This window comes from Methanosarcina sp. MTP4 (assembly GCF_000970045.1).
Classification (GTDB): domain Archaea; phylum Halobacteriota; class Methanosarcinia; order Methanosarcinales; family Methanosarcinaceae; genus MTP4.
The window spans coordinates 1,326,443-1,441,785 of record NZ_CP009505.1 but is presented as its reverse complement, the minus strand read 5'-3'; the positions used below and the strand labels follow the sequence as shown (position 1 = coordinate 1,441,785).

The following is a 115,343-nucleotide window of genomic DNA, read 5'->3' as shown; positions in this document are numbered from 1 at the left end:
GCATGGGCTTTTTTACTCATCTTCGCCCCCCATTACTTCCCTGACAACCTTCCTGTAATGATCGGCGTTCTCAAAATAGCATTTTGCCCTCTCCGAAACCCTTCTCAGAATAATTTCATCCCCGGGGCCAATATCCGTGAAAACCAGATTGCGCCTGATAAACTCTTCCGGAAAACTTCCGTACAGCTGCCCAACCGCAGCGTTCAAAAAAGCCGGGGTCAGGTCTCCTGCCTCCGCAAAAGAAAGTTCAACTTTCCTGTTTTCAAGGAAAGCCTCAGCAATTCGATCATAAACCTTTTGCCCGTCCCCGAGGGCAATACAGCAGCTGCCTCCGGCAGTCTCAACTGCCTTGATTTTTATAGTTCCCCCCATATAAATCCCCCATCAGATTACTTGAAGTTAAGGTTGATTCAAGTTAAGGTTGGTTCAAGTTAAGGTTGGTTCAAGTTAAGGTTGGTTCAAGTTAAGGTTGATTCAAGTATATTTTACTTTTCTAACTCTCCCTTTACTCTGCCTTTTTCTTAAATAGCAGCCATCCCTTCCCCTCTTTCCCGAACTTCGTTTTGATCATAACATAACCTCCCTGAAGCTTTTCTCCATCAAGCGTGAAAATGATTTCCTTTTCTTCAAATTTCTTGAGTTTAAAGGTCCCCTTATCCCAGATTTCGACCTTTCCTGCCCCATAATGCCCTTCCGGGATCTCCCCTTCAAAATCAGCGTATTCCAGGGGATGGTCTTCGGTCTGGATGGCCAGCCTTTTTATTCCGGCTTTTGAGGGCGGCTCTTTAGGGACTGCCCAGCTTTTCAGGACCCCGTCTATTTCCAGGCGGAAATCATAGTGGAGGGTACTGGCATCATGTTTCTGGATTACGAAGATAGGTTTATCCAGATCTTTTTTTGAATTTCCCGGCGCAGGTTCAGGAGTCTCTTTGAAATCCCTTTTCTTCCTGTATTTTTCGAGCATAAAGAACCATTAAGAAATACGCTACAGGAATATAATAGAGTTATGCGGATGAATCGAGACAGAAGAGTAAAGCCTGTTAAAGCTACCGATTAAAACTACCGTCTAGAGCCCCGGCTCCCTAGAAGGAAATAAAACCGGACCCCTGCCACTTTCATTCCAGGGATTCCGAACCCTAGATTACCTTCTAGCAAGGGCGTAATCGATGTAGACCTGCAGAAACTCCTCGTCGGCCTGCAAGAGCACGGTCTCAAACATGGCAACGTGGATTTTTTCTTCCCTGGCAATATCCAGAAGGATTTTCCTGATCTCCTCACTTTTCGTGATGTTTGCCATTTGCTCGTAAATGTTGACAGCGTCCAGTTCGGCGATCATGGCGGCCCTGAGAATTTCCTTGTCGAGGTCTTCAGGTCTTGTCTTTTTAAGGTCAGCAATTGTTTCCGAAAGCAAGTTTTTCACTCCCCATAAGAGAGTATGGCTGTCAGGGATAAAGGCTTTTTCCGGGAACTTTTCGGTTTCGGACCAAACATCAGAAGTTTAAGTAATAATATAGAAAGAGAAATACAAAAAATATTTTAACCGCCATAATGTATCTTTGTTTTTCTTTCACGGGGTACAATAAAAAATAATAAAGCCTGAAAGAGATTGAACACTGAATATTGTAACACTGTATAATAACAACCTACACTGTAACAATACACTGAATCCACTACGAACTAAGAAACAATCACGAGGTAATTGATCATGCAAATCTTAATCCTTGGAGCAGGAGCAGTAGGCCTCTCCCTTGCTGCAAAACTCTCAGCTGTCTGTGACGTCCACGCCATATGCAGGAAGCGCCACGCCGATATGATAGCAGAACGCGGGCTTCTAATGACCGGGATCTGGGGCGAAGGAAAGTACAAATTCAGCTGTGGGGAAGCCGTTCCCGAGGGTATGGACTTCGACTACGTAATTGTCAGTTCGAAGTCGATTGCAACGGAGGCTGTCTGCGAGCAGTTTGCAGGCGTGATAAAAGGAAAAGAAACAATAAGCCTCCAGAACGGGGTCGGAAACGAGGAGATTATCGCCCGCTATACCGACAAAGTCATTGGAGGGACCATCATCACAGGCTTTGAATGGAGAGGAGATGCCGAGGTGCACGTCTCCGTGGAAGCCGGACCTATGACCCTCGGGCGCTTTCCGGAAGGCTGCGATGAAAAGGTGGAAACCCTGGTGGAAATTGTCAGGGAGGCAGGCATTTCCGTACAGGTAAGCGACAACATAAAGGGAGCCCTCTGGGCCAAGACGATTTACAACTGCGCCTTAAACCCCCTGGGAGCGGTCATGGGCATACCTTACGGGGAACTCGCTGACCCCCATGCCTGGAACATAGTCAGGGAAATCGTGAAGGAAGCTTTTGCGGTCACTGATAAAAGCGACGTAAAACTCCCCTGGGCAACTGCCGACGAGTACCTCAGCTACCTGAAAGATGTCCAGCTCCCGAGCACGGCTGCCCACCACTCCTCCATGTTCCAGGACATCACGTCGGGCAGGAAAACCGAAATCGATTTCCTGAACGGGGCAGTCGTGTCAAGAGCAGAAAAACTGGGGCTGCAAGCGCCTTACAATGACCTTATTTCGGAAGAAATCCGCTTTATGGAAGCCCTGAACGAAAAAAAATCATTGAAATTAAAAAATCATTGAAATTAAAAAATCATTGAAATTAAAAAATCATTGAAATTAAAAAATCATTGAAATTAAAAAATTGAAATATAAATCCTGTATCCTGCATTTTCAGCCATCTCCTTTTCTTTTTTAACCCCCCCGAACATCAAGTATTTCTATACAGTAGTCCAGGACATAGTAACTAATTTATAATTAACTTCACATTATTTTTAATATTATTTTGAGTTCCCAAAGAGGTATAAATAATTTAAAAGTTATACTAAAGAATTAATTCCAGTTCGTGAATTACTCTCAAACTATCCCTACGACCTATCGGCTTGCTAAGTCCATCTAACATAGCAGCCAACAAGCTCGTAAACCCAACATACCAGCTAATCCAGCGTACCAGCAGCCCAACCTATCAATCTAAGCTACCCCACTTATCAACCCCCCGAGGCCGAAAAACCTTGAAAAAAACAAAATCAACCCTCCTCGTGCTTGTTATCGCATGCACATTCTTAATGGCCGGCTCGAGTTTTGCCGCCGGAACCGAGGGGAGCGCCGAAATTCCCGCAAACGGCACTTTTTCCCCGGAAGCAGCACTAGAAACCGCACCCTTGAACCCCGAATTCGTGGAATACCGGAATATGATGGCCCTTCAAAGCTTGTCAAGAGACGTTGTCAGCTCCCGGGGCATCTACGGGGACGGGTACGCAGCCGGACTGGTCCCGTCCCCAGCAGACCTTTCCGAAACGGGGAGAGCCCTGCTATCAGGCCCTGAAATCCCGGAAGCTTATGACCTCCGGGAGATCGAGCAGGTCACTTCCGTGAAAAACCAGGGGCGTGCAGGCAGCTGCTGGGCATTTGCAAGCCTTGCTTCCCTTGAGTCCTGGCTCCTGAAGGCGGAAGGGGAAACACGGGACTTTTCCGAAAACAACATGAAAAACCTGCTCTCCTACCGCTATCCCGAGGGTTTTGACCTGGAGCACGACGCAGGAGGAAACCGCTACATGTCCACAGCTTACCTTGCCCGCTGGACCGGGCCCGTAAACGAATCCGACGACCTTTACAATGATTTATCGGACAATTCCCCTCAGGGGCTGCCCGTGCAAAAGCACGTCCAGGAAGTATTGTTCCTGCCGGAGAGGAGCGGACCCCTGGACAATGAACAGCTCAAGAGGGCGCTCCTGAATTACGGAGCCGTGTATTCAACAATGTATGCGGACACTTCCAATTACTACCTTGCAGGCAATTACAGCTACTACTATCCGGGCATAAGGAGCGCAAACCACGCAATAACAATTGTCGGATGGGACGATTCCTTCAACATGACGTGTTTTTCCCCGCAGCCTCCCGGAAACGGGGCTTTTATAATCAAAAACAGCTGGGGAACGGGCTGGGGAGAAGCAGGCTACTTCTACATTTCCTATTATGACACCCGGCTTGGATACGATGAAAACGCCGTATTCCTCTCCGAGACTCCCAGCAACTACGATTACACTTACCAGTACGACCCCTTCGGCTGGGTCAGCCAGATGAGGTACGAGAATGGCACTGCCTGGGGAGCCAATGTCTTTACTGCAGGGGGGAACGAGACCCTGGAGGCGGTGAGTTTCTATACCACGGACTCGGAAACGAGTTATGAGGTCTACGTTTACAAAACCCCGGACTCAGGACCCATAAATTCAGCGGGTCCCGAAATCCTCGAAAGCGGGGTATTTACCTTCCCGGGCTACCATACCCATGTGCTCGGCCCCCCCATCACCCTCAGTTCGGGACAGGTTTTTTCAGTGGTAATAAAGTTCAGCAACCCCGAATATTCATATCCCCTTGCCTATGAATACCCGGAACCCGGCTGGAGCAGCAAAGCCAGGGCTTCCGCAGGGCAAAGTTACACCAGTCAGGACGGGGAGACCTGGGAAGACCTTACCAGCCTCTACAGTAACGCAAACCTCTGCATCAAAGCCTTCAGCACCACCAACGAACCCCCTGAAGTCGGTTTCTTCGGAGACGTTACCGCCGGGGTCCCCCCTCTTACAGTCCGGTTCACGGACCTCTCGGAAAATGCCTTTTCCTGGGAATGGGACACTGACGGAGACGGGATAGTTGATTATACAACCCGGGACCCGGAGCACAGCTACGAACTCTACGGGACTTATAACGTCACCCTGAATGTGAACAACAGGAATGGGGAAAGCGCCGAAACAAAAACAGCTTACATTAGCGTAGAACCCCTCTCCATTTCCGGTTCCCTTCCCGCAGGAGATGTCGAGGGCTTCGAGGACGAGGAAGTGGAATTCAGCATAAGCACGAACTACCCCTGCACGATAAGCTGGGACCTCGACGGGGCGGAAATAAAGTCCGGAACAGGGCTTTCCGTAAGTTCATACACAAGCAGCACGCCATTGCCGGGAGTTTATAACGTGACCGCAACTGCCGAAGAGGGATACGAAAGCCGCCAGGAGTCCTGGAACTGGACCGTCCGCGACTGGAACCCCTGGGACAACCCCGGCTCAACGGAAGGGACAAACGTCACGACTGAAGAACTCCAGGAATCGGTCCACTGTTACTTAAACGGGCTGGAGTTTCCGGAAAGCGGGGCAAAGTCTACAGATGAGAGACTCGGGCAACTGGTCAAGATGTGGCTTGAAGAGTGAACCTGAAGGATGAAAAAGTCAGGGCGGAACAAGAAGTCCATGTCAAGAAAAATTAAACCCAAAAGAATGAATTGAGAAGAATTTGAGAAGAATAAAAAACTCCGGAAAATGAGTAAGGAAAAATTAGTATGAGAAAATAGTAGAGCCGGGAAGCAGATATTTCACTTTCCGGAAACTTATTTTTCCATCTCCAGCGCTTTTCCTACTCCTTCCCCTATTTTCAAATTCATCAGGAAATCATCAACAGTCGCAAGAAGGGACCCTATTTTTTCCGACCGGAAGTGGACAGCTACCCGCTCATCACTTATTTCGCTTTCCATACTCCTCAGGTTGTCCGGGGAAAGGGCTTCCAGAATCCTTTTAGCAAATTCCTTTGTTTCGGGGTCCGGAAATTCGATGGTTCCAGTAATTTTCATAAGCGTTTCTCCAGTCATTTTTCATATAAATATTCGCTGTCTTCCTTTGTCTTTTTGCATTCGGCTTCTGCTATTACTTCTTAACTTTTCCTCTGGCCTGGAGCTGCTCCCCGATAATCTTGTCCGCGATGCCCAGAAACTCCTCGGCAGTTCCGAGGGGGATGGAAGCCCCGGAGGCGACACTGTGCCCACCGCCATTTCCCCCGACTGCGCCAGCTGCTTCCCGCAGGGCAAAGGAAAGGTCAAGGCCCCGGGAAACGAGTTCACGGGTGCCCCTACCCGAGACTTTCAGGATGCCTTCGGACTCGTTTACACAGATGAAGGGAAGTTCAGGGTGGAGGTAGCGGACCACCGTGCTTGCCAGGGTCCCGGTGGAAAGGGCGTCCACGGTGTTGATGTACCAGAGGTTTTCTCCTTTGTGGATTTTTTCGATTTCTTCCCTGATGGAACGGGCAAGGTTTTGCTGGTGCTCCCTAGAAAGAGCAAGGGCTTCTTCCAGGACTCCGGGGTCCTTCATGCAAAGCCCTACAGCGAGCCCGTAAACTTTCATTTTACCGCAAGTGTTGAGGATGGAGATGAAATCGTAGACATTTGGCACGAGTTCCCGGTTCAGGATATAAATGTCCCCGATGACGGCTTCCACGGCTTCCGGGCTTGCTTGCCTTGCAAGTTTCAGGGCAACGGCATTAACCAGTTTCGAGACCCCCTCATCAGAGAGCTCCTCGATCCGGCCGGAAAGCCCGAGCCCGCCAAGGAATTCCCGGACCTTTACCGGGTCCCCGGTTATGTCCAGGAAAGGTTCGGTGCTGTAAGTCAGCACTTCGGCAAGGTCTCCATCCCCCACTTTCAGCCCTTTCCGGAAGGATACGACCCCTGCCTTCAGGGCCTCTTCCAGGATAAAAGCGTTTGCAGTCCGGAAAAGCTGCTTATCCCCGACTGCCCCGGCAATCGCCAGGCCTGCCAGATCCGTGTTTTCGGGTCCCATTTCCCTTGCAACCAGGTAGCATGTGCCGGAAGCCGAGATGTCCGTGGCCCCATCGATTCCCACCGTATGCGCGTTTACAACAGCCTTTGCAGGGGACTCCCCTACAGGCTTGTGGTGGTCAAGCACAACAACATCAGCCGCCACCTTCCCTACCAGGTCAGAATAGCCGCTGCCCATATCACAAAAGATAACAAGGTCCCCTGGAGAAGTACTCCCGTTAACTTCCTCAATAACGGCCTCATCAAGCCGGGCAGCTATCGAAAGCTGAAAACGGATGCCAGCCCGGAGCAAAGCCTGGGCCATGATCCCTGCCGAGGTCAGCCCGTCAGCGTCGTTATGCGAGATAAGGCGCACAAACTGGTATTTCAGGATCTTTTCAGCCGCATTTTTTGCAAGGTTTATCAGTTTTTCAACTTCGCTCAAAATCCATCACTCGTAAATTTAGTAGTAAAATCAGGAAATAAAATTAAATAATTTACCTGAAAAAGCCTCACGTCGGATATCGCTCTAACATCAGACGTCATTTTATACAGCTTTGATCTTATAAAACACAATACCTTTCTTAAAAGGAAGACCTTCAGGACATTATAACCAGAGATACAGCAGGAATGGCAGAACACTACAGCCAGAGATACAGCAAAAGACTATAACCAGAATATACAGCAGTAACAGCAGGACATAAAAAAATATTACAGCCTGGATCCGGAAAGAATCATAGCAATGCAGCCTTTTTCCGGATCAGAAAAACCTCCCGGGTCAAACAGAATCATTCAAGGGTCAAATTAATTAATGAGAAAATGTATATTGCGTAATGCTGGCGGGGCGCCTCGCCTACTTCGGACATCAGTAGTGTAGCGGTCATCACCGGGCGTTGCCAACGCTCGAACCCGGGTTCGAATCCCGGCTGGTGTATACCTTATTTCCCAGACATTTTTCACTTTAATTTCCGACCCTTATTTTCCGACATTGTTCACTTAATTTCCCAGATATTTTTCACATTACTTTCCGACATTGTTCACTTAATTTCCCAGATATTTTTCATATTATTTTCCGACATTGTTCACTTTATTTTCCGACATTGTTCATTTTATTTTCCAAAATTTTATTCAATTACCCCCCTTCAGCTGCAAGTTTTTGAACTCACAAAGCTAAATAAGGAAAGCCGCCAATTTAATTTCAAAAACCATCTTTTTCACAATTAACCGGGGAGTGGATAGCATAAAGTATACTTTTCAGGATTCAACCGAGTTTCCCGTACAGAGGGATTTCATTCAGGACCTGCAGGACTTCCTGGGGGTTTCGGAAGAGGTTATCCCTCTTGAAAGGTCTGCAATCAGAACAAAAGAAGAGAACAGAGCAGGGACCGCAATTCTGGAGAAAAGAATCCGGGAGATAGATGAGTTCCAGATAGAAGTGACAGGTTATCTTGAGAAACTCACCCAGGAAGTCGATTCGGAGGACATTCTGGAAATCAAGAACAAGATACTGGAAACCTGTGACGCGGCTGCTTCCGGGAAAAAGGACGAAAATCTGGAAGAACTTGAGAAGGAGACAAGGATTGCCAGAAATGAAATCCAGCAACTGGAAACGAAGATTCTTTCGATCCTGAGCCCCTTTTTCGAAGCCGGGATCTATGGGGCAAAGCACGCTTATTCTGCTGCCGTTGAGGGGAAAAAGCTGACAGGAATGCAGGTAAGTTCCATTGACAGCATTCAGTACGAATACGACCTGACTTTTGCAGAGGATATGATAAAGGTTGGGGACCTGCACGAATTCACCCTGCCGATCTGGGTGAAGGCAGGAATCCTGCATAAGGAAGACAAAATAAAAAAGCTCGACGTTTCCGATTTCCACATCATGTCGATCGAATATGAGGGAAATAGCCTCAGTACCGTGTTCGAAGATAAAGACGGCGAACACAGGATCACTATCTCGGCAGACGAGATGTCATACCTGATCCTGCACGGGGACTATGAGATAAGCGGAGATGAAAAACTGGCAGCTTCCATAGATATGGATGCCTTCTATGAACTGACAAAAAAGCTCAAACAGTTTTTTAAAGTATCCGTGGAGTCCAGAAAGCTCAGGCGGGTCCTGCTGGAAGGCAAGAATGTAATGGACGAAAACAGGGTCCAGGACTCCCTCAAGCTGATCGCGGGGATATACGGGAAACTCATAGGGGAATGTGTTGAGAGAGGCTATACCAAAGGCGAGATTAGCATCAAGATCGAAGAGCCCGGAGGGATCAGGACTGAAAAGTACCTTTCAAGTTCGGAGCTCCTGAGCCGACTCTCGGACATCGGAAGCGAAGGGCTGGAGCTTGCAGGAATTCTGGGGATAACAGAGACCTGAACCGGGAAGTTGAAACAGAGATATGATCCGAATAGCTGAACAGGCTAACAAAAACAGAAATCTGAAAAAAGACCTTGAAAAGTTATCTTAAGCATCTGTTCAGTTCCAACTCTCAGTAGCAGGATCAGTTCATTCTCATTCAAAAGAGTTCGAAGCAGGAAGTGCCCATTTTCCATTCATCTTATTTTTCATTTCTCGGACTTCTAATTTATCTGATTTATCAGTCCTCTTCGCACTCACTACAACTTCCAAGTTCTTCATAACTCCTCGCCCCGTCCGGCAAAAAAGGAGTTACCAAAAGCACTGAAAAGAGTAAAAAGAAGGTGCCCAGTGTCCTGAACCCTGCCTCGACGGTGGCGTAAAACATGAGAATAAAAACTACAACCCAGAAAATAAAGCTCAACTGAAAAGCAATTTTTACCTTGTGAACATAGTCCGTGCTCTCACTCAAAATAGTCCTCCCTTAAATGCCCCAGAATAATATAGTTCTCGTTAGAATAAGTAAATAATTATTTTAAAAATATAAATAAGTTGAAGAGGGGTGACAAAAAAGAGATTGAAAAGAGATGAAAAAGAGAAAAAGAAACGAAAAAGAGCCTGGAGTTCAGAACTCTATATATTTGAGGAACTTTTCTCCGTCCTTTACCCTGCTTACAAAATCCTCTTCATCGGCATAGGGCAGCCCTGCGGCAACAGCATTCGAAGCTTTCTTGCCAAGCCCCGGAAGTTCCCTGAGAAGGGCAGGAGAAGCGGAATTAATCGAAAGGGGGTGAGGAATACCGGTGATGGAGCGCATCCCGTGTCCGGTCACGGTTACGTCAGTGAACTTCCTGAAGGGCAGGGAAGCGGGAATTCCGACCAGCAGGGGATAAGATCCAAGCTGTCTTCCGAAAGTGATTCCGTTTTCGTGCACCTCACACATGACATCCTTCAGCACCGTGCCTTCGGGAACGACGCGGCGGAGCATTGGGAGGTCGATGTTTTTCCGGACCTGGTCCTTGTATTTCAGGAAGAGTTTCTTGTGCTTGCCGGCAGCCTCGTCCTTTCCGTACATGGGGGTGTCAGGGAAAGCCATGACCTGCCGGATATTGATCCTGCGGAGCATCAGGCCGGAGTCCAGCACATTCTGGAGGAAGTCGTAGTTCAGCTGGAAGGTCTTTTTTGTCTCGCCCATAAGCCCGTGGACGAAGTTCAGGCCTGGGAGGAGTTCCGGAAGCCCGTTTGCCCCGCGGACGGCGCCCAGGCCGTTTACGAGTTTGATGGCTTCGAAGACCTCTTCGGGGCTGGCTTTCAGGGAGTTTGCCCGGATCACCTGCGGGTCCGCACTTTCCATGCCAAAAGCAGCCACGTCCCCAGAGGTGTGGTATTTGATGATCGTCTTAATTATCTGCGCGGCTTCTTCAGGGTAGGTGGCAATGGTTATCGGGTTTGCGTTGTCCAGGTGGAGCACGGAAAGTTCCGGAGCGGAATTCCTTATCCCCCTGTAGAGCCTCTCAAGAACTGCGGGATCGGGTTTCGGGACCGGGCCGCCTGCATCGGTGCCGTGGTAGGATAGGAGGTCAGGCTGCCGCCCAATCCTGAAATAGCGGGCTCCATGGGAATATAAGGCCGAGACTTCAAAGACCACGTCCTCCACTGGCCGGTAGTCCGAAGCCCCGTAGAACGGTTCGGTGCAAAAAGAACAATGAATGGTCCGGCCGCAGCCCCGGTAGGTTTCGAGTTCGCACATGCAGTAAGGATAATCAGGGTGCTGCCGGAGAAGAAAAGCTCCCATCGGTGCCCAGCGCCCGATTTCGGAGGTCGTCCTGAAGCGGTGTCCCACGGTTTCCGGGGCTTTCAGTTTAATGCTCGGCTGCTTCCCCAGAATGATTCCATTACTGCCTTTACTGTCTTTAATGCCTTCACTGCCCTCAAAAAGGTCAAAGACAAAAGCCTCAATGTCCATTTCCGCAAGCACGGCACCTTCAAGGCTGATCCCACTGCCCAGGCCTTTTGCAGCTTTTCCGCCTTCCCCACTGAAACCAAGCCGAATAGGACCGCCTATGACTTTTACCCCTGTTGAGCTCCGGAAGATGGTTTCGATTTCCCCGGGGGAGATGGGCGTGGCCCGGAGGTATTTTCCCGGAACGGTCATGCCTGCAATCACGATTACGAGTTCTGCTTTCCCGATCAGTTCCCCGGCCCCCGGCGGGTTTTCCCGCAGGCGGTCGATTGTCAGGTAGTGGATATCGGTTTCGGAGAGCCCGCACTCCCGGAGAGCGCCTGCTATGTACCGGGGGTAGGGGGAAAAGTAGGGAGGAACCCCGAGGCAGGCGGGTTCGTCTACATAACCGTCGATGATCAGTGCTTTCATGGAAGTCCTCTTTTGAATCCTCTTTTGAATCCTCTTTTATGATGGCAGGAATTCAGGTGGAATTCAGGTGGAATTTAGGTGGAATTTAGGTGGAATTTAGGTGGAATTCAGGTGGGTTAGATAGAGGTGATAGATATATATTGTAAGTATATTGTAAGGTCGATTTTTGGAGCAGAGATTTAAGGCTGATATTGTAAGGTAGAAGGCTGATATTGTAAGGTAGATTTTGAAACAATATAAAAGGGATATTAAAAGCTGAATGATATATTAAAAACGTTATGAAAACAGTATTAAAACTGAATTTTGTTAAAACGAAGAAAACAAAGCAAACAGAATTAGAAAGATTACTTAGAATAAGTTAAAGTAATGGGGCCGGGACCGAGAATCGAACTCGGATCGTAGCCTCCACAGGGCTACAGGATGACCGCTACCCTACCCCGGCCACGCAGGATTGGGTGCTCAGGCTTGAGCAACCTATAGAAGGAGTTTTTTTATATAAAGTTTTTGCCGGAAAGGACAGGAGAGACCCCTTAAGAAAGGGGATTTTCTGCTTCCCGGCGGCTTAAGAGGGAGAAATTTGCTTTTCAGGCCCGCTTTCAGAGTTTTTTGAGGCGGTCAAGGGCAAGTTTTGCGGCTTTTTCCCCGGAAAGGAGCATGCCTCCAAAGACCGGACCCATCCGCGGGGCGCGGGTTGCGGCACTTGCAGCCATGCCGGCTACGATCAGCCCGGGATAGATTTCCTGGGTGGCTTCAACAACAAGTTTTTCTCCGATCTCGGCCCACATGGGTTTTTCCCCGATCTGCCCGAATTCCCCGATTTTTGCATCAGGGATTTTTCTCAGGATAGTGTTGCAGACCACGGCGTCGTGCCCGGTCCCGTCGACCACGAGCTTTGTGCGGATCATGAGGGGGTCGACGTGCAGGCGGTTGGTGGTGACAGGACTCCAGTTGATGACGATGCCTACGACCCGGTCGTTTTCCCTGATCATGACGTCCTCGAAACTAACCAGGTTGAAAATCTCAGCCCCTGCAGAAGTCGCTCCGCTGATCAGCTTTCCGACCGATTCCACAGAGTTTGCAATGTAGTAGCCGGATTCATATTCCTTATACCGGATTCCGAAGTCGTCCAGGATACGGGTGGCTTCCTCCTGTACAACGATGCGGGGAAACATCATGCCTCCGGCCCACATGCCGCCGCCGAGAGAGAGTTTCTGCTCGTATAAGGCGACTTTTACCCCGGCTTCAGCCAGGTACTTTGCAGCCACCAGGTTTGCAGGGCCTCCTCCTACCAGGGCCACGTCGATGTCCGTGTATTCAAGGAAAGTTTTTGAGTACTCTTCAACAATTGCGCGTGTTATGATGACTTCGTCAAGTTCCATGTTAATCTCTCATCAGGAGTTTTTAGGATTGGAAATTTGCAGGTAAACAAACCCGGGTCCTGCAAAAAAACAACCCCGTTTTGTAAACCTTTTTTCGTGACAATCGGAATTTACATTTCCATAACAGGCATTGGACTTAAACTTATTGGGATCAGGAGATAAAGAGGAAAAGGGAGCAGGAATTCCCGGAAAGAAATAGAGGGAATCTTTCCTTACAATGATAGAAAATGGCAGACAATAAAGGCCAGATCAACAGTTTTACAGACAATTTTACGGATATTTTACGAACAACTTATTGGACATTTTATAGACATTTTATAGACATTTTATAGACATTTTATAGACATTTTATAGACATTTTATAGACATTTTACGGACAATTTACAGACAATTTCCCCGGATTTATACGGGTTCTGTTGTCCAGACTTCTATAAAAAAATTCCCGGAACTCCGTTAATGTCATATACGGAAAAGGCGATTACTCTCAACAGTTCCAAAAAGAAGTTAGATTTACTGAAAAAAGCCGCACAGGGGATTCTTCAGCTAATCCCTGCATTCATAGGCTTTTTCGATCAAGCTAATTCAAAAGTATCATCAAACACTTTTTTAAGGTGATTATATGGGAAAGACAATGGCAGAAAAAATAATAAGTGAACACGCAGGCAAGGAAGTTTCCGCCGGCGACATTGTGGTCGCTGCGGTGGACGTTGCCGCGGTTCAGGACGGGACCGGCCCCCTGGCTGTCCAGCAGCTCGAGAAGATGGGCCTTGTCCAGGCTAAAAACCCCGAAAGGACTGTCCTTTTCATTGACCACGCAGCTCCAAGCCCTCACAAGGACCTTTCCAACGCCCACAAGATCCTGAGGGATTTCGCAAAGAAGACAGGCGTGGACCTTTCCGAAGTCGGGACCGGCGTCTGCCACCAGCGCCTGGTCGAAAGCTACGTGAACCCCGGAGATATCCTGATCGGGGCAGACTCCCACACCTGCACCTCCGGTGCCCTTGGCGCCTTTGCCACAGGCATGGGTTCAACCGACGTTGCTGTCGGAATCGCTCTTGGAAAGACCTGGCTCCGCGTGCCCGAGACAATCAGGATCAACGTGACCGGGGAATTCAAAGAAGGCGTCTGTGCAAAAGACCTCATCCTCTACCTGATCGGCAAGATAACAGCAGACGGTGCCACCTACAAAGCCCTTGAATTCGGTGGCGAGACCATCGAAAAGATGGCAATGTCCGACCGCTTCACCCTCTCCAACATGGCAGTCGAAGCCGGAGCCAAGACCGGCCTGATCGCATCCGACGAGACGACCAGAGCTTTCCTGGAATCCCGCGGGCGAGGAGACAAGTTCAGGGAAATTACCCCTGACGAGGACGCAGTCTACGAAGAAGTAATCGAGATCGACGCCTCCACCCTCGAACCCATGGTCTCTGCCCCCCACACCGTGGACAACACCAGCACCGCAGCCGGACTTGCAGGCACGAAGATCGACCAGGTCTTTATCGGGACCTGCACTAACGGCAGGATCGAGGACCTCGCAATCGCAGCCAAAATCCTGGAAGGCAAGCAGCGCCACCCGGACACCCGCCTGATCGTGGTCCCCGCCTCAAAAGACGTCTACCTTGACGCAATCGCAGCCGGCTACATCGAGACCTTCATCAAAGCCGGAGCCGCAGTCATGGCTCCCGGATGCGGCCCCTGTGTGGGCGTACACCAGGGCATCCTCGGCGACGGGGAAGCCTGCCTCTCCACCCAAAACAGGAACTTCCAGGGCAGGATGGGAAACACCGAAGGCTTAATCTACCTCTCATCCCCGGCTACAGCCGCAGTCTCGGCCATAAAAGGCGAAATCACAGACCCCAGGGAGGTGCTCTAAATGGCAGAAGAAATGCAAAACAACCTGAAAGGTAAAGCCTGGAAATTCGGAGACGACATCAGCACTGACCACATAGCCCCCGGCCGCCTCTTCCACCTCCGGACCAACCTTCCGGAACTCGCCAAACACGTCCTGGAAGACGCCGACCCCGAGTTCCCGAACAAAGTCCGGAAAGGCGACTTCGTAGTCGGCGGACGCAACTTCGGCCTCGGCTCCAGCCGCGAACACGCCCCAACGATCATAAAAATTTCCGGCGTAGGCGCAGTCCTTGCCAAATCCTTCGCAAGAATCTTCTTCCGAAACGCCATCAACGTCGGCCTCCCCGTCCTCATCTGCGACACCGACCAGATCGACCCCGAAGACGACCTGGAGATCGACCTTTCCACAGGCGTAATCAAGGACGTGACGAAGGGAATCGAGCTTACCTTTTCGCCGCTGCCGGATGTCATGATCAAGATTTTGAGTGACGGCGGGCTTGCTGCTCATATCAGTAAGTACGGGGACTTTAAGTTAGAGTGAAAAAACGGCTTTTACGGCCGTTATTTCTTTTTTCTTTTTTTGAGGGGATTTTTATCGGGGAGCGGAGGCTTTTGGGTTTCGCGGCGAAGGAGGAGGGGTGATTGGAGAGAAGAAACCCGGTTTTTTGGATGGATTGAACTTGGGTTTAGGGTGGGTTTTCGGGATTTTGACTCTGTACCGAAGCGACCGTTTAGTAGGCAGGTTCCATGCCCAGCCACGCTCGACGAAGGAGAGCGGCCTGCCCTTGAATTTAATGAATAAAAATAAGAGAGTGAAATAGAAATTGCATTTTTATTTTCAATCCATGCGTTCAAAAACTTGATGTGGTTTAATACAGAGTTGATGCTTTCTTTCCCAACATCTATTCTTTTAATGCAGCTTCTTAATCTCCTTGTCAAAGTGGACGGGCCTCACTTCGTTCGGAACAAAAACGACAGAAGAAACCATTCAGGTTACTCCGGTAAAGCTCTACCAAGCAATCGCTGAAACCGCCGCCGAAAACTCGTCCACTTTCAAAAAACCTGCCCTCCCAAGGTCAAAAGAACTGAGCAATTCGACAGGGCGGGGACGAGGGGAGGGAGGTTGCGAAGCGAAGGAAAGAAGGTCCGAGTAGGTTTTCAGTAGAGTTCCGGTTGCTTCGGAGAAGTTCACGCAAGCGACCCAAAACCACCAAAATATAAAAAAGAAGCTATGTCGCCGCCGGAAACTCGGCTACTTTCAAAAAGCCTGCCCTCCCATACTCAAAAGAACTGAGCAATTCGACAGGGTGGGGACGAGGGGAGGGAGGTTTAGAAGCAAAGGGAATAGGATCGGATTAGATTTTCAGTAGAGTTAAGGTTGCTCCGGCGAAGTGCACGCAAGTGCCACATGAGGGGTATTAATAATCTACAGGCATTTTTTCTTCATAAAGTTGCTCTTTTTTATCGCTAAAAAACAGTTTATATGTCCGACCCAGGGTCTCGTGGTTAATAGCTGTTGTATCGAACTTAAGCAACTTGAAGGTTGTCTGGACACAAAATCCTATTGCAAAAGCCGATATAATTGTTCCGATACCAATCATACCGCCAAGCCTCCATCCGGCAAGCACCGCTAAAAGTTCGATTGTTCCGCGGCAGACACCTACCGGTAGTTCGGTTTTTCGAGTCAGTGCAACCATTAAACTGTCCCTTGGGCCTGCTCCAAATGCTGATCCAATGTAAAAGTATGAGCCTAAAGCAATTATAAACAGTCCTGAAATCAACATTATGATTCCAAAAATGAAGTTGTTAGATACGGGTATTATATTCAATCCGAGAATCATATCAAGAAACACACCAATAAGTACCATATTTAAAATGGTACCAATTCCGAGTTTTTCTCCAAGTAATAAGGTAATTACTCCAATAATTACTCCGATTAGAATTGAAGCAGTTCCAATGCTTATCCCTATCGTTTTTGCGAGTCCGACGTGGAAAACTTCCCATGGAGCGTATCCTATATGGGCATTCAGTGTAAATACAATTCCGAGTGCATAAAGGAAAAGTCCCCATATTAAACGCATCAGACGGGTATAATATTGTTTAATAACGAAACCCCTTTCTATTATTGTTTGGAGCATATGAGTTGTATCAAAGAGTTATATATTTTGTTTTTCGTAGGTGCTTTTTTCAATTAACTTGAACTTTGTTCCATTCTTTTTTCAACTCAATTTAGTTTTTGATTTTTCGAACAAGTGCATGCAAGCGCCCCAAAAACACCAAAATATAATAAAGAAGATCAATCGATTTAAGATCGCATGGTACAAGAGTCAAAAACGCTGGCTGATTTTTATTCATTTCATGAAGCGGCTTAATCTCATTTTACAAAAAGAGCGGGCCTCACTTCGTTCGGGACAAGAAACACGGGAGACACCATTCCGGTTACTCCGGAAAAGTGCATGCAAGCGCCCCAAAACCGCCAAAATATAAAAAATAAGCTATCCCGCCGCCTGAGATTCATCCACTTTCAAAAAGCCTGCCCTCCCAAGGTCAAAAGAACTGAGCAATTCGACAAAGCGGGGACGAGGGGAGGGAGGTCGTTGAGTAAAAAAGGAAGGAAAAGATCTGGTTTTGCAATATAATTACGGTTGCTCCGGCGAAGTGTACGCAAGCGCCCCCGAAACCGCCAAAATATAATAAAGGGCAGACCCATCAATAAGTTATTAATACTTCCATAAATACCTCATAATGAAATAAACGAAAAAGGTGGAAAAGTGAGGAATTTACTTATTATCAATCTGGTAATCATTGTTATTGCGGCTGCCGCAGCGTTCCTTAAGGGTGATTCAACACTATTTATAGAGATCATAGGTTTTGCAGGTTTGGTTTTTTGTGCTATAGCGGGGATTTTGTCAGGCGTTTTTGAGAACGGGTACAGGATAAGAACAAATTATGATATTGAAGAAGCGGGGGAGCGCAGGGAGAGAAACAGATTGTCCAGAAATTTATTTTGTGTTGGCATCTTCAACATTACAATAACATTCCTTATATACAAATTCATACTGCAACGGCTTAGCACGATATAATCAAAGAGCACTTTTTGATTCGTTGACGGTAGCTCAATTTCAGAGTCAAAGCCACTTGCTATTTTTCACTCATCTCCATCCAGCTCCTTAGTCCCATCTGTCAAGGGCGGGCCTCACTTCGTTCGGAACAAGAACCACGGAAGATACCATTCCGGTTGTTCCGGAAAGTTACAAGACAATCGCTAAAACTGTCGCCGGAACCTCACCCAATTTCAAAAAGTCTGCCCTCCAATGGTCAAAAGAACTGAGAAATTCAACAGGGTGTGCGCGAGAGGAAGGAAGTAGTCGAGGGAAGGAAAGACAATCCGATCAAACTTTCAGTAGAATTCCGGTTGCTCCGGTGAAGTGCACGCAAGCGCCCCAAAACCACCAAAATATAATAAAGGAGCTATGCAGCCGCCGGAAACTCGGTTACTTTCAAAAAGCCTGCCCTCCCATGGTCAAAAGAACTGAGCGATTCGACAGGGAGGGGACGGGGGGAGGGAGGTTGCGAAGCAAAGGGAGTAGGATCGGATTAGATTTTCAGTAGAGTTAAGGTTGCTCCGGTAAAGTGCACACCAGCGCCCCAAAAACGCCAAAATATAATAAAGAAGTTATGCCGCCGCCAGAAACTCATCACTTTCAAAAAGCCTGCCCTCCCAAGGTCAAAAGAACTGAGCAATTCGACAGTGTGGGGACGAGGGGATGGAGGGGGTTGAGGGAAGGAAAGAAGGTCCGATTAGATTTCTGCATTAGAACTACGGTTGCTTCGGTGAAGTGCACGCAAGCGCTCCAAAACCACCAAAATATAAAAAAGAAGCTATACCACCGCCGAAGACTCAGCTACTTTCAAAAAGCCTGCCCCAACCAACAAAAACAAACTGATTGAATTCGAACAGAAAATGGATGGAGACACGGAAAGGAAGCAACTGAAGAAAGAACGGGTACAGGCAGTATCGAACTTCTTGATCTCATGATATCATATTGTATTAAGAATCAGGATGGTGGCGGTTACAAAAATTATTAATGATGACCAGGTAAGAACACTAACTGTTGCTCTACTCCTCGAAATGATATAAAATATAAAAATCCAGAGAGGCGCGTACTGGGACAAAAAATCAAGTTGAACATTGAGGATATTCTTTGACACAAATGCAATCGCCAACAGACAGGCTGCAGTTACCAAAGATACTTTTATTTCATCGGCCATAGGCATAGTTTTAGAAAATCTTTAATATGACATCAATCTTTTGGAATTGTAGAGATCCACAATTGATTTTTTAACCTCTCCCTGTCCCAATTCAATAAAAAGGAAAAATAAGAGATATTACAATCCACTAACTTCATCAAGGAAAGCAGGCCGCTTCTTAAATTCGGATTTAAGATCGGAAAAACGTTTTGTCCACCCTGCTTCATCATTTAAAATGTCAAGATAGATACCTTTGACCTTTCCAAGATACCTGGCTGCAATGCTGTATGTTTTTCTGGTCCCGTTCGGTATGTTTCGATAGGCTTTTTGCCAGTAGTATTCGATGATTTTTTCCGGGAAATCTTTATTCAATTCATCTGCAAACTCATCGAAATTCTCTTCGATTAAATAACCGAACCTGCTTTTTGGAGGGTTTAGAATTGATTTGAGGACTGTTTCTTTCATACCTTTATCCAGACAGATCCGCAGATAATCGTGGAAGTCTTCTTCTTTGATCTTAGCGAAGATTTCAGGCTCAACGGATTTCCAATCAGGCCCTTTGAGGAATCCTTTCAGCTTATTGTACTCGGCATAATATTTCCGTCTGGTAAACTCAAACGACTTTAAGAGAGCAGCTTTTGCACGCTTGTAGTCCCCTTCTGACCTGTAATATTCAAACAACCTGTCCAGCATGTTCTTTTCTTCATCATTACGGGATAATGCCGTCTGAACAATCCGTTCCAGATTGGCGGTATCTCCTTCTTTGGAGAAGTGCTCCCACAGAAATTCAAACAGCCATGAACAGCTCCCCTCACCCTTCAAAATCCCTTCTTCGGCTGTTTCCAGGGCTTTTTCCTGATCACCCTTCTCAACATAAAATTTAACTAGGTCCCAGTAATCCATCCCATGACTGAGGATCTGCTTGCGCTCCTGCAGGTAAGCTTCGTCATCGTGAAGATGTCTTTTCTGGATTCGCATTATCAGTTCTTTTCTCCAATCAGAAGGATGCTCATCAAGCTTTTTCACCAGATACTCCCATTCTTCCTTCGTCTGGCAGATCTCGAAAAAAAGATCCATCAGGCCATCTTCAAAACCGGAATTTTCAATGTTATACTCCTCAAAGGCTTCGTCTAAAAATTCAAGCTTTGCGGAAGTTGACAGTTCCCCTTCCACAATCAGTTTTGAAATCTGGTCAAGGTACTCATATGCTTCTTCCTCATCTTCTTCAAGCCCACCGCCAAGCCTGTTGAACTCTGATATTATATCCCTGGTATCTTCCCAGTATTCGAGCAGCAGGTCGTCATTTAGAGCTACAAGGTCTTCATTTTCCATGGTTTCAGGCATTGTTTTTTGTCGCTCTTTGAACCACTCAAGGGCCATCTGGTGTAACTCGGGTTTTTTAATCAGAAGGGTACTTACCAAATCGTACAAATCATCAGCATCAAGCAACCGTAAACGTACATATAATGAAAATGTTTCAGATTGTGTGTTGTCTTCTTCATCCATAAGTTTACCACCCTCCATTAAATGGCATGCAAATCATTCCACCAGGCTTGAATGATTACTCTGATATCAAGGATATATTAAATATCCTGCGTGGGAATCCGGCTAAACCAGAGCAGCTGACACAAAAACGCCAAAAGATAAAAAAGAAGATTTGCAATTCGTTGGCGGTCGCATAATGCGAGAGTCAAAAACATGGGCTGGTTGTTTTTACTCTTTTCATGCAGCTTCTTAATCCCGTCTGTCAAAGAGGGCTGGCCTCACTTCGTTCGGGACAAAAAAGACGGGAGACACTATTCCGGTTACTCCGGAAAAGTGCGATCCAATAATTTCGGAAAACGTCTCTGCAAATATTGGAAATCCATTCGCTTCCAGACCCCGCAGTAACAGAGCAAAACGACAAAACAAATCGATAAAATAAACCGACCAACTTTGATTTTATCTTTCCTTTAGCAAACCTGGAAATTCACAGCAGTAATCCGAGCTTAAATCAACCTGTTTCAAAATTCAGTTATTTCTCTTCCACATCGCATCCCCGGGTTTTATGGCAAAGCCGGTAAAAATAGAAAGGGTTAAATTTAAAAAAATTTATTCTGATTAGGGAATAAATTTCGAATAAATTTTCGATAGTGTGTGGAATAGTTATGGAAACCCCAAAAATAAATGTAAAAATAAAAGCCCTCGATATCAACGGGGGCGTAAAAACCTGCTTGAATGGCAAAGTTCTGCTAGGACCCAACTGGGAAGCCAGCAGCAGGGAAACTCTGAAACCCGGTGTATTTGTAATCGGCGATGAATTTGACAACGCTATGTCCCTTGAAATTGAACAGGAAGGGCTTGATAGCGGAAAAACCCTCAAAATAACGGGAATAATAGATGATCTGAAGTTTTCAGGCGAGATTGAAGGAGGCGTAAAAGAACAGACTGTTTCCACAAGGCCTGAAAAAGCAATTGACAAATTCTGTTGTAAAAAGGGAGATATAGTCTGGAAAATTGCTTATTCGGAAGAAAAAGGTGATTCTGAAGAAAAACCGGAAGAAAAAGATGATTCAGAAGAGAGTCTGGAAGAAGCTGGAGATTCTAAGGAAATAACAGAAAAAGTTGAAGATCCCGAAGAAATAGAAGAAGAAATTGCCATAACAGTTGAAACTATTCCAGTCGAGATATACTGGATATTTGGCCAGCCCGGCACGATGTTCAAAAGAGGAACATGGGTTGAGTTACTGGAATTCCTCTCCGGCGAGGTCATTAGCACCCCTGCATCAAAGGAAGAATGCATCTCGGGGGTTGTAGATTATTTCCACTTCAAACATGAGCTGAAATACGACAGTTTTTGCGGGGCAAGCCATTACGGGGTCCTTGAACACGGCGGCTTTTTCAATTTGAAAGCCTACCTTACAGGCTCGGTCCCGATTGCGAACTGCTACGACCAGGCGGCAGCTCTACAGGCAATCCTCGGCGGGATAGGGATAAACGACATTGAATGGTTGTTTCTGGAGCCTTTCGGATATCTCAACAAAACCGACCTGCTGGGCAGGGGAGAGTGCAACAATCCTTTCTTCCTGAAACACGGCCACCATGATCTAGAAGTCGTTGATGAGGACTCAGTGCTCCGGACAGGATTTGCCAATCACGCTTTTTGCGGCCTGCTAAATAAGGATAATATAATAGACATCTGTGCAGGACCTCACCCCGGAAACGATACGGCAGAAGAATATGTAGGCAAGGCCGTTGATTCGAACCTCAAACTTTACCCGGCAGCAAGGTTTGACAGGCCTGGGAAAAAAGAGGACATTGTAATAGGGTACGGAGTGGCCGATGTAGAAAGGATCGAAGCCGCAAATCCGCTGCCGTTCTCTCCGGAAAGTGCAAAAGATGAGAAAATGGATAAGAAAAAAGCAGAAAAGTTGAACAAAATCAAGGAACTGCTGGACTACCCTACAAAATACGAAAGCCTGGACCCCTATACCTTCGTATGCTGCAACTGGCCGGATCCCCTGGCAAATCCGCTCCTCTCCGGCTGGACCATGGACCTGGAGCAGGTCAGGGTTGGGTGGAAAGGCGTGCTGAAGCAGTGGTGCATGCACGACGGCGAAGAACGAATAAATATAGAAATCTACGTGTCAAACAGCGGACCAGCCCCGGTTCACGAGAGAATTTTCAAAACTCTTGCAGCAACGGCGCTAAACGAATGCGTACACCGCCCCAATCCGGAAAGCGAAAGGCACATTTCCCGCGTACAGGGCCTTAACCCGGAAAACAAAAGGCATATTACACTTACGGCTTCGACTGAGAATTATTCCCAGCAGCTGAGTGCGATATACAATGTGGGCTTTAATGTAGAAGGGTTCAACCTTGAAACCGACATAACCCAGGACTTACTCGACTGGCTGGAAAACCTGGCTCTCAACGGGGTTACGGAGGATTGGGATAAATTCCCGAAATTAAAACTTATCGAACCGGCATTTCCGGCAAATGTAGCTCTGGGAGAAACTTTTACCTGCAGGGCGGACCCTGAAATCAATGAAAACAAAAGTCCGTTTTTAGAGTTTTTCACCTCAAACAAAAACGTATCACTGGAAGAAGAATCCGACCTGACATTTACGTTCAAAGCCCTTATCCCGGAATATACACCTATCGGCCTGGTCTTAACCGATCGCGAAACACTGCTGTCAACTTCAAAAGAAGTGGGCATAAACATATATGATCCGGAAGCTTAACCGGATCCAAAAAATGTATGATCCGGAAGATAAAACAGGCTCTGAAGAAATCCCCGGAAGCGGAAGATTTGCATTTGCAATCCTGCTTCAGTTCTTCCGGTGATAATTTATTTTTCATTTAATTCTTCACAGTGTTCTTCATTTTCCTTTTTCAAATTAACTTTTTATTTTTCAAATTAACTTTTTATTTTTCAAATTAACTTTTTATTTTTCAAATTAACTTTATATTTTTCAAATTAACTTTATATTTTTCAAATTAACTTTATATTTTTCAAATTAACTTTATATTTTTCAAATTCATACTCGACTAGCTAAGCCTGGACAGCAAAAACGAAGCACAAACATCATGGCAAAAAAATAATCAAAGATAATTATATGTCCTTGTAAATAAATAGTATAAAAGGGGGAATACGAAATACTCGTAAGAACGAGTGGTAAGTTGATTCCCTCGATTAGTAAAGTAAAAGGGACATGATTGAGGGGGAATACATGAAAAAGAACGTTTTCATTGTTGGTATGGATTCATTCAATCTCAAGAAACTTCAGAGGCTTCCGGAAGCCGCCGAGTGTAACTTTTATTCCGCGCTCGATGCAGGTGAAATCCTGGACGTTCCGGGCTATGACATGGGGGAGCTGATTGCCAGGGCCAGGGAGCGGATCGAAACGACTCCGGGGGAGACTCACGCCATTGTCACTTACTTTGATTTTCCGGCAACGGACCTTGTACCTATCCTTGTCGAAGCTTACGGGGTGCCTGGACCGAGTATGGAAAGCATCTTCAAATGCCAGCACAAGTACTGGAGCCGGCTTGAACAGCAGAAAATAATCCCCCATAATATTCCGAAGTTCTGCGCTTTCGATCCTTTTGATGAGGAATCCTGCGCCCTGATCGATATCAAAACCCCGTTCTGGATCAAGCCGGTCAGGTCCTTCAGGGCTTTTCTGGCGTACAGGGTGGACAGTGAAGACGAGTTCAGGGAATACATCCGTGAAATTCGTGAAAAGATCGGCTTCCTCCACGAGCCATTCCGTTACCTGCTGAAAAACTACGATATACCGTCCGAGTTTGCGGACATGAAAGAGAGCTGCCTTGCCGAAAGCCCCCTCTCAGGCCGGCAGTGCACCGTGGAGGGCTACGTGCTGAACGGGGAAGTGGCAATATACGGAGTTGTCGATTGGGTCCTTGATGAACACTTCTCCTCCGTCTTAAGCTACGAATACCCCTCATCCCTCCCTGACCGGATAAAAGATCATATGGCAGGGGTCTGCAGGAAGATTATCAAACACGTAGGGCTGGACAATTCTGCCTTCAACGCAGAATTTTTCTATGACCCCGACAGCGACGAGACCTACTTGCTTGAAATCAACCCGAGGATGTCACAGTCCCACGCCGACCTGTTTGAAAAAGTGCACGGCGTCTCCCACCATAGGGTTATGCTTCAGATCGCCCTTGGCAGGAAACCGGCCCCCTTCGAATGGCAGGGGAAATACAATTACGCCGCAAAATTCATGCTCAGGACCTTTGAACCCGGAAAAGTGGTAAAAGTCCCCACAAGGGAAGAAATCGCCGCGATCAAACAGGAAATCCCGGACACCATCATCAGGTCCCTTGTCAGGGAAGGCCAGCAGCTCTCCGAATTCCAGATCCGGGACAGCTACAGCTACGAACTCGCAGACATCTACATCGGCGCAGACGACCGCAAGGGACTGGTTGATAAATATAACCATATCCTCAGCAAGATTTCCTTTTCCATCGAGAGATGAACACAAAAAGAGAAAAATGAGATATTATAATGGGAGATTATAATGGGAGATTATAATAGGAGATTATAATAGGAGATTATAATGGGAGATTATATTTAGATATAAATAAAATGGCAAACAAATAAAGAGGTAAATAAACAGAGGAGAAATAAAAAGGGGGAAAATTATTTTGCAAAAAGACGAAAAAAAAACAACTATTCAGCCGGAACCGATTCCCAGTCCTGAACCGGGACCTGTCCCATCACCGGAACCTGTGCCCAGTCCGGAACCAACCAGAAAACATGAGGACAAAAAAAGTTAACTTCGTGTTGAATGCGGCTTGAAGGATAAAAAAGCAAAGCAACCCTGATGCGACCTAACCATGATCACAAGAGTCTACATATCTCACTGTGAGCAGGACGAGCCCCTTGCCCAGGAACTGGCCCGGGCCCTCTGGGCCGTGGAACTGGAGAGTTTTTATTCCCTGTACAGGAAAGCCCAGTCCCTCTCCCGGGCAGAGCGAATACGCTTCGGGATCCGGCAGTCCGACTGCGTAATAACAATCCTGACCCCGGAAGGAGCAAGAGCCCCGGAAGTAAACCAGGAACTCGGCCTGGCCGTGGGAACTGACCAGCTAATAATTCCACTTGCAGAAGCAGGGGTGGAACTGCCCTTCCTGATCCGTCACCTGAATCCGATCAGGTTTTCCGCGGATGCCTATGAAGACGCCATGGGTATGTTGATACAGAATATAAGGCAGATAACCAGGCTGGACTGGCTGAAGATAAAATGCCCTTACTGCGGGGAAGAAATGACCCAGTACATCTCACCGCAAGAAGAGGTAGACAGGGCCCTTCTCAGGGGAACTAACCTGGAAACCCTGTGCAGCTACTGCCAAAGGGCTCTCTTCCTTGACCCGAGGACCTTCAGGCCCTTAATCTAAACTTACTTTGAAGTTGATCTGAAACTTGCTTTGAAGTTGATCTGAAACTTGCTTTGAAGTTGATTTGAAACTTGCTTTGAAGTTGGTCTGAAACTTGCTTTGAAATTGATCTGAAACTTGCTTTAACGTTGATTTGAACTTGCTTTGAAGTTGACCTGAAACTTGCGTTGAAATTGATCTGAATTTGCTTTGAAGTAGATCAAAATTTGAGACCATCAATAAACAAAGGGGGTAAAGAGATGGAAGCAAAAGTTAATCAACCCGATATGAAGCAGCATAAAGTGAATCAACATAAAGTAAACCAGCCAGATACGACACAACATAAGGTAAACCAGCACAGATTAAACATGCCTGAAATAGATAAGCCTGAAGTGGGCGAGTCCGAAATCAAAGGGATTGAAACCCTATCTTACATGGAGAAAAAGCATTTGCTTGCCCAGCTTAGCCGGGACAGGAAGAAAGACCCGAAATCCGGCCCATGGGAAATCACCGACATCCGAAGAGGGGGATGGGAAACCATCAAGGATTACTTGATCCAGCCCATAAAAATCGAACTCAACGATTCAGGAAAAGAAGAAACAGTAAGGGTCTGGTTTGATATCACGGACCTGGAAAGAGAACTCGAAGCCGGAGAAATTCGGTAAGAAAAAAAGCACTTCTGAGAGACACATACCACTAAAAGGTGCATAATGGTTCAGAATTAAAAATGTCAACGAATAAACATAAAAGTAAGACAGATTCTATCTAGCTTCATGGTGCTGGTTAACGCCGCCATCCTCCTGGAAGGTCTGGTCCTGCTGGTCAAGGGTTCCGACTACTTTGTAAAAGCAGCCTCAACTATCGCAAAAAAAACTCGGGGTTTCGGAATTCGTGATAGGCCTGACCCTGGTTGCGGTGGGGACCTCAATCCCCGAACTTGCCTCCTCGGTAGCCGCCTCACTGCAGCAGGCAAGCGGCATCGTGGTCGGGAACGTGGTCGGCTTGAACATAGCAAACATATTTTTGATCCCGGGAGTTTCGGGCCTGCTCTTCCCAATATCGATCGGGGAGATCAGCGTCCTCCTGACAGCTCTTTTCATGACATTCATAAGCACGACCCTCCTATCTTCATCGCCACAGGCTGGGAAATAAAAAGGTGGGAAGGAATTGCCCTGGCGGTTCTTTATGCGGCTTTTCTGGTAGTTTTGCTCCAGATGACTTGAAGTCGAAAGAAATGAGAAAACGTACATGAAATTCTCATAATAACAGGCACATAAAATGAAAGTACACAAAACACACTTTCATGCCAAAAGAAGAAAAAAAGAGGAAAAGGAAGAAAAAAACAATTCTGAGTTTCCTTACAATTCCGAGTTTCCTTACAATCCATTATTTTTTTCTTTTGGATAGAGCCAGTATCATGCCTCCAATGACAGCTATGAATGCGATGAATATCATAATATTAATCCATCCCTGTTCCTTTTTGACCATCAGCGCATAATTCCCGGATTCCGGGCCTTCTACCACAGCCTGTGCCCTTATAGTATCATTTTCTATTGCAGAATTGGAGATGATTCTTTCTCCTGAATCGATATTATAAAAACCATAGCTTTCCTGATCATATCCATCGAATTCGGAAAGTAGGGACGCAGCTTCCAGTATCACATACCCGGACCCTGTTTCTGAAACGTTTATGAACGTAAGGTTAACAGGATCAGCCAGCATTTTATACCCTGAAGTATCGGAAGGCGTATACGAAGAGGAAGTCAAAGCGTAATCATGGCCTGTAAGCGAATAGTTCTCGAATACGTAAGAAGTGTCCGAAAATATATCAGCGGTGAAATATTCGGCATCTTCCAGCCTGTTCATATCCACCATGCAATCCTGCGATGTGAAGAACTGGGTATACTGAAGGACATCAACAACATTGTTTCCCGATATATGGCATCCTTCCGAAGCGATCAGGACCACAGCTCCTACCATGCCCGAAAGCCCATTCCTTTCAAAGCTGCTTTCGCTTACTCTCTCGGCGGCTATTCCTACTTCACACTCGTACAGGGTGTTCTCTTTGACCGTGATGTTCTCCGAGTAGATCAGGGAAATTCCCCTGGCGGCGGCAGTGATATTATTCTTGCTGAGGACGGTCGAGTTGGAGTTATACAGTTGTATCCCGATCATTTCCGCCTCGATATCACAATTCTCTATGCTGCAAGTTCTGCTTTCAGAGATGGAAACGGATGTTTCGCTTCCTGTAAAAGTACAATCTTCAATAAGGGTCCTTGCGGAATCATCGATATAGATTCCCCTGGTACCGCCCTGGAACGCAATTTTGCTGATCATGACATCATCCGCAGATATATGCAGAACGTTTGAGTCACCTTCGGCAGTGATCACAGTTTCGGGACCTGTACCCTCAAGTTCCAGTGCTTTGTTGATACTGATCCAGCCGGAATATTCTCCCGGCATGATCGTTATGGTATCTCCGGCTTCAGCATTATCAACCGCATCCTGGATGCCGGTATAATCCCCGCCGTTCTCAGCTACAACGATATTAGCTGCCGATGCCGGGAAAATGAGCATTGTCAGCATACAGCTTAGCAGAAAAATATAAAGGGACGGTCTGGTCATCTTTTCACCACCTTTACTGACACATCTCTTGACATGGATCCTTCCACCTCCATATCTTCCCAGAATGCCAGGATCCCGAAGAATACGGGAGGACCCTGATAATATACGGAGTCCTCATAATGCCATTGACTGCCGTAAGTATCCTTTCCGGTCTTTTGAAGCTGACATTTTTCAGCGACACCGGTATCCCTGAAATAGGAAAAGCGTCCGTCATCAGCAGTTTTCAGTCTTCTGAGCTCCTGGACTCCCAACCAATTATTCCAGGCATCGGCGTCGTTTGTCACAGGACGTGGGTTCGGCGGGATATTCGATATCGGTATATGAGTGACAGCTCTTGCACTCAACGGGTTCACAGTTCCATCGACTGAATAATCAAAATCAACATTATCGTTTATTGTAAGTGATACGTCACCAGTCACCGGTATATCAACAGGGAGATCTGACAGGGGGAAATAGAACGATTCAAATCTTTCCCTGAACAATGCATTCACCGTGGGGTACTGTGCAACTTTTCCATCCACGTTAGATACGATTGTCCAGGTATCCGAGAGTCCTCCTTCACGATATATTATTGTCTCGTAGTCAGTATAGGAGAAAGATGCATCGGTCTTTTCCCTGCCCGAATATTTGTCCCAGGTCGAATGGGAATTGAAAGCGAAATCGTAATCCATTTCAAGCTCTTCACCATACCAGCCTGTCACATAATGGTACCATTCGCCGCTTTCCTCCCAGGAAACGGTTGCTGAGTACTCGTCCTTTTTCACGTTGATCTCCACCCAGGCGTCGATCGCTTCCTCATACCCTGTGCCCACGTCCTGGAAAAGGACCCTGAGCTTCTCAAGCCTCTCGTTTTTGCCTGCTATGAATTTCACGTAAACTTTTCCCTGGGAGTCCGTAAGCGGGTTTCCGTCCGCATCCGTTTCACCCATCGGGATAATTTTTACGTCATCTGACATGCGGAACTTTTCCAGGTAAAGGGATTTTCCTTCAAGGGGCGTGCGCTTAGCCTGCGAATCCAGCTCGAAAAGGGAGAGCGTAATTTCGGTCGCCTGTCCGGGAGCGATTTCTGTCAGGTCGGCGCTTCCTTCAAGATAAATCCCGGCGATATCGATCTCTGCTTCGGACCTGACTTTCTTCTGCCCCCTGGCTTCGGTCAGGATCTGCACCCTGTCTTTTCCGGCTTTCTTTCCTTTTGAGACGTCCAGCCTGTATATCGCCCGGGCAATGCCTTCGGAATCAGTAACTGAAGACTGGTAGTCGTGGAGTCCGTAATCTTCAGCTTCTTTTTCGCCCTGCACATGCCCGCGGGCCGTGTATTCCTTGAAATAGACCTTTGTCCCTTCCACGGCTTCCCCGCGGCAGTTCCTGACTTCAACCGTGATGTTGCACCTGTCCTTCCCCTCCTCGGTTGAGATGCTTTCCGGGTTCACGCTCACAGTAAGGGACGGGTCGCGCGGGGGCACAGGATACTTTTTCTCATGACTGCTGATCAGGGAAGAAAGGTCCCCGAGCTGCCCTACAACCGTAGCCACGGCGTCCGGGAGTTCATCAACTGCCGATACTTCCACATATGTTTTCTTTACCAGGATGCCGAGGTCAACGTCGATAAGGGACACCGTAACAACATAAACCGAACCCACTTCACCGACCTGCAACGTGGATATGTACTCGGCATTCACTTTTTCCCCGACAAGTTCCCTGACATTTCCTCCGTACGTTTCGTCTCCCAGAAGCAGGCGCTGTCTTTCAAATTCCAGCAGGTTTCCTACGTCCTGGTGTGATGTTACCTGGACATCAGGGTTTGCATTCCTGAGCCCGATGGAAAAAGCGTCGTTCAGGGCAGCTGCCTGGTCCGGGGAAAGGGTTTCCGAATGCAGGGAAGTGGGCATCACAAACACTTTCGGTTGTGAACAGGCAGCTCCGGCAGTTCCGGGCAGGAAGGCAAGCGAGAGGACCAGGCAGCCTATAAGCAGGGAGCCTATCAGCAGGGACCCGGAAGACCTGATAATGGAACTCATGCTTCAACCTCCTCGTTGAGCATATTTACAAAGTCAACAAAAGAAATCCTTGATACAGATACTCTTTTTGTTCGCTTTTCGTCGCAGCCGAGCTCCACGCGGTTGCTTTCACTGACCGGGATCCGGTAGGCTTCCCCGTTTTCGGTGTATATCACCCCGGCTATCCAGTAAGTCCCGGGAGGCGCCTGCAGGTCAACCGAAGACTGGGGTCCTGTTGTGGATTTTTCCGCAATGACTCCGAAAGAAGCGGCATCAATTAGCCGGATATTGCTCTTCACCACCGGGAAAAGCGTATCTTCCGGCATATCGAAGCGGACGGAAAGCTCACTTTGCGCAGTGCTGACTTCGAAAGAGAGCACGTCGCTTGCAAGCTCGTACCCGCTTTCGTTAAAGATGGAACACTTCACAACGTATGTCCCGTTTTCCCAGTTTCCGTTTACAGGCTCATTGTACAGGGTCATATACCCGTCCTCAAGGGGTGCGTAGTTAAGCATCGAAAAAGTCCCGGTCTTTTCCGGAAGGAAGAGATCGGCTCCTGCTGGCCGTTCAAGCCTTGTGAGGACCGAAACGCTTTCAGGCGTCTTCCCCTCCGTGAGGGCTGCTTCGATCGTAAGAGGCATGCCCGGGTAGAAGGATTTCCTGTTAAGGAAAATTTTCACCGAAGGCTGGTCGCTATAATAGATTACTTCCGAAGAAATGGACACCGGTTTTCCGCTTTCCAGGGAGCTCAGGATCCCCACAAGTGTGTAGGTTCCGGGCAGGAAGCTTTCATCGAACGCCATTGCTCCGGGAATCCTTCCGTAATGGTTTTCTTCCAGGTATGATTGGGCAAGAGGCACAGGCGCAGTTTCCCCGTCGGGGAAGGAGAACACTGTCCCGTCAGGCCCTACCACATAGACGGAAGCTTCGTAACCGTCAGCACCGTTTCCGCTGTAGCTGCCAGCACTGCTGCCGCCGGCTTCTCCGATCCCGCTGATATCCACCCAGACCATCATCTCGTCTTCAGGGGAAAGAGCCCTGTCCGGAGTAAAGACACGGATCCTGGGATATGAAAGCGGCATTTCGGGGACAAGGGCGACATTCCTTACATGCCAGGAATCGCTTCCTGATGCTGTTCCCGGATTGATCTGGTGTATGAAGGAAAGGAAGTTTTCGGCTTTGGGGACTATCCGGTTTGCAGGTATCGTGTATCCGTAAGCCTTCCAGTCTCCGGCTGAGCTGTTCAGGGTTCCAAGGAGCCCGCCGCTTTCGTGGAGGGAAAGCACTGGCACTGAGTTCCCGGTTTCATTTGCATTTTCGTTTGTTCCCCCGTTAGCACCGGCAACGCTTCCGGAAAGGTAGCGGTTTATGTAGAGCCCTAGTTCCTCTTCTTCAAGACCTGAAGCCTCGAAGGTGAGGGTATAGTTTACAGCCCTGCCATTGAAGGCGTAAACCGCTTCATCCGGGTACTCGGGACTGCCCACATCCGGCTTTTCTCCAAGAGCCAGGGGGATCACTTCGAACTTTGCGGATGCATGGTAGCGGTTTCCTTCATAGTCCACTCCTGTCACCCTGAAGATATGCTCTCCCAGCTTCAGGCGGTCCACCGGGACGGGTGCAAGGGGCTCGACCTCTTTTTCCGTTCCTTCGTCCAGGCTGTAATAGGCCCTGGCAAGGGGGACGGTACATGCATAGCGAAGCTCGACATCCCTGGAAACGGTCCTTCCTTCCTCAGGGGACAGGACTATGAGAGAATCTCCCGGGAGCTCTTCTTCCTCTTCCTCCTCTTCTTCTGAGCTTTCTTCACCGGGGCTGATTATGACAGCGCTGCCGGTGCCGCTTCCTCCCCCGCCGCCTGAGGGCGGGTTTTCTTCTTCATTGACGTTTACCGTGAAAGTGGCCTGGCTTGAATTTGTGTTTCCCACCACGTCGTCTGCGTAGACAATAAGCGTATGTACCCCGTTTGCAAGCCCTATCAGGGTGGCGTTGGGGGTAAAGGAGGTGTTGCTTCCTCCGTCAAGGGAGCACCACCAGCTAAAGACATCCTCATCAGGAGACCAGACCTCCAGGGGCACGTCCCGGCTCTCTTTATATTCAGAACCGTTTTCAGGGGACATAATATAAATCCCGGGGGCTGTATGGTCTTCCGCAACCGTGAAGTTGACAACCGAGGAATTCATGTTCCCGGAGGTGTCGTTCAGGTAGACTGTCAGGTTATTTTCTCCCAGGGGCAGGTCTGTCAGGGTGCTATTTGGAACGAATGAGACGTTCTCGGCCCCGTTGAGGCTGTACCACCAGTAAGCCGCATCGGGATCCGGGGAAAACACTTCAAGGCGAAGATACTGCGGGATGTATTCCTTCCCCTCTTCCGGACTGATAATGTGCAGGACCGGGGCAATGGAATCCGGGACGAAGGTATCCAGCAGCGGGTGGTAGTCCCCGGCTTCCTGAATTTCTCCGTCGGCGGTGTAGGGCACAAGCGTGTCCCCGAGCCCGTCCCCGTCGGAATCAACTCCCGTGTAATCTTCCCAGTAATTTCCGGCGATCCAGGGACCTCCGATAATGTTTGTCCCGATGGTTGGGGTAATGTTCCAGACAGTGCCCGAAGCTGCGGAAAATACATCACTGGGCTCAGTGTTATCGAAATAGTTGTTGTAAATGGTGGAATTCTTTGCCCAGTTCTGAATCCCGGTTCCCTGGAGCCCGGCATAGGTGTTTGCAATGATGTTGGAGTGTATGGTTACGTTTTCCGCGTAACTTCCGCTGATGTAGATCCCGATTCCGCCTCCCGGTTCTGTGGGGTCCCCATTGTTTGTTATCTCGGAATTCCTTATAACGGTGTCCGGGCAACCATACCACAACTTGATACCGATCTCGTTATTACCCGTGATTTCACAGTTGTCTATCAGGCATCCTGAGGTCTCCTCCAGGAAGATTCCCCCGGACTCCTGCCCGTTGCCGTTTATGCCCGAATCTGTGATGACCAGGTTATCGGTTTCATGCAGGAGCATACCGTATTCACCATTTGAAATCGTGGTGACACTATCTATGCGGGAATCAGTGGTATTGTAAAGGAAGAGACCCTGTGCATTCTTCTCCAGGTAGAAGTCTTTTATCGTAATATTACTGCAATCGATACATGCCAGATACCCCGGAGACGGGACAAGTGTGGAATACGAATAGACAGCATCCTCTTCCCCGACCAGATAGTAGATTGGATTACCATCCACAGTGTTGCTGGTATCGATGTCATGTGTGGAGGCCATATGGCCTGCATAGTACCAGTCACCTGTGAATCCGAAGTTATAGGTATTGTTCTCCATCCGGTTATTTCTCATGGTCACATTCTTTGCGTCGGGTTCGAGGAGAATTCCAAATCTCTGCCATGCAACCGTGTTGTCCGAAAGGCTGTTGTCCTCTCCTGATCCAAGTTGTATCCCTGCGTCATGATGATCATGTGGACCCTGTACAGAATTACCCGTAACCGAGTTTCTGTCACCATTTATCCATATCCGGTTGCTGTAGCTAAGGGTATTGTCGGCGATCGTGTTATCACTTACACCACCAACTGTGATACCATAGCTAAAACCGGTATCAGAGAGAATGTTATTAGATATCGTGTTGTTTGTTGACGGGTAGTAGTCGTAAGACATATAATCCGGTTTATCCAGCATCACGGGATAGCGGTCTATATTGGTTAATTCGTTGTCTGAAAATACATTGTTCCTTGCATAGTCAAAGAGTACGCCGTCGTAGGTATCGTTCAAAAGGTTGGACGTTATCCGGTTGTAATTGGAACCAGTACTTACATAGATTCCATAGACACCATCTTCGAGTATATTGTTCCTGACCACATTTCTGTCCGAATCGATACGGACACATGCGGAATCCTTTCTACCATAAATATTCGGATAAGTCCAGTGGGCTTCTGAAATCCTGAATCCCTGCAGGATGCAGTCGTTTGCTTCAAGGACTACAACATTACCCAGTTCACTGTATGTATCGGGATTGCTTCCTATGAGCAAAGGCTTTCCGATACCGGTGATGTTCACGCTTTTGTCAACAATATGGTTGGCCATGTATGTACCGTTATACACCAGAATGGTATCCCCGTCTATGGCTGCACTGAGGGCGGCGGAAAGGCTTGAATAGTTAGCAGGCGGTTCCGGAATATCCGAATCGTCGTCGTCCACTGTGAGGATCATATTCTGACGCTGGATGGTCGTAAATGACCTGATGCTGCTGTTATCCACAAGCGTCGTGTTCTTTGAATTGTAGGAATAGCAGGAATAGTAGTATGTAGTGTTCTGTGCCAGGCCTGTGAGAGCTATCTGCGGGGATGTGCTGGAATTGTCCCATGCAGACCATTGTGATCCTGCAAGAGAAGCGCTTGTTCCGTAAAGGATACGGTTGTCGGAGTTTACGTCATTAAGGATGCTCCACCGGATATTTATGGAACTGTGGGTCAGATCGCTTGTCCATATACTGCTTATCACCGGTTCATAATCCGGCAAAGGATTATACGGCATCAGTGGATATGGGTCCACACTTGCCAATGCATAATTAAGGTTACAGGCGATCTCATAGTCTGAGTCTCCAATACCGTCGTTATTGCCATCTTCACCACCGTAGTCACTGTAACGGTTACCTTTCAGTATCGTTGCATTGAACCACTGGTTCGGAATAGCGGAGGTGTTGCTGTCAAAGGCATTGTAATAAGTTCCCGGTACCATCTGGCTCGGGTTATCCATATCATTGAAGTACAGTATGTTCCCCCCGGAATCCTCCAGCATTATTCCGTAACCGTCACCGCCTTCTCCGCCAACGTAAGCAGAGTTGCTGTTGCAGGTGTTGTTGTAAATGGTGTTGTTCATGGCAGATGTAAGCTGAATACCGCTATAATGGTTATCGGTACAGGTGTTATTGAAAATGCTGTTATTGTCGGATAAGATCAGCCAGATACCAAAGTCATTGTCATACAGGACATTGTTCCGGACCGTATTCCGATCGGACAGGAGTTTAATCCCGGCGTAATCATCCCAATCGAAATCGCTGACATTAAATCCTTCAATGGTACAGTCTGGGGAGGTTACAGTAATACCGTTTCCATCGGATGCCGTCACCAGAGGCATTCCCTCTCCGGTAAGTGTGATGCTCCTGTTGACCACAACATTCTCGGGGTACGTACCCTGGCGTACCACTACGGTATCCCCGTCCCTTGAAAAGTTAATGGCTTCCTGGATAGTAGTGAAGTTGTCAGGAACGTAAATGGTCATGGGACCTGCATCATGGACGAATATCTTGCATGTGGTGTTGCCGGTTGCCATCTGATCATCGGTGACATCCAGCTGTACCTGATAGAAACCCGCAATGCTATACTGGTGAGCAGTATTTTGGTTAGAGGACGTATCACCATCACCAAAATTCCACAACCATGCAGTTATGGATCCGTCGATATCAGTAGAACTATCCGTAAAGCTGATTGTATCCTCAGTATCCGGATATAGTGGAAGATATGTGAAGCTTGCCGAAGGAGGCTGATTAGGCGCAAAGGAATAGGCTGTTTTAGATGCTATTAATGGGTAATCATCATTGTTAGCGTCACCTGTTATGGTAAAAGTAGTGTCATTAATCCCATTGTTATCGCTGTCAACGACAGTGTATGAACCCCAGTGATTTCCAAGGTAACTTGTGTTCTGGTTTCCTGCAAAGTAATAAAGTAATTCCACTGGACTTATCCATAATGTCGAGCTGTCAGAGATGTAATCCTTATCTCCGTTGTTCGTAAAATCATTGAGATAGACGGAATTGGAGTTAGAACTCTTTACCCTGATCCCGTAATCCTGGTTATTGCTTGCGTTATTGTTCGTTATCGTGTTATTATTGGAGGCTGTGAGGACGATACCCTCCTCACAGGAATGAACGGTATTGCTCTCAATAGTTGAATTGAAAGAGTTGGAAAATAAGATGCCATATGAATTGTTGCTCAAGGTCAGCCCTTCAACTGTAGCTCCTTCACAATTTATACAATAGACCGTACCTGCGTTGGAAGTACCATTGATGGAAGGGTTGAGCTCGTTCAAAAGGTAGATTATCGGTTTTCCATCGACCAGGTTCGATGTATCGATATAGTTGATGAAATACGAAGTGAAGTCGGTAATAGCAACTCCGAAATTATAGGGGTTTCCTGTGATGTTATTGTCGATGAGAGTATTGTATCTTGAACTTTTTAGGAAGAGTCCTCTGTATTCATTGTCTGCAATTGTATTGTTCTCGAGAGTATTACTTTCTGAAGATTCCAGGTATACAGCCACAGGATCATATTCACCAATTGTGTTTGTTATTGTGTTATTGGCAAAATAGCTGTCATCGATATCAAGATACATTCCGTAATTGCGGTTTCCTGAGAGGATATTGTCAGTAAAGGTAAGGTTGTTGGTTGCGAATGTGACAATACCTCCAGAGTTGTTCCTGATAATGTTTGATCTGAATACGTTATGGTCGTTAGTAGAATAGATCCATACACCGTAATCATCGGCAGTTTCTTCGATAACATTCTCTGAAAAAGTGTTGTACTGTGAATCTGATGAGAGTAGAATTCCATACCATCCTGCGGAACTGAATGTATTATTGTGAATTATATTGTAGGATGAATCATCAAGTTCAAGGTTGTGAACATTATTATTTTCCACGATATTGTTCTGAAGAAGGCAGTTCGTTGAGGAATTTAGATAAATTCCCAAACTTGACGATCCTACATTATCACGGATGACATTATCACGGAAAATAACACCATTTACAGTGTTGATCTCTATTCCGGTGCCTCTGTTATTTGTAACTGTACAGTTCCTGACTCCAACATCATCTGATGTTATCTCTATTCCTGAAGCAGCTAATCCTCCATTGGTTATCAAAAATCCATCTAAAATAGTCCCGGCTGCATTCAGCGTGACTGTATTTTTGCCGGTTATTCTTTTTCCGTTTATCTCGGGCATCCCGATGCCTGTGATATTCAGCCTTTTATCGACGGTGATTTGTTCATCATAAGGTCCGCCACTGACAATGATCACATCGTCAGTTTTTGCGTTTGTTATTGCCTCCTGAATACTGGTATATTCATCAGGGACATTGAGCATTGCTCCTTCAGCCATGCAAGTGAAGCATAGAAAAAAAATGAAGGCAACAAGTAAACTACGTCCTTTGGAAATTTTCATTTCAGGAACCACCCATTAACCACAGTATTATATATAATTAGATATATTACATATCTCTTTTTAAGTTTTTCGAAAATATAACAAAATTACTTTTACAAATTTATAAATTAACAAATAAGTCGGCGCAAAAACGAGTTTAAAGACTTAATCCTCTTTTTTTGCAAAAATTCTCCACCTGTCACATAGTCTTTTTTAGAAACAGAACTGAAGAAAATAAGACCGACTGACATAAAAAAGGAAACTTTATGGCGCATGGATAATTTCAGAGCTCAAAAGCAACCTGGCAGCGGAGACAAATAACAAATTGAAGGCAAGCTCCTTCAGAGACAAACTAAAAGAGAGGCAGCCAGGCACCATTAGAGAAGTAAAATAATAGGCTAAGCTCATCCAACAAAATGAAATCCAATCAAATAATGTTATAACATTAACATAATCAATCCATTATTGAATAACATTACATGTTACATATAAATTCAAAAGTATTAAATAGAGGAAGTACCATAAGATATGATTGCTGAGATAGAGTTGTGTTCTCATCCAGAATGCAGATAGAGAGTGTCTCCGAACCTCTTCTATACCACATAACCCCCCCACCCATTAGGTTCTGTTCGGAGCTATCAGGTGTCTGGATGAGGACGCAAATATCACTTATTTTTTCATAGTTTTTTACAAGAGTAGGATTTATAACGTTGAATTTTTTAGATAATTCAATATCAGTAGGTGCTAACCAGTATAACTGAAACTTTTGTATATGACCTCTTTAATTTTGAAGAAAAATACATGATGAAAATAAGGGTAAATGAACGGTTCAGGAAAAACAGAATTAAAGAAAAAAACAGGCCCATAAGAGAGTAAAAGTTACTGAATACCGGGATATTTTCAAAAATCTGGTAGACGGGTATCACGTTTAGTGGGGAATAAACATCACTTTCATTAAACTAATAGTAATTTGATTGTACCAGCATATCTGCCCTGAGTCAGCCGATTTACCTGCCTGCAATTATCATCCGGAAGGAAGAAGTCGATATAATAAGGTAGGAATTGAGTATATCACTGAAGGGGGAAAGTTCCCATGGAATACTCTGGTTGAAACCGAAAGCCTTGACAGAGAAGCCTCCCCGGGGTTGGATTGGAAAAAGGGGCGCTCTGGATCAGAAGATAATGAAGTAGATTGGGATCCAGCCAGTGGAATAAATCACAAATCCAAAAAAATTTATACCCTAAAGATATACAGAGTGTTATGGAAGCTTTCCTCCAAATCCCATTGGAATCCATAATAGCTGACCTACCCTTATTTGCATTCCTTGGGGTCTGGAATTTATTTGTAATCTTTGTCCTGGCAAAAAAGACTTATGAATTTGCCCTGGAGAAGGGAAGATCGCACAATTCGTCAATATACTTTGCCAGAAAAGTAATCCATTTTTTAGCGGGAGGACTGACCGCAATGTTGTTACCCTTTTTTGTCCGGGAGCCTGTCGTGCCGGCAGCCCTTGCACTCGGACTTGCTTTTGCGACATACATCCCGCACAAGACCGGCAAACTGATGTACTGGTTTCAGGACCCGGACAATATCTACGAGGTCGATTTCACACTCATCTGGGGGATAATAATCCTTTTGACCTGGTACATCGACAAAACATTCTGGATCGGGGTGATCCCCGTGCTTTTCATGGCATACGGGGACGGGATAACCGGAATAATAAGAAACCTCAAGTACAACAGACGGACAAAAGCCTGGGAAGGCACTGCAGGTATGCTTGTCCTGTGCATAATCATCGGCGCCAAAATGGGCCCTGCCGGAATTCTTGCGGGAATAGTGTGCTCATTCGTTGAGCGAATAGAAAATGTTGATGATAATCTCACTGTTCCGACAGTCAGCTTATCCATCTTACTGATAGCTCATTTCTACTTCCCTTCCTTTACCGTTCCGTTCTATTGAATACTGCTACATTCCAGCGAGATAAAATCCAGACCTGGATTTGTAGAAAAAGTAATTTAAGGACGAACAGCAGAACAATCAGTGTTTTCAAGAAAAGAAAAACCGGGTTGAAACCAATTGGTCAACGTTTCTTTACCGGCATCGGAAACTAAAAAAAGAAAAAGGATCGCGGGAAATCAATCACATAATACGGGTCCGCTCATTTTTTCCTCCCGAACAGGTAATAGGCCGCTGCTCCTAATATGCCAAATACCAGGGCAACTACTATCCACACAATTTTCATTATGTCGCTCAAGGTTCGGTTTTTCATCAACACGTCATAAATGACCCATACCGCCGATAACAGCGTAAGTAATCCCCAGATATTGGTTACAAGACTCAATAATGCACCTCCATATAATATATAATATATAATAATGAAGTATATATATTTTCTCCAAAAATTTAGTGAGCCTGTAATAACCAGAAACAGGAAAACAAAAAATAAGTCATTGGAAGTATTCTACTTCCATTAACCCCTCCATTTGGCACATTTGCCCGAAAAACTTCTTCAATAAAATCGTATTTTGGAGGAGTAAATCAAAAGAGAAGTTGACCTGTAAACCTATCACAGATTTAACCGATATACTCGTCCCTTCTCGGGCAGAAAACTTCAAAAGCCACGGAATCCTCTAAAATCTCCGCACTGTGAGGGACACCGCCCGGGACATTCCAGAAATCGCCCGGGGAAACTTCAAAGGTTTCTTCGCCGATGCTAAACCGTATTTTTCCCAAGACCATTTAGCCGGTCTGTTCATGGATATGGTCGTGGGCAGGAAGGGTGCTGCCTGCTTTCAAGAGAAATTCAGTCATAAGGGCTTTATCACCGTAGACGACAGCTTTCATCCGGATGCCGGGAAGGACTTCTTTATAGCCGATTTTGTCACATTTCTTAAACATAAAAGCCTGCCAGGGAGATTTTTTGGCTTATTTTATATATATATCCGGCTTCAGAGTTCAAGGTTGCAGAACCCATACAGGGGCCAGGAAACTCCGGAGCGGATTTAATCAGAAATAAGGTTCAGAAAATCAGGTTCATATCATTTTTATAATAAACAGAAGCAACCATATTAATAAACAAATATCCTGCGGGGGGGTTTACGTATAAAAATAAGCGCACGAAATGTCTTGAAAGGTAAGGTTAAAAGCATAGTCCATGGATCGGTCAATTCGGAAATTGTGGTCGAACTTCCGAGCGGTACGGAAATCGCATCAATAATCACAAAAAATTCAGCTGAAAGCCTTGGTTTAAAAGAAGGGCATGAAGTATATGCAGTGATCAAGGCAACAAACGTTATGTTAGCCATTGAATAACCGATCGAATAACCCTATTTACTTCCTTTTTTTATCCGGAAAAAACAAATTGAACAGTGAATGAAGAAACCATCCGGATTGAAAGCTTGAAAATCGGAATCACAGATTAAGCTATCAAAGATTAAGCTATCAAAGATTAAGCTATCAAAGATTAAGCTATCAAAGATTAAGCTTCTTCTTACCTGAATTAAGTTTTGCTCTGAGCTCTTCATTAGTAAAAGGCTTTTTTATGAAATCATCCGCACCTGCTTCAAGCCCTTTAGCCACGTCTTCATCCAGGTCCCTGCCTGTTAGCAGGATTATGTAAGTGTTAGTGTTCTGTAATTTCTTTTTTACTTTCTCACATACCTCTATGCCTTTCATTTCAGGCATTTCCCAGTCAAGAATAGCAATTTCGGGTGGGTCATCACTGCTCAGTATTTCCCAGGCTTCACTCCCGTTTCGGGTTGAAATGACCTCATAACCCCACTTGGTCAAAAGGGTCTTAAGCCACAAATTCGAGATCGGCTCATCTTCAGCTATCAGGATACTCAATATACCCCCCCATAAAGGACAACGGATATTTTTGCAGGACTCTTCAAGGAACAGCTTGAAGATCTCAATGTTTTTAAAGGACAGTTAAGAATATGGAAATAATTTCATTAAAGCCTTTTTCAGGATGATCTGCCGGAACTTTCATTATAGCTATTTTCTTAATCAAAGTTACGCTGGCGCACCCCGCTGCAAGCAACGGGGTATTCAACTGAAATAAAGATTAATTGTAATATATAAAAATGGAGTATATATTTAGATAGTTAGACGTCGAATACAGAGAATAGCGGAACAGCAAAAAATGAATGAAAAAAGTGGTGGGACAGCTACGAGAATATAAGGAAAAACAAAAAGGAAAGAAGAAAGGAAAAACAAAAGAAAAAGATTTGGAACCGAATTCAAAAATAGGAAAAAAGATAGGGACTCAGTCCAGCAGCGTGAAGTACATTCTCCTGTTGCTCTTTCCTTTATTCTGAAGCTTGGAAATCTTGATCCCCTTGATCTCCCCGGTATTCTTCAGATGAGTCCCACCGCAAGCTTCAATGGTGATTCCCTCAATCTCTACCAGGCGGATTTCCTTGATGTCCTCGGAAAAGCCCTTTGCCAGAGTCGTGAGCCTGGAAAGTTTCTCTTCGGCTTCCTCCCGACTGACCAGGTAGAAGTTGACCGGGTGCTTTGCTGCTATCACGTCATTAGCCATTTTCTCATATTCGGTAAACTTGTCCCTGTCGAAAGCTTCGAGACTGAAGTCAACCCGGCTTTTATCCAGGCCCAGCTGGTTCCCGGTGATCTGAGCCCCTGCTTCCCTTTCAATCACGTTTGCAACCACGTGGGTTGCGGTATGCATGCGCATGTGCCGGTAGCGGCGCTCCCAATCGATAATTCCTTTGATTTTGTCCCCGGCTTTGAGGACCGGAGCGGTTTCATCGGCAGCCACCACTTCGTGGCTGATATCGTCTCCGAATTTCCCCACATAGACAACTTCAAACACTGCCCCATCCTCTTCCCGGACAAGTTTCCCGGTATCGTAGGGCTGCCCGCCGCTCTCGGGATAAAAAGCGCTGCGATCCAGGGCAACATTGCCGTCACTAACTTTTACCACGGTGGCTTCGAATTCTTTCAGGTAGCAATCAAGGTAGTAGAGCACTTCAGTCATGGATAAACCTCTATTTTTAAAAAGTCAGTTACTTAAAGTCCTGAGCTTCGAAATTTATTTGAAACTGATTCGAAACTGCTTACAGATTACAAAATATAGTTATCAGGTTACTAAATATTCCTTTAAAAGAGTTTTCAAATTATCTGGTACAGCTCATTATTTCATCTCTTTTTACGATACACTGCCCCTGCAAGCAAAAGAACCATTGCGACCCCAATTCCAGGAGCCGGGACAACCCCCCCTTCTTCACCTTCTTCTTCCAGGCCAGTCTCAGGGCCTTCACGGGTGATCCGGATTCCCGATGCACCATCTGGTTCGGTTTCGGATTCCAGGTCATCCCCGGTTTCATTGGAAGAAACAGAAGCGTACAAAACATCAACATCCGGTTCACGTCCTGTTACCGCAAAGGGGGAAAAGCCGGATGTCTTCGATTCGAAGTAGAAGAACTCTTCATCTTCCCCACATTTTTCCGTCTGCAGCCTGGTCCAGCTTTCGTTTGCGTACCTGTACAGAAGGACGGAATCAGGGTCAATTCCCTCTTCCGAGAACCAGTTCTTTTCCACCCTGAAACCCACGGCCGCATTTTCGATGTTCCGGGGGGTTGCAAAGCCGCTGTTTCCAACCCAGATATTCATGTGCCTGTAGACTTCCCCATCAGGGAGGCCTGAGACCAGCACAGAGCGGTTCTTTAGCATCTCCACAATAGTTGTGGTTTTACCGGCACTCTTTTTCGGATCAAATACCACATAATCAACGGGCGTTGCATTTCTGGTGAAATCAAACCTGGCGCGCTTGCCGTTTGTTATGAACGTTTGTGCAAGTTCCTTACTTTCAACATTGCTAGCGGGTTCAGGAGACCCACCTCCTCCACCACCGCTTCCTACACCACCGCTTCCTACACTTCCGCCACTCCCGCTGCTACCCCCATTTCCATCGCTTTCATCACCAATTCCACTTTCCCCGGAGCTGTTATTGACGTTCCGGGAAGCAGTGACTGCAAAGGAGGAAAAAACCGGGGTCTCGGCTTTGAAATAAAGGTAGCTTTCGTCTTCCCTTTCTTTTGTTACATCCAGGAGCTTCCAGGTACCGTTGTGATAGCGCTGGAGGCTGATGGAAGCCGGGTTGATGTCATTTTCAGCGACCCAGGACTTGAGCACCCTGAATGCTATTGTCCGGTTCAGGATTTTTTCCGAGCCAGAAATACTGCTGTTGTCAAACCCAATATTCAGGTAGCTGTATACAGGGTCGCCGAAAGGGGTTTCCTGAACTGAAGAAGGGATTACGGAAAGTAACTCCAGCCTGGCACTCACATTGCCGGAAGCCTCAAGAGAATAGAAGGATATGCAGTATACACTGTACTCTCCGGGCCGGGACTCGGTCACTTCCCCTGCTGTGAAATTGAAGGATACAGACGAATTTTTACCGACATCAAAGGGAGCCGAAACAACTATCCGCTCTATCCTGTCCCTTTCTTCCTCCGTGGGAAAAACAGTCCAGTCCCAGCTTTGCGTCAGGGTTTTCGAACCGGTTTCCGCAAGCACCGTGACATTGTACCCTGCAATAAAAGGAGTAGAAGGATTATTTTCCCCTACACTTTCCAGGACTTCACTGGTATTGACTGTGAGCTTTGCAGAAGCTGCGGAAGCGTTTGCCTGCACAGGCAGGCCGTTTAGCATCCAGCTGAAATTGCAGGACCTTGTGGAGCGGATTTCGAATTCCAGGACATCACCTTCAATGGAGAAAGGGGCTTTTCCCGGGACCGCACCCCCCAGGGAAAAGGACAGGTTATACGCTGAAAGGCGCTCCATAAGGGGATAGGGGTCACTGCCGTAAGGGAGCTCTCCGATTCCGTTTCCGTCGGGATCAGCCCCTCCGTAATCCGAATAGAAGTTGCCAAGCCGGCTGCTGTAAACGTCTCCTTTGTAAAGATAGGCCAGTTCAGAGGAAGTGTTCCAGAAATTCGAAAGCCCATCTTCTTCTTCTCCTTCTTCTCCTTCTTCTTCTGCGGGAGACTCATTGAGGGGTTCAGTGAGAGAATCATTGATGTTGTAAGTGTTCCCAAATTCGTTTTCGTGGATTCGGTTCAGGAAAGAAGCCGCAAGCCTCAACCCTTCAGTGTTGTTTGAAATATTGTTTCCGGAAAGCGTATTGTTGAAGGTCCCTTCCAGCCAGACTCCGGGTCCGCAGTCAGAAATCATACTGTCGGAAAGGGTGCAGTCCCGGACGCCTTCCAGATACACGCCGCAGGCCCGGCCCGAACCTCTTATTCCAAGCCCGTTGATCCTGGATGCATTTCCGTGCACATGGAAGACCGGTTTCCCCGGATCAGCGGCTTCAATTACGGTATCTTCCGGGTTTCCGGAAGCCGAGCAAATCGTCAGGTTCCAGGGGACATCCACATTATCCGGGTACGTGCCCGGAAATACGAGGAAGGTATCCCCGGGTTTGCTGATGGCTACGGCATCCGAAAGGGAAAGGAAATCTCCGCCCCCGCCGGAGTCCACGTCAAAGGCCCTGGGCTCCGCAGCTGCCTGCTCATACATCCGGAGAGCATCAGCCCGACCGTATCCGAACACGGGATCGTAGCCAGGGTCTCCAGAGTCAACGGCTGAAGAGTAGAGCAGTCCCCTGATATCCGCGGCTGACTTCTCCGGAAAAACGCTCCAGACAAGGCCTGCAACTGCTGCAACATGAGGGGCTGACGCACTTGTCCCGGAAAAACAGGCAGATTCCCCATCGGAATCCCCGAACCCTCCGGCTCCTGTGACGCTCACCCCGTCGATCCCGACTACATCGGTTTTCAAGCGGGTCTCGGGGGTAGGATAGGCAATGGTAACCGGCCCTCTGGAAGAGAAATTTTCTATATCATCATACCCCGGATCGTCGGCAGCTATCGCCCCTACAGCCACGGCTTCAGGGACTGCAGGGTGCCCGAAGATAGAGTCTTCGGCTACCAGGTAGCTGGGGTCTATATCGCGGGCGTAGAAAATGTAGAGTTCCAGTTCCCTGGCTTCCCCGGACTTTTTCAGGACCCGGACCGAAGCGTCCAGGGTTGTTCTTCCTTCGTTGCTGTACAGGACATATTCCAGGGGCAGGCCATTTCCGTCCTGCGTATCGATGCTGTCCATAATTATTTCGGAACTGTTTTCGTCTATCAGGTAGAGATCATAGTCATTGCCCGATTGCCTCCAGGGATCATCCCATTCAAGAAAAACCCAGACCTCTTCGGAAGGGGAAATATTGAGCCGCAGGTTTTTCACATCTCCCCGCCCCCCGCTAAAATCGTGCCAGCCATTCCCGGCATCGTAAAACATCCCCTGGTAGTGGCTCTCTGCAGCATTCCCTGCCGAGCTGACGTAGAGGATATCGTGGGTTTTTATGACCTCTGCCACATGAGACGCCACAACCCCGTCTTCAAAGTAAGGTTCCCCAAGCCACCCGATATCGTCGCAGACAACCTTACACCCCGCATCGACCAGAGCATCAATGGCGGCATTGAATTCGTACCTGCTGTCTCCGCAGTCGTGGAAATAAAGCTCCGCTCCGGGGGCTATGTCGTGGACGATTTCAAGCATGGCCGTGCCTTCATCTTCACCCTCCGCTTCCCCCCCCACGTTTCTCAAAACGGTCACGTTATCAGGGAGGTCTCCGGAAGCCACGGCATCCGCAAGGCTGTCAACTCCGTCCGAAATGATCCCGATTTTAATGCCTGCCCCGCTTACCCCGTAGAGGTCCCTGAGAGTGGATGAATTTAAGATCGAATCCCCTTCTGTAGAAACTCTCCCGCTCCTGGTAACCGGAGGTATGACCGTCCTGACCCCTCTTACCTCAGGCAGGGAAGCCAGCGTTTCAAGGGCATCCACCGGGACCCAGGCTGTTGCGATCTTATTGGCCTCGTCCCGCGTTTCAAGCTCGCAGTAAGGGTCGAGCACATGGGTGCTTGCGGAAGCTTCCAGGTATACGTAGACATGGACCTTCTCCCCCGCATCCCCATCCCCTGACCCTGAACTCACCTCAGAATTTACCAACAGTTCCGAAGAAGTATTTGAAGAAGTATTTGAAGAAGAGGAGGAAAAGGAAGAACTAGCTGAAGAAGAAACGGCAGGTCTCAACTGCCCGAATCGTACCATTCTACCCCTGAAAGATCCAGACGTGTCCCCGGAAGGCAGGTAGTGTTCATCCCTCAACCGCAGCAGGTCGGTGGAGAGTTTTTTCCGGGCAGGGCTTAAAGCCTCTTTGGAAAAACCCTCTTTAGAAAAAAAACCCTCCAATGAGGATTCCTTCACAGTTTGTTCAAGGGTTTCTTCCCGAGAAGTTTCGGAACTTCGATTCACTTCGGGACTTCCATTCTGAATTACTTCAACCGCATTGACAGTTTGCAGTTCGAAAAAACCCGCTTCCAAACCCAGGGCTCCCGACAGTAAAACAAGCATCAAGAAGATTGGGATAGAGGTTAGAGACATTTTTTTGTTCATGGTAACCAGTAAATAAAGGCTTCAATCGGCTTTTCCGGGCTGCCTTTATTGAGCCAGAGGAAAAGGACTTCTTCACGTTTCATATTCAACACAAAAAGACGGCTGGTTTTATGATCAATATGAAAATAATCAACAATTAGTATAGCAGAAAAATAAGTCAGAAAATGAGTATAGCAGAAAAATAAATCAGAAAATGAGTATAGCAGAAAGATAAGTTAGAAAAAAAGTAGCTAAACATTCCCAAAAGTTTATAAAAAAAGATTAAGGCGTTGGCCGCAATTTGACGCTACTGTCGATTACGGCAACATTCTTCCCGAGCTCTTCTTTCCGGGATTCCAGTTCTTCTTTTAAAACGACAAGCTTTTTACCGGAATTTTCAATTTCCTCTTTAAGGAGCCTGACCCTGTCCCGAAGCTCTGCCTCTTTATGTTCCAGTTCCGCAAGTTTTCCCGTGTCCAGCCCGGAAAGCTCCTTCTTCTTTTCCTCAAGGACCTGCACGGCTTCAAGGTATTCTTTTTTCCTGGTCTCAAGCCCGGATTCGGCGGCTTTTGCCTGGGCAAGGGCTTTTGCCTTTTTGGGGCTTTTCAGGTCCAGGGCGTTGTCTTCAAGGATTTTTTGCAGCTCCCGGAAAAAAGCCGGATCTGCAGCTGTCGGGTCGGCAAGACAAATTTCCACCTGCTGCTTTACTTCCGGCTTCAGGGTATACCTCCCGGTCTCGTGCAGTTTTTTGAGCCTTGAGAGGTTGTTCGAAAGAGGGAGGACAAGGGAAGTCAACCCTGATTCGGCTTTTTTAGCCAGGCCTTCGGCAGTAGCAACTTCTTTTTGCAGGTTCTGGGATCTCTGCCAGGTTTCCCCCTGCCGAAATTCTTCAAGAGCCTGCCCCACCCCGGCAATTTCACCATCCAGAGCCCGGATTTTTGTTCTTTTCAACCCTATACCCTGCTCATCGGATTCTACCGAGGCTGATAAATTCTTAATTTCCTTTATGTTCGCGAAAGCCACATCGATAGCTTCCAGTTCTTTTTTGTGCCCGGCAAGCAGCCCCCGGAGAGCTTTGAGGACCTGTCCCAGCCTGGCAAGGCTGTCAGTAACTTCTTTCGACTCCCGGGGAAAAACAACCCTGGTATAACGGAAACTCCGGCTCATATTCTCCACACAACTGTCAAGGCTCTGCATGGCCATTTCCTGGAACTCATCGAGGGTCCTGACATCGAAAGCTTCCGGAACCCGGATTTTATCCAGCAGGATTCCCACCTGCTTCATCATGTTCTCCCGGTTGCTCTTTGCCCTCTTTACCGCCCGGAGATCAAAGTCCCCCGTGACCTGCGCTTCGGCAAGCCTGGCATTGCTTTCCCTTATATCAGCAAGGGGAACTTCAATGTCCCGGAAAATCCCGGAAGCTTCCGCTTCTATTTCCGAAGAGAGTTTACGAAAGCGGGCGTCCAGCCATGAAGGGAGTTCCTCGAAACCGAGTTCCGTTGAAACTACTTCTGCAGGAGAACTTTCATTTTTTCCGAAGAGCTTTTTGATCCACTTCAATTCGAGCCTTCCAGACATGTTTATAAGAATTTGATAAGTATTTGATAAGTATTTGATAAGCATCCGAATCCATAGGAATTTGAATCCTATAAGGAATTAAATCCACTAAGATTTGAATCCACTAAGATTTGAATCCACTAAGATTTGAATCCACTAAGATTTGAATCCTATCAAGGAATTGAATCCTATCAAGGAATTGAATCCTATCAAGGAATTGAATCCACCAAGATTTGAATTGTGAACTTTTCAGTTCTTATCTATGTTATAACTTCTTCTATGAAAGATTATTTGTGATTTAAGGAGGGAAACGGCTGGAAAAAAACAAGTCGAGAAAAACAGGATGAGGAGGAGAGGGGGATAAGCAGGGAGAAACAGGATGAGGAGGAGAGGGGGATAAGCAGGGAGAAACAGGATGAGGAGGAGAGGAGGATAAGCAGGGAGAAACAGGATGAAGGGGAGATGAAGGCAAAAATAGGAAAACCGGGAAAGGTCCAATAAAAATTTAACAGGAAAATATACGGAATAAGGATACTTATATCATTAGGCGTATAATTTTAGTGTCTTAAATAATAATTTCACCCAAAAATTAGACAAAATAAATTAAACAGTTAAACAGAAAAAATTAAATTATTAAAAAGTAAAATTCAAAATAACATACAAGTTCCCGGTTACTGTCCCGACCGGAACTACAAGCAGGGGGTATAAAATGGCTAATGGAATAATGGAACAGACTATACCTTATACGGATTTGACAGTTTCTACGCTGCTTTTTGCAATTATTGTCCTGGTAGCAGGGTTTGTGATCGTAAAGTTTCTTGTATCGATGTTCAGGAGCGGAATTAAAAGCACAAAGCTGCCGGAGCTTGTTGTAGAATTCCTTACACGTTTTTTGAGCATCCTGCTCTACATCATGGTAGTATTCGCATTCCTTGGAACGCTTGGCTTTGACATAAACGGCTTTGTCATCGGCCTCTCGGCAGTGGTGGGGCTGGTCCTGGGCTTCGGGCTGCAGGACACGCTGACAAACCTGGCGGCAGGGGTCTGGATTGCTGCTCTCCGCCCTATCGATATGGGCGAATACGTGAAAGTAAACGGGGAGAGCGGGACAGTAAAGGCTGTCGGGATCATGGCAACCGAACTCCTGACCCCTGACAACCAGTACATAACAATCCCGAACAAACTCATCTGGGGAAGCCCGGTTATAAATTCAACCCGCATGCCAACCCGGAGGGTTTCGGTGGATGTGGGAATCGGCTATTCCTCGGACCTGGAAAAAGCTATCAGAGTAGCTATAGAACTTATGAAAGGACACTCTCTGGTCCTTACTGAGCCCGAACCCGCAGTTGTCACCACGGAACTTGCCGATTCCTCGGTGAACCTTCAGCTCAGGGCCTGGACAAATACAGGAGACTTCTGGACCGTCAAGAACGAACTGACAGCAGGCATCTTTGAGGCGTACAGGAAAGAAGGAATCGAAATTCCGTTCCCACAGTTGAGCGTACACCTGGAAAAAAACTGAAAAGCCTCCGGGGGAGGAACAGCTTTCGAGTGGGAGGCTGAATACATAAGGTCCTGAAGGAACAGGCTCACAAAAAGCAAACAAAGTGCAATATGAAAACGCAGAAGGCATAAAAAATAAACCAAAGTTATAAAATATTCTGATTGTTCATTAGTCTGAGGCAAACCCTAAACCGTATGTAAAAAACAGTATAATGAGCCTTCGAGAAGTTATTGGGCAAAAGAATTAACAGAGTTTTCCGCCCCCAAACTGTGTAAAAAAAGAGAAGATATATATAACATTAGAATGTTGGTAAATTATTAGTTAAATCATATAACATTATACGTCTGCGCGTGTAAAATGTAACTGCAAAAAGGAGGTTTTATAAATTAATAAAACCTCCGTCCCTCCCAACCCAATTTTTGTCTTATCCTGTGCCTTGCTTCGATTTCTGCTTTATCCATCACCCGGTTCTATTATAGTCCCAAACGTAAATATTTACACTTACTTTATAACCACGGAAGACACAGAAAGCACGGAAAGATTGTGCCCTTATTTCCTTTATTCCGTGTTTTCCGTGCCTTCGGTGGTTAAACCTGCACTTGAGATTGGTGAAAATATTTTGGCCCTTGACTATAATTGAGTTTGAAATGTGTAATTAATTTCTGGATTCACTATAATTCTGTAGGATCCGTATTACCCAGACTCCGTATTGTCCAGATGGATCAAAAAGCAATGTCCGAATGCTTTCGGCAGATTGTCCGGATGGATTCAGCAGGTCACATGGAACATTGCGACAATCCTGCCTTCTAGCTCATTCCAGCGCTCAATTGCCCAGGGAGTCGGGAGAAGTTCGATAGAACAGCGTTTTTTCCTGAAAAAGGCCTCGGCTTCGTCCGAAAGTTCCACAAAACCTGTTTGCCCGGTCCCCATAATAATTTTCTCCGTGCCCTCTTCGTAAATGTGCTCGGCTTCCTCAAGTGAGATTTTGTGAGAGGTCCCGTACAGGGCTTTTGAGAGCTTTTTAGTTCTCTTTTCCACCCGGCCGTCCAGACGGATCAGGATATCGTGCTCAAAAGCCTTTCCTTCGACAGTTATCGAACCGAAACTCGTGGAATCAATTTTTGGTTTCATAAGCTACTACCCCTGTAAATCAGAAAATACTCCACCTTCTCATAAGCCAGTAAGAAGGATACGACTGTATAATATATGGCAGTACCCGGGAGTATATAAAATGACAGTATCATTAATGTACTTCAGTGCGAAAGAATTAAACCTGAAACAGGATTAATAAATAAAAAACGATATTTTAGAGGTGAAAAACATTAGATATTCAATTGAAGACTTCGTAAGTGAAACGGGCGAAAGAGATCTAGGGCAGGGAGTTTTTGAACTGGAACGCGACCGTTTGCTGGAAGTAAACCTTGACGGTATGGTCTGGAGCAAACGGGGTTCCATGGTAGCGTATACAGGCGGGATTAAGTTTACAAGAGAAGGAATCCTCGAGCATGGGCTTGGTAAACTCGTAAAAAAATCCCTTACAGGAGAAGGGGTATGCCTCACAAAAGCCGAAGGCCAGGGAAAACTCTACCTGGCAGACGAGGGCAAGAAAGTCTCGATCCTGAACCTTGAAAACGAGGCGATCTTTGTAAACGGAAACGACCTCCTGGCCTTCGAATCCTCAATCAGCTGGGACATCAGGATGATAAAAAGGATTTCAGGCATGATGGCAGGAGGGCTTTTCAACGTGAAGCTCGAAGGGACAGGCATGGTCGCCATCACCATGCACCATGACCCCCTGACCCTCAAAGTGACGGGAGACTTCCCCGTATGCACAGACCCGAACGCAACGGTAGCCTGGTCCGGGAACCTGGAGCCGGAAATCAAGACCGATGTCTCCCTGAAGACCTTCGTCGGGCGGAGCAGCGGAGAGTCCGTTCAGATGGCTTTCAAAGGCGAAGGCTTTGTTGTAGTCCAGCCCTATGAAGAAGTGTATTTCCAGGCCCAGACCTGATTAAGGTTCAGATCTGAAATACTCACCCCTTTTTACTTTATTTACTCGGAAACTTTGACCTGACCCAAAAACTCTTTTCCGCAAAAAGCTTCAAGCCGGGACTTTTCTTTTTTTGCTTTCTCCATCCCTTCTTCCACTGCTTCCCTGATTATGTATCCGGCCTTGTGCAGGATGGTGTCTCCTATCTGGGGGTCTCTGTCCATGCTGGCGGTGCAGGGATAGGAGTGGTGAGCGCCTGAAATGGTTTCTTTATATTCGGAAATTTCGGTCCAGCTGAGTTTCTTTGCAACGAACCAGGTAGAACCACAGGGAGCATCCCTGAGCACCCCGGCCCCGATAAACCTCTTTCCGTCGGGGCTCAGTTCGATCCTTAGCACGGGCTTTCCGAAACCCATGTCCACGAAAGCATCAATCAGGGGTTTTCCAGTCTTTTCAAGGGCACAGAAGGGTTTTGGCCCCTCAAACTCCACACCCATGCTTTCGAGTTCCTTCCTGAGCTGTTCAAGCACCCCCGCGGGGGTGGCCTTCGAGTCCTCGGAAGGTGCGATTACAGCTTTTGCTCCGGTCCTTTTCACCACTTCAGGCAGGGCTATCAGGAGGTCGGCGTGGATCCCGATCGCAAGAATCAGATCACATTCCGGCAACTTCTGAGGAAGATACTGCTCGGGTTCCTCTATAAAGGCAGGGAGGTCAGTGGAAAACTCATGGATCCCCACAATCATCCCTGCATAGGACTTCCTGGCCTGCCTGCAGTGGTCACAGAGTTCCCCGCAGGACACACAGAACTCCCCGGGGTTTATCAGATTCAGAATCACTTTTCTTCCTAGTTCACCTGAGTAAAGTACAAGAATTCGCATGTTCCAACCCCTTGTAAGGTTCTTCTAAAATCCATTTAAAATCTATTTTTGCCGCAATAAACCCTCACTTCATTTGCTTCTCGAAACGAAGAAAAAATCCACAAAGGAAAATCCGGTTTTTCTGCGGAAACTGTTTAATTAAACATGTATTGAACGGTTTGATAGAGATATTTGATTAAGCGGTTTAATTGAACCGCTATACGGAAATGTTCTGCATTTTGTCCAAATGACAAATCATCTTCATTTTTCAAATAAACCTAATACATATTATTATTTGTTGGATTCTATAAATAATGTCAGTTTCGAATTAGAAATCGGTATCCAAAAGAAAACCGGATATTTTCAAGAAAAGTTCGCAAAAAAGTAAAGTGGAATCGGAAAAGAAAAGAAAAGAAGAGAAAAAAAGAGAAAAAAAGAGAAAAGAAGAGAAGAGAAGAGAAAAAAAGAGAAAAGAAGAGAAGAGAAAAAAAGAGAAAAGAAGAGAAGAGAAGAGAAAAAAAGAGAAAAGAAGAGAAGAGAAGAGAAAAAAAGAGAAAAGAAGAGAAGAGAAGAGAAAAGAAGAGAAGAGAAAAAAAGAGAAAAGAAGAGAAAAGAAGAGAAAAGAAGAGAAGAGAAGAGAAGAGAAGAGAAGAGAAGAGAAGAGAAGAGAAGAGAAGAGAAGAGAAGAGAAGAGAAGAGAAGAGAAGAGAAGAGAAGAGAAGAGAAGAGAAGAGAAGAGAAGAGAAGAGAAGAGAAGAGAAGAGAAGAGAAGAGAAGAGAAGAGAAGAGAAGAGAAGAGAAGAGAAGAGAAGAGAAGAGAAGAGAAGAGAAGAGAAAAAAAGAAAAATTGAAAGGATAAAGAAGAAACGAAGGGATAAAGAAGAAACGAAAGGAAGAGAAAAAAGGAAGAGAAAAAAAGGAAGAGAAAAGAAAAAGACCTTTTTTCCTTTCATTCCCCGAGCTTGAGAGCACCGTGGGGGCACATCTTGATGCACATCCCACACTGGATGCACTTCTTTTCATCAACGCAGAGGCTCCAGTCTTCGTCAAAGGAATAGACTTTCATGGGGCAGACCGAAATGCAGGCTCCGCATTCCACGCATTCCTCCTCATCGCGGGTGATGGGCCGGTCAAGCACGGCGACTACTGCTCCTTTGGATTCCAGCGCCTTCTTGATCCTGTTGAACTGGGAATCTTTTACGTCGGCTATCAGTTCCCCGTAAGTCGAGTCTATGTTTGCGACCATGATATTCAGGAGGACTTTGGTCTCGACCATTGACTCGGCAATGATGGGATCCTGGATCTTATCGGTGGGGATGATGATCTTAATCTTCATGCTCAGTACCTCCTTGCCAGGAGCTTGCTTATGTTGTCGCTGGTAATTATTCCCAGGACGCGCATCTGGGTATCAACCACTGGCATCGCAGAAACGCCGTAGCGGTCAAGCCTGCGGGCTGCCAGGTCCACGGGTTCGTTCGGGGCACAGGAAAGCACCTTTTTAGTCATGATGCTTTCAACGGAGTCGAAACGGTTTTCTGCAACCGCTTTGGAAACGTCCCAGGCGGTCACGAGCCCCACGAGTTCGCCGCTGTCCGAGATAACGGCCACGTGGTTAAAGGAGTTTTCCCAGATCTTTTTTGCGACGTCCTGAACTGTCTGGTCCTTCTTTATGGTAACGATAAAGTCCGACATGACGTCTTTTACCAGCGGGACTGCCTGGGTCTGTTTCATGGGCTTGACCTTGCTGTCCCTGGCGAGCCTTTCCACAGGCATGCTCAAGAAGAATTTCCCGTGCTTGACCCATTCCTTCAGTTCGTTGGAAATCTTCCGCGCGTTTTTGAAACTGGACATCGAAGAGGTGAGGACTTCCCGACCCTGGATTTCCACCGAACCCGAGCGTAGTTCGGCATAGTTTGCTTCCCTGATCATGGGTTTGTCCCTGCTGCCTGCCCCGTAGTCGAGAATTTCGGTTACCAGGTCCTCATCGCGCACGGCAGTGGATGCTGCCAACTTTTCATTGAGAATAGGGATAGGAATTCCGATTCCCATGTAGAGGGTAGCCCCATACCCGGTAAAAGAGGCAGCCCGTACGTAGTCCGGGCTCATATCCTTCAGGTCCCCCCGCAGCATAAGAGTCCCGAAACCGCTGTTGGGGGAGTGCTGGGTCCCATTTCCTATAACATAGCCCTGAGCTCCCCCCATGAAGATCCTGGTGCCCATACCGATAGTCTGGTATTCGGGGTCATTGGAGAGGGGAGAAAGCACACCAGCCCCGGAATAGGTTACGTTTCCGAACTTGGGAAGGAGTTCTCCCATGTAAGTGTGAAGAATCCGCTTTGAGCTGTTTGTTGCAGCCGCGTATTTCTGGTAAGCATTCCGGGGGTTAAGAAGGAAAGCCTCATTTAAGTCTTCGAGAGTGATGGAAGTGTCAAGGACTTTCCTGGGATAGCAGTCTGTCCCGTAGGAGGTGGCATGCACATTGATTTCCTTTCCCCGAAGGAGGTCTTCAATGACATGGGCTCCGCCATACTGGATCCCCCTGACGTCCGAGTTCTGGGCTGCCCCGAGGTAAGCGTCCACGGCTGCGACTCCGCTGTATGCCTCCACGTCGTTGAACCACATTTTCTGAATTTTGATAGGAGGCTCGGAATGTCCAAGGTTCAGCATCAGGCCCGAAGAACACATTGCTCCGAATGTGCCTGTGGTGACCACATCCACTTCCTTTGCCGCACCTTCCGCGCCGAGTTCTTCCACAATTCCGACCATTTCCTCGGCTGTGACGACATTGACGCTTCCGTCCTCAATTTTTTTATTTATCTCTTGAACCGATTTTTCAACCATGCAGGTATCCTCATTTTAGAAATTTATATGAATTGTAATAATTACCGGAATTATATATTACTTGTGATAATCTCGAAGTAACATCTTTTTCAGGAGAGAAACTGCTACTCCCGGAAAAGACAGGCTGCATTCAAATATTTAAATTCCGCCACTGAATCAGATAATTAGAAGTTATTTTTTAATAAGATATATATTACTTGTGGTAATCGAACATATATTCTGAAAGGACCTCTTACTGAAGGGCAAGTGAAACCTTTAAAAAACCATACCCAAATACTAAAAGCTCAATCAATATATATAAGAGCATAAACAATTGTTTTTCCGTATTTCTACAAACTTAATGTTATTTCATAGATTTTCAAGGTCCTATCACCCGATATGCTTATATCTCTTGATCAGGAGGTCAATGGGAAGGAAATCTAGCTCCTTTTTTCAGTAAATTTCTTATGTTTTAAGGCTATTTACCCGACCCATACTAAAATCAGGTGATCTGTTGACGCGCATACTTGCTACAGGAACCTTTGACATCCTCCATCCCGGGCACGTTTACTTCTTAAGCCGGGCCAGGGCACTGGGAGATGAGCTTTATGTCATTGTTGCCCGGGACTCCAACGTGACCCACAAGCCAAAACCGATCGTGCCCGAGGAACAGAGGCTGGAAATGGTAAGTGCCCTCGAGACAGTGGACAGAGCCATCCTCGGCAGTGAAAACGATATGTTCGAACCCCTTAAGAAGATCAAACCCGACATCATTGCCCTGGGCTATGACCAGCGCTTCGATTCCGAAGCCCTCGAGCAGGAACTTAAAAAACGGGGGCTTCCTGCGAAAGTTGTGAGGATCTCTTTTTCCAGGGAATGTCCTCTCTGCAGCACCGGAGCAATTATAAAAGAGGTCCTTAAAAGGTACGTGTGACGAAGCCACTACCGTTAAAACACCCGTAATGAAAAAACCTGATAAAAACTTTTTTCCAGGCTTCTTTTTTTAAAAATTCAGTAAAACCATTAAAAGTCGAACCATTAAAGGTCGAACCATTAAAGGCAAAACCATTAAAGGCAAAACCATTAAAGGTAAAAACTCTGGAAGCCCTCCAAATAGATAGGACTTCCAGGCAAATAAGACCTTAAGATAGAACCTTAAGATAGAACCTCAGGAAAATACCTTTTCCATCCTTTCGAGAGCTTCACTGATCCGGTCGACTGAAGTTGCATAAGAAATCCGTAGGAAGTTCTCACCGGAAGGCCCAAAGGCGATTCCAGGAGTTACGGCCACGTGGGCTTCTTTTAAGAGCTTTTCTGCCACTTCGGTCCCGCTTCCGAATTCACTAACGTCGGCAAAGGCATAGAAAGCCCCTTCTGGTTTTTTGCAGTTGAAACCGAGATTGTTCAGGCCGTCTATAAGGATATCACGGCGCATTCTGAAACGATCCACCATTTCCGTGACCTTGTCCTGGGGCCCCTGCAGAGCTTCAAGGCCTCCGTACTGGACAAAGGTAGTGGCACTGCTTACGGAATGGGACTGGATCTTCTGGAGAAGCTTCAAAATCTCCGGCGGGGCGGTAAGGTAACCGAGCCTCCAGCCTGTCATTGCATAAGCCTTGGAGAAGCCGTTTACCGTGATGGTCCTGTCCTGCATACCCTCGAGGCTGCCAATGCTAATGTGCTCGCGGTCATAGATGATTTTCTCATAGATCTCATCGGAAACAACCAGAAGGTCGTGGTCGATGGCGAGATCGGCAATACACTTCAGGGTTTTCTTTCCGAAAACTCCACCGGTGGGATTTCCCGGAGTATTTGCCACGATAAGCTTTGTTTTGTCGGTGATGTACTCGGAAAAATCCTCAGGGATGAAACCTTTTTCAGGAGTTGTGGGGACCCAGACCGTGTCCGCTCCGGCAAAACGGATGCAGGCATCATAGGTTACCCAGGCGGGATCAAATAGGAGGGCCTCGTCTCCGTCAGCAAGAACCCCCATCATAATCTCGAAAATCGCCTGCTTTGCTCCCGGGGTTACGAGCACTTCTGCCTCGGTTACATCGAGTTTGTTTTCCGTCCTCAGCTTTTCGGCAATGGCTGTCCGGAGTTCCGGTATACCCGCAGAAGGGGCATAATGGGTCATGCCTTCGTACATGGCCTTTGCCGCAGCATCGCAAATATTTTTAGGAGTGTTGAAATCCGGCTCTCCCAGGCTGAAGTTAATGACGTCTACTCCATCTTTTGTCATTCGGTTTGCAATATTGGAAATCCTGATCGTTGCGGATTCTTCTACACGCTTGAGCCTTGCTGAAGTCATGGGAATGTTCCTGTATTTTCCATTTTGCTATTTACGGCTTTGCCGGGCTTTACAGCCGCCGGACCAGCTTCACGGCAGCTTCGACTGCTCGCTTTGCATAGTCCACACGCTGATGGGCTTCCATCCGGGTCATGCCGGGCCCGGGGATCCCCAGGGTCACGGGTTTGTTAAACTCAAGGGAAAGGTCCATGATCTTCCGGGCAGCATGCTGAATGACCACCTCGTCGTGCTTGGTTTCCCCTTCGATAACTGACCCGATGGTGACCACGGCGTCGATATCTTCCCTCTGGCAGAGTTTCTTGATTGCAAGAGGCATGTCAAAGACCCCGGGCACGAGGATTGTCTCTTTAACGCTTGCCCCCAGGAATTCGGCGTGTTCTCTTCCAAGCAGTTCCATCTGATAGGTCAGATCCCTGTTAAATTCAGCTACCACAAATCCTAGGCTGATACTCATCTGTAAAGGTCTCCGGTCTTGTTTTTACCTAAAATAATTAATTGCGTCACATCCTCAAAGGACCCGCATCTTCGAAACCCTGCCTCTGACCGGTGCCTGCTTCCCGAACCAGTTTTTCAGGCTTGAAGAGCAGTTTTATCACGTTTAGGGCATGTTCCCGGGTCCGCCTGTCCATCAGGAAGGCGAGTTCCTTTTCGTCTGCACCCTCATCTTCGTGGACGAAGACTTCAATGATATGGGTGTTGGTCATAAGTTGTGCCAGGATAAGGCCCTGAGAAGCTTCATGGGCGCAGACCTTATCCTTTTCCTGGGCTCCGGGCATGCCAAGGGCCATGACGATATCACAGCCTTCCTCTTCAATTAGTTTCTTGGCTGTTACAGGCAGGTCCTTGATCCCCGGCACAGTTACCCGCTTTATTTTCACGGAAACATTCTTCTGGATCTCGTCGATTGCCGCGCGTCCCATGTCATAGCGCGCAAACGTAGTATCTGCAATTCCTATAGTGGGCATGTTTATCCCGATGGAAATTATGAGGTTATGGCGTTTGTTTTCTGGGTATTCCTGAAGGTTTATAGACTTTACCTTATAGGTCTGCCCCTTCGCTTCAAAGTTTGTCGATATCAGAGTTTGTCGATAACACTGTTTGCGGCTTCGACTCCTGCCCCAAGGCCGTCCAGGTAACCCCGCTTCTTCAGCACGATTTCCAGGCCCTGAATAGTGGAAAGGACGTCCCTGGCAGTTACGTTGCCCATGCTACCGACCCTGAAGATCTTACCTTTAAGGTGGGCCTGACCGCCGGCAACGATAATCCCTCGCTTCTTCATGTCGCCTTTGATATCTTCCCCGTCAATTCCCTCGGGAGCTTTCATGGCAGAAACCGTGTTTGAGTACTGGCTGTACTCGTTGAGCTGCGGGAACATCTCAATATTCATATCGGCAACACCGGCCCTAACGGCTTCGGAAAGCACCCTGTGCCTGTTGATCCTGGCTTCCATGCCTTCTTCCTTTACGATGTGCAGGGCTTCCTGCAGTGCATAGAAGAGGGGGATCGCCGGTGTGTAGGGAGTTTCGGTGCGGGCTTTGTCTCCGCTCTTTTTATATGCTTTGAGGTCATTGTAGTATGGTCTTTTCTTTACATCATTCATGACTTCGAAAGCTTTTTCACTCACTGAGACCATTGCAAGCCCGGGGGGAGCTGCAAGGCACTTCTGAGAACCCACGACTGAAATGTCAACACCCCATTCATCGACCTTTACCTCATCCCCGCCAAGGGAAGTCACACCGTCCATGATAAAGAGGGCATCATGCTTTTTGGCAAGCTTGCCGATTTCCGCAGCCGGGTTAAGGATACCGGCAGAAGTTTCGTTATGGACGAGAGTTATTGCCTTTGCCCCTGCTTCGAGTTTCTCCTTGACAAGTTCCAGGTCAACGGAAGTACCCCATTCGAATTCCAGGGGTACGACTTCTCCGTAGAGAGCTGCAAGGTCTTTGAAACGCTCCCCGAACTTCCCGTTTTCGATGGCCACAACTTTGTCCCCGCTTTCAACCACGGAGCCAACAGCCGCCTCCATCCCTGCGGTACCCGAGCCGCTGATGACAAAGATGTCGTTCTTTGTCTGGTAAACGTCGGCAAGGATTTCCCGGCAGTCGTCATAGATAGCCGCAAATTCCGCACTTCTGTGGTTGATCATCGGTTTTGACATGGCTCTCAGGACCCTGGGGGCAACTGGTACAGGCCCGGGCATCATGAGAAGGGTATCTTCCAGATCCATATATTCTATGCTCCAAAATTTTTAAAAATTTAAATGGGTTTCGATTAATTTTTTAAGCTTTAAATGTTCTGAACCTTTTCATTATACCTTCCGGCACATATGAACCGGTTCTAATTAACGATTACTTACTTGAAGTTCCTGATAAATTATTCCTGATAAATTATTCCTGATAAGTTATTCCGGATAAATAATTCCCTGGAAGTTGTTTCAGATAAATTATTCCCGGGAAGTTGTTACTAATAATTTGTTTCAGATAATTTCAGTTCTAAGTTCAATTCTAGTATATAATCGTGTGCTTTCCACTGCCATACTCTGCTTAAACCCTTTGTTTATTCATGAACAATCAGAGGAAGTTGGTATCAACCTTGAAGGAGTCTCATGACGTCGTGCTTTGTCACGACCCCTACAACCTTACCCTTTTCGACAACCAGCACGGCAGGATTCCCCTCCAGGATATGGGAAACAACCGAAATTGAAACCCCGGGAGAAACTGCAGGGAAAGAGTCCTCCATCATGTCCAGGACCTTCATCTGGGAGATGGACTTCTTTTTACTCTCACCCATCAACTTTACAATTATGTCTTCCGAAATGCTTCCAACGGGGATGCCCTTGTCCAGGACAGGGATCTGTGAAAAACCATATGCATGCATGAGGCTTACCACCTCTTCTACCGAATCTTCAGGAGAAACATTGATGACAGGAGAGTGCATCAGGTCCCTGATAATGATCTGCCGTTCCTTTTCAGCTTCATCAAAAGCTACGAGGATTTTCCTGACCGTCGAAAGCCTGGGGTCCACATCTCCCGATTCTATGCGTGCTATGAGAGGCTGGCTTACTCCTGCCCTTTTCGCCAGGTCGCTCTGGGTAAGTCTGAGCTCATTCCTCCTTTTTTTAAGATCTTCGGGTGTTGGAAGCTGCATACATATTACCGATAGTAATTATGCTATTTAACGTGATTGGTTAACGTAATTTAGAGAGTTTGTATATAAGGAGCAGCTATGCCCCGAACCCCATTTCGAAGGAAAATCCAATAAAAATATTATTTGGGAAATGAGCAGTCTTCAAATATGTTAGGACAAACAATGCCAAAAAGAAACAGTGATAAAAAGAGAAAGAAACAGAAAGAGTGCAAAAATAAAAGGGAGTATAAAAAAATATGAGAAAATATAAAAAGAGTGAAAAATAAAGAAGAGTACAAAAATAGTCCACATGAAGGCGAAACAGGACGCTTCAGGCAGAATTATTTTCAGCCAGAATTATTTCCAACATAATTAGTTCCAACATAATTATTTTCAGGCATAATACGGGCTTTCGATTTCTTTTGACTTTTTGGTCCTGAGTTCCCCTTTTATTGCTTCGTAGTATTTCATGGTGTCCGGAGTGACCGAGGGGCCTGTTTCCCTGACAGCTTTCAGGAAATGTCTTTGCCAGACATTCCGGGCGTGGATATCTTCCCTGAGGGCAAACCTCCCGGCTTTTTTGCAAACTGCTGCGATATCTGCCCCTGTGTACCGGTCAGTCAGGGATACAAGTTCCTCCGGGTCAACATCCTCTGCAAGGGCCATCTTTTTCATGTGGACCTTAAAGATCTCTCGCCTGGCCCCTTCATCAGGGACAGGGACCATGATGAGTTCGTCAAAGCGGCCCGGGCGAAGGAGAGCGGGATCAATGATATCCGGCCTGTTGGTTGCGCCGAGCACGACGACACTCCTGAGCTCTTCGAGCCCGTCCATCTCTGACAGGAGCTGGTTCAGGATCCTGGCCGTAACCTGGGGTTCCCCTGCATAAGCCCCCCTGATGGGAGCAAGAGAGTCAAGCTCATCCAGGAACACGATCGACGGGGCAACCTGCCTGGCCCGCATGAAGACTTCGGCAATCCGCTTTTCGGACTCCCCGTACCATTTGGAGAGCAGGTCACTTCCCTTGGCTGTGATGAAGTTCGCATCGGACTCGTGGGCGATGGCTTTTGCGATAAGGGTCTTTCCAGTGCCAGGCGGACCGTAGAGAAGCACTCCTTTGGGAGCCTCTACCCCTATAGTCCGGAAGGAATCGGGGTGTTTAAGCGGCCATTCCACGGCTTCTTTTAAAAGACATTTTACTTCATCAAGCCCGCCCACATCGTCCCAGCTGACGTTGGGGACCTCAATCAGGATTTCCCGGATAGCGGAAGGCTGGACGTCTTTCATGGCTTCTTCAAAGTCATCCCTCAGTACCTGAAGAGAATCAAGGATCTCTTTCGGGATTTCGGGTTCCTTCAGGTTGATTTTAGGCAGGATCCGGCGAAGGGCACTCATAGCCGCTTCCCGGCAAAGCGCCGCAATATCCGCCCCCACGAAGCCATAGGTTATCTGGGCAAGGCTATTGAGGTTTACGTCGTCGGTAAGAGGCATGCCCCTGGTATGGATCTGGAAGATCTCGAGCCTGCCTTCGGTATCCGGGACCCTGAGCTCTATTTCCCGGTCGAACCTTCCGGGGCGGCGCAGCGCCATGTCCAGGGCTTCGGGACGATTGGTTGCTCCGATCACGATCACGTTCTTTCGGCTCTTGAGCCCGTCCATCAGGGAAAGGAGCTGCGCGACCACTCTCCTCTCGACTTCCCCCGTTACCTCGGCCCGCTTGGGAGCGATGGAATCGATCTCGTCAAGGAAGATGATAGCAGGAGCGTTCTTTTCAGCCTCGTCAAAGATCTCCCGGATCCTCTGTTCGGATTCCCCGTAATACTTGGACATGATTTCCGGGCCGTTGATGGAGATGAAGTAGGCGTCGGACTCATTTGCCACTGCCTTTGCAAGCATGGTCTTCCCGGTCCCGGGTGGCCCGTGGAGGAGCACGCCCTTGGGAGCATCGATCCCGAGCCTGTCAAAGAGTTCGGGGTGTTTCAGGGGCAGTTCAATCATTTCCCTGACCTTGGATATGGCATCCTTGATCCCGCCCAGGTCTTCGTACATTACAGTAGGGATGGTCTGTTCCGGAGGAATCTCCACTGCCTCGGGGAGGAGTTCGATGTCGGTCATTTCCGTGATCTTCACGATCCCCGGAGGAGAAGTCGAAACCACCTGCAGCTTTATTTCCCCAAGCCCGAATGACGGACCAAAATCCGGGCCGAAAAAGTCCTGGAAAAAGTCCTCGAACATGAGCCCCTTGCTGTACATATCCCTGTCCGGAGACCTCCGAAGACTCGTGGTGGAGATAAAGTCCCCTTTTGAAACCGTGCGGTTCATAAAGACAGCTCCCAGGGCCTCGCTTGGGGCATAAATCTGCATCCCTTTTGTTACGGGAGACAGGGTCACATGCTTTGCTTCCTTCCACTCCGCTTTCAGGAGTTCCACATATTCCCCGATACTGGTCTTTGCGTTTGTGCGGATAAGCCCGTCCATACGGATGAGGTCAAGCCCCGCATCACCTGGATACGAACGCCCGACCAGGGCAGAGGTTGTTTTGCCTCCCCGAATTTCCACAACGTCAAAGGGCTTGAGTCCCAGCTTTTCCCTGAAAGCTTCGTCGATGCGGACAATGCCCTTTCCAACATCTCGCTGGTCTGCTTCCGCAACCTTCAGCTTGATCGAATTTTCGTCCTCGCCAGTCAAATAATACCCCCCGTTCCCGGAAATTAATGATTTTCAGTTTTGGATATGCACCCGGATATGCGCCTGAATATGTACCCCCAACTGCCTTCCTCTCAAAACGTCGGCTGTACCTTCAGTTCCCCTCGCACCGTAGGCCATACCTTCAGTTCCCCTCGCACTGTTGGCCGTACTTTCAGCGTTCCCTCGCAAGGACGGCCGTGCATTCAGTCACTGACCTTCCTGGCCTCTTCATCAAGCTCCTTCAGGTTGGTTGGGATCGGGTTTTCCTTGAGGAACTTTGCAAAGTGCGCCAGGTTGTGGACCATGTACCGCACCGTCCTGTTGGTATAAAGGTGCCTGTCCCCCCCGGCTTCGATGTAACTCGGACCCGGCCCGGCATCGCCCACCCAGTAACAGTCCACATTCGGAGGAATGACGCAGCCCAGGTGCGTCAGGTTAAAGAGCGTGTTTGCAGAAACATCATGCGCCCCATCCTCATTTCCGGTCACAATGACCCCCCCGACCTTGCCGTAAAGCGGGTACTGCCCTGTCACGGGGTCCCCGTCCGCATATGTCCCGTCAAGCCTTTCCAGGACCATCTGGCAAACCGAGGAACGCACCCCGAACCAGATTGGCGACGCAATGACGAGAATATCGCAGGTCTTTACTTTTTCAAGAATATGCGGCCATTCGTCTCCCTCCCCTTCGTCGGACGAAACCCCGAAAGCTACCTTATGGTCGATAACCCTGATTACTTCGCTTTCTACCCCGAGCTCCCCGAAAAGGCCCACCGCTTTGTCAATGAGTGCCCTGGTGTTGGAGGTCTGAGGTGACTTTTTCAGAGTGCAGTTCAAAAAAAGTGCCTTAATCGCCATAATAGTATGATTTCGGACTGCCGTTATATATACGGGGTCGGATGATTGTTCAGGAATACTGTTTATGAAACACCCAATACATTTTTTGACAACTCCGGAAAACGAAAAACGGAAAACTGGGTAAGAAGGAATAAAAAGGAAATTAAATCAGAAAGGAAAAAACAAAAGAAACGGAAAAAACAAAAGAAAGAAAATAAAAAAGGGGACAAGAGAAAGATATTTTATAACCTTATCTCCTTTGCCATTTCCTGAAAGACCTTTCCTTTTTCGGTGGTTATGAAAAGCCCGTCTTCATGTTTGATGAGTTCTTTTTCCTTCAACATTTCCAGATACTTCTGAGCAATGTTGAAATTCAGATTTACTTCATAGACTATATGTGTCTTCTTTGCTCCGTTAGTTGCCACTCTCAAAATATCGACAGCAATATCAGTCCTGCTTCTCCTCTTAATACTAATACCCCCCATACGTAGAAAAATTATATTTGTAAGGAACTTTAACATTGAAAACTATATTTTGATGAATCTTAGTGTATGTAACTAAGATTCTTATTGTTAATCGTTTTGCTTACTATATAACATTATCAGTGTGATATAAAAAAATAAGTATGTAAAATGAAAATTTCTAACGCCAATAACTTCAGGTCACCCGCTATGCAAAACTAAAATTACTGTCCCAAAAAAGCACACAAAACTGTTACAATAGAAAAAGATAGTTCAAAAAAACCAATAGGAAGAGAACACTCTATTAAAAAACGTACATATTTAAAAGGATATGGGCCCGCTGAGATTCGAACTCAGGATCCCCGCCGTGTAAAGGCGATGTCATAACCGTCTAGACCACGAGCCCATCTGGAGTGTGAATCATTTTCGGAAGATTACTCCTCAAATGCAACTCCAAAATGTCATTAGTTATATATATGTGTTTTGATAGCCGAGGATATTCAGTAAAATTAATTCAAAGAGATGCCCGTCTCACATTCAACAGGCTAAAACGTTTAAACCGTGAGTCCTGAAAAATATTTGAAAAAATTTCAGCATATTAAAGTCGGAAAAATCTATTTTTTCAAGCAGAAATTGAGATTGTAAGTTCAATCGACCTCAGGCATTAAACCATAAAATATTTATATCAGAATTGCGTGAAAGGATAATTGTGAGCGGGTCTCTAATTTTGTAAGATAACCCCAACCCCCCAACACCCCCAATTCATACTCCCCAACCCGCTCACACTGATTATTATTACGGAAAAAACCTTCTTTTGCATAAAATACTTTTTACCATAGCTTATTTTGTACATGTGCTATCGGACCATATACCGTTTTGCAATCTTCACGCATCATTTCACACATAAGTTTGTTTCCTTACTATTTACCCTTACTATTTACCCTTACTATTTATCCTACTGTTCGTCCCTTAAAATTCATCCGGATATATAGCTGTAAACATTCCCGGCATATTACTACTTTTACATACCTTTTACCACTCCTGGCGTGTTTTCTGCTTGTCAGATCTGATAAACACAGGAGTACGTGCCCTACAGAATTTCATAAAGACTGTGAGGAAAGTATGTCACCGAAGAGAAGGAGGAAATATAGAAAAAATATATATATTAAAATAGGACTGCCAGTTCCATTAATAAGAGATTTTGTATGGGATCACCTTAAAAAGAGCTCATGAAAAACGGAATTTCATTAATATTCGATATATCGCCAGTTAGTATAAATCAAGGCATATATATTAGAAAACTATATATATGATGAGATATTACAGAAGACTTAGTGAGCGGGTCTGTTTTTACAGTATAACCCCCAACTCATATCCCCCAACTATTCCCCAACTATTCCCCCAAACACCAAGCCCGCTCACTAATCCCTTTCATTTCTTTCCATTATTCACAAATCTCTTCTTCATGCATCATTTCTTCATTTTTTCTCTTCCTAATCTCTCTTTCAATTTATCCCTCGTTCTTCCCTTATACCCACAAGTAGCTATGTTCGATTTCCGAATATTTCCCGAACCCTCGGAATCATTCATTTGCAATCCAAATCCTGAAATTTTTCGAAAACGACCCATGAAAACCGACATCATGGTTATCCACCATTTTGGAAATCAACTAAGTATACAATACATTATCTGCATAGCCAAAAATATGTTTTAATATATAAAAAAAGTATTTATAAGTCGGTTTCGATATACCATATTAGTGAGCGGAGAACATACCCCCACTTCCCAAGAATTCCCCAAACTTCTTTCTTCTTTTAAGTCAACCCCCAAAAAATCCGCTCACTTATTATCCATGTCGGTGTTATGTGGTTTTTAACTTTCAGGCGAGAAGTATTCTTCCTCGACTCCAAAAGAAGCAAGGAGGAGTAGTCCACCAAGGGTAGTAGTCCATCAAGGGTAGAAATGATAAATAAAAACTTTTTCCCGGCCCCCCAAGCTGTCAGTAAGCTGCTGGCAAACCTGTAAAAATCCGGGTTGAGAAAACAGTTAGAAAACTAAAAATCCGGATATAAATACAGATAAACCCATAAGGAAAAGAATAAAGCCGCTTAAAAAGCGGCATAAAAACGACTTAAAAATCAAAAAGCGTTTTCTGAGTTTTTTGCTCAGGTTTTTTTGGCTCCCCTTTAGATTCAGCTGCTTCTTCCGAAGAGACAGGATCTAAGGGAAGGTTTTCTTCTTGAGATTCTTCTGCTTGCACTTCTGCGGAAACCTCTCCTGGCACTTCTGTGGGTACCTCTGTGGGTACTTCTGTGGGTACTTCTGTGGGTACTTCTGTGGGTACTTCTGTGGGTACCTCTGTGGGTACCTCTGTGGGTACCTCTGTGGACACTTCTGTGGACACTTCTGCGGGTACTTCTGCAGGTACCTCTCCTGGCACTTCTGTGGGTACCTCTGTGGGTACTTCTGCGGGTACCTCTGTGGGCACTTCTGATTCTATTTTACCGGACTTCGTCGCACTGTCCTGAATACTATCAAACCCGAAATCCAGCGTTCTTTGCTTTCTATCCGAACTGACGGGAGCCGTTGTTTCGGTTATTTCGGTTGTTTCGGAAGAAACAGCCTCTTTTCCGGATATTTCGGCTTCGGAAAAGAAACCGGGAGTTTTTAGTTTGGTTCCGGCAGGCTTGAATGCAGGGTTTTTTTGCCGGCCTCCTGCAGCAACCGGGGGTTTGAAGAACTCAGCCTCTTCCCGGCTCCCGAAGGCTGCCTGCAGTTCCCGGGCGTCATCATAAATTTTCTGGAGCTTTTTGCTTGCTTTTTTGCTTCCGGTAAGATACATCAGTTCTTCGATTTCAAGGCCAAGCCCGGCAGTCACGTCCACGGCAGAGGCTTCGTCTTTTGCCATCATGGAATAAAGCCCGAGCAGGTTGCTCCTGGAATAGTGCATTGACTCCAGGCAGTGTTCCCCTATCTTCGAAGCAATATTATCCCGCATGTTCCTGGTCGCCCGGGTCTGTCCAAGCCGCCTCCAGACCGAAGGCTGCTGGTACTTGATAAAGCCCCTGTAAGACCTCGACTTTGCAAGGGAAGTCCCGCAGACCATGAGGTTGCTGGCATACCTCCACATCCGGTAGTTCTGGCGCTTCTTTACGCGCCCAAGATAGAGATCGGCTCTTGAGAGGTAGCTGTAACCGGTCCTGATATCTTCAAGGTCCCCACCTTCTCCCGCATACTGGACAGGCAGGTTCTCATCGATCCAGTGCACCAGGTCTTCGGGGCTCTCGTCAAGGCCATATGTGGCTTCAAGGGCTTTTTTCGGGTCCGTGCTTTTGAAGATCTTCTGCATCGCCTTGAAAATATTTTCCTTTACGTCCCGCTCGCCTGTGCTGACATCCTCGGCTTCGATAATCTCCCTGCCGCTGGCCGCGGCCTGGAGGTCGTTTACGGCACTGCGCAGGTCTCCTCCGGCACTTTCCGCAATCTTCAGGACAGCCTCGGGGCTGCACTGGAGCTCCTCTCCATCACAGATCCTTCTCAGGGCAGGGACAATGGACCGGCTCTGCACGCCCAGGAACTTGATTTCCAGGCAGAGGTTCCGGATCGTCGGGGTGAGCCCGTAGAGGTCATTTGCAATAAGCACAATCGGCTGCTGCGTATTTTTAATTATCCCCGAGACCGCCCGCATCCCGCCGCGGTCCGAGCTCCCGTGGATATTGTCCGCCTCGTCCAGGATGATCAGGCGCTTTCCACCGAAAAGGGAATTCATGGAAGCCGCAGAACCCGCAACCTTCTCAATGACTCCTGCCGTCCTCTGGTCGCTTGCATTAAGCTCGATCGCCTCCCAGCCAAAGTCCCGGGCAAGGGCATGAGCACTGGAAGTCTTCCCTATCCCTGCAGGCCCGTACAGGATCACAGCCCTCTTCTCAGGGATACCCTCGAGCCACTCCTCGGCCCAGCTCCGGAAATCATGCACTGCCTTCTTGTTCCCCACGACATCCGCGAGGGTCGAGGGGCGGTATTTTTCAGCCCATTCGATTGCTGCCGTCATTTTCAACCATACCAGTAAAAAGGATACTCATTCATAACCTTATATGTTAAAATAATTTTTCATGTATAAGGATTTGGGTACAATGCCTATTGGCACTGTTTTTGATAATAAACACAGAAATACAGTATAAACGCTGTCCCGGTTAAAGTCCATTTAAACGAGCAAAACGACCCGGCAAGAGTTGCAGATAAATTGCACTGAACAGAGACTTCCGGAATACCGTCTTTAACCGTTTTTGTCCGCACAAAGGCGGCTATCTCAAGAAATTGCTGCAAAGAATGAAGTAAAATCCGAAACCTCTAAAACTCCGAACCGGAAGTTCCGGGAATTCCGGAAGCTACCGGCACCCTACGAAGCTCTCAAGTCAAAAATAAGAAGTCGGGTTGAAAGGGAAAGTTAATTAATGTTTGTGTTGATTTTCAAAGGACTACCTTAAATCTTACCAAAAAGTAATGGTCTACAGTACTGATCTATATGGAAAATAATGGCATGAATACCCTCCTGGAGGCCATCGAAATACGGGCCCGGGCAAAGCGGGCTAAGGTGGCTATGGGAATAAGGGAACCCACCCCGAAGCTTCTTGAAAGTGCATGGAGGGCTCAGATGCTGGGCTATGCACAGGTCGTCCTGGTGGGAAACAAAAAGGAAATTGACGAAATCGGGACCGAGCTTGAGGTAGTTGATACCGAAGATCCCGAAAAAACCCTCATCGAACTCCTCATCTCAAGGAAGGTCGATGCTGCGATCCGGGGGACTGCAAAAGCTTCCGGAACCCTTACCAACCTGAAGCTGGCCCTGGGCATGAGGAAGATCTACAGGCTAGCCCTGCTTTTGACGGTTGACGGAACGCCTTTTTTCCTTGCCCCTGTGGGAATTGACGAAGGGAACTCCCTTGCGGACAAGATCCGGATGATTACCCTGGGCGCAGAACACATCAGAAGGTTTGGGGTAGAACCGGTCGTTGGCGTGCTTTCCGGAGGCAGGATGGGAGATATAGGAAGGGACAGACGTGTGGACCGGACCCTTGCGGACGGGGAATTCATAAGCAGCCAGGTAGCGGAACTCGGGATTAAGGTTAAGCACCATACCATCCTCATCGAAGACGCCATAAAGGAATCTAACTTCATCATGGCCCCTGACGGCATCTCAGGAAACCTCATCTTCCGGACAATCGCTTTCCTGGGTGGAGGAGACGGGCTCGGGGCTCCCGTGCTGATGGACGACTACGTCTTTGTGGATACATCCAGGGTAGGCGGGCACTTCACAAAAGCCATCATGCTTGCAAGTGCGCTTTCCCACCTGAACAAGGAAAGAAAAGAAGGGAATTAATGAAGAGAATCCGTGAAGGGAATCCATTAAGGAGATTTATTGAAGGCTATTCGTGAAGGATTTATGAAGGAAATTAATGAAGGGGATTCATGAAAAAAAATTGAAAAAGACGATTCATGAAAGTAATTAATTTAGCTTATTAAATAAAGGTGATTAATTGAAGGTTGCAGAAAACTGGCCGGTGGTAAAAGGAGACTACAGGGTAGGGAATCCTGAATCGAGGATTGCGGTAGTAACCCTTGCAAGCCACCTGGAAGCATATCCCGAAGCTGCGCTCTGGGGAAGTTCCAAAACCGAAAACCTCGGGGTCGAAAAAATAATCGTTAACACTATTTCGAATTCGAATATCAGGTACATCCTGGTCTGCGGGACCGAGTCAAGAGGCCACCTTGCAGGCCAGTCCCTGCTTGCAATCCATGCTGGCGGTATCGATGAACAGGGCAGGATAATCAGGTCCGAAGGGGCAATCCCTTTCATAGAAAACGTCCCCGGAGAGGCAGTCGAGCGCTTCCAGCAGCAGGTTATCATGCTGGACCGAATAGGGCTTAACGATACGGAAGAGATCCGGAAAATCGTGGATGAGTACAGAAACAAAAACGAAGCATATCCCGAAGAGCCCCTCGTCGTCTGCTCCCCGAAGAAAAAACAATGTTCTCTTGCAGTTCCCGTTAACGGGGACGTGATTATTTCTGAAGAATTTGTTATGGATGCAGAGGCAGGAATAATTTGCCCGGCTGAAAGCCTCTGAAACAGAGCAAATGTACAGAAGCGATAAAAGTTGAATATAATTATATTAAACAGGCTAATTTTGAGGATTCAAAATGTTTAAGTTCCAGAACGAACAGGAAATCGTTAACATTGCAGGGGTAAAGGTAGGCGGGCAGCCCGGAGAACTCCCGACAGTGCTTGCAGGAACCATTTTTTATAACAAACACGGCATTGTGGAGGACGCGGCAAAAGGCCTTTTTGACAGGGCAGCAGCCGAAAAGGTGGTCAACCTGCAGGAAGCAAGTTCTGAAGAGACCGGAAACCCCCACATGGTACACATTTACGGGACCACTCCCGAAAGCATCACCCGTTATATCGACTTCATTGCAGAAGTTTCGGATGCCCCATTCCTCATTGACTCCTCCGAGGGAAACGTGCGGGCACACGCTGCAAAATACGTAAGCGAAATCGGGCTTGCGGACCGGGCTGTTTATAATTCCATAAACATGAGCATCACGGAAGCAGAAATCGAAGCCCTGGCAAGTTCCGATATTGACAGTTCCGTTATCCTCGGCTTCAATGCCATGGACTCCTCCCTGAAAGGAAGGATGGACATGCTCGAAAACGGAGCCGGGCTGCTCGAGGAAGGACTCCTTTCAATTGCCGACAGCTGCGGCATCGTCAATAAACTGATCGACCCGAGCATCACCCCCATGGGAAACGGGGCAGGGGTCGCCCTCAGGATGACAATCACTGCCAAGGCGAAGTGGGGACACCCCACAGGTTCGGGGATCCACAACGCTCCCTCGGCCTGGAACTGGCTGCAGCGGAAAAAAGAAGAAGACCCCATTGTGTACAGGGTCTGCGACATAGGTTCGACCTGCCTGCAGCAGGCAGCCGCAGGGGACTTCATCCTCTACGGCCCTATCGAATACGCAAAGTACGTATTCCCCATGGCTGCCATGAGCGATATTATGATCGCAGAAGCCGTAGCGGACCTTGACATCGAACCCTCGGGCAGGCACCCCATTAACCTGCTGGTCTGAGCAAAATTCCAGACCTGAGTAAAATTTCAGAGATAGTTTTAACCAGTTCAAATAAAACTTTCCGGCTGCCTCCCCGCGGCCAGAAAGGAATCTTTTTTCAGAAATTATGCTTCCATAAGTATTTACTTTTTTGAATTAGAAATCCATAGTATAATTTTCCTGAAATAGGGTCTATTCCATAAGAGTCAATTCCAGTAAGAGTCAATTCCAGTAAGAGCCAATTCCAGTAAGAGTCAATTCCAGTAAGAGTCTATTCCATAAGAGTCAATTCCAGATAGCACTGAAATTCAGGGGAGTGGTAAACTGGCTATAATCAAGAATAAAACCAACCATACCATCCGTTTTGTGGCTTACCGGGCTGACGGGACCGAGATGCACCAGAAGGCGACCAAAATTCCACCGGGACAGAGCCGCTATGTGAGCAAGGATTACGTAGGGGACATCGACTGGTTCATCGTCACGGCTTTTCTGCCAGAGAGCAAGGTCTACGACCATGTGGACGTGGACCTCCTGCCAGCCGTGAGGGACGCAGACGATGCCCTTGCCTTTGCCAAGGTGGGAGTAGAAGAAAAATTTGTCTTTGCGGAAGATTCCGAAAAGAAAGAGTTCCGCTTCTACCATGATGAAAACGAACCAGAAGAGGAGATCCACGGCTGGTAAGCCCTGATCGTTTTCAGAAAAATACAGGGAAAAATACCTTTTCGTTCCGTTTTCTTCCCAAACCCCCTTTTTTCAACCTGGTCCTTACAGTATCTTTTCCCGCTTTAGCCCTGCTTGCTTATAACCCACCTGCCCAGACCCTTTTTTTGCCCGCTTATTTATAAATCCCAGGACCTCCGGGCTCTCCCGCGGGGCTTCCTCTCCCGCGAGCACAGCGGACGCACATGCCTTTCCTGTGATCCATACACTCTCCGCAGACAAGTTTTCCGCAAATGGGACAGGTATACAGTTTTGCCGATTTCCCACAAATTGCACATAAACCCATTACTTCCAGAATCCCAACCTCCTAATGATTCCGGTTAAAAAATGAACTTGAGGAACTATAAACGTTTCCGGGCATAAAAGTTTCAGGGCATAAACGTTTCCGGGCATAAAAGTTTCAGGGCATAAAAGTTTCCGGATAGAAGTTTCAGGGAATCCCTGGAGAAAAAAGTCACTGCACCGAACAGGAAAGAATTAAGAAAAAAAGATGTGCAGGAAGAAAGAAAAAGAAAGGAAGGAAGAAAGAAAAAGGAAGGAAGGAAGAAAGAAAGAAAAAGGAAGGAAGAAAGAAAAAGGAAGGAAGAAAGAAAAAGGAAGGAAGAAAGAAAAAGGAAGGAAGGAAGGAAGGAAGGAGAAGGCCCCCCTCCCGGATTGAATTTCAATGCGGTTCTTAGCCGACGGACTTATTTCGAATCAGTTGAAATTTTAATCAGTCAACGATTCCGCCCGTGTTTGCGGAGTGCACGGCACGCTGGTACCTTGCCAGGTAGCCGGTTACTTCCTTTTTAGGGGGTACGAAAGCAGCCCTTCTCTTTTCCAGTTCCTCCTCGGAAACCTTCAGGTTCAGGGTTCTCTCAGGGATATTGATCTCGATCAGGTCCCCGTTTTTCACGAGGGCGATCGGACCGCCTTCACTGGCTTCGGGGGAAACGTGTCCGATGCAGGGGCCGCGGGTCCCTCCCGAGAAACGGCCGTCCGTGATAAGGGCCACGGAATCGATCATGCCCATGCCCACGAGGGCGGCGGTTGCAGCGAGCATTTCCCGCATACCCGGACCACCTTTCGGCCCTTCGTAGCGGATCACCACGATGTCCCCCGGCTTTACCTCGCCTGAAAGGATGCTTTCCATGGCGTCTTCTTCACACTCGTAAACCCTGGCAGGCCCGGTGTGGACGCGCATCTTCTCGTCCACTGCAGCCTGTTTCACAACCGAGCCGTCCGGGGCAAGGCTGCCCTTGAGGACTGCAATTCCGCCTTCGGCATGTTTCGGGTTTTCGAGGGTTGTGATGATTTCCTTATTGAGCTTCGGGTTTACGATCTCGTACTCTTCCAGGTTTTCCCCGATGGTCTTTCCGTTCACTGTCAGCTGGTCCCTGTTGAGTTTAGGAGCAAGCCGCTGGAGGATTGCCTGGACTCCGCCTGCCCGGTCGAAGTGGAGCATGAAATTCGGGCCGCCGGGGCGGAGGGAAATCAGGTGGGGAGTTGTCCTGCTCAGCTTGTCAAAGGCTTCGAGCGGGAGGTCGATCCCGAACTCGTGGGCAAGGGCCGGGAGGTGCAGGGTCGTATTGGTGCTGCCCCCGACTGCCATGTCTACCATGATGGCGTTTTCAAAAGACTTGAGTGTAACCATTTTTCTCGGGGTGATGTTTTCCTTTACGAGTTCCACGATGCGTTCCCCGGACTCCTTTGCGATGCGGACCTTCTTTGCGTCAACGGCATGGGCAGTTGCACAGCCGGGAAGACTCAGGCCGAGCGCTTCGGTCATGCAGGCCATGGTGTTTGCCGTAAACATCCCGGCACAGGACCCTGCACCTGCACAGGAAAGGTTTTCAAGCCTTTCGAGCTCTTTTTCGGAAAGTTTGCCCGCCTTGTAGGCTCCGACCCCTTCAAACACAGAGATCAGGTCCGTGTACTGGTCTTCCACGTAGCCGGGCAGCATGGGCCCTCCTGTCACCACAATGGAAGGGATATCAAGCCTGCCGGCTGCCATAAGGTGCCCGGGCACGATCTTGTCGCAGGTAGGGATCATGACCATCCCGTCAAACTGATGGGCTTTTACCATCAGCTCGATGGTGTCCTCGATAACTTCCCTGCTCGGGAGGGAATATCTCATGCCTTCGTGTCCCATAGCGATCCCGTCACAGACTCCGATGGTGTGGAATTCGAAAGGCACCCCACCGGCATTCCGGATCCCGGCTTTCACGGCCTCAGCCAGCTTGTTCAGGTGGATATGCCCCGGAATGATATCGTTCCAGGAGTTTACAACGGCGATGAACGGTCTCTTCATTTCGGAATCCGTAACCCCGGTTGCTTTCAAAAGTGAACGGTTAGGGGCTCTTTCAGGGCCCTCTTTGACGATGGAACTTCTCATTGTGAATCTCCTTATGATCTGACGGTGTTATAGAATAGGAAAAAACTTCATAGTATAAAACAGGTTGGTGGAAAGCAGATTAGGGGAAAGGAAAGCTGTAGTTTCCTGAAAAGGAAGTAAAAAAGATAAAAACCCGTTAAAATTTTTCTCATTTGTCCGCTTGAATGAGAGATACTTGCACAAAAAGGAAATAAAATATAATAATACACATATATTTATATAGCCAATCCGAGTTCCTCAGGGATTGAACAGACCTGGTGAACGGGTCATTCCGACCTGCATCTACAAGATCACTCCATTTAACAAACAGATTACTAGCAACTTTTACAACCCCAAAATGGTCGTACCTGTTCACCAACTTTTTTTCACCCGGCTTCCGGGAAACATTTATCGGGAAACCGGACAGCTTACTTCCCATGTACCGCTGGGGCCATAAACTTATTTTGAAAGCTCGGTCCTGGCAGGCTACTGGTCCATCTGGGCGGCAGGGGAAACGCCTCAGAAATTTTTGAAGTCCTGGACTCGATGCTCAATAACGAAAAATGGAGCCCCAATTTCAGTGATTTCACTTTTCCCTACGGTTTCTACGGTCCGGAAGAATATGGGAAATGGCTCGAAGACGCAGGCTTTTCCCCCGCCGCATGGAACTTATCCCGAAAGACATGCTGCTCGGAGGAGAAGAAGGCCTCAGGGCCTGGATAGCCTCGACCTGGTACCCCTTCATCCAAAAAATCCCCGAAAGCCTGAAACAGGAATTCATATCCAAACTGGTAGAGCATTATATCAAAAGCCATCCCCGGATGCCAAAGGAGCTGTCCATGTCAGGATGGTAAGGCTGGAAATCGAAGCGTATCTGGAAGAATGAAGCAAAAAGAGCGGGAAAAGAAGGGAAGGGGAAAGGAAGGGGAAAGGAATCATGAAAAGGAGGAGAAGAGCGACAAAGCCGGTCATGGGGCTCCATCGCAGCATCTTTCTGGAGGTTTTATGCTTTTGGACGTATTCTTGCTTTTTTGTATTCTTGCTTTTTTGTATTCTTGCTTTTTTGTACTCTTTCTTTTGTTGCCATTTTCTGCTTTTTTCTACATTTTGCCCTTGTTCTTTTGTTGCCATTTTCTGTTTTTGCCATTTTTTTCCGTTTTTCATGCCATTCTTATGCCATTTTCTCCGGTATTCCATTCCACTGATTACGCCATTTTTTTGCCATTTAACCTTTATCACCTTGCTCCCGATTTTCGGGAGCTTTAACGGTATTAAGTACTTTTTGGATTTACCCGGTAATAGGAGTTCATGAGTGGCTCAGGCTTCCCATAAGGCACGATACTGCTGGAGAGTACCGGATGTTTATTCCTACCCGGTAACCAGTAGGACAATAAAGGAACACGGAATCTTGTTACCTTTTTAATAATATAAATAATTTTCGTCTTGTTACCTGTATAGAACTGATATTTAGCATTAAAAAAACTGATATTCGATAAAAACCCAATTATATAAAGAAGGGTAAAGCCTCAAAGGGACCGACAAGATAGTACGGAAATTATGCGCAGGCGGTGGGGAGGAAATGGACAGCGAGAATTCAAAAAATAACCAGGAAATTCCGAATGAAGGCCATCCTGAAAGAGATGACGATCCGAACGAAAGGGGAAAAGCCCTTCAGGAAGCCATGGAAAGGGAAGAGGCCCTAAGAACCATTATCAACAACAGCCCTGTGGTGGTCTTCCTCTGGAGGAACGAAGAAAAGTGGCCTGCGGAGTTTGTTTCGGAAAACGTGGTCCAGTTTGGGTACACGGTCGAGGACTTCATCTCGGGACAGGTCCTGTACGGAGACATAATCCACCCCGACGACCTGGCAAAAGTGGAGGAAGAGCTTGAAAGAAGGATCATGGGAGGGGGCAAGGACTTCAATATGGAGTACAGGGTCCGAACAAAAACCGGAGACCTGCGCTGGGTAAACGAAAGGACATTTATCCAGCGGAACTCGGACGGGGAAGTCAGCTATTTCCAGGGGATTATCCAGGACGTAAGCGACCGGAAAAAGAGCGAAAAAGCCCTCAAAAAAGCCCTTGAAATGCAGGAAATACTCAAGACCGTTATCAGCAACAGCCCGGCAGTGGTCTTTCTCTGGAAAAACGAAAAGAAATGGCCTGCGGAGTTCGTTTCGGAAAACGTGATCCAGTTTGGGTACACGGTTGATGACTTCATCTCCGGAAAGGTCCTGTACGGGGATATAATCCACCCCGAAGACCTGGCAAAAGTGGAGGAAAAGCTCGAGAAGAGGATCATGGAAGGGGCTGTGGACTTTAACATGGAATACAGGACCCTCACGAAAGCCGGGGACCTGCGCTGGGTGAATGAAAGGACTTTTATCCAGCGGAACTCGGACGGGGAAGTAACCCATTTCCAGGGGATTGTCCTGGACATCAGCGAGCGGAAAAAGAGCGAAGAAGCTCTTAAGGAAGCCCTTGAAACACAGGAAGCCCTCAAGACCGTAATAAACAACAACCCTGCGGTTGTTTTCCTCTGGAGAAATGAAGAGAACTGGCCTGTGGAATTTGTCTCCCAGAACGTGGTGCAGCTCGGGTACACGGTGGAAGACTTCAGTTCGGGAAAAGTGCTCTACGGAAACACTGTCCACAAAGACGACATTGGAGCGGTCACCGAAGCCCTTGAAAACTGCATAAGAGAAGGGCGCGACTCTTTTGAAATGGAATACCGGATCTTCACCAAAGACGGAAATCTGCGATGGGTTGAAGAGAGGACCTTTATCCAGCGGGATCAGGAAGGCAAAGCAACCCATTTTCAGGGCATAGTTCTGGACACAACCGAGCGCAAGGAAGTTGAAAAAATGCTCGACATCCAGCGGGAACTCGGGATGTCCCTGAGTTCGACCTGGAGCCTCCAGGCCATGCTAAATGAGGTCCTGGAAGCCTGCCTCCGGGTAAACGGGATTGATGCGGGAGGCATATACCTTAAGGACGAACTCCTGGACCAGATAAACCTGGTAGCGCACAGGGGGATTTCCCCCGAGTTCAAAGAAAAGGTTGGCAGGTATCAGGCCAATTCCAGGGAAGCAAGGCAGATCTGGATTGAAAAGCCAATCTATACAATGGATTTCTACTCCGAAGAAATGACTGATGCGATAAGGAAGGAAGGAATCAAGGCAGTTGCGATAGTCCCCCTGAAATACAGGGGAGAAATCATAGGCAGCCTGAACTTTGCCTCCCATACCCTGGATAAGATTCCCCGGAATGCCCGGAATTTCCTCGAAAGCATCGCCCTCCAGATGGTAAACTATATTGCTCCGATCCGTATCGAAGCGGACCTTGCATAAGCTCCGGACCGGAGACAAATCGGACCTGCCCGAATACCTCTAAAAGCAGACGAAATCCTTATTTAAAATTATTTTTATAAATAATGCTGGATCGGGGAGTGAAAACGCAAGAACCCCTTTATTATGAGTTGTTATGCGAGGGAGTCTTCGTCGGGAAATTCACTTAATTTCAGGAATAAGCCTGAGACCAGGGAAACAAACCTGAAACCAGGGAATACGCCTGGCTGTAAATTTTTACTTCCTGTTTACCCCGGGCACCATATTTGTCCGGTTAAAGCATGTAAATATAAAAATAATGTCGGCTAAAGTGATGCCAGAAGTGATGTCGGCTGAAGTGATGTCAGCAAAGTGATATCGGCTAAAGTGAAGTTAGCGAAGTGAAGTTAGCGAAGTGATATCGGCTAAAGTGAAGTTAGCGAAGTGAAGTTAGCGAAGTGATGTCAGCTAATAGTAATATCATTAGAGTGGGGGATACCAGTTGAAAGCAATAGTTGTCTATCTCAGTACTTCCGGAAATACAAAAGCGATGGCAGAAGCCATAGCTAAAGGGATTGAAGCGATGCATGTAGATGTAAAAGCCGTCAGTTTCTACGACGCAAAACCCGAGGAACTGAAGGAAGCGGATGCAATAGCAGTCGGTTCTTCTACATTCTACTACAAAATGCTGCCTCCCATGGAGAAATTCATGAGCGAGACCCTTGCCGGCATAAAACCTGCAGGAAAAGTCGGAGCTGCCTTCGGGTCCTACGGCTGGAGCGGAGAAGCGCCCATCGTGATTGCGGAGCAGATGCGAGAAATGGGAATGCACGTTATCGATCCGGTGCTCCGTATCCTGCACAAGCCCACGGACAAGGACCTCCAGGAATGCAAGAGACTGGGGGTAGATATGGCTGAAACGCTGAAACAGCAGGTTAAACCGGCATGATCGTAAAAAAATATAAACGGTTATCCTGTGACTTTGCGATTCAACAGATTGCCATGAGTTTGTTCCGGAGCTGTGCGGTTTACTCCACATGAACAATTTGTTTCAGGGACATAGCCATTCAAAGGTTACGGAACCTGCTCAATGGAAATTTCAATCCTTCTCCTGAATTCTTCGGGATTTTCGGGGACCAGGGCAACTGTCCTGAAAAACCCCGTTTCTTTTGTGATGACCACGGACCTTCCGTGTTTTCCCACAAAAAGCAGTTTGCGCCCTTGAATCCTGAGGCCCCATCCAGTATACCAGGGGAATTTTCCCATGAGTTCCACGGAGCGGATCTCGGAAAAGGGAATGTGGTACTTGAAAGGGGGATAGGTTACAGCCACACTGTCAAAGGTGATCCTGAATTTCATCCCGAAAAAGCCCCACATCCCAAAAAGGAAGAGGAGCAGGACAATGGGCAGGAAACGCCTCTCTCCGGGATCCGCCCCGAAGCCGAAAAGCCCGTAAACGGAAAGTACGTAAAAAACCAGGATGGACAGAAAAATGGCGATAATCAGAGTTTTTACCCTTGTGTCGTAAGAAGCTCGCTGTTCGTAAAAGCCCGGTATAAGGTTTCCTCCTGCTTCAGCTTGAAGAGTAATTTGAAGAGTAATTTGAAGAGTAATTTGAAGAGTAATTTGAAGAGTGCAATAAAATTAAGCAGGGAGTAGATAAACTTTGTTAATATTGTATGATTTAGGAGGGGTATGTAAATGAAAGACGTCTCGGAAGGTATTATAGAAAAGAAAATTGAAGAAGAGTTCCACATCTGTGAAAATTGCGGGTACAGATTGGGTTTTCACGTTTCTTTCCAAAAAAAGGCTGACTTTTTTGAAGTCATACTCATCTGCCCGAACTGCGGACAGCGTCACAGGGTAAACTGGTTTGTCAACCTTGCCTGAGATCAGGTTTCATGAGGAATCAAATCAGGTTTATCAGGAATCGAATCCGGAGTTTTCAGCAGGGACTTTATCGGGGGTTCCTTCAGGAATTTCCGTGATTTGCTCCGCATTTTTGAGCAAGTGCTTGAAAAGTTCCATTCCCCACTTAAGGGAGGATGAGTCATAACTTACCAGGCTTTCCCCGTCAAAGTGTCTTTTTCTGGAGAAAAGAGAGAGGTTCATTGAGTCGTCGGTTACTGTCAGGCTCGCAATTCTCAGTTCTCCGGAATACAGGAAAAGCGTTACGTTTTCCCGGCTCAAAAAGTGCAGGAGGTCTTCCCTGTAATCGTCTATGCAGCGCTGAAGCACCGGTTCTGCCACAAGAAGAGAGATTTCCACCCCTTTATTTGCAATATCCCGGCAGAGGGTTATAAGAGCAGGGTGGAAGTAGGCTATGCTTTCAAAGATGTGATCCGCTCTATTGAGGTTATCCATGAATTCCGGGTCAAATTCGAACATCCGCTCAAGGTCAGGCCTTATCAGTTTGCATTTCCCTAGTTCCCACAGCCGCTTCCGAAGCTCGGGAGGGATTCCACACAGGTCCCTTTCAGCCCAATATTCAAAGTTCTCCTCAAAAAGTTCCAGGGTGCTTACAATAGGCTCCATTTTTTCAACCAGAACTTTTCCTATAGGGGCAAGTTCGTAGGTTTTGTCCTCCTGGAGCACCAGTTTCTGTTCTTTCAACTTTTTAATCTGAGGCAGGATAGAAGTAGAACTAACCTGAAGGGTTTCCTTGATTTCATCTATGTTTTTCGGCCCGCTTTTCAGGAAGAGAAGAAGATTTTTTCTCTTTTCCGAAAGAAAAACCATATCCATCAGTTCGGACTTCACCCTTAGGCCCCCATATCAATTCAATAATTTTTTAAATAAACTACGAAGGAAGTTTATATAAGTTGTTGCTACTCCCAAAATACCTGCATATCAGGAAATGATTCCACTATTCATCCCCGCATTTTTGCCTTTATGTCTGATGATATATAAAAGTTTACAAAGGATGAAAGGGAAATGGAAAAGTTATAATGAATAGGCCCCAATAAAGTCACAATTTTCCCATTTCTCATAAAAACCCGCACAACCCACAATCCACAAAAACTCAACAGATTTCGGAAGGCCGGAAATGATTTTTTATGAATGAGCATATCCCAAAACTCAATATTTGTTCCTTTGAATCTCTTATTTTAAATAAGTAATCTGGGTTCGGATCACGAAAAAGAATCTCAAAAAATTACAGCTAATTAAAAAATTGGTTTTGGGATAAACTCAATAAGAAAAAACTTTTGTTAATAGTTGTTACTATTAAGCAAAATAGTTGTTACTATTAAGCAAAAGTCATCAAACCACAAGCTTGCAACAGTCCATGCCCTCACAGGCCCGAAGCTTCAGGAAAGCTTCGGCTGTTAACCAGGATTTAGTCATCGATAAAGCTGCGATCTGTAAAGGGCTCAAGCATCATTAGCTGTTGATAAAGTTGCTGTCGATAAAGTTGCTGTCGATAAAGTTGCTGTCGATAAAGTTGCTGTCAATAAAGTTGCTGTCGATAAAGTTGCTGTCGATAAAGTTGCTGTCGATAAAAATCTCGAGCACCAGTCAGAATTCAGGCTACAAATCAGGATTTTAGCCTGTCAACCAGAATTTAGTTATCGATAAAGCTTCAGCTACTAACACATGAAGTTTTTGCAGACCTCCTTATAAAAAAAGGAGCTGGGAAATGGCAACTAAAATTTTTAAGTTGATAAAACTTCTGTACTAACTATTTACTTTAACAGCCATTTTGTTTAAGGAGCTAAAACTCAGGCTGTGGTTTCCTTGGTAAGGATGTAGGCGACCATTTCGGGATTAAGCTTGCTTTCCCTTGAAACCTTTTCTTCTATCCGCTCGGCAGGTGTGCCTTCCAGCTTTAATTCCCTGATCTTCTCAAGCACGGAGGACGGGATGCTGTAGTATTCGTTAATGTCTTTCCTGTGACCCCATACATCCCCTTCGATAAGCTGGATTCTCTGCATTTCAAGAAACATTTCGATTGACTTTGAAACCGTCCGCCTGTAAGATTTAGGAAGCTGGATAACTTCAATTTTCGGGCAGGTTTCAACCAGCGCAAAGATGTCCTTGTTCGAAGGGCGGAAAGCCAGATGAACAACTCTTTCATTGGGATTGAGCGTAAAAATCTCTTCTCTGGAACTAACTACACGTATCTTCATACAAATTTCCCCCACTAAAATATTATTTTACGTTTTTACTTAATATTAAATCCTTTACTTGTTATAAATATTTATCTGCCACGGGCGGTTTTTTTTAGCAAGTTCGGAGACATTTCTTTCCCTGAAAGCCCACGAAACAAGCCCAAAATATACAGAAAGGAAAGAATCCCGGGAAAACCGGAACTCACAACCCGAGCCTTTCAAGCCCCCACAACACCCCTCCCAGGAGAAGCACGGCCAGAAAAACCACAGCCCATGGGCTGATATTTAAAAGTTCAGGAAGAGTTATATCCCCGTAATCCATTTTTTTCAGGACGTCCTTCTCCAACTTCGGGTACAGTTCGGCAAAAGCCGCAGCCCCGAGCAGGATTCCTACAAGTCCCCCGAAAAGTGCGTCCAGGAACCCGTTTCCCACAGCCCCTGCAATCGTGCCGGGGCAATAACCCAGAATCCCGAAACCCATGCCGAAAATAAGCCCCCCGATCACATTCATCCCCAGGGAACCCGGTTTCGGGTGCAGGCTGACAAAACCCAGGCTATTCAGGAAACGGACCCCGAGCATGCCCGTGATGACCGCCGAAAGCATGACCTTCACCACCGTAAAATCGGAAAGGAGGAGCTGCCCGATGATCACATCGTACCGGGTAACCCCACCTTTCTGGAGCAAAAACCCGAAGATAATCCCGAAAAAAAAGCCCAGCCCAAGCTGAAGCCCTTTCCTGGAATGGAGCTCCTTTACCCACCCCGCATTGACCTGTTTCCGGGGTTGCGTACTCATTTTCTACCCTCCATCAGGATCAGCTTCAGGCTTTCTATCCGCCCTGACTTTCGGCTCCCCGATCGGTCTCTTCCGGCTCTCAATCCGGCCTGTCTCCCGGTTCTGGATTCTACTCCGCATCTCATTTACCCCCTCATGTCCCGAAGCTAAAGAGAAGAAAAGCCGTTATAATGCCGCCTATGAAAAAGCAGATCGCCGAGATCCAGCTGCTCAGGGTAAGCTGGAACGTCCCTGAAATTCCGTGCCCGCTTGTACAGCCCCCGGCCCAGCGGGACCCGAAGCCGATTAAAAAACCGCCTGCAAGGGCAGCAAGCACCCGGGGAAGGGGAGAGGAACCGAAACTGACAGCCCAGGTTGAAGGGACCCACTCAAGCCGGAAAGTCCCGGAGAGCCAGGCCGAAAGGAAAGAACCGAGCACTATGCCCGCAACAAGCATCCCTTCCCAATCAACAACCGGCGGGAACTTCTTGAAATAAGCCATCTCTCCGACCTTTTCCCCCCTTAAAAGCTTCTCAAGCATCCCTGCTGTCCTGGCATACGCCGTTGAGGCTCCGATGGGTTTGTCCGAAAGCAAGAAGGTAAACCAGCTCAAAACTCCTATTCCGATACCGACCGCATAAGGAGACCACTGCTCCATGGAAAATATGTCCACTGCCCTTCCCCCCGGCTTGCTACAGGCTCAGGTTTCCTTCCTGCCGGATTTCCCTGCCCAGGAGAGGGAGCACATGGGACATTCGGGGCCGTAACCGGCAGCATTGTACCCGGTCATCCCGCCCGCAGCATTGTAAACCCGCTCAAACCCGTGCTGTTTCAGGATACTACAGCCCATACTCGACCTGTGCCCTGTGCTGCAGATGAGTACGGTTTCGTGTTCAGGATCGAGTTCGGGGTAGTGCGTCCGAAGTTCCGGGACAGGGATGTTAAGAGCATATTCGATGTGGAAGCTTTCGTACTCGGAAGGGGCCCGGACGTCCAGAATTACCAGCGGTTCAGCCTCCCGGGACCTGGCATGGAGTTCGGGAATCGAGAGCTGCGGGACATGAGCTGTGGGCAGGCCCGAGGTAACCCAGGCAAACATCCCGCCTTCCAGATAGCCGAGAACGTTATCAAGCCCGACCCTGTGCAGCCAATCCACGGCTTCCAGGGCATGGGTTTCGCTGTCCGAGACCAGCAGGACCTGCCGCTCGGGGGGCAAAAGCCAGCCCGCAAAAGTCCCGAAGTTACCTCCCAGGTCGATGCTATAAGAGCCGGGCACATGCTCCCCCCCGAAGCCCTCAAAACAACGGGTGTCAAGGACAAGGGTATCATTCCTTCCCGCAAGCTCAAAAAATTCTGCAGGAGGAATTCCCCTGATTTGGGGCAGGGTGCCAAGCTTTGCCGGCCCTTCCCGGTTCACGTTGCTGCAGCGGGAAAAATGGTCCGGGGCAGGAGGCATGGAGGTCGTAAGTGCCTCTACAAACTTCTCCCTGTCAGGGATCTGCAGGGCGTAGTTGTACTTGCGTTCATATCCGATGGTGCTTGAACGTTTGGCCCCCATGGACCTCCCGCAAAGCGACCCTGCCCCGTGGGCCGGGTAGACCTCACAGGAATCGGGAAGGGAAAGCAGTTTGGAATAGAGGCTGTCGTAAAGCTGGGACGCAAGTTCCTCCGCCTTCCCGGGAAAAAGGTCGGGACGGCCCACGTCCCCCACGAATAGCGTGTCCCCGCAAAAGAGAGCCACAGGGTCAGACCCCCTGGAACTGTCCGAAACGACGTAGGAAATGTGTTCGGGCGTATGCCCGGGAGTTTCCAGCACCCGGACTTCCATGTCCTCGATTTCGAAGCTGTCCCCCTCGGAAAGCCCTGCGTGTTCAAACTCACAGTTCCCGGATTTCGGGGCGTAAATCTTTGCCCCGGTAGCTTCTTCCAGATCAATATGCCCCGAGATAAAATCGGCATGCAGGTGGGTCTCCAGGATGTGGGTAATTTTCACACCGAGAGCCTTTGCAGCCTCGAGATAAATGTCGGTATCCCTGCGCGGGTCAATAACTGCACAGGTTTCTTTTCCGGCAAGGATGTAAGAACTGTGCGCTATGCCTTTTACAAAAAATTGCTGTACTAACATACAAGATCCCCCAAACATTTAAACTATATAACCTGCCGGCTCAACTGCTGACCGGTCGATCAATAAGATTACCTTTAAAGTCCCTTCTGACAACTACCCATTTTGTAACTAACAGTAACTATTTTGTAACTTATATTATATTGATTTGCTTACTCCCATTTTTTACATTCATTTCCTTCACCTGTTTATGGCTCTATGGCGCTTTAAGTCCGTTTTCGGCTCAGGGATTGTAGTTTACCCTCACTTTCGCCCCCTGTGAACGGGCTCCCTGATTTACAGGTAAAAATAAACCATACCCACCGCAATCAGGAGAAAAATAAGTGTCATTACCCCCCCTGCCTTTATGTAGTCCGTATTATGGTACCCCCCCTGCCCGATTAGGAGGGCATTGACCTGATGCGTGGGGAGCACAAAGGAATTTGAAGCCGAAACCGCCACAAGCAGAGCAAGGGCTCCCGGGGACAGACCCGTAGATTCCCCTATGATCAGGACCAGGGGGACCAGGAGCACTGTTGCGGCCACGTTGGACATGAAGAGGGAAAAAAGGGTTGTAAGGACTGCAATGGAAAAAAGGATGAGCAGGGGATGGCTCCCCGTAACTACCTTCATCAGCTCCCCCGCAACAAAGGCTGCAGCCCCGCTGCTGTCCATGGCAATGCCGAGAGGGATCAGCCCTGCCAGCAGGAGGACCGTCCTCCAGTCCACCGCCCTGTATGCTTCCTCAATGGAGAGCACCCGGAAGAGGACCATTGCCAGGGCTCCCGAAAGCAGGCTCAGGGAAAGGGTAAAGCCCGAGATAGCAAGGCCTATTGCCCCGAGGAAGCAGAGGGAAGCAATCCCGACTTTTCCCTCCCTTGCTTTTTCTTCTTCCACGGGGGTCAGGAGTACGAAGTCCGGAGTTTCTCCCAGGGCCCTCACCGCGTTCCAGGGCCCATAGACGATCACCGTAGCCCCAGCCTGCAGGACCTGGTCGGAGAAATCCTCCCGGACTTCCTCTACCCCGCTCAGGAGCAGGATCGGGTCTACCCCGAAGTGCTTGCGCAGAGCAATCTGCTTGAGGGTCTTTCCGGAAATGGAGGCCCTGGGCCGGATTATAATTTCGGCAAACCCGGCAGCCCCTTCCCCCGACAGTTCGGTGCAGAGCAGGGACCGCTCCACAGGCTCAAGCCCGTTCGCCGAAGCAAAGCGTCCGATATCCTCCTTTTCCCCGAGAAGAGCCAGGACCTGCCCCGAAGCGAAGCGGGTGTAGCGCCAGGGGGCATAGGAAAGTTCATCCCCCTCAAGAAGGGCAAGCAAGTGCAGCCCGTAGTCCCGCCAGAGCCCGGACTCTTCCCGGGTCATTCCGGAAAGAGGGGATCCGTCAGGGACCCTGAAACAGGAAATTGCGGAAGGGAGCTGCCAGGTCTCTATCAGGCGCTGCTGGGAGCTTCTTCCCCCTGCTTTTTCCTCTTCGGGGGTTTTTGAAGGGAGCACGTATTTCCCGAAAAGCAGGAAATATGCGATCCCGGAAAAGAGCAGGGCAAGCCCTATTGGGGTTACGCTGAAGAGCCCGAAAGGTTCCTGTCCGCCCTGCCGGAGGAGGTCGTTCAAGATGATCAGGGGCCCGGAACCCACCATGGTAAGGGTGCCTCCCAGGATCCCCGCAAAGCCCATGGGCATGAGGAGCCGGGAAGCCGGGAGTTTTGCAGCCCTGGAAATCCGGAGGACCGCGGGCAAAAAAAGGGCAACAGAACCGATGTTCTGCATGAAAGCCGAAATCAGGCCTACAACCGTGCAGATCACCCCCAGAAGCCTCCTTTCGCTGGAACCAGCAAGGGAAAGGATCTTTCGGCTCACCCGGTTCATGAGCCCGGTCCTGTCAATTCCCCTGCCCAGGATCATCACCCCGATAATGGACATAACGGCATTGCTCCCGAAGCCTGAAAAAGCCTCTTTGGGGCTTACCAGGCCTGTCCAGGCAAGGGTCAACATGACCAGGCCCGCGGTCACATCCACCCTGAAAAACTCCCCCACGAAGAGAACGATTGTGCCGGCAAGGACCAGCAGCACAAGCAGGATATCAGGTGTCAGGCCAGAATTCATGTCTTATATCATCCCCCATGCTCTCTCCTCGCTGATCAGGCGTTCTACCCTTTAAAAATTGGGTCCCATCATAAAAAAATCAGGGCATCCTTACAAAATTATTTCAGTGAGGCAGACTTAAAGAAAAAACTGCTTGTTTTCAATGAAACAGACTTAAAGAAAAAACTGCTATTAGCTCTTATGTACGAACTCGTCTCCCCTGTAAATCCGGTCGCAGTCCTCAGGTATACGGGGCATCTCCTGCTGGTTTTTGCAGGGGTCTTGCTTGTACCTATGTTCGCCGCCCTGGTACTCGGAGAGACGGACGCGGTTTCCATTTACGGGGTAACCGTCCTCATAAGCGCGGTTATAGGCATAGGGCTCTACAAAGCGCTCCCGGACTATGAACTGGAAGTAAAAGAGGCAGTCATCCTTGCAGCCATCACCTTTCCCCTCTGTTCTTTCGTAAGCGCGGTTCCCATGGCTTTGTCTGCCGGGATGCCTTTCCTGGACGCCTACTTCGAATGCGTCTCCGGGCTTACCACGACAGGCCTTAGCCTGGCCCCGGCTTCCCCGACAAGGCTCTTTTTCTTCACACGCTCCTGGCTGCAGTGGGTGGGCGGGATAGGGATCATCGTGCTCGTACTCGGAGTCCTTATCCGACCCGGGACCACGGCTTTCCGGCTCTACAGAGTAAACTTCGGGGAAAGCCGGATCCGGCCGAGCGTCGTTGCAACAGCCAGGGCTCTTGGGGCGGTCTACCTGGGCCTGACCCTGCTCTCCCTCCTGCTCCTGCTCTTTTCCGGGATGCCTTTTTATGACGCCCTCTGCCACACCCTGAGCGCCATTTCCACAGGCGGTTTTTCCACAAGGCCCGAGAGCATCGGGGCGTACGGAGGTATTCTCATTCCTTTCCTGATTACTATCTCCTGCTTCATGGGGGCAATCAGCTTCTCCCTGTACCCCGAAATCCTCAGGGACCGGAAGACTCTCACGAGAGACTCCCAGGTCAGGTATATGTTCTGGCTTGCCCTGCTGGGGACCCCTGTCTTCGCTTTCGCCCTCTCCGGAGGCAGCGTGGGACTCGAGCTCCTCAGGATGCTGCCGGACGCCGCTTTCCAGACAGCCTCGGCCCTCACAGGCACGGGATTTTCTACCATAGACCTTGCCCCCGTTTCCGATGCATCAAAAGGCTTCCTCAGCACCTTCATGTGCATAGGGGGCAGCATCGGCTCAACCACGGGAGGGATTAAACTTTTCCGGCTGATCGTAATCGTGCAGCTGGTCAGGCTGGTCTTCTACCGCTTTTTCCTCCCCCGGGAAGCGGTTACCCCCCTGAAAGTGGGGGCGCAGGTAGTTGATTCCGAAGAGATTTACCGCATCATGACCTATGTGCTGCTCTATTCGGGGGTCCTGGTCTTTTCGGCCTTTATTTTCATGCTTTACGGCATCGATTCGGGAGACGCCATCTTCGAAACCTCAAGCGCCCTTGCAACTGCAGGCCTGTCCGTGGGGGTTACGAACCCGGCAATGCCTGGCCTGCTCAAACTCGTGCTCTGTGCGGACATGCTGCTCGGAAGGGTAGAAGTAATCCCGCTCTGCATCCTGCTTTTACCCCGCACCTGGCTGGAGAGCAGGCGCTAAATCCGAAAAGGAGATGTTTGAAGGGCGGTAGAGATAAATAAAAATGAGAGAAAAGAAGAGCATAGGAAAAAAGGAAGCATAAAAAAGAAGCGCAAAAAAGAAGCATGAAAAGGGGAACACGGAAATGAGACTGATTATTGTGGGGGCAAGTGCCCTGGGGACGCACCTTGCACGCGGCCAGATCAGGCAGGGACATGAAGTGGTCCTTATCGAAAGGGACGAAGAACTCGCAAGAGACCTGGCGGAAGAACTCGACTGCACAGTGATAAATGCCGAAGGGACCCGCCCGGACATCCTGGAAAAGGCAGGAATTGAGGCGGCAGACGCGGTTGTAGCCTGCACTAACCACGACCAGGACAACATCCTCATAGGGCTTATTGCCCGGGAAGCCGGGATAGAAAAAACCATCATCAAGACTGACGACGAAAAGTTCACGCAGGTCGCAAAGAAACTCGGGTTCACCTACCTTATCAACCCCCCGCACATTTCCTCCACCATCATCACTGACGCCCTCCGTGACGTGGACACCATCCAGCTCAGCAACCTGGTCCGGGCCGATGTCCGCTTTATCAGCTTCCTGGCAGGAGAACGGCATAAAGGGAAAAGAATCCACGAACTCCCAATCCCGGAAAAAACCGAATTCATCGGCCTTTACAGGAAAAAAGACTTTATCCTGGCTTCGGAAAACCCAAAGCTGGAAGAAGGAGACGAGCTAATCATAATAACGCGCTCGGAACACGTTAACCGGATCTACGAAAAGCTTCAGGAAATGTGAACCTCAAGCCCTTTCCCCTTATTTTTCCGAGATATATGAATACGGAAACCATGAATGCTTAAAGCAGAAATTCAGGAAAAAGGAATTCAGAAAACATGAATAAAGGAGGAATAAAAAATGGAACCCCTGATCCTTATCCGCCTGATTTACGGGACATTCTTCATTTTGCTGGGGCTTGTATTCTGGCGCCTGAAGCCGGTAAATATCCTCGCAGGATATGATGAAAAGAAAGTTCTGGATAAGGAAGGCCTTGCAAAATGGATAAGCGGAAACCTTCTTTTGACAGGCGTACTCATCATTCTTAACGCCAGCTTAGACATTACAGGGTCCAGTACTGTCGAAAAATCGGTTCTTTTAGACTTCCTTATCATCTTTGCAATGGCTGTCCTGACGGCCCTCGGAACCGGCAGGTATGAGAAAAAATGAACGTAACAGGCTGTCTCAAAACTATGCTTGATCGTACATTTGGGTAAGAAATATTAGGAATATTTATCTTTTTAAAAATATGTATTACATCTAAGTACACTATTTGAGAAAATTAATTCCAGTGTTTCACCATGTTCAAAAAGTACGATCAAAAGCAGCAATTTTTACTTCCATTAAGCCTGGAAGAGTTTGTTCCTGAAAACCATATTGCCAGAGTGTTAAACGACCTCATAGATCTCGTTGATATCAGTGATATTGAGTCCACTTACTCTGAGGAAGGTTGTCCTGCCTATCACCCAAGATTTCTTTTAAAAATCTTACTCTACGGGTACCTTATAAACATTAGAAGTTCACGCAAGATAGAGCAAATGACACAAACTGATACTGCTTTTATGTACCTTGCAGCTATGCAAAAACCTGATTTCCGCACTATTTGTCGATTCCGTTCAACTCATCTTGACTCTATTAAAGAAATATTTTCACAGGTTGTCACGTTTTGTAAGGAAATGGATATGATTGGTTCCAGTATTTCGATCGATGGAACAAAGGTTAAGGCAAACGCTTCACCAAGACAAAGTAAAAGTTCCGACGCTCTCAAAAAAGAGATCGATAAGATACTCAAAGAAAGCATTGAGATCGATAAACAGGAAGACGAAATTTATGGTGATTCGACACCGTACCAGGTGCCAGAAGAACTGGTTAACAAGCAGAAAAGAGTAGAGAAAATCAAAGCTGCTATGAAAAAAATTGACGAAGAAAAGTTAAAAAAAGTAAACATCACAGACAACGATGCTAAAATTATGAAGCATAAAGATGGAAGCAAGAAACCTTCCTATAATTGTCAGGTTGCTGTTGATGAAAAGGAACAAATAATCGTTGCATCAGACGTTGTCGATGAAGAAAATGACTTGCATCAAGTTGTACCAATGATAGAAAATGTAAAGGAAACACTGGGATACAAGCCGACAATAGTGCTGGCAGATGCAGGTTATTTTTCATATGATAATGTGAAATTTTTACTCGATCAAGAAATTGATGCTTATATTCCTGATAACTTTTATGAAGTAGAGAAAAGGGGAAAAACAAAGAAGTTCAGAAAATCTCTCTTTAAATATGATCCGGAAAAGGACTGTTATTATTGCCCTGCTGCTTTTGAAATCCCATTTACAAGAATCCAAAAAAGGAATGATGAGCCAGATTTACGGTATTATGTCTGCAAGTATTGTTCTTTGTGTGTGTTAAAAAATGCATGTACTGAGAGTGAAAACAGGACAATATCAAGAGATCCAAGGGAGTACCTCATGGAGAATATGAGGGCTAAACTGAATACAGAAGAAGGAACGGAACAGTATCAGAAAAGAATGTGTACTGTAGAACCTGTGTTTGGCCAGATGAAACAGGATAGAGGATTCAGGGAATTTCTTTTGAGAGGGAAAAGGAAGACAAAAATTGAGTTTCTTATGATGTGTACTGTACACAACATAAAGAAAATAGCAGATTTCATGAAAAGAGAAGGAAAAAGCCTGAAGGAAATACTGAATATGATAACCGGGAGAGGAAATGAATGTAGGAATAAAGGGGGAATTACTGCAAGAAAGGCAAGTATGGTACGTTGATCAATGAAAACTGATCTTTTTTTGAATAAAAATTGAAATGGAAATGGATATTACCCAATTGTAGAATTCAAAATGGTTTTGAGACAGCTTGGTAAATGACCTTTTAGTCTTCTCCGTGCAGCATGCAGGGTAACTTTTAAGTACAGGATGTAGAAGAAAAAACATTGAGTAGCCAGTCCGGGCCTTTCAGCTTCCGCAAAACCAAACGCTTCCAATAAAATGCGATTCCAACAAATTTGCTTCCTACAAATTTGCTTCCTACACCTGCGAAACTGTGAAAGGCCCGGGGCAGGAGAAGCGCCGCTCGGGCGTTTCCTCCATACTCAAATGTTTATTTCGGCGGCGTTTTTCAGGAAATTCCAGGCTTTTCATAACATACCTTTGTTTTTCTCACGGATCAGCCTCTAATGGACTATTATCTCACGGATCAGTCTCTAATGGACTATTATCTCACGAATCAGGACATAAGCTCCGCTTTGCGAGCCAGAATGAAAAAATGAGTAGACTTATTATCCTGCAGTTGTAAAACCCCTATATCAAAAAATCCCAGGTAGGTGAAAAGTACGGCAGAACCTCTTATTTACCTCGGCATATTCTTCGTTGCACTCGGCTTTCTGGTCTGGCACTTCAAGCTTGCAGGGCTGCTCACGGCTTACGACCCGAAAAAGATCAGGGACAAAGCAGGGTTTGCAAAATGGGGCGGCTCGAACATTATGCTTCTGGGGCTATTGCTCCTGCTTATTCAGCTCCTGGTAGGGTATGTGCCCGACCTGGAAGCCTGGATAGGAAAACTGATTCTCCTGGTATCGATAGGCGTGCTTTTCAGGATGTACCGGGGCTTTGAAAAGTTCGAGAAAAAATAAGTAGGACAATAAACCCTGCTCAACAAACACGGTTCCAAAAAACGAAAGGATTTTTCAAACGCCCCTTATTCAAATTTCAAGTACTTCGGTAGCCTGTTTTTGGAGGTGAAAGAAGAGCTCTTTGCCCCATTCCATCGCCGCTGGTTCGGAGCAGATCAGACATTCATTGTCGAAGAACTCTCCTTCCGGAAAAAGGGCGAGTAGGAAGAACCTGTCCGTTACTGTGAGGCCTGCGACCTTAGAATCTTCCGGAAAAACGAAAATACTTACATTTTCAAACCCCAGTAAGCTGCACATTTCTTCCCTGAAATCGGCTTTGAACCTTTCGAACACGGGGTCAGTCAACATAAAACAAACATCTGCACCCTTTTTTGCAAGGTCAAGATAGAGGCCTGTAAATGAGGGATGAAAGTAAGAAGCACATCCGAGCACACGCTCCGATTGGAGGAGGCTTTCCACAAATTCCGGATTAAGCTCGAACATGTGGTTGAGGTCGGGCTTCATAAGTTTGCTATATTTCAGTTCTCCGATCCTCCCCCTGAGAACAGGAGGGATTCCTTCGAGGTTCCGCAGAGTCCAGTAATCCGAATTATTCTCCAGGGTTTCCAGAGTGTCCAGTAGAGCCTCCATATTTTCAACAATCGCCTCACCGACCGGAGTAAGTTCATATTTCCAGACCTTATCGTTAGGCCATATTCTTCGAACTACCAGTTTGCCTTCCTTTAACTGTTTAAGGTGGGGCAGGATAGAAATGGCAGGTAAGGAAAAGGATTCTTTGATCTCTTCAATACTCCTGGGCTCTTCTTTGATAAAGAGGAGAAGATTCCGACGTTTTTCAGACCGAAGTACCAGATCAACAAGGCTTTTTCTCACTACACACGACCCCACGGGAAAAAACTGAAAAATAAAATGATAGAAGTAGAAATAGATAGGAGTAAAAATATTTATACATTACCGTAAACCTGAGAGGGCGGGACAGCATATCCTTAAAGCTTTACGGCTTCAAGGAGTTCCAGCCTTTTTTGCAAGGTGCTTCTCATGTTCCAGGGCCGAACGGATGACGTCCGCGGCCTCCTGTGGGAATACCTCTGTTTCTATTTCCAGGTCCGGAGTAAGTTTCATGATATGATCCTCGACAATTTCCGATAATCACAACTGTTCCCGATAATCTTCAACCATGCCCGATAATGTCCAACTGCCCAGATAATCTTCAACTTTTCCCGAAAAGTCACAAGCGCTCCTGAAAATTCCCAAACAGTATAGATGATTCTCAAGCACTCCCCACAATACCCAAATCGTTTAGATGATTCTTAATTGCTTTTGAGAGGCACTCAACGAATTCCAAATGCACCCATATACAGACATATTTAAAAAGAAGTCCCCGAAAGAACCTCCAGCCTTTTGCTCCAGTGGTCGAGCCCTCTTTTCGCAGCATACCATTCAAAGAAGTCAGTGTCATCGCCCAGGTCCCCGGCTTCGAGCCTTTCCCTGAGCTCACCGGAGACGCAGCCGAACTTCTTTTCGAAATCATCACAGATCATAGAATACCGCTTGATCTTGTATTTTGCGACGTGCTTCTCATGCTCCACTGCCGAGCGAATAGCCTCACCCACTTCCTGGGGTGAGAAATCGGTTTTAATTTCCATCGTGAAACTCATAGCTATCCCCTGAAAGGGATAGTCTTTCATTTTATTTAACATCATTCAAAAAAAACGGGACTTGATGGGCAGGTCCGGGAAGGGAAAGCCGCCTGCCGGAAGGAGCCCCGGAACACGGAAGATTTGGCCTTAATCGGAGCGGGAAAAACTGCGGAGCTATCCGGGAAGCCATGACAGGGGACGCAATGGCGGCTATGATAAAAATACTGGAAAAAATACTGGAAAAAATATACGGATGTAAATCATAATGATTTTATTCCGTAAAAATGCAAATGGATAAATATACGGACCTATATCATAATGATTATGATCCGAAAATTTGTCAACCGCAAAGAGGAACTGGCCCGGCTGGAGCAGGAGTATGGTTCCGAGCCCTTTTCTTTTACTGTAGTCTACGGGAGGCGCAGGGTGGGAAAAACCGAGCTCATCAGCCACTTCCTGAAGGACAGGCCGCATATCTACTTCCTGGCTGACAGGAGAGGGACGGAGGCGAACCTCGCCAGGTTCCGGAAAAGGGCGGCAGAGGTTTTCGGGGACTACGAGCCGAAACTCGATACATTTGACGAAGTATTCGGGTACATAAAGGCAAAATGGGAACAGGGGTCCGACTGGAAAATTGTAAGGGAAAAAGCAGGGGAGAGCCGGGAAAAGCAGGGGAAAACGGGAAAAGAGGGAACAGGAGAAAGGAGGGAAAAAAGGGAGAAGCTGGTAATCGCCATCGACGAGTTTTCCTACCTTGCCCAAGAGGACGAGTCCATTCCATCCGTCTTCCAGCTAATCGTTGACGAGATACTGAAAAACGGTCCCTTCCACCTGGTCCTCTGCGGCTCTTCGGTTTCGATGATGGAAAAAAGCGTGCTCGCCTATTCGAGCCCCCTTTACGGCAGGAGGACTTCCCAGCTGAAAATAGAGCCCATCCGCTTCCGCCACCTCCCGGGCTTTTTCCCAGAAATGCCCCCCGAAGAGCTTGTGCAGGCCTATGGGGCGGCAGGAGGCGTGCCCTTTTACCTGCGCTTCTTCGACCCGGCCCTTTCGTTCAGGGAGAACCTGGAAACAGCCTTCTTTTCAAAAGAAGCCGTCCTCTATGCCGAGGGGGAGTTCCTGCTAAAAGAAGAGCTCCGGGACCCCTCGACCTTCATGAACATCCTCTCCGCAATCGCCAGCGGGGCGACCCGCCCAACCGAGATCGCGGATCGCTCCTTCCTGGAAGCAAAAGACCTCCCCTATTACCTGGACGTCCTGATGAAACTGGGCTTTGTCAGGAAAGAGCACCCTGCAGCCGACAAACCCACGACAAAGAAGACCATCTACCGGATAGACGACCCCTTCCTGCGCTTCTGGTTCCGCTTCGTTCTCGCCCACAGGGACGAACTCGAAATAAACGACAGGGCTCCGGCCCTTGAGGACCTTGCCGGAAACTACCCCGGCTTCCTGGGCGAGACCTTCGAGCAAATCTCCAGGGAATTCCTCCTGGCCCTAAACACCGCCGGGAAACTCCCCTTCCGCTTCAAGAAAATAGGCCGCCAGTGGGGCAAGATCCCGAAAGCCCCGAAAGGCAAAAACGACTACGAAATCGACCTCTGCGCCCTCAACCCCGAGACCCGTGAGCTGCTCTTCTGCGAGTGCAAATGGCAGGACCGCCCCGTGGGCGCCAACGTATATTATGCCCTGAAGGAGAAAGCGGGGCACGTGCAGTGGCTCCCCGACAGGAAAGCCTATTTCGCAATTATCAGCAAGAAAGGGTTTACGGAGGAGCTGCGGGAGGTGGCAGAGAAAGAAGGCGTCCTGCTGCTGACGCTGAGGGATTACTTCGAGATGGTTTGAAGGCGGGGTTTTTAGCAGTCATTTTTTATTTTCATGCTTTGCCGGCCTGCCAGATCTCAAACCCGGCTCCCGGTTTAAAGATACGAAAAAGAGCACTTTCCGAGAACGGGTTTAAACCGGGATCAGAGAGGAAACGAAAAAACAAAACTTCCGGAATACCGTCCCTAACCGTTTTCCCCCGAACGAAGTGAGGCCCGAGCATGAAATTCCTGAAATCAAAAAAAAGCGAATAAAACACAGCTTCAGAATTTGTGTTATTCACATATCTCCTTCGCCAGCTCGAACCCCTGATGACCTGCTGACCAATACTTTTTAGGGCTCTTCACCATTTCTCACGGGTAGACAGGTTTCAATTCAAGACCGAATCTGTTTTTGTGAGGGGTACACACAAAAAAACGAGGGGCTAATTTTTGTATTGATACTGCTCAGGGCCACTGAGAACTGAAACAAATAATCATCCCGGGTGTAAAACGGGATAAGCCGCACTGCGTGCGGACAAGCTCCACAGGATACAATATTCCGGCTGCCCCGGTAAAGAGAAACAAACCATTCAAACTAACTGCACCGGCAAAGAGAAACGATCAATACAAACCGGCGACTTCGGCAAAGAGAAATGATCCCTAAAAGCTGGCCCCAGAACCTGAAAAAGAGAAAGAGAAGAAAAAAACCGAATGTCAGGCCCGGACCTTAATTCCTTTAATGACCTCTAATTTCCTGTTCATGATATCGAGACCCCTTTTAGCAGCGTACCAGTCAAAGAAATCGTCCTCGTCCCCAATTCCCCCGCCTTCGAATTTATTAAGGAAAACGGAAGAGTCCATTTCGTACTTCGCCTCAAAAATAGCACATTTCTCCACGTACCTCTTTGCTTTGTATTCCGCAATGAATTTGTACTGCCTGAGAGCTGAAGTTAAAACCTCTCTGGCTTCGTCACCCGGAGAATCGGTTTTAATCTCAATAGATTGGGTCATAACTGCCACAAAGAAAAATTGTTTTCATTTTATAAAAAGTGACCCCAGGGTATTGATATTCGGTATTCGGGAAGAATTCAACACATTCTAAACACAAGAAAACGCAGGAAAACACAAGAAAATGCAGGAAAACACAGTAAAAAAGAAGGGAAAAATGTGGATAAAAGGGAAAATCCACATTCCCATCGGATTAGCTTTTGATAATTGAAGGATTTAAATCGGAATGCTCAAACACATAATACGCAAACGCTGAAGAATACGCAAGTGTCATGAACTTGAAACCCTCTGTGAAATCCAGTTCCATGAACTTTGCGACCATGTACACGAAGAATAATACCTGTACACCGCAAAGCACGACCCTGGTCAGGGTTGTGATCGTTTTAGGCCATCTACTACCACTACTATCGCTACTATCACTACTGTCTGAATCATCTGATTCTTCTGTCATATTGTTTCAAACCGCTCCTAAGAAAGGTTTTTAAGGATGCTATTTATGGTTCGTTTTTAGTTTTATTGCGTTCAAATTCGTTTTTCTATGCTCAGTGCTTTTCCCGGTTTTTGGATTGTTGTTTCGCAAGGCTGTTTTCAACTACGCTAAAAAACTATGATGTCAGGTATTCCAGAGTATAGAGATAAATATACAAAACCCTGAAAAATCAGACTAAAAGCTGAAAATTCCCCCTGGGAAAATCTGCAGGTTCGCAATTTGTGATCCTTTGGTGCAGCATTATGGAAAAAACACTCTCCGATATAGAGACTTAATTACAATTTATTATTAGCACGGAAAATATATAAAACTTACGAAGATTTCCGGATGATCGGACCCGGAGGAGGAAGGAAGCCGGGAAAATTCGAATCTTATTTCAAATCTTATTTTTTATTTTTTGGTAGTACTGGGTCACTCAGAACTTAACGGCGCTGCCGGTTCTCGACAAACTGAGGAATACCGGGACCAATTGTTTATCCGGGGCTTATTCTCGAAGGTAAATATTGAAAGATCAATAGCATCGGTAGTGTCAATAGTCAGTAGCATCAATAAGCAATAAAATAAATGTTTATTTTAACGTAGAGGAAAAGAATTTTTGAGGGGATATTATGAAGAAAATATTAAAAGCCACAGCAGTACTCCTTATCGCTGCTGCCTTTCTCTTTACAGCTGGCTGTACCGAAAATAGCGAGCCCATAGAAAAAGGCCAGGTATTAACCGAAGCTGACAACGGAAAAACTTTAACTCTCGAAAAAGGAGAGAATTTCACCCTTAGCCTCAAGGGAAACCCTTCAACAGGCTATTCCTGGAAACTTGACCTGAGCGACGGCCTCAGCATTCTCAGCGACGAATATTCCACGGATCCGGATCATGAAGGTGAGGCAGGTGCTGGCGGAATCCATTCATGGGTAATCGAAGCCGGAGAGACGGGCAGCCAGGAGATAAAAGGCATATACAAACGGCCATGGGAAAGTTCAAGCGACGGGGAGAAGACTTTTAAACTTACCGTTGAGGTTGTCTGAAAGGCATTTTCGCTTTTCAGGTCAGATTTTAATTTTAAAGGATGGCGGGAGATATATAAGACTCAATTTTTATTTTTTGGTAGTTTCGGGTCACTCAGAACTTAACCGGCGCTGCTGGAGTCCATGCACTGAAAAGAACACCGCCAAAACAACCTTTTCAACCGAGCCCACAATAATACCCGGCTCCCGGCCTTAGATCGTACTTCCGTAAGAATTCCCGGCATATTTTTGAGAACTGCGATCATTTTTACTCTGCGACCTGGTTTTTTGATTTCAAGCGTATAATGGAAGGTCTCACGCACGGGTTGTAGAGGGAGTTTGAGAAGGTAAAGGTTGAATGGGGAGAGAAGAGGGGGAATAACCAAGACTCAATTTTTATTTTTTGCCAGTGACGGGTCGCTCAGAACTTAAGCGGCGCTGCCGGAGTCCATACGCTGAAGAGAACACCTCCAGAACAACACCTTTGAAAACGAGCCCCGCAATAATACCCGGCTCCCGGCCTTAGATCGTACTTCCGTAAAAATACCCGGCATAACTTTGAGAAATGCGATCGTTTTTGATCTGCGACCTGGTTTTTTGTTCTCAAGCGTATGATGGAAGATCTCACGCACGGGTTGGGGAGGGAGTTTGAGAGGTTAAAGGTCGAATGGGGGAGAGAAGGGAAATGACGGGATATTCAAGACTCAATTTTTATTTTTTGCGAGTGGGCGGGCGGCTCGGAACTTAACCGGCGCTGCCGGAACAACCCTCAACCCCAAATACCGCCGCAATTCAGAATTTCTACAAATTCAAATCAAGATCAATAAATATCATCAGTTTTAGAAGTAAAAAGCAAATCAAAAAAACAAAAAGAAAAGGGAATAATAGAAATATGACCGAAAATGATGAAAAATCAGTGACATGCCAACTTTGCGGAGCCACGATACCCGAAGACGAAAGTATGCAGGAAAACGACCAGGTCCTTTGCGAAGACTGCTATATAAATTTAAAAGAAAATCAAAACGAGCGGAAAGTATGCAAAATGAGGAAGCCAAAAAGCAACGAAAAAAAATATTAAAAGCCCTGGCATGCCTTTGAAAACTTCACTCTTTTTTACTCTGCGACCTGTTTTTTGATTTCAAGCGTATAATTGAAGGGCTCACGCACGGATTAGAAACGAAGTTTGAGAAGTTAAAGGTCGAGTGGGGAGAGAAGAAGGGTGGGGATAACCAAGACTCAATTTTTATTTTTTGCCAGTGCCGGGTCGCTCAGAACTTAACCGACACTGCCGGAGTCCATACACTGAAGAGAACTCCGCCAGAACAGCCTTTTCAACCGAGCCCCACAATAATACCCGGCTCCCGGCCTTAGATCGTACTTTCGTAAAAATTCCCGGCATAACTTTGAAAACTCATTTGGTTTTTGCTCTGCGACCTGGTTTTTGATTTCAAGTGTGAGATGGGAGGGCTCACGCACGGGTTGGAGAAGGAGTTTGAGAAAGATAAAAGTTGAATGGGAGAGAAGAGGGACATAGGACATCCAAGACTCAATTTTTATTTTTTGTGAGTGGGGGGACGGCTCAGAACTTAACCGGGGCTGCCGGAGTTCAAGCACCGAAGAGAGCTAAGCCGGAACAACACCTTTGAAACCGAGCCCCGCAATAATACCCGGCTCCCGGCCTTAGATAGTACTTCCGAAAAAATGCCCGGTATAACTTTGAGAACTGCGATCGTTTTTGATCTCAAGAAAGAAGGGGGGAAGTGCTTATGGATTTGAAAGGAAATTAGAGGAAGGCAAAGCCTCTCGAAACCTAAAAAATACACATCGCTCATTCCTTTACCTCAGGATCTTTGGCATCGTGAATCGTTAGATCTTCCAATGAGAGGTTATTATCTTTGTCGAGGCCACGATTTGCAATGCCAGCTAATAACATCGATATGGAATATGTGAAGAAACCATACCAGAGTATTACGTCCAGTGGATTTGTTTTCACACATTCAAAAAAGTATGTCAAACCATCTACCAAAAATATGACATCGAATGCCAACACCGCGTAAATGTAGTTTGTTTTACACTGCTGCTTGCTATCCGATAACCACAATGGCGAATACCATAAAAACAATAGTAACCACCACATACTTCTATGTTTAATCTTGAGAACCGCAATAGAGACTGATAAAACAACAATCAATAATGGGATCACAACTATCATTGTAAATATCGGCTCAAACACCGGATCATCAAAATTAGTATCTGCAGGCATCAATATTCCAAATAACCCACAGAGCATAAACACCAGTACAAATGCACCAAACCAGGATGCCAAATACAAACGATTCGGATTTGCCATACCCCAGGCTTTGAAACTTTCGAAGCTCGTTGCTTATCACCCCTTATACGTTAGAACTCTTTTTTCCTCAAGTTCTAAAAATAGAGCAGTGTTCTGGATTATATTTGAGTTCATTATTAAGCAGTCCCCAAGATTTAACATTCATACAGATTTAATATTAAATGACAGTTTGTAAGTTCCAGCATATATTTATTTTTTTGCCAGTGTAGGGACACTAAGGACTTAACCGGAACTGTCGGAGTCCATGCACTGAAGAGAAAAGCGCCAGAACAGCCTTTTCAACCGAGCCCCGCAATAATACCCGGCTCCCGGCCTTAGATCGTACTTCCGTAAAAATACCCGGCATACTTTTGAGAACTCATTTGGTTTTTGCTCTGCGACCTGGTTTTTGATTTCAAGCGTGAGATGGGAGGTCTCACGCACGGGTTGGAGAGGAAATTAGAGAGGTTAAAGGTAGAATGGGGAGAGAAGAGGGGGGATAACCAAGACTCAATTTTTATTTTTTGCCAGTGTCGGGACACTTAGAACTCAACCGGCGCTGCCGGAGTCCATGCACCGAAGAGAACAACGCCAGGACAACACCTTTGAAAACGAGCCCCGCAATAATACCCGGCTCCCGCACCTAATACTCAAGCCACCTTTTTGCCGCATACCATCAAAAAATCTTATCATCTCCAAATTCTCCGCTCTCAAATTTTTCCATAAAAAGGCCGGAGCCTATCCAGTATTTTATCTCAAAATCCTCACAAATCCCCGACTACTTCTTTATTTTGTATTTTGCAACACGCTTGTATACATAACTAATTAAACAATTTACCCAACATACTTCGACAGTCAATCGTTTTCCGACTTTTCATCTTTCTTATTTCTCAGAACATTCCTTATAGATTTAGACACAACTCCAATCAGAGTTATTCCTATTCCACTAAAAATCCATCCTATATTCTTGGAAAGCCATGACTGATCTTCTGCCTCTAAGATATTCAAAGTAATTCCTATTTCGATAATTTGTTTACAGAAGGCATCAAAGTAAAGAGAGGCATTTTGGAAGAATTCAGGCATTTCTTTTGGAGCAGCGGGATATAATTCTTCAATTCCGTCTCCAAATCCTCTAGTATAAGGATATACTGGTTCCGTAGATTCAAAAAAAACAGTTGTTACATTTTCATCTGTTCTAATTTCCCCTCTATCAATCTTGAACCCATAATCAGTATTTGAATTATCTGTTACAAGTTTGACTTTTAATGTATCTCCTGTATACCATGCTGTCCAAAAATCTTTATTTGAATCATGGCAATCGTAAGCCACAAGTCCATTATCGTATTCATCATAAAGAACTAGTTTATCGTAAGGATCAAGATCAAGATTTTCGAAGTGAAGTCGCATCTCAGTGGCACCAGGTTTGCTTATATCAGGCCATTTGTACTCAAAATTGTTTGCATAAGGGTGATACGACTCTGCTAAAGAGTTACCAGATATGCAAACATCCGATCTATGTTCTAGCTTGTCAATCTTGAACCCATAATCAGTATTTGAATTATCTGTTACAAGTTTAACTTTTAATGTGTCTCCTGTATACCATGCTGTCCAGAAATCTTTATTTGAATCATGGAAATCGTAAACCACAAGTCCATTATCGTATTTATCATAAAGAATTAGTTTATCGTAAGAAGCAAGATCAAGATTTTCAAAATGCAGGCGGATCTCAGTGACACCAGGCTCGGTTATATCAGGCCATTTGTATTCAAAATTGTTTGAATAAGGGTGATATGACTCTGCTAAAGAGTTACCAGATATGCAAACATCCGACCTATTTTCTACTTTGTCAATTTTGAACCCATAATCAGTATCTGAATTATCTGTTACAAGTTTGACTTTTAATGTATCTCCTGTATACCATGCTGTCCAGAAATCTTTATTTGAATCCCCACGATCGTAAGTCACAAGTTTATTATCGTATTTATCATAAAGAATTAGTTTATCGTAAGAAGCAAGATCAAGACTTTCAAAGTGGAGTCTTATCTCAGTTGCACCGGGTTTGCTTATATCAGGCCATGTGTCTTCAAAATTGTTTGAATAGGGATGATCAGACTCTGGTAAAGATTCGGCTGCTGAAGCGGATGTACATCCATTTATAGTTATTAATAGGCAACACAATATAATTGATATAATAGATACTCTAGACATTTCGCCACCTTTTCAAGTTCCTTTAATGGGACTATCTAACAGAGTAAATCCGGAAAGAGAAAATAATGCACAGGCAAATTTATAAAAAATTACAATCATTTAGACAGTTTGTTTTTTAAAGCCTCTAATTTTTCGTTTCAGAAGGACACCTTATAAGAATCCAATTTTTTATTGTAATGACTGAAAAACTTGATAATTAACCACTGGTAAATTTGTGAATCAAAAGTTGATTTTAGTGTCTCTTAATACTGAAACTTCCCTTAGAGGTATGATGCAATACATATAAGAATCTTTCTAAAAATAATAAATAAGTATAATATAAATCAATATATTTAGAGAGTTAGTTGAAAATATTATTTTTGATCGTGACAAGCTTTCATAAATTAACCACAACTGCCTTCGTTAATATTATGCGAAAATTCATAGAAAAGCTAAAAAGCAAATTCAGCATCTAACAATCATATAACGTACCAAAGGCAAAACCATGTTCGTTTTATCTGAGATCTTCGAAGACTGCCCCCAGGTAAAAATAGTCGAAGCGTTTGCAGAGAACTATGAAAACAAACTGTATGCTACCGACATCGTCCGGATGACAGGCGTTTCAAAATCAACTGTCTACAAGCACCTGGAAAAATTAGTTGCGGAAGGGGTTGTCGAAGAGAAAAGCAAGGCAGGGAAGACCCGGTCTTACCGGCTCAATGCCGAAAACCCGAAAGCAAAAATCATCCTGATGCTCAAAAGGTTCATTATTTACGAAAGGCTGGATGAATTGCTGGAAAAGGAACCGGGAGAAGAAGCCGGACAAAACCCGAATGCTGCTGCCTATGGAGATGAAAAGCCCCGGCACCCGGCTCCGGGGGAGCGTGGAGAGGGCAACGAGAAAAACCCGGCCTCAGGGGAGTACTTTGAATACATCGACTCTTACGGGGTCGAAGCGACCTCAAAAGCAGACAGTGAGACCTACATAATTGGGAATTTTGAAAGCTTTGAAGATCAAGACTCAATTTTTATTTTTCGTGAGTGTGCGGGCTGCTCGGAACTTAACCGGCGCTGCCGGAGCCCATGCGCTACAGAAAACACTTTAAAGATACAGATTTGTTAGAAATACTATAAGGAAGCTGAATATGATAGCTATTGAAGTTATGATTCAAAGTTCAGTAGAAATTTTCCAAACTTTCGTTAGAATGTTCTAGAAATCCTACAACTCTTCCAGAATTACTTCTAAATAGATTTCCTTTTGTTAGCACTTCTACTTTATTTGAATTTTTGATTTTTCTGAACTTTTCATAATTTATACCATATCTCTTTAAGTCTTCAATATCCACTTTTGCTTTAACATATCTATAAAATTTTGCAATTTCTTTTTTGTAATTTAAAATCTCATTGAAATCTTGGTCAATCATAACGTTAAATAATTCGCTTTCAAATCCATAGAAGAAAAAAAGAGTTTGGCTAATTGGAAACACTTGCCCAACTATTGAATCTCTATCAACTACTGTTTTCCTATCAAATGAATTAGAGTTTATTTGTAACTTTTTTCCCGTTTTGTTGATTAAATGTAATTGATGGAAATCCCAAAAATTAGTTGAATGCTCTATAACACGTATTCTATTATTTAGAACTGTAATTATTTTAGAATCTGAAATCATACCTAAATTTTTTTGGTAGAATTTGAGGCGAGACAGCAATTTGAACTTTAAGGGATCTTCAATTATTTCTTCAGGAGCTGGATCTAAAAGTAAGCACTTTGCCCTTAGATTACATTCGTGGTCATCATCAGATTTGAACGGAATGCAAGTAATTACTCCAAAAAGAGAGCTTCGTTGAATAATATCATTACTTTCTCTTTGGATTCGCTTTTTATCTTCTATATCTTTTTTCTGACCGTATATTGATGCACTTTTTCCGTCATCTCCAACAATAGTTCCCTTAGCTTCCACTTCAATAAAGTATTCTCCGGTTGAAGCAATTCTAAAATCCAAGTCTTTTGATTTACTGACATTAATCTTTTCCCAATCGGCTTCATGAAAACCAAACAATCTGTTCATTAATACAAGAGAACCAGCAACTCCACAACTTTCGGTCGCAAAAGGCAATGATTCATTTATACCTTTATACTTTGAAATCACTACCCCATCGCAATAACCAAAGTAATTTTCATAGATTCCAATCCTATCTGGCAATCTACGTTTAAAATCATCAAAAGTTTTCCATCCGGGCTTATTTTTCCATTCAGTAAAAATACCATATGTCCAAAACTCTTCTTTACTAACTTCTAAACCGGTTTCCAATAAATATTCCAGTTTTTTTATAGTTACTGAACCTGGCAAATTATTACGAATCATCATTTCATGGATTTTGTCATAAAACTCTACATCGAATATTATAATGTTTCCATGTTGTTCGTCTTCATTTAACATCCTTTCTCAGCTTTGTTACCATAACATTGATATTTTGTATACAATTATCAGATTTTTAACCTACATATAAAAAATATTAATATGAAAATTAAGAAAGAACATAAATCCACATTTCAAACAACCCCAACCAAACGCTCCTTCTCAATCCCCGAAATAAAATCAATAATCGACTCCCTCAATCCAAAAAGCTCAGATTTTTTCAAGGGAATCCCTAAAAGAACTACCTTACTCTCAACATTGGAATGCGGAAACACATAATCCAACTCCAAAAGAAATTGTTCATTGGAAGGATAACATAAAATTCCAACCTTATTCTTGTTCTTACTAAAAGCAGTATAAGCAAGCAACTGATGCAAATCTCTCCTATGTTCCTCTTTTAACTCCTCTGTACTACTTTTCAGATTGAACAAGTGAGACTTGTATTTTGCATCCACTACAATATCCAGGTTATTTTTCACAAGGATTACATCAGGTTCCAGATAATTAAGAGCCCAGGGAGGGTTAAAACGTGAAAATTGTCTGATTTTGTAATTATTTAGTTGCTTTGCTCCAATCTCTAGGGATATTTGCTTGAATATAAATTGTACATACCTTTCAAATAAAAGTGAAAAATCGATTCTCCAGGCAGTGATTTCTTCAAAATTCCCGGTTAAAATCTTGTTCCCTTGAACTTTCAATTTCTTAATGACAACGGAATCTGAATTATGAATATAGAGCTCGTTTGTGAATTTTTCGGGAAATTCGTACAAAGCATTATCCAAATATGTTAAAGTATCCTGAAATTGATATTTGATATGCCTGGGAGTTTTAAACGAGTTTATCTCCTTTTTCGAAATGCTGTAAACGTATTTCAACTCGAAGAATTCGCTATGAAATGTGCTCAGAGTGTTATCACGGCAGGGAAAAAGTAATCTCTTAGCAGGATCAGACTCTTTTTCAACGTATCTTTTCCAGTTCACCTCAGATTTTGGATATCTGTGTATCCTCTCAGTGTTCTGGAATTTATTCCACTTTGCTTTTACCGCTTTTTCAAGCAATTTTACGAACTTTATTGCTTCCAAATAGATAGGCGGTCTAAGATTCCTATGCGACAGAAGCGGAATTGAATTTTTGAATTCAGGAAGTATTTCAGATTCAAGGAGATTTACGATTTCAACATACTCTGAAAACTGGTCGTTTGCAGAAGTGTAACGAGGTCGAACTACAAAATCTCCTATTTGCTTTCCCGTATCAGGTGCTCGAAGTGGAATCGCTCCGATAAAACGATCGGATCTAAAATTTAAGCTGGCACTTTTTCCACTACCTTCAATTCTTGGAGTGACTTCTAGGAAATCAAACAATTCCTTGTTGTATTCAACGAATTTTTGTAGAGATTCAGCTAAATATCTACGATCTGCCCCTTTAAACCATTTTTTTGAAAGAAGAAAACCAGAAAGAGATTGTGATTTTTCAATCAAGCAAGGCATTTCGAAAAAAACATTTTGTGGGGAAGTCATTCAAACAAAACCTCACCCAGTCTTTCATAGAAATATTTCGAGAACTCATCTCTTGCATTTGTTAAAAGACCTTCAGCCAGGTATTCTTTTATTAAGGGCATTAACTCGTATTTTATTCGATCTTTCATCTCAGTTTCGTCTGAGGCTATGAAATAGGCTTGCCCCGGTTGCAAATTTAGTTCTTCACTACTTGCATACCAACTAAAAATTTTATTAAGTTCTGAGAAGTCCTTTTTGAAAAATTTCAAACCAATAGCAGGTTTGATTGGCTTAGGCTTCAATGTGTACCAGGCAAAACGCCTCCGAAGAGCAAAATCGACTACTGCAAGACTTCTATCAGCAGTGTTCATCGTACCAATAACGTAATAGTTGGAAGGGATTTTACTTATTTCGTAGCCCCCACCAATATCAATTTTTACAGCTACTTTTTCTTTTTCTAGCTGATACTCAAATAGGTAAAAAATCGGTCCCAGAATGTTGGATAAATTTGCTCTGTTGATCTCATCAACAATTAGCACAACGTTTTTTTCAGGGTTTTCTTCTGCTTTTTTAAGAGAGTCATAGAAAATTCCTGTTTTTTCCTCATAAGCTAACTGTCCAGCATCAAGGTCAGGTTTTATCCCATACATAAAATCACTGAAACTGGTTTCAGCATGGAACTGAGTAAAGAAAGGTTCTGAATTAAGCTTCTGAGCAATAATTCTTGCTAATCTGGTTTTTCCAGTTCCTGGTGCTCCCTGAAGGATCACAAATTTTCTATTTTGCACTAATTTTAATACCTCCTCTTCCTCATCCACATCTATCTTTGTTGCAACTTCTGATATCGCCTTTTTGATCGCATTCCTAGCCGGATCATTTCCTGCAAAATTCCTTATCTGAGCATAGGCTGCAACAAATCCTGCAATCATTTTTTGATCCTTTTCAGATGATGGATCTCGAATAATATTGCAAGCTGTTATCAGTTTAGAATAATTCTTTAACGAGTTTTTCAAGTGAGGAATTTTTTCCATAAACTGTTTGGGTAGATTGCTTTCTATATCCAAAAAAGAAGTTTTGCTGAATCCATCCTGATCAATAATAGAAGAAAAGAGCCTCCTAACACCCGGTAAAGCAGCTAGCTCATAATCATTCTTAAACCCCAAAGAGCCTGCAACAATGGATATTAACCAAGGTTCTCCCCCTTCGGCAGGGAAAATGACTAGAGAAAAATCGTGATATTTACCAGAAGCTTCTTCCTCCGGAGATATTAAACCAAAAAACGCACCACCCTGCTTTAATGAATCTTTTGATGTGTTATTACGGAAAATATAATCATTTGCCCCTTCTTCACTTTTCGCCCCGAAATTAGCGGCTAATTCTTGTACGAATTCAATAGCCTTTTCAATTTTATTCATATGGATCATCTTATTTTAAAACTCAACAAACAATAGCAACATTTCATTATTTTTTAAACAATAAATACTTGACTCCTTTACTTATTTGAGTATATCGGAAAGTAGTTTTTTGAGCAATCTTTTGATTATTTTTTGGATCATCGTTCCGTTCACCGGTTTTTCGGAACCTATCCGAGCAGCCCCCAGGTGAAATATATTAATTAAGTTATAGATGGTAGGAAAATCCCCCTCCCAAACCAAACACCTTTAAATCCCATCCCTACCTTTTCTATCCAAAAAATAACCCTCATAACTTCCATCGGTGACATTTTCGTCAACTGCCCCTCCCTAAAACCCGCCTAACGGCTCAGGTTTTAGGAAGGGGCTTGTCTAACAAGCCCTGGTTGACCAGATCCCCGATTAGGAGCTTAGGAAAGATCGGGAAACGATAGGAACGAATTCATAGTTACCCTGGAATGCCGCCTCAGTTTCAGGCTCTAAGGATGCCAGTTAATCAGTCCTGAGAGGTAGGGACAGTGCTTGCATCATAAAACCATTCCATATCTGATCGAGAGGAAGCCGGAAACCGGGATTGTCTCCACTAACCCGGATATGCATAACCCTATTCAATAGGAGCAATTACGAATGTTTGTATTCGTACTAAACAAAGATGGAACCCCGCTCATGCCCACGAAACCGGCAAAAGCGAGGATCTTGCTCAAAACAGGAAAGGCAAAAGTGGTCCGAACCACGCCCTTCACCATCAAGTTACTTTTCGAAAGCAGTAGCTACACTCAGCCCGTAACTGCCGGAATGGATACCGGATCGAAAACCGTAGGATGCGCCGCTATCGCTTCCGAAAAAGTGCTGTATCAGTCCGAAATTTACCTGAGAGAAAACGTTTCGAAAAAGATGCAACAAAGGCAGATGTACAGAAGAACCCGGAGAAGCCGGAAGACAAGGTACAGGCCAGCAAGGTTCAATAACCGGGGAAATTCGAGGAGAGAAGGAAGGTTGGCTCCTTCCATCAAAAGCAAACTTGATTCTCATTTCAGGGAAAAACAGTTTGTGGAGTCCATTCTCCCGGTAACGAAGTGGAAGGTAGAACTTGCCTCCTTTGATATCCACAAAATCAAAAACCCGGAAGTTTCCGGAAAAGGATATCAGGAAGGGGATCTCAAAGGCTTCTATAATGCCAAGGCTTACGTCCTGTACAGGGATGGGTACACCTGCCAGCATTGCAAGGGAAAGTCAAAGGATTCCCGGCTAAATTGCCATCACATCATTTTCAGGTCAAAGCAGGGGTCAGATGCCCCGGAAAACATGATCGTGCTCTGTGAAACCTGTCACGGCTCCCTTCATGCCGGGAACTTTGAGCTTTCAGGGAGAAGGTCAAACACGAAACACGCAACCGAAATTGGCATTGTCAAGTCCCGAATCAAGAAATCCGGCTGGAACTTTGAGAACGTTTTCGGCTACGAAACAAAATTCCGGCGAGAACAAGTTTTGGGACTCGAAAAAACGCATTATTTTGATGCTGTTGCTATCTGTTGCCGGGATAACCAGAAGGTAGAACCGGATGATACGGTCTACTTCAAAAAACACGTTCCTGCGGGAGATTATCAGCAAAGAAAAGGGAAACGGTCTGAGAAGAAAATACCTACCGGAAAGTTGTTTGGCCTCAGGAAATTCGATCTTGTAAATACGGAAAAGGGGATCGGATTCATTCGAGGAAAACGGTCAAGCGGGTATTTTTCGATCTCAGATATATTTGGAAACAAAATTTCAGATAGTGTCAATATTAAGAAAAAATATAGGAGACTGAGTGCGAGAAGTACTACATTAGTTCAGATGGTACAGTTGACGCATTCCTCCCCCACCTGCCATTTCCGGCAAGCCGGAAATGCCGAGGAGAGAGTCTCCTGCTGAGGTAAGATGAAACCAAGACTCTACAAATATTATCCCGAAGACTTCGGGGAACTCAAAGTTGACGTTTTGCACATGGACCTGGTGTTTGACGTCTTTGATGACCGGACGAATGTGAAGTCCATGTTAAGGGTGAAGACCCTGGGCGAGCCAGTTGAGAAGCTGGAGCTGAACTGCAGGGACCTGGAGGTCAGGGCTGTTAGCTGTATCCAGTACGAGGTACACTATAAGTACAGGAAGGCAGACGCCATCCTTGAGGTCAATTTCCTGGACCCGGTGCCGCCTGAGACCGAAATTACGGTTGTCACGGATACGGTGTGCAGGCCCACGAAGAATATCCTGGAAGGGCTTTACTATGACGAGACGCCCGCCGGGGCTCCCCCGCAGCAGATCACGCAGTGCCAGCAGTGGGGCTTCCAGAGGATCGTGCCCTGCATTGACGATATGTGTGCGAAGTGCACCTACAGGACAACTATCATAGCGGACTCGCGCTACACCAACCTGATCACCAACGGGGACGTTGTCGAGGAACGGCACACCGTAAAGCCGGGCAGGGACAAAATCGTCTACGACAACTCGGTTACGCCCATGGCGACCTACCTCTTTTTCCTCGGAGTCGGGACCTATTCCACCTTCAGGCTGGAGTTCGAGTACCCGGACGGGGACTCTTTCATGCTGGAACTGCTGGTACCGCCGGAATCCGAGGACGGGCCCGCAGGAAGGGCTCTTGACATCCTCTACGACTCCGTGATGTGGGTCTACCTCTTCACGGGCCCCGAACAGTACGACCCCGAAAAGCTTGCCGTCCGGCAAAAGCTCTGGGAACTTGTCCGGCAGCGGGACCGGTTGAAGTACGGAGCCGGAGCATGGGCGAGCAAGGGAGCCGGGGAAGCCGAGGAAGCCACGGAAGCACCGGAAGCCACAGAAGCTACGGAAGCACCGGAACCCGCAGTGCAGAAACTCGGGAAAATCCGGGCCGAGCTCGCAAAACTTGTCGGCAGCATCAGCCCCGGATACAAATACACCGGGACCGTCTACCGGGAGATCGGGATGCAGAACTCGGACTTCGGGGGAATGGAAAACGTCGGGAACACCACGATTACCACCAACCGAATCATGCCCTTCACACAGATCACGGACCCCGCATTCGAGTACATGATCAGGGTCAAGGTGCACGAGTATTACCACAACCAGAACGGGTCCGAGGTGACCGGAAAGAGCCCCTTCGAGATCTGGCTCAACGAAGCCGTGACCGTAAACGTGGAAGAACAGTACCACGCCTTCCTTTTCGGGGAAGAATACCAGAGGCTCGGGCGGGTGCTCGACCTGCTCGCTCCGGGCTACGGGACCTTTGCCCTGGACTCCGGCGCAGCTTCCATGCCCATCATCCCTGACGGCTTCAACGACCCCAACGACCTGATCACAGCCGTCACTTACGTAAAAGCCCCGGAATTCGTGCGCATGGTCGAGACCCTGATCGGAAAGGAGACTTTCATCCGCGGCCTGGACAATTACTTCAAGAAATTCGGGCACTCGAACGCCAGCACCGGCGACTGGATCGAGGCCATGGAAGAAGCAAGCGGGCAGCCCCTGAAAGAGATGGCCGAGGTCTGGCTCAAACAGACAAAGTTCCCTGTAGTGGACGTCACCACGGAATACGACGAAGCTTCCCAAAACTTCACCTTCAGGCTCAATCAGCGGGTCCCCGAAGGAGGAAAACCCTGGGACTTCCCGTTCAGGGCAGCCCTCGTGGACGAGAAAGGAAACGACCTTGCCGAAGTCCTGGAACGGGTCAGCGGCAAGCAGGCGGAAATCACCGTGGAAAACGTTGCAAAGCCCGCCTTCCTCTCCCTGAACCGGGACTATTCCTTCTACGGGAAACTCGTCTACGACGCAAGCCCCGAAGAGCTCCTGCTCCAGGTCAGGAAGGACAGCGACATCATAGGCCGTTTCACCGCCTTCTACACCCTGGTCGACCGGGAAAAGCTGCGCCTCCTCAAAGACCCTGAAGCAAAACCCACCGAAGACTTCGTCTCCCTCTACTACAAACTGCTCAACGACCGCGAACTCCTCGAAAAAGCCGGCGGGCAGTTCCTGGCTATTTTCGAGTCCGTGGAAGAGGAGGAATATGCCCACCGCTACCAGGCCCTCTATGAAGTGAAACAAAAACTCCTCAGGGCGGTTGCCGCAAAGTACTCGAACTCCCTGCTCTCAGCCTACCGCTACTTCGAGGAAGCCTCGGCCGCAAAAGGCGAGACCCTGAAAGAAGAAGCCCGGGTCATCAAGAACCGGCAGGCCAAAAACGTCTGCCTCGGCATCCTGGCGTCCCTGGACACCCCCGAAGTCCACGGCCTTATCAAGCAGCAGTTCGAAGCCGCAAGCTGTGCCTCGGACAGGCTCTCTGCCTTTGCCGCCTACCTGGACAGCTCCGCCCCGGACAAAGTGGATATCCTGCGGGCCTTTGAAGCAGAATCAAAGCATAACCTGGTCGCCTGGGAAGCCTTCCTGGGAGTTATCGCCCGGAGCAGCAGCGCCGACGCCGTGGAACTCGTCCGGGAAATGGAAAAGTCCGAAGCCTTCCGGATCGAACAGGCCAACGACCAGCGCGCCCTCTACGCAAACTTTGCCCGCAACCGGAAAAAGTCCCTCCAGACCGAAGAAGGCCGCCGCTTCATGGCCGAAGCCCTCAGGAAACTGGCTCCGGTCAACGAATACAGCACCGTCCACATGCTAAACACCTTCGCGGATATCGACATGATGGAAAAGGAGTACCGCCTCCCCCTGGCAAAACTCCTTGCCGACCTCCTTGCCGACCTGGACCCCGAAAAAGTCCCGAGCGTCTACAACAGGGCAAGAAAACTCCTGCTAGGGAACTCCAGGTCCCTGGGAGAGTACGAATCCGAATACGGGAAAAACCCCGCCCTCGGACCTGAAAAACAAAAAAAGTAAACTCGGGAAAGTCTAGTACCAAAACGTCACAACCCAAAACCTCACAGGGCCCGGTAGAAACGAAAAAACAAAACAAAATGTTTCCCGGGTCAACTTTTTTTCATTTTCCTGCCGAACTCCAGGCAGGATCTCCTTTTTTCGTACAGCTTTCAAAGTTCCCGGGCCTCATCCCGTTCCCGAAGGGAACGGCTTTTCCCTGGAAATGGAAAAGACAGACGAATTGAAAAATCACCCGATAATGCGATTTTTATTTCTCAGAGATTGTGATTCACCCCATCATGCGACTTTTATTTCTCAGCGATTGCGATAAGCCAAACCATTAGTAAGAATGAGAGAAAAGATAGTACAGGCAAATTTGTAAAGGCAAATGCTCCTTCTATGCAATTTTCAGGGAAAAGCCGCTCGCTTCGCGCTGCTTGCGAGCGTGGGTGGGCATGGGAAAAGGGAGTTGATGGTTGCCCCGGGTTTATAGGAGAGCGGCAAAACAAGAATCCCAAAAAAGATCAGATCAGCAAGAAAAACGAGAACCCGGAAGTCACAAGCAGGATAGAGACCAGCAGGCTGGGGACCCAGAGAGACATCAGGGAAAAATCCTCGGCTCTCAGCTCTTTGTAAGCCTCCTGGTAGCTCCAGAAAGCAAGCACGTACCACCGAACCGGTAAGAATAGAGATGGAAGCAACAAGGGGAGCAAGCCAGGAATGAGTGCCTTAAGCCATGAAAATGGAAACCCCGAACCCCGCAATCACGGCAGCAAGTCCCGTCCTGAGCCAGGCGCTAAAAGTGCGTTCGCTGTCCAGCAGGGCACGCTGGCGGGCAACTTTATTGTTTTCCTGTGCAAGTTTTTCGAGCTCGATTTCAGGCATTTTTCTTCCTCCAGGAACGTTCCGTGAATCATGATGGGGGATTCTGACAATGAGATTAGATGATGAGTTCAGATAAAGGATGCCGAAACGGATTTCGATAAGGGATTTTGATCAGCAATTCTGATTTGAAAAAAATTAGATAAGAAGAAATATATATTCATAATAAATAAATATTAGCAAGAAGTCGCGGGACCTGATGGGAGCAGGTGGAAACCGTCCACTTTCCGGAGGGGGAAAATCCGGAATAGGAAAAATCCGGAACAGGAAGAATGCCAGAGTCTTTAGAGGTGGGGGAATGTCAGAGGGATTTGAAGAACTGTTTCTGAACTTTTTTTCCTTTTTATTCAGTATAGTGGGCTCGCTGCTCATAATCTATGGAGGACTCCGGGCCACTGCCGAGATCATCCTTTTTGAACTCTTCAAGAAGCCGTACAAATACCAGAATATAAGAAAAGAACTTACAAACAGAATAGTCTTCGGACTGGAGTTCTTTATCGCAGCGGATGTCCTGCAGACCGTACTGAACCCGTCCCGGGATGAACTGTTCCTCCTGGGGACAGTCGTACTGATCCGGACGGTCCTCGGCTATTTTCTGAGCAAAGAAGTTACGGAATACCAGCTCGATTGAAACCGGGCTGCCAGCTAATGAGCAGGTCAACCGGTCACCGGGGGCTTAATAAGTAAGTTCTTAAGTCCTGCAGTCTGTCGGCCGGCCACCCAGCCGATAAGTCGAGCAGCCAGTGAGCCAACGAGGTTGATTATAAGAAGCTCAAGAC

The 115,343-nt window shown here is 46.7% G+C and carries 93 protein-coding genes, 3 tRNA genes and 1 pseudogene (1 of these 97 cut by a window edge); 41 read left to right on the top strand and 56 right to left on the bottom strand.

Features of this window, described 5'->3' with window-relative positions:
• From MSMTP_RS06100 to MSMTP_RS06085, 4 genes are all read right to left on the bottom strand, one after another.
• Positions 1-20: the 5' end (the start) of a PIN domain-containing protein gene (locus MSMTP_RS06100; protein ID WP_082090517.1), read on the bottom strand. It extends 649 nt beyond the left edge of the window; 20 of the gene's 669 nt are visible here — the first part of the coding sequence; the start codon lies at positions 18-20; its stop codon lies beyond the left edge, outside the window.
• Positions 13-372, bottom strand: a complete 360-nt coding sequence (locus MSMTP_RS06095) for an STAS-like domain-containing protein (RefSeq protein WP_048178260.1) — start codon at positions 370-372, stop codon at positions 13-15. Before MSMTP_RS06095 ends, MSMTP_RS06100 begins: the two co-directional genes overlap by 8 nt.
• A gap of 133 nt (positions 373-505) precedes the next feature.
• Positions 506-964, bottom strand: a complete 459-nt coding sequence (locus MSMTP_RS06090) for a DNA polymerase ligase N-terminal domain-containing protein (RefSeq protein ID WP_048178259.1) — start codon at positions 962-964, stop codon at positions 506-508.
• A 177-nt stretch (positions 965-1,141) separates the two neighbouring features.
• Positions 1,142-1,411 carry a demethoxyubiquinone hydroxylase family protein gene (locus tag MSMTP_RS06085; protein WP_048178258.1) on the bottom strand — a complete coding sequence of 90 codons (270 nt, stop codon included), beginning with the start codon at positions 1,409-1,411 and terminating at the stop codon, positions 1,142-1,144.
• A 294-nt stretch (positions 1,412-1,705) separates the two neighbouring features.
• Between MSMTP_RS06085 and MSMTP_RS06080 the strand changes: the two genes are divergently transcribed.
• Together MSMTP_RS06080 and MSMTP_RS06075 are read left to right on the top strand one after the other, a co-directional pair.
• Positions 1,706-2,647 (top strand): ketopantoate reductase family protein, encoded by a 942-nt coding sequence (locus tag MSMTP_RS06080; protein WP_048178257.1) that lies wholly within the window; start codon positions 1,706-1,708, stop codon positions 2,645-2,647.
• A gap of 428 nt (positions 2,648-3,075) precedes the next feature.
• Positions 3,076-5,265: a lectin like domain-containing protein gene (locus MSMTP_RS06075; RefSeq protein ID WP_231582939.1), complete on the top strand. Its 2,190-nt coding sequence runs from the start codon at positions 3,076-3,078 to the stop codon at positions 5,263-5,265.
• 176 nt (positions 5,266-5,441) lie between these two features.
• On the opposite strand, the gene MSMTP_RS06070 is transcribed toward MSMTP_RS06075, so the two are convergent.
• Together MSMTP_RS06070 and MSMTP_RS06065 are read right to left on the bottom strand one after the other, a co-directional pair.
• Entirely contained in the window at positions 5,442-5,681 is a 240-nt protein-coding gene (locus MSMTP_RS06070) for a KEOPS complex subunit Pcc1 (RefSeq protein WP_048178256.1), read from the bottom strand.
• Positions 5,682-5,754: 73 nt separating this feature from the next.
• Positions 5,755-7,089, bottom strand: a complete 1,335-nt coding sequence (locus tag MSMTP_RS06065) for a DHH family phosphoesterase (protein WP_048178255.1) — start codon at positions 7,087-7,089, stop codon at positions 5,755-5,757.
• Between the two features lie 417 nt (positions 7,090-7,506).
• Here MSMTP_RS06065 and MSMTP_RS06060 point away from each other — a divergent pair.
• Both MSMTP_RS06060 and MSMTP_RS06055 read left to right on the top strand, forming a co-directional pair.
• A tRNA-Gly gene (locus tag MSMTP_RS06060) sits at positions 7,507-7,578 on the top strand.
• A 297-nt stretch (positions 7,579-7,875) separates the two neighbouring features.
• Complete coding sequence (locus MSMTP_RS06055; RefSeq protein ID WP_231582938.1) at positions 7,876-9,018, top strand: hypothetical protein; 1,143 nt, start codon at positions 7,876-7,878, stop codon at positions 9,016-9,018.
• Positions 9,019-9,238: 220 nt separating this feature from the next.
• Here MSMTP_RS06055 and MSMTP_RS06050 read toward each other — a convergent pair whose 3' ends face one another.
• The 4 genes from MSMTP_RS06050 to MSMTP_RS06035 all read right to left on the bottom strand — a co-directional run bounded on the left by MSMTP_RS06050 (position 9,239) and on the right by MSMTP_RS06035 (position 12,750).
• Entirely contained in the window at positions 9,239-9,469 is a 231-nt protein-coding gene (locus tag MSMTP_RS06050) for a hypothetical protein (protein WP_231582937.1), read from the bottom strand.
• A gap of 153 nt (positions 9,470-9,622) precedes the next feature.
• Positions 9,623-11,371: a radical SAM protein gene (locus MSMTP_RS06045; RefSeq protein WP_048178253.1), complete on the bottom strand. Its 1,749-nt coding sequence runs from the start codon at positions 11,369-11,371 to the stop codon at positions 9,623-9,625.
• Positions 11,372-11,738: 367 nt separating this feature from the next.
• Positions 11,739-11,813, bottom strand: a tRNA-His gene (locus MSMTP_RS06040).
• Between the two features lie 154 nt (positions 11,814-11,967).
• Positions 11,968-12,750 (bottom strand): sulfide-dependent adenosine diphosphate thiazole synthase, encoded by a 783-nt coding sequence (locus MSMTP_RS06035; RefSeq protein ID WP_048178252.1) that lies wholly within the window; start codon positions 12,748-12,750, stop codon positions 11,968-11,970.
• 631 nt (positions 12,751-13,381) lie between these two features.
• Between MSMTP_RS06035 and MSMTP_RS06030 the strand changes: the two genes are divergently transcribed.
• Together MSMTP_RS06030 and MSMTP_RS06025 are read left to right on the top strand one after the other, a co-directional pair.
• On the top strand, positions 13,382-14,623 hold the full coding sequence (locus tag MSMTP_RS06030) for a 3-isopropylmalate dehydratase large subunit (RefSeq protein ID WP_231582936.1): 1,242 nt from the start codon (positions 13,382-13,384) through the stop codon (positions 14,621-14,623).
• 24 nt (positions 14,624-14,647) lie between these two features.
• On the top strand, positions 14,648-15,142 hold the full coding sequence (locus MSMTP_RS06025; protein WP_197076183.1) for a 3-isopropylmalate dehydratase small subunit: 495 nt from the start codon (positions 14,648-14,650) through the stop codon (positions 15,140-15,142).
• A 20-nt stretch (positions 15,143-15,162) separates the two neighbouring features.
• Here MSMTP_RS06025 and MSMTP_RS19020 read toward each other — a convergent pair whose 3' ends face one another.
• Both MSMTP_RS19020 and MSMTP_RS06010 read right to left on the bottom strand, forming a co-directional pair.
• Positions 15,163-15,540 (bottom strand): hypothetical protein, encoded by a 378-nt coding sequence (locus tag MSMTP_RS19020; RefSeq protein WP_156153699.1) that lies wholly within the window; start codon positions 15,538-15,540, stop codon positions 15,163-15,165.
• 479 nt (positions 15,541-16,019) lie between these two features.
• Positions 16,020-16,739 (bottom strand): YitT family protein, encoded by a 720-nt coding sequence (locus tag MSMTP_RS06010; protein WP_048178248.1) that lies wholly within the window; start codon positions 16,737-16,739, stop codon positions 16,020-16,022.
• A gap of 633 nt (positions 16,740-17,372) precedes the next feature.
• Between MSMTP_RS06010 and MSMTP_RS06000 the strand changes: the two genes are divergently transcribed.
• Entirely contained in the window at positions 17,373-17,684 is a 312-nt protein-coding gene (locus MSMTP_RS06000) for a DUF5316 domain-containing protein (RefSeq protein ID WP_048178246.1), read from the top strand.
• Between the two features lie 1,306 nt (positions 17,685-18,990).
• Here the strand turns inward: MSMTP_RS06000 and MSMTP_RS05990 are convergent.
• Positions 18,991-20,358, bottom strand: a complete 1,368-nt coding sequence (locus tag MSMTP_RS05990; RefSeq protein ID WP_156153698.1) for a lipopolysaccharide assembly protein LapB — start codon at positions 20,356-20,358, stop codon at positions 18,991-18,993.
• Positions 20,359-20,999: 641 nt separating this feature from the next.
• Between MSMTP_RS05990 and MSMTP_RS05985 the strand changes: the two genes are divergently transcribed.
• The 5 genes and pseudogenes from MSMTP_RS05985 to MSMTP_RS05965 all read left to right on the top strand — a co-directional run.
• A complete protein-coding gene (locus MSMTP_RS05985) occupies positions 21,000-23,075 on the top strand; it encodes a hypothetical protein (protein WP_048178243.1) in 2,076 nt (691 codons plus the stop codon).
• Between the two features lie 489 nt (positions 23,076-23,564).
• Positions 23,565-24,839 (top strand): acetyl-CoA carboxylase biotin carboxylase subunit family protein, encoded by a 1,275-nt coding sequence (locus MSMTP_RS05980; RefSeq protein WP_048182849.1) that lies wholly within the window; start codon positions 23,565-23,567, stop codon positions 24,837-24,839.
• 361 nt (positions 24,840-25,200) lie between these two features.
• Entirely contained in the window at positions 25,201-25,761 is a 561-nt protein-coding gene (locus tag MSMTP_RS05975) for a toll/interleukin-1 receptor domain-containing protein (RefSeq protein WP_048178242.1), read from the top strand.
• A 347-nt stretch (positions 25,762-26,108) separates the two neighbouring features.
• A complete protein-coding gene (locus MSMTP_RS05970) occupies positions 26,109-26,405 on the top strand; it encodes a hypothetical protein (RefSeq protein WP_048178241.1) in 297 nt (98 codons plus the stop codon).
• A gap of 108 nt (positions 26,406-26,513) precedes the next feature.
• A pseudogene (locus tag MSMTP_RS05965) lies at positions 26,514-26,847 on the top strand (sodium:calcium antiporter); the annotation flags it as partial.
• A 279-nt stretch (positions 26,848-27,126) separates the two neighbouring features.
• Here MSMTP_RS05965 and MSMTP_RS05960 read toward each other — a convergent pair.
• From MSMTP_RS05960 to MSMTP_RS05950, 3 genes are read right to left on the bottom strand one after another with little or no spacing between them, the layout of a single operon-like run.
• Entirely contained in the window at positions 27,127-28,365 is a 1,239-nt protein-coding gene (locus MSMTP_RS05960; protein ID WP_048178239.1) for a nitrous oxide reductase family maturation protein NosD, read from the bottom strand.
• Positions 28,362-30,383, bottom strand: a complete 2,022-nt coding sequence (locus MSMTP_RS05955; RefSeq protein ID WP_048178238.1) for a hypothetical protein — start codon at positions 30,381-30,383, stop codon at positions 28,362-28,364. Before MSMTP_RS05955 ends, MSMTP_RS05960 begins: the two co-directional genes overlap by 4 nt.
• Positions 30,380-37,513 (bottom strand): NosD domain-containing protein, encoded by a 7,134-nt coding sequence (locus tag MSMTP_RS05950; protein WP_197076155.1) that lies wholly within the window; start codon positions 37,511-37,513, stop codon positions 30,380-30,382. Before MSMTP_RS05950 ends, MSMTP_RS05955 begins: the two co-directional genes overlap by 4 nt.
• Before the next feature lie 1,507 nt (positions 37,514-39,020).
• Here MSMTP_RS05950 and MSMTP_RS05945 point away from each other — a divergent pair.
• On the top strand, positions 39,021-39,515 hold the full coding sequence (locus MSMTP_RS05945; protein WP_231582935.1) for a dolichol kinase: 495 nt from the start codon (positions 39,021-39,023) through the stop codon (positions 39,513-39,515).
• A gap of 199 nt (positions 39,516-39,714) precedes the next feature.
• Here MSMTP_RS05945 and MSMTP_RS05940 read toward each other — a convergent pair whose 3' ends face one another.
• The 3 genes from MSMTP_RS05940 to MSMTP_RS19915 form a co-directional block, all read right to left on the bottom strand.
• The gene (locus MSMTP_RS05940; RefSeq protein WP_048178235.1) at positions 39,715-39,897 is read right to left on the bottom strand and encodes a PLDc N-terminal domain-containing protein; all 183 of its coding nucleotides are present in this window, start codon (positions 39,895-39,897) and stop codon (positions 39,715-39,717) included.
• A gap of 233 nt (positions 39,898-40,130) precedes the next feature.
• Entirely contained in the window at positions 40,131-40,295 is a 165-nt protein-coding gene (locus MSMTP_RS19920) for a hypothetical protein (protein ID WP_231582934.1), read from the bottom strand.
• Positions 40,296-40,454: a hypothetical protein gene (locus MSMTP_RS19915; RefSeq protein WP_231582933.1), complete on the bottom strand. Its 159-nt coding sequence runs from the start codon at positions 40,452-40,454 to the stop codon at positions 40,296-40,298. It lies immediately after the preceding gene.
• A gap of 183 nt (positions 40,455-40,637) precedes the next feature.
• Between MSMTP_RS19915 and MSMTP_RS05930 the strand changes: the two genes are divergently transcribed.
• Positions 40,638-40,868 carry a molybdopterin-binding protein gene (locus tag MSMTP_RS05930; protein WP_369799628.1) on the top strand — a complete coding sequence of 77 codons (231 nt, stop codon included), beginning with the start codon at positions 40,638-40,640 and terminating at the stop codon, positions 40,866-40,868.
• A gap of 159 nt (positions 40,869-41,027) precedes the next feature.
• Here the strand turns inward: MSMTP_RS05930 and MSMTP_RS05925 are convergent, their stop codons facing one another.
• From MSMTP_RS05925 to MSMTP_RS05905, 4 genes are all read right to left on the bottom strand, one after another.
• Positions 41,028-41,402, bottom strand: a complete 375-nt coding sequence (locus MSMTP_RS05925) for a PleD family two-component system response regulator (RefSeq protein ID WP_048182846.1) — start codon at positions 41,400-41,402, stop codon at positions 41,028-41,030.
• 421 nt (positions 41,403-41,823) lie between these two features.
• A complete protein-coding gene (gene alaXM, locus MSMTP_RS05920) occupies positions 41,824-42,555 on the bottom strand; it encodes an alanyl-tRNA editing protein AlaXM (RefSeq protein ID WP_048178233.1) in 732 nt (243 codons plus the stop codon).
• A 161-nt stretch (positions 42,556-42,716) separates the two neighbouring features.
• Positions 42,717-47,030: a PGF-pre-PGF domain-containing protein gene (locus MSMTP_RS17890; protein WP_052718296.1), complete on the bottom strand. Its 4,314-nt coding sequence runs from the start codon at positions 47,028-47,030 to the stop codon at positions 42,717-42,719.
• Between the two features lie 261 nt (positions 47,031-47,291).
• Positions 47,292-48,569: a hypothetical protein gene (locus MSMTP_RS05905; protein ID WP_048178232.1), complete on the bottom strand. Its 1,278-nt coding sequence runs from the start codon at positions 48,567-48,569 to the stop codon at positions 47,292-47,294.
• 706 nt (positions 48,570-49,275) lie between these two features.
• On the opposite strand from MSMTP_RS05905, the gene MSMTP_RS05895 reads away from it, so the two are divergent.
• Positions 49,276-50,088 carry a mechanosensitive ion channel family protein gene (locus MSMTP_RS05895; protein WP_048178230.1) on the top strand — a complete coding sequence of 271 codons (813 nt, stop codon included), beginning with the start codon at positions 49,276-49,278 and terminating at the stop codon, positions 50,086-50,088.
• Positions 50,089-50,838: 750 nt separating this feature from the next.
• Here the strand turns inward: MSMTP_RS05895 and MSMTP_RS05890 are convergent.
• Positions 50,839-51,201, bottom strand: coding sequence for an Mth938-like domain-containing protein (locus tag MSMTP_RS05890; RefSeq protein WP_048178229.1), 363 nt, complete (start codon positions 51,199-51,201; stop codon positions 50,839-50,841).
• Positions 51,202-51,382: 181 nt separating this feature from the next.
• On the opposite strand from MSMTP_RS05890, the gene MSMTP_RS05885 reads away from it, so the two are divergent.
• On the top strand, positions 51,383-52,081 hold the full coding sequence (locus MSMTP_RS05885) for an AIM24 family protein (RefSeq protein ID WP_231582931.1): 699 nt from the start codon (positions 51,383-51,385) through the stop codon (positions 52,079-52,081).
• 41 nt (positions 52,082-52,122) lie between these two features.
• Here the strand turns inward: MSMTP_RS05885 and MSMTP_RS05880 are convergent, their stop codons facing one another.
• Positions 52,123-52,938 (bottom strand): DUF166 domain-containing protein, encoded by an 816-nt coding sequence (locus MSMTP_RS05880; protein WP_048178228.1) that lies wholly within the window; start codon positions 52,936-52,938, stop codon positions 52,123-52,125.
• Between the two features lie 368 nt (positions 52,939-53,306).
• Here MSMTP_RS05880 and MSMTP_RS05875 point away from each other — a divergent pair, with 368 nt between their 5' ends.
• Positions 53,307-53,768: a hypothetical protein gene (locus MSMTP_RS05875; RefSeq protein ID WP_052718295.1), complete on the top strand. Its 462-nt coding sequence runs from the start codon at positions 53,307-53,309 to the stop codon at positions 53,766-53,768.
• A gap of 98 nt (positions 53,769-53,866) precedes the next feature.
• Here MSMTP_RS05875 and MSMTP_RS05870 read toward each other — a convergent pair whose 3' ends face one another.
• Positions 53,867-54,253 carry a 4Fe-4S binding protein gene (locus tag MSMTP_RS05870; RefSeq protein ID WP_048178227.1) on the bottom strand — a complete coding sequence of 129 codons (387 nt, stop codon included), beginning with the start codon at positions 54,251-54,253 and terminating at the stop codon, positions 53,867-53,869.
• A 2-nt stretch (positions 54,254-54,255) separates the two neighbouring features.
• Entirely contained in the window at positions 54,256-55,758 is a 1,503-nt protein-coding gene (locus MSMTP_RS05865) for an L-aspartate semialdehyde sulfurtransferase (RefSeq protein ID WP_048178226.1), read from the bottom strand.
• A gap of 472 nt (positions 55,759-56,230) precedes the next feature.
• On the opposite strand from MSMTP_RS05865, the gene MSMTP_RS05860 reads away from it, so the two are divergent.
• On the top strand, positions 56,231-56,671 hold the full coding sequence (locus MSMTP_RS05860) for an adenylyltransferase/cytidyltransferase family protein (protein ID WP_156153697.1): 441 nt from the start codon (positions 56,231-56,233) through the stop codon (positions 56,669-56,671).
• Between the two features lie 234 nt (positions 56,672-56,905).
• Here MSMTP_RS05860 and MSMTP_RS05855 read toward each other — a convergent pair whose 3' ends face one another.
• From MSMTP_RS05855 to MSMTP_RS05805, 10 genes are all read right to left on the bottom strand, one after another.
• Positions 56,906-58,048 carry a pyridoxal phosphate-dependent aminotransferase gene (locus MSMTP_RS05855; protein WP_048178224.1) on the bottom strand — a complete coding sequence of 381 codons (1,143 nt, stop codon included), beginning with the start codon at positions 58,046-58,048 and terminating at the stop codon, positions 56,906-56,908.
• A gap of 49 nt (positions 58,049-58,097) precedes the next feature.
• Entirely contained in the window at positions 58,098-58,502 is a 405-nt protein-coding gene (gene ribH / locus MSMTP_RS05850) for a 6,7-dimethyl-8-ribityllumazine synthase (RefSeq protein WP_048178223.1), read from the bottom strand.
• A 46-nt stretch (positions 58,503-58,548) separates the two neighbouring features.
• On the bottom strand, positions 58,549-59,013 hold the full coding sequence (gene ribC, locus MSMTP_RS05845) for a riboflavin synthase (protein ID WP_048178222.1): 465 nt from the start codon (positions 59,011-59,013) through the stop codon (positions 58,549-58,551).
• Between the two features lie 110 nt (positions 59,014-59,123).
• Positions 59,124-60,275, bottom strand: coding sequence for an alanine--glyoxylate aminotransferase family protein (locus MSMTP_RS05840; RefSeq protein WP_048178221.1), 1,152 nt, complete (start codon positions 60,273-60,275; stop codon positions 59,124-59,126).
• A 359-nt stretch (positions 60,276-60,634) separates the two neighbouring features.
• Entirely contained in the window at positions 60,635-61,195 is a 561-nt protein-coding gene (locus MSMTP_RS05835) for a CBS domain-containing protein (RefSeq protein ID WP_048178220.1), read from the bottom strand.
• Between the two features lie 372 nt (positions 61,196-61,567).
• The gene (locus MSMTP_RS05830) at positions 61,568-63,862 is read right to left on the bottom strand and encodes a CDC48 family AAA ATPase (RefSeq protein ID WP_048178219.1); all 2,295 of its coding nucleotides are present in this window, start codon (positions 63,860-63,862) and stop codon (positions 61,568-61,570) included.
• Between the two features lie 203 nt (positions 63,863-64,065).
• Positions 64,066-64,716 carry a flavodoxin family protein gene (locus MSMTP_RS05825; RefSeq protein WP_048178218.1) on the bottom strand — a complete coding sequence of 217 codons (651 nt, stop codon included), beginning with the start codon at positions 64,714-64,716 and terminating at the stop codon, positions 64,066-64,068.
• A gap of 221 nt (positions 64,717-64,937) precedes the next feature.
• Positions 64,938-65,180: a winged helix-turn-helix domain-containing protein gene (locus MSMTP_RS05815; RefSeq protein WP_231582930.1), complete on the bottom strand. Its 243-nt coding sequence runs from the start codon at positions 65,178-65,180 to the stop codon at positions 64,938-64,940.
• Positions 65,181-65,488: 308 nt separating this feature from the next.
• Positions 65,489-65,562 (bottom strand) — tRNA-Val (locus MSMTP_RS05810).
• A 1,725-nt stretch (positions 65,563-67,287) separates the two neighbouring features.
• Positions 67,288-69,207 carry a replication factor C large subunit gene (locus MSMTP_RS05805; RefSeq protein WP_048178216.1) on the bottom strand — a complete coding sequence of 640 codons (1,920 nt, stop codon included), beginning with the start codon at positions 69,205-69,207 and terminating at the stop codon, positions 67,288-67,290.
• A 489-nt stretch (positions 69,208-69,696) separates the two neighbouring features.
• On the opposite strand from MSMTP_RS05805, the gene mtxX reads away from it, so the two are divergent.
• The 5 genes from mtxX to MSMTP_RS19675 all read left to right on the top strand — a co-directional run bounded on the left by mtxX (position 69,697) and on the right by MSMTP_RS19675 (position 73,647).
• Positions 69,697-70,536, top strand: a complete 840-nt coding sequence (gene mtxX / locus MSMTP_RS05800) for a methanogenesis marker protein Mmp4/MtxX (RefSeq protein WP_231582929.1) — start codon at positions 69,697-69,699, stop codon at positions 70,534-70,536.
• A gap of 181 nt (positions 70,537-70,717) precedes the next feature.
• The gene (locus MSMTP_RS05795) at positions 70,718-71,284 is read left to right on the top strand and encodes a tetrahydromethanopterin S-methyltransferase subunit A (protein ID WP_231582987.1); all 567 of its coding nucleotides are present in this window, start codon (positions 70,718-70,720) and stop codon (positions 71,282-71,284) included.
• Positions 71,285-71,357: 73 nt separating this feature from the next.
• Positions 71,358-72,290: a tetrahydromethanopterin S-methyltransferase subunit H gene (gene mtrH / locus MSMTP_RS05790; protein WP_048178214.1), complete on the top strand. Its 933-nt coding sequence runs from the start codon at positions 71,358-71,360 to the stop codon at positions 72,288-72,290.
• A 345-nt stretch (positions 72,291-72,635) separates the two neighbouring features.
• A complete protein-coding gene (locus MSMTP_RS05785; protein WP_156153695.1) occupies positions 72,636-72,950 on the top strand; it encodes a hypothetical protein in 315 nt (104 codons plus the stop codon).
• 529 nt (positions 72,951-73,479) lie between these two features.
• Positions 73,480-73,647 (top strand): hypothetical protein, encoded by a 168-nt coding sequence (locus tag MSMTP_RS19675; protein ID WP_197076154.1) that lies wholly within the window; start codon positions 73,480-73,482, stop codon positions 73,645-73,647.
• A gap of 54 nt (positions 73,648-73,701) precedes the next feature.
• Here the strand turns inward: MSMTP_RS19675 and ilvD are convergent, their stop codons facing one another.
• Positions 73,702-75,363, bottom strand: a complete 1,662-nt coding sequence (gene ilvD / locus MSMTP_RS05775; RefSeq protein WP_048178211.1) for a dihydroxy-acid dehydratase — start codon at positions 75,361-75,363, stop codon at positions 73,702-73,704.
• Between the two features lie 608 nt (positions 75,364-75,971).
• Between ilvD and MSMTP_RS19010 the strand changes: the two genes are divergently transcribed.
• From MSMTP_RS19010 to MSMTP_RS05750, 4 genes are all read left to right on the top strand, one after another.
• Positions 75,972-76,196 (top strand): hypothetical protein, encoded by a 225-nt coding sequence (locus tag MSMTP_RS19010; RefSeq protein ID WP_156153694.1) that lies wholly within the window; start codon positions 75,972-75,974, stop codon positions 76,194-76,196.
• 28 nt (positions 76,197-76,224) lie between these two features.
• Positions 76,225-76,608, top strand: coding sequence for a hypothetical protein (locus MSMTP_RS19670; RefSeq protein ID WP_048178209.1), 384 nt, complete (start codon positions 76,225-76,227; stop codon positions 76,606-76,608).
• 313 nt (positions 76,609-76,921) lie between these two features.
• Positions 76,922-78,691 carry a PAS domain-containing protein gene (locus MSMTP_RS05755; RefSeq protein ID WP_048178208.1) on the top strand — a complete coding sequence of 590 codons (1,770 nt, stop codon included), beginning with the start codon at positions 76,922-76,924 and terminating at the stop codon, positions 78,689-78,691.
• A gap of 478 nt (positions 78,692-79,169) precedes the next feature.
• Positions 79,170-79,616: a flavodoxin domain-containing protein gene (locus MSMTP_RS05750; RefSeq protein WP_048178207.1), complete on the top strand. Its 447-nt coding sequence runs from the start codon at positions 79,170-79,172 to the stop codon at positions 79,614-79,616.
• Between the two features lie 125 nt (positions 79,617-79,741).
• Here MSMTP_RS05750 and MSMTP_RS05745 read toward each other — a convergent pair whose 3' ends face one another.
• On the bottom strand, positions 79,742-79,942 hold the full coding sequence (locus MSMTP_RS05745) for a hypothetical protein (RefSeq protein WP_197076153.1): 201 nt from the start codon (positions 79,940-79,942) through the stop codon (positions 79,742-79,744).
• 24 nt (positions 79,943-79,966) lie between these two features.
• On the opposite strand from MSMTP_RS05745, the gene MSMTP_RS19665 reads away from it, so the two are divergent.
• Both MSMTP_RS19665 and MSMTP_RS05740 read left to right on the top strand, forming a co-directional pair.
• Positions 79,967-80,326, top strand: a complete 360-nt coding sequence (locus MSMTP_RS19665; protein ID WP_197076152.1) for a hypothetical protein — start codon at positions 79,967-79,969, stop codon at positions 80,324-80,326.
• 42 nt (positions 80,327-80,368) lie between these two features.
• The gene (locus MSMTP_RS05740) at positions 80,369-80,557 is read left to right on the top strand and encodes a hypothetical protein (protein ID WP_048178205.1); all 189 of its coding nucleotides are present in this window, start codon (positions 80,369-80,371) and stop codon (positions 80,555-80,557) included.
• Between the two features lie 33 nt (positions 80,558-80,590).
• Here the strand turns inward: MSMTP_RS05740 and MSMTP_RS05735 are convergent, their stop codons facing one another.
• The 7 genes from MSMTP_RS05735 to MSMTP_RS05710 form a co-directional block, all read right to left on the bottom strand.
• Positions 80,591-81,427, bottom strand: a complete 837-nt coding sequence (locus MSMTP_RS05735) for a winged helix-turn-helix domain-containing protein (RefSeq protein ID WP_048178204.1) — start codon at positions 81,425-81,427, stop codon at positions 80,591-80,593.
• 621 nt (positions 81,428-82,048) lie between these two features.
• The gene (locus tag MSMTP_RS18415) at positions 82,049-82,180 is read right to left on the bottom strand and encodes a pentapeptide repeat-containing protein (protein WP_197076151.1); all 132 of its coding nucleotides are present in this window, start codon (positions 82,178-82,180) and stop codon (positions 82,049-82,051) included.
• 206 nt (positions 82,181-82,386) lie between these two features.
• The gene (locus MSMTP_RS05730; protein ID WP_048178203.1) at positions 82,387-82,794 is read right to left on the bottom strand and encodes a DUF1699 family protein; all 408 of its coding nucleotides are present in this window, start codon (positions 82,792-82,794) and stop codon (positions 82,387-82,389) included.
• A gap of 184 nt (positions 82,795-82,978) precedes the next feature.
• Complete coding sequence (locus MSMTP_RS05725; protein ID WP_048178202.1) at positions 82,979-83,572, bottom strand: YeeE/YedE thiosulfate transporter family protein; 594 nt, start codon at positions 83,570-83,572, stop codon at positions 82,979-82,981.
• A gap of 133 nt (positions 83,573-83,705) precedes the next feature.
• Entirely contained in the window at positions 83,706-84,224 is a 519-nt protein-coding gene (locus MSMTP_RS05720) for a YeeE/YedE thiosulfate transporter family protein (protein WP_197076150.1), read from the bottom strand.
• 27 nt (positions 84,225-84,251) lie between these two features.
• On the bottom strand, positions 84,252-85,676 hold the full coding sequence (locus tag MSMTP_RS05715; protein WP_048178201.1) for a rhodanese-like domain-containing protein: 1,425 nt from the start codon (positions 85,674-85,676) through the stop codon (positions 84,252-84,254).
• Between the two features lie 273 nt (positions 85,677-85,949).
• Entirely contained in the window at positions 85,950-87,758 is a 1,809-nt protein-coding gene (locus MSMTP_RS05710; protein WP_048178200.1) for an SLC13 family permease, read from the bottom strand.
• A 180-nt stretch (positions 87,759-87,938) separates the two neighbouring features.
• Here MSMTP_RS05710 and MSMTP_RS05705 point away from each other — a divergent pair, with 180 nt between their 5' ends.
• The 5 genes from MSMTP_RS05705 to MSMTP_RS05685 all read left to right on the top strand — a co-directional run bounded on the left by MSMTP_RS05705 (position 87,939) and on the right by MSMTP_RS05685 (position 93,061).
• Complete coding sequence (locus MSMTP_RS05705) at positions 87,939-89,381, top strand: TrkH family potassium uptake protein (protein ID WP_048178199.1); 1,443 nt, start codon at positions 87,939-87,941, stop codon at positions 89,379-89,381.
• Positions 89,382-89,505: 124 nt separating this feature from the next.
• Complete coding sequence (locus MSMTP_RS05700) at positions 89,506-90,156, top strand: TrkA family potassium uptake protein (protein ID WP_048178198.1); 651 nt, start codon at positions 89,506-89,508, stop codon at positions 90,154-90,156.
• Between the two features lie 117 nt (positions 90,157-90,273).
• Positions 90,274-90,582 carry a DUF3784 domain-containing protein gene (locus MSMTP_RS05695; protein ID WP_048178197.1) on the top strand — a complete coding sequence of 103 codons (309 nt, stop codon included), beginning with the start codon at positions 90,274-90,276 and terminating at the stop codon, positions 90,580-90,582.
• Positions 90,583-90,713: 131 nt separating this feature from the next.
• A complete protein-coding gene (locus MSMTP_RS05690; RefSeq protein ID WP_048177463.1) occupies positions 90,714-92,198 on the top strand; it encodes an IS1182 family transposase in 1,485 nt (494 codons plus the stop codon).
• 554 nt (positions 92,199-92,752) lie between these two features.
• On the top strand, positions 92,753-93,061 hold the full coding sequence (locus MSMTP_RS05685; protein WP_048178196.1) for a DUF3784 domain-containing protein: 309 nt from the start codon (positions 92,753-92,755) through the stop codon (positions 93,059-93,061).
• Positions 93,062-93,130: 69 nt separating this feature from the next.
• Here the strand turns inward: MSMTP_RS05685 and MSMTP_RS05680 are convergent, their stop codons facing one another.
• Both MSMTP_RS05680 and MSMTP_RS05675 read right to left on the bottom strand, forming a co-directional pair.
• Entirely contained in the window at positions 93,131-93,934 is an 804-nt protein-coding gene (locus tag MSMTP_RS05680) for a winged helix-turn-helix domain-containing protein (protein WP_048178195.1), read from the bottom strand.
• Between the two features lie 494 nt (positions 93,935-94,428).
• On the bottom strand, positions 94,429-94,719 hold the full coding sequence (locus tag MSMTP_RS05675; protein WP_048178194.1) for a hypothetical protein: 291 nt from the start codon (positions 94,717-94,719) through the stop codon (positions 94,429-94,431).
• 306 nt (positions 94,720-95,025) lie between these two features.
• On the opposite strand from MSMTP_RS05675, the gene MSMTP_RS05670 reads away from it, so the two are divergent.
• The gene (locus MSMTP_RS05670) at positions 95,026-96,543 is read left to right on the top strand and encodes an ATP-binding protein (RefSeq protein WP_048182824.1); all 1,518 of its coding nucleotides are present in this window, start codon (positions 95,026-95,028) and stop codon (positions 96,541-96,543) included.
• A 674-nt stretch (positions 96,544-97,217) separates the two neighbouring features.
• On the opposite strand, the gene MSMTP_RS05660 is transcribed toward MSMTP_RS05670, so the two are convergent.
• Together MSMTP_RS05660 and MSMTP_RS05655 are read right to left on the bottom strand one after the other, a co-directional pair.
• A complete protein-coding gene (locus MSMTP_RS05660; protein WP_048182822.1) occupies positions 97,218-97,514 on the bottom strand; it encodes a hypothetical protein in 297 nt (98 codons plus the stop codon).
• Between the two features lie 190 nt (positions 97,515-97,704).
• Positions 97,705-97,962, bottom strand: a complete 258-nt coding sequence (locus MSMTP_RS05655; RefSeq protein WP_048178192.1) for a hypothetical protein — start codon at positions 97,960-97,962, stop codon at positions 97,705-97,707.
• A 647-nt stretch (positions 97,963-98,609) separates the two neighbouring features.
• Here MSMTP_RS05655 and MSMTP_RS05650 point away from each other — a divergent pair.
• Positions 98,610-99,023 carry a protease inhibitor I42 family protein gene (locus MSMTP_RS05650; protein WP_048178191.1) on the top strand — a complete coding sequence of 138 codons (414 nt, stop codon included), beginning with the start codon at positions 98,610-98,612 and terminating at the stop codon, positions 99,021-99,023.
• A 1,807-nt stretch (positions 99,024-100,830) separates the two neighbouring features.
• On the opposite strand, the gene MSMTP_RS05640 is transcribed toward MSMTP_RS05650, so the two are convergent.
• The gene (locus tag MSMTP_RS05640; protein WP_048178189.1) at positions 100,831-101,352 is read right to left on the bottom strand and encodes a hypothetical protein; all 522 of its coding nucleotides are present in this window, start codon (positions 101,350-101,352) and stop codon (positions 100,831-100,833) included.
• A gap of 834 nt (positions 101,353-102,186) precedes the next feature.
• On the bottom strand, positions 102,187-103,539 hold the full coding sequence (locus tag MSMTP_RS05635; protein WP_048178188.1) for a hypothetical protein: 1,353 nt from the start codon (positions 103,537-103,539) through the stop codon (positions 102,187-102,189).
• A 484-nt stretch (positions 103,540-104,023) separates the two neighbouring features.
• Here MSMTP_RS05635 and MSMTP_RS05630 point away from each other — a divergent pair, with 484 nt between their 5' ends.
• Positions 104,024-104,641 (top strand): winged helix-turn-helix domain-containing protein, encoded by a 618-nt coding sequence (locus MSMTP_RS05630; RefSeq protein ID WP_048178187.1) that lies wholly within the window; start codon positions 104,024-104,026, stop codon positions 104,639-104,641.
• Between the two features lie 52 nt (positions 104,642-104,693).
• On the opposite strand, the gene MSMTP_RS05625 is transcribed toward MSMTP_RS05630, so the two are convergent.
• From MSMTP_RS05625 to MSMTP_RS05615, 3 genes are all read right to left on the bottom strand, one after another.
• Positions 104,694-105,959: a hypothetical protein gene (locus MSMTP_RS05625; RefSeq protein WP_048178186.1), complete on the bottom strand. Its 1,266-nt coding sequence runs from the start codon at positions 105,957-105,959 to the stop codon at positions 104,694-104,696.
• Positions 105,960-106,072: 113 nt separating this feature from the next.
• Positions 106,073-107,455: a hypothetical protein gene (locus tag MSMTP_RS05620; protein ID WP_048178185.1), complete on the bottom strand. Its 1,383-nt coding sequence runs from the start codon at positions 107,453-107,455 to the stop codon at positions 106,073-106,075.
• Entirely contained in the window at positions 107,452-108,849 is a 1,398-nt protein-coding gene (locus MSMTP_RS05615; RefSeq protein ID WP_048178184.1) for an McrB family protein, read from the bottom strand. The genes MSMTP_RS05620 and MSMTP_RS05615 overlap by 4 nt, the downstream gene beginning before the upstream one ends.
• Before the next feature lie 624 nt (positions 108,850-109,473).
• Between MSMTP_RS05615 and iscB the strand changes: the two genes are divergently transcribed.
• The 3 genes from iscB to MSMTP_RS19000 all read left to right on the top strand — a co-directional run bounded on the left by iscB (position 109,474) and on the right by MSMTP_RS19000 (position 114,318).
• On the top strand, positions 109,474-110,757 hold the full coding sequence (iscB, locus tag MSMTP_RS05610) for an RNA-guided endonuclease IscB (RefSeq protein WP_048178183.1): 1,284 nt from the start codon (positions 109,474-109,476) through the stop codon (positions 110,755-110,757).
• 6 nt (positions 110,758-110,763) lie between these two features.
• A complete protein-coding gene (locus MSMTP_RS05605; protein ID WP_048178182.1) occupies positions 110,764-113,703 on the top strand; it encodes a M1 family metallopeptidase in 2,940 nt (979 codons plus the stop codon).
• 378 nt (positions 113,704-114,081) lie between these two features.
• Positions 114,082-114,318: a hypothetical protein gene (locus MSMTP_RS19000; RefSeq protein WP_156153691.1), complete on the top strand. Its 237-nt coding sequence runs from the start codon at positions 114,082-114,084 to the stop codon at positions 114,316-114,318.
• Between the two features lie 93 nt (positions 114,319-114,411).
• Here the strand turns inward: MSMTP_RS19000 and MSMTP_RS18410 are convergent, their stop codons facing one another.
• Positions 114,412-114,567 carry a DUF202 domain-containing protein gene (locus MSMTP_RS18410; protein WP_082090511.1) on the bottom strand — a complete coding sequence of 52 codons (156 nt, stop codon included), beginning with the start codon at positions 114,565-114,567 and terminating at the stop codon, positions 114,412-114,414.
• A gap of 196 nt (positions 114,568-114,763) precedes the next feature.
• On the opposite strand from MSMTP_RS18410, the gene MSMTP_RS05600 reads away from it, so the two are divergent.
• On the top strand, positions 114,764-115,195 hold the full coding sequence (locus MSMTP_RS05600; RefSeq protein ID WP_369799617.1) for a DUF1622 domain-containing protein: 432 nt from the start codon (positions 114,764-114,766) through the stop codon (positions 115,193-115,195).
• The last annotated feature ends 148 nt before the right edge of the window (positions 115,196-115,343 follow it).

Bases quoted from the DNA above. Each gene is read 5' to 3' on its own strand.
- MSMTP_RS06030 (WP_231582936.1), top strand. From the start codon at position 13,382: ATGGCAGAAAAAATAATAAGTGAACACGCAGGCAAGGAAGTTTCCGCC.
- alaXM (WP_048178233.1), bottom strand. From the start codon at position 42,555: ATGACTGAAGTGCTCTACTACCTTGATTGCTACCTGAAAGAATTCGAA.
- MSMTP_RS05640 (WP_048178189.1), bottom strand. From the start codon at position 101,352: ATGGCAAATCCGAATCGTTTGTATTTGGCATCCTGGTTTGGTGCATTT.
- MSMTP_RS05880 (WP_048178228.1), bottom strand. From the start codon at position 52,938: ATGCGAATTCTTGTACTTTACTCAGGTGAACTAGGAAGAAAAGTGATT.
- MSMTP_RS05715 (WP_048178201.1), bottom strand. From the start codon at position 85,676: ATGTTAGTACAGCAATTTTTTGTAAAAGGCATAGCGCACAGTTCTTAC.
- MSMTP_RS05690 (WP_048177463.1), top strand. From the start codon at position 90,714: ATGTTCAAAAAGTACGATCAAAAGCAGCAATTTTTACTTCCATTAAGC.
- MSMTP_RS05615 (WP_048178184.1), bottom strand. From the start codon at position 108,849: ATGAATAAAATTGAAAAGGCTATTGAATTCGTACAAGAATTAGCCGCT.
- iscB (WP_048178183.1), top strand. From the start codon at position 109,474: ATGTTTGTATTCGTACTAAACAAAGATGGAACCCCGCTCATGCCCACG.
- MSMTP_RS18410 (WP_082090511.1), bottom strand. From the start codon at position 114,567: ATGCCTGAAATCGAGCTCGAAAAACTTGCACAGGAAAACAATAAAGTT.
- MSMTP_RS05960 (WP_048178239.1), bottom strand. From the start codon at position 28,365: ATGACCAGACCGTCCCTTTATATTTTTCTGCTAAGCTGTATGCTGACA.
- mtxX (WP_231582929.1), top strand. From the start codon at position 69,697: ATGAATACCCTCCTGGAGGCCATCGAAATACGGGCCCGGGCAAAGCGG.
- MSMTP_RS19000 (WP_156153691.1), top strand. From the start codon at position 114,082: ATGCAATTTTCAGGGAAAAGCCGCTCGCTTCGCGCTGCTTGCGAGCGT.
- MSMTP_RS05970 (WP_048178241.1), top strand. From the start codon at position 26,109: ATGCCTGAAATAGATAAGCCTGAAGTGGGCGAGTCCGAAATCAAAGGG.
- MSMTP_RS05650 (WP_048178191.1), top strand. From the start codon at position 98,610: ATGAAGAAAATATTAAAAGCCACAGCAGTACTCCTTATCGCTGCTGCC.
- mtrH (WP_048178214.1), top strand. From the start codon at position 71,358: ATGTTTAAGTTCCAGAACGAACAGGAAATCGTTAACATTGCAGGGGTA.
- MSMTP_RS06090 (WP_048178259.1), bottom strand. From the start codon at position 964: ATGCTCGAAAAATACAGGAAGAAAAGGGATTTCAAAGAGACTCCTGAA.
- MSMTP_RS05635 (WP_048178188.1), bottom strand. From the start codon at position 103,539: ATGTCTAGAGTATCTATTATATCAATTATATTGTGTTGCCTATTAATA.
- MSMTP_RS05950 (WP_197076155.1), bottom strand. From the start codon at position 37,513: ATGGCTGAAGGAGCAATGCTCAATGTCCCTGATGAATATACCAGTATT.
- MSMTP_RS05805 (WP_048178216.1), bottom strand. From the start codon at position 69,207: ATGACGGCAGCAATCGAATGGGCTGAAAAATACCGCCCCTCGACCCTC.
- MSMTP_RS05955 (WP_048178238.1), bottom strand. From the start codon at position 30,383: ATGAGTTCCATTATCAGGTCTTCCGGGTCCCTGCTGATAGGCTCCCTG.
- MSMTP_RS05600 (WP_369799617.1), top strand. From the start codon at position 114,764: ATGGGAGCAGGTGGAAACCGTCCACTTTCCGGAGGGGGAAAATCCGGA.
- MSMTP_RS05755 (WP_048178208.1), top strand. From the start codon at position 76,922: ATGGACAGCGAGAATTCAAAAAATAACCAGGAAATTCCGAATGAAGGC.
- ilvD (WP_048178211.1), bottom strand. From the start codon at position 75,363: ATGAGAAGTTCCATCGTCAAAGAGGGCCCTGAAAGAGCCCCTAACCGT.
- MSMTP_RS05840 (WP_048178221.1), bottom strand. From the start codon at position 60,275: ATGGATCTGGAAGATACCCTTCTCATGATGCCCGGGCCTGTACCAGTT.
- MSMTP_RS06010 (WP_048178248.1), bottom strand. From the start codon at position 16,739: ATGCTCCAAACAATAATAGAAAGGGGTTTCGTTATTAAACAATATTAT.
- MSMTP_RS05675 (WP_048178194.1), bottom strand. From the start codon at position 94,719: ATGAGTTTCACGATGGAAATTAAAACCGATTTCTCACCCCAGGAAGTG.
- MSMTP_RS05700 (WP_048178198.1), top strand. From the start codon at position 89,506: ATGAGACTGATTATTGTGGGGGCAAGTGCCCTGGGGACGCACCTTGCA.
- MSMTP_RS05630 (WP_048178187.1), top strand. From the start codon at position 104,024: ATGTTCGTTTTATCTGAGATCTTCGAAGACTGCCCCCAGGTAAAAATA.
- MSMTP_RS06045 (WP_048178253.1), bottom strand. From the start codon at position 11,371: ATGAAAGCACTGATCATCGACGGTTATGTAGACGAACCCGCCTGCCTC.
- MSMTP_RS05975 (WP_048178242.1), top strand. From the start codon at position 25,201: ATGATCACAAGAGTCTACATATCTCACTGTGAGCAGGACGAGCCCCTT.
- MSMTP_RS05725 (WP_048178202.1), bottom strand. From the start codon at position 83,572: ATGAGTACGCAACCCCGGAAACAGGTCAATGCGGGGTGGGTAAAGGAG.
- MSMTP_RS05985 (WP_048178243.1), top strand. From the start codon at position 21,000: ATGGAAACCCCAAAAATAAATGTAAAAATAAAAGCCCTCGATATCAAC.
- MSMTP_RS05990 (WP_156153698.1), bottom strand. From the start codon at position 20,358: ATGGATGAAGAAGACAACACACAATCTGAAACATTTTCATTATATGTA.
- MSMTP_RS19675 (WP_197076154.1), top strand. From the start codon at position 73,480: ATGTGCAGGAAGAAAGAAAAAGAAAGGAAGGAAGAAAGAAAAAGGAAG.
- MSMTP_RS05855 (WP_048178224.1), bottom strand. From the start codon at position 58,048: ATGACTTCAGCAAGGCTCAAGCGTGTAGAAGAATCCGCAACGATCAGG.
- MSMTP_RS05705 (WP_048178199.1), top strand. From the start codon at position 87,939: ATGTACGAACTCGTCTCCCCTGTAAATCCGGTCGCAGTCCTCAGGTAT.
- MSMTP_RS05945 (WP_231582935.1), top strand. From the start codon at position 39,021: ATGTTGTTACCCTTTTTTGTCCGGGAGCCTGTCGTGCCGGCAGCCCTT.
- MSMTP_RS05835 (WP_048178220.1), bottom strand. From the start codon at position 61,195: ATGCAGCTTCCAACACCCGAAGATCTTAAAAAAAGGAGGAATGAGCTC.
- MSMTP_RS05865 (WP_048178226.1), bottom strand. From the start codon at position 55,758: ATGGTTGAAAAATCGGTTCAAGAGATAAATAAAAAAATTGAGGACGGA.
- MSMTP_RS05980 (WP_048182849.1), top strand. From the start codon at position 23,565: ATGAAAAAGAACGTTTTCATTGTTGGTATGGATTCATTCAATCTCAAG.
- MSMTP_RS05870 (WP_048178227.1), bottom strand. From the start codon at position 54,253: ATGAAGATTAAGATCATCATCCCCACCGATAAGATCCAGGATCCCATC.
- MSMTP_RS05670 (WP_048182824.1), top strand. From the start codon at position 95,026: ATGATCCGAAAATTTGTCAACCGCAAAGAGGAACTGGCCCGGCTGGAG.
- ribC (WP_048178222.1), bottom strand. From the start codon at position 59,013: ATGCCCACTATAGGAATTGCAGATACTACGTTTGCGCGCTATGACATG.
- MSMTP_RS05655 (WP_048178192.1), bottom strand. From the start codon at position 97,962: ATGACAGAAGAATCAGATGATTCAGACAGTAGTGATAGTAGCGATAGT.
- MSMTP_RS05605 (WP_048178182.1), top strand. From the start codon at position 110,764: ATGAAACCAAGACTCTACAAATATTATCCCGAAGACTTCGGGGAACTC.
- MSMTP_RS06080 (WP_048178257.1), top strand. From the start codon at position 1,706: ATGCAAATCTTAATCCTTGGAGCAGGAGCAGTAGGCCTCTCCCTTGCT.
- MSMTP_RS05660 (WP_048182822.1), bottom strand. From the start codon at position 97,514: ATGACCCAATCTATTGAGATTAAAACCGATTCTCCGGGTGACGAAGCC.
- MSMTP_RS05815 (WP_231582930.1), bottom strand. From the start codon at position 65,180: ATGGGGGGTATTAGTATTAAGAGGAGAAGCAGGACTGATATTGCTGTC.
- MSMTP_RS05625 (WP_048178186.1), bottom strand. From the start codon at position 105,959: ATGTTAAATGAAGACGAACAACATGGAAACATTATAATATTCGATGTA.
- MSMTP_RS19010 (WP_156153694.1), top strand. From the start codon at position 75,972: ATGGCTCGAAGACGCAGGCTTTTCCCCCGCCGCATGGAACTTATCCCG.
- MSMTP_RS06070 (WP_048178256.1), bottom strand. From the start codon at position 5,681: ATGAAAATTACTGGAACCATCGAATTTCCGGACCCCGAAACAAAGGAA.
- MSMTP_RS05620 (WP_048178185.1), bottom strand. From the start codon at position 107,455: ATGACTTCCCCACAAAATGTTTTTTTCGAAATGCCTTGCTTGATTGAA.
- MSMTP_RS05895 (WP_048178230.1), top strand. From the start codon at position 49,276: ATGGCTAATGGAATAATGGAACAGACTATACCTTATACGGATTTGACA.
- MSMTP_RS19915 (WP_231582933.1), bottom strand. From the start codon at position 40,454: ATGTTTAAGAAATGTGACAAAATCGGCTATAAAGAAGTCCTTCCCGGC.
- MSMTP_RS17890 (WP_052718296.1), bottom strand. From the start codon at position 47,030: ATGAACAAAAAAATGTCTCTAACCTCTATCCCAATCTTCTTGATGCTT.
- MSMTP_RS19670 (WP_048178209.1), top strand. From the start codon at position 76,225: ATGAAGCAAAAAGAGCGGGAAAAGAAGGGAAGGGGAAAGGAAGGGGAA.
- MSMTP_RS06035 (WP_048178252.1), bottom strand. From the start codon at position 12,750: ATGGAACTTGACGAAGTCATCATAACACGCGCAATTGTTGAAGAGTAC.
- MSMTP_RS05695 (WP_048178197.1), top strand. From the start codon at position 90,274: ATGGAACCCCTGATCCTTATCCGCCTGATTTACGGGACATTCTTCATT.
- ribH (WP_048178223.1), bottom strand. From the start codon at position 58,502: ATGAGTATCAGCCTAGGATTTGTGGTAGCTGAATTTAACAGGGATCTG.
- MSMTP_RS05890 (WP_048178229.1), bottom strand. From the start codon at position 51,201: ATGAAACCAAAAATTGATTCCACGAGTTTCGGTTCGATAACTGTCGAA.
- MSMTP_RS19920 (WP_231582934.1), bottom strand. From the start codon at position 40,295: ATGGTCTTGGGAAAAATACGGTTTAGCATCGGCGAAGAAACCTTTGAA.
- MSMTP_RS05740 (WP_048178205.1), top strand. From the start codon at position 80,369: ATGAAAGACGTCTCGGAAGGTATTATAGAAAAGAAAATTGAAGAAGAG.
- MSMTP_RS05825 (WP_048178218.1), bottom strand. From the start codon at position 64,716: ATGGCGATTAAGGCACTTTTTTTGAACTGCACTCTGAAAAAGTCACCT.
- MSMTP_RS05730 (WP_048178203.1), bottom strand. From the start codon at position 82,794: ATGAAGATACGTGTAGTTAGTTCCAGAGAAGAGATTTTTACGCTCAAT.
- MSMTP_RS06095 (WP_048178260.1), bottom strand. From the start codon at position 372: ATGGGGGGAACTATAAAAATCAAGGCAGTTGAGACTGCCGGAGGCAGC.
- MSMTP_RS05710 (WP_048178200.1), bottom strand. From the start codon at position 87,758: ATGAATTCTGGCCTGACACCTGATATCCTGCTTGTGCTGCTGGTCCTT.